Origin of the sequence: Novosphingobium sp. SG707 (assembly GCF_012275515.1) — a bacterium.
Taxonomy (GTDB): domain Bacteria; phylum Pseudomonadota; class Alphaproteobacteria; order Sphingomonadales; family Sphingomonadaceae; genus Novosphingobium.
The window spans coordinates 629,668-737,847 of record NZ_JAAZQL010000002.1 but is presented as its reverse complement, the minus strand read 5'-3'; the positions used below and the strand labels follow the sequence as shown (position 1 = coordinate 737,847).

At 63.2% G+C, this 108,180-nt stretch carries 133 protein-coding genes and 4 tRNA genes (2 of these 137 cut by a window edge); 75 read left to right on the top strand and 62 right to left on the bottom strand.

Annotated elements, in window-relative coordinates; translation table 11 throughout:
* From FHW92_RS08355 to FHW92_RS25690, 4 genes are all read right to left on the bottom strand, one after another.
* A protein-coding gene (locus FHW92_RS08355; protein WP_168602775.1) for a tyrosine-type recombinase/integrase crosses the window boundary here: on the bottom strand, window positions 1-251 show its 5' end (the start). 730 nt of this gene lie to the left of the window's left edge; only the first 251 of its 981 coding nucleotides appear in the window; the start codon lies at window positions 249-251; the stop codon falls past the left edge of the window.
* A gap of 89 nt (window positions 252-340) precedes the next feature.
* Window positions 341-532 carry a hypothetical protein gene (locus FHW92_RS08350; protein WP_168602774.1) on the bottom strand — a complete coding sequence of 64 codons (192 nt, stop codon included), beginning with the start codon at window positions 530-532 and terminating at the stop codon, window positions 341-343.
* A complete protein-coding gene (locus tag FHW92_RS08345) occupies window positions 529-1,260 on the bottom strand; it encodes a methyltransferase (RefSeq protein ID WP_168602773.1) in 732 nt (243 codons plus the stop codon). Before FHW92_RS08345 ends, FHW92_RS08350 begins: the two co-directional genes overlap by 4 nt.
* The gene (locus tag FHW92_RS25690) at window positions 1,257-1,802 is read right to left on the bottom strand and encodes a hypothetical protein (protein WP_246870002.1); all 546 of its coding nucleotides are present in this window, start codon (window positions 1,800-1,802) and stop codon (window positions 1,257-1,259) included. Before FHW92_RS25690 ends, FHW92_RS08345 begins: the two co-directional genes overlap by 4 nt.
* A gap of 1 nt (window position 1,803) precedes the next feature.
* Here FHW92_RS25690 and FHW92_RS25685 point away from each other — a divergent pair, with 1 nt between their 5' ends.
* Window positions 1,804-2,175 (top strand): hypothetical protein, encoded by a 372-nt coding sequence (locus tag FHW92_RS25685; RefSeq protein WP_246870001.1) that lies wholly within the window; start codon window positions 1,804-1,806, stop codon window positions 2,173-2,175.
* Window positions 2,176-2,729: 554 nt separating this feature from the next.
* Here FHW92_RS25685 and FHW92_RS08335 read toward each other — a convergent pair.
* The 12 genes from FHW92_RS08335 to FHW92_RS08285 form a co-directional block, all read right to left on the bottom strand.
* On the bottom strand, window positions 2,730-3,071 hold the full coding sequence (locus tag FHW92_RS08335; RefSeq protein ID WP_168602771.1) for a hypothetical protein: 342 nt from the start codon (window positions 3,069-3,071) through the stop codon (window positions 2,730-2,732).
* Window positions 3,068-3,766, bottom strand: a complete 699-nt coding sequence (locus FHW92_RS08330) for a hypothetical protein (protein WP_168602770.1) — start codon at window positions 3,764-3,766, stop codon at window positions 3,068-3,070. Before FHW92_RS08330 ends, FHW92_RS08335 begins: the two co-directional genes overlap by 4 nt.
* On the bottom strand, window positions 3,759-4,427 hold the full coding sequence (locus FHW92_RS08325; protein ID WP_168602769.1) for an HNH endonuclease: 669 nt from the start codon (window positions 4,425-4,427) through the stop codon (window positions 3,759-3,761). Before FHW92_RS08325 ends, FHW92_RS08330 begins: the two co-directional genes overlap by 8 nt.
* Entirely contained in the window at window positions 4,424-4,666 is a 243-nt protein-coding gene (locus FHW92_RS08320; RefSeq protein ID WP_168602768.1) for a hypothetical protein, read from the bottom strand. Before FHW92_RS08320 ends, FHW92_RS08325 begins: the two co-directional genes overlap by 4 nt.
* Window positions 4,663-4,881 carry a hypothetical protein gene (locus FHW92_RS08315; RefSeq protein WP_168602767.1) on the bottom strand — a complete coding sequence of 73 codons (219 nt, stop codon included), beginning with the start codon at window positions 4,879-4,881 and terminating at the stop codon, window positions 4,663-4,665. The genes FHW92_RS08320 and FHW92_RS08315 overlap by 4 nt, the downstream gene beginning before the upstream one ends.
* Window positions 4,878-5,459 carry a hypothetical protein gene (locus FHW92_RS08310; protein ID WP_168602766.1) on the bottom strand — a complete coding sequence of 194 codons (582 nt, stop codon included), beginning with the start codon at window positions 5,457-5,459 and terminating at the stop codon, window positions 4,878-4,880. Before FHW92_RS08310 ends, FHW92_RS08315 begins: the two co-directional genes overlap by 4 nt.
* Window positions 5,460-5,551: 92 nt before the next feature.
* Window positions 5,552-5,683: a hypothetical protein gene (locus FHW92_RS26035; protein ID WP_282599696.1), complete on the bottom strand. Its 132-nt coding sequence runs from the start codon at window positions 5,681-5,683 to the stop codon at window positions 5,552-5,554.
* A complete protein-coding gene (locus FHW92_RS08305) occupies window positions 5,683-5,937 on the bottom strand; it encodes a hypothetical protein (RefSeq protein WP_168602765.1) in 255 nt (84 codons plus the stop codon). Before FHW92_RS08305 ends, FHW92_RS26035 begins: the two co-directional genes overlap by 1 nt.
* Window positions 5,934-6,125 carry a hypothetical protein gene (locus tag FHW92_RS08300; RefSeq protein WP_168602764.1) on the bottom strand — a complete coding sequence of 64 codons (192 nt, stop codon included), beginning with the start codon at window positions 6,123-6,125 and terminating at the stop codon, window positions 5,934-5,936. The genes FHW92_RS08305 and FHW92_RS08300 overlap by 4 nt, the downstream gene beginning before the upstream one ends.
* Window positions 6,125-6,469 (bottom strand): hypothetical protein, encoded by a 345-nt coding sequence (locus tag FHW92_RS08295; protein WP_168602763.1) that lies wholly within the window; start codon window positions 6,467-6,469, stop codon window positions 6,125-6,127. The genes FHW92_RS08300 and FHW92_RS08295 overlap by 1 nt, the downstream gene beginning before the upstream one ends.
* Complete coding sequence (locus tag FHW92_RS08290; protein WP_168602762.1) at window positions 6,469-6,927, bottom strand: hypothetical protein; 459 nt, start codon at window positions 6,925-6,927, stop codon at window positions 6,469-6,471. The genes FHW92_RS08295 and FHW92_RS08290 overlap by 1 nt, the downstream gene beginning before the upstream one ends.
* Before the next feature lie 70 nt (window positions 6,928-6,997).
* Window positions 6,998-7,801, bottom strand: coding sequence for a LexA family transcriptional regulator (locus FHW92_RS08285; protein WP_168602761.1), 804 nt, complete (start codon window positions 7,799-7,801; stop codon window positions 6,998-7,000).
* Window positions 7,802-7,812: 11 nt separating this feature from the next.
* Here FHW92_RS08285 and FHW92_RS08280 point away from each other — a divergent pair, with 11 nt between their 5' ends.
* Complete coding sequence (locus tag FHW92_RS08280) at window positions 7,813-8,142, top strand: hypothetical protein (protein WP_168602760.1); 330 nt, start codon at window positions 7,813-7,815, stop codon at window positions 8,140-8,142.
* A 179-nt stretch (window positions 8,143-8,321) separates the two neighbouring features.
* On the opposite strand, the gene FHW92_RS08275 is transcribed toward FHW92_RS08280, so the two are convergent.
* Window positions 8,322-8,636, bottom strand: coding sequence for a hypothetical protein (locus tag FHW92_RS08275; RefSeq protein WP_168602759.1), 315 nt, complete (start codon window positions 8,634-8,636; stop codon window positions 8,322-8,324).
* 98 nt (window positions 8,637-8,734) lie between these two features.
* Between FHW92_RS08275 and FHW92_RS08270 the strand changes: the two genes are divergently transcribed.
* From FHW92_RS08270 to FHW92_RS08145, 26 genes are all read left to right on the top strand, one after another.
* Window positions 8,735-9,205, top strand: a complete 471-nt coding sequence (locus FHW92_RS08270; RefSeq protein WP_168602758.1) for a phage regulatory CII family protein — start codon at window positions 8,735-8,737, stop codon at window positions 9,203-9,205.
* Window positions 9,202-9,702 carry a hypothetical protein gene (locus tag FHW92_RS08265; RefSeq protein WP_168602757.1) on the top strand — a complete coding sequence of 167 codons (501 nt, stop codon included), beginning with the start codon at window positions 9,202-9,204 and terminating at the stop codon, window positions 9,700-9,702. The genes FHW92_RS08270 and FHW92_RS08265 overlap by 4 nt, the downstream gene beginning before the upstream one ends.
* Window positions 9,699-10,052, top strand: coding sequence for a hypothetical protein (locus FHW92_RS08260; RefSeq protein ID WP_168602756.1), 354 nt, complete (start codon window positions 9,699-9,701; stop codon window positions 10,050-10,052). The genes FHW92_RS08265 and FHW92_RS08260 overlap by 4 nt, the downstream gene beginning before the upstream one ends.
* Complete coding sequence (gene dnaN, locus FHW92_RS08255) at window positions 10,039-11,313, top strand: DNA polymerase III subunit beta (RefSeq protein WP_168602755.1); 1,275 nt, start codon at window positions 10,039-10,041, stop codon at window positions 11,311-11,313. The genes FHW92_RS08260 and dnaN overlap by 14 nt, the downstream gene beginning before the upstream one ends.
* Window positions 11,314-11,349: 36 nt before the next feature.
* Window positions 11,350-11,532: a hypothetical protein gene (locus FHW92_RS08250; protein WP_168602754.1), complete on the top strand. Its 183-nt coding sequence runs from the start codon at window positions 11,350-11,352 to the stop codon at window positions 11,530-11,532.
* 41 nt (window positions 11,533-11,573) lie between these two features.
* A complete protein-coding gene (locus FHW92_RS08245) occupies window positions 11,574-11,732 on the top strand; it encodes a hypothetical protein (RefSeq protein WP_168602753.1) in 159 nt (52 codons plus the stop codon).
* Window positions 11,725-13,020 (top strand): CHC2 zinc finger domain-containing protein, encoded by a 1,296-nt coding sequence (locus FHW92_RS08240; RefSeq protein WP_168602752.1) that lies wholly within the window; start codon window positions 11,725-11,727, stop codon window positions 13,018-13,020. The genes FHW92_RS08245 and FHW92_RS08240 overlap by 8 nt, the downstream gene beginning before the upstream one ends.
* On the top strand, window positions 13,017-13,706 hold the full coding sequence (locus tag FHW92_RS08235) for a GapR family DNA-binding domain-containing protein (protein ID WP_168602751.1): 690 nt from the start codon (window positions 13,017-13,019) through the stop codon (window positions 13,704-13,706). The genes FHW92_RS08240 and FHW92_RS08235 overlap by 4 nt, the downstream gene beginning before the upstream one ends.
* On the top strand, window positions 13,703-15,352 hold the full coding sequence (locus FHW92_RS08230; RefSeq protein WP_168602750.1) for a phage/plasmid primase, P4 family: 1,650 nt from the start codon (window positions 13,703-13,705) through the stop codon (window positions 15,350-15,352). Before FHW92_RS08235 ends, FHW92_RS08230 begins: the two co-directional genes overlap by 4 nt.
* Window positions 15,353-15,696: 344 nt before the next feature.
* A complete protein-coding gene (locus FHW92_RS08225) occupies window positions 15,697-16,161 on the top strand; it encodes a hypothetical protein (RefSeq protein WP_168602749.1) in 465 nt (154 codons plus the stop codon).
* A 176-nt stretch (window positions 16,162-16,337) separates the two neighbouring features.
* Window positions 16,338-16,655: an HNH endonuclease signature motif containing protein gene (locus FHW92_RS08220; RefSeq protein WP_168602748.1), complete on the top strand. Its 318-nt coding sequence runs from the start codon at window positions 16,338-16,340 to the stop codon at window positions 16,653-16,655.
* A gap of 105 nt (window positions 16,656-16,760) precedes the next feature.
* Window positions 16,761-17,243 (top strand): hypothetical protein, encoded by a 483-nt coding sequence (locus FHW92_RS08215; protein WP_168602747.1) that lies wholly within the window; start codon window positions 16,761-16,763, stop codon window positions 17,241-17,243.
* 3 nt (window positions 17,244-17,246) lie between these two features.
* On the top strand, window positions 17,247-19,013 hold the full coding sequence (locus tag FHW92_RS08210; RefSeq protein ID WP_168602746.1) for a terminase large subunit: 1,767 nt from the start codon (window positions 17,247-17,249) through the stop codon (window positions 19,011-19,013).
* A 3-nt stretch (window positions 19,014-19,016) separates the two neighbouring features.
* On the top strand, window positions 19,017-20,312 hold the full coding sequence (locus FHW92_RS08205; RefSeq protein WP_168602745.1) for a phage portal protein: 1,296 nt from the start codon (window positions 19,017-19,019) through the stop codon (window positions 20,310-20,312).
* Complete coding sequence (locus FHW92_RS08200) at window positions 20,299-21,156, top strand: head maturation protease, ClpP-related (protein WP_168602744.1); 858 nt, start codon at window positions 20,299-20,301, stop codon at window positions 21,154-21,156. Before FHW92_RS08205 ends, FHW92_RS08200 begins: the two co-directional genes overlap by 14 nt.
* A 10-nt stretch (window positions 21,157-21,166) precedes the next feature.
* Window positions 21,167-22,441: a phage major capsid protein gene (locus FHW92_RS08195; RefSeq protein ID WP_168602743.1), complete on the top strand. Its 1,275-nt coding sequence runs from the start codon at window positions 21,167-21,169 to the stop codon at window positions 22,439-22,441.
* A gap of 102 nt (window positions 22,442-22,543) precedes the next feature.
* Complete coding sequence (locus FHW92_RS08190) at window positions 22,544-22,981, top strand: hypothetical protein (RefSeq protein ID WP_168602742.1); 438 nt, start codon at window positions 22,544-22,546, stop codon at window positions 22,979-22,981.
* 70 nt (window positions 22,982-23,051) lie between these two features.
* Window positions 23,052-23,603 (top strand): hypothetical protein, encoded by a 552-nt coding sequence (locus FHW92_RS08185; RefSeq protein ID WP_168602741.1) that lies wholly within the window; start codon window positions 23,052-23,054, stop codon window positions 23,601-23,603.
* Entirely contained in the window at window positions 23,603-23,956 is a 354-nt protein-coding gene (locus tag FHW92_RS08180) for a phage head closure protein (protein WP_168602740.1), read from the top strand. Before FHW92_RS08185 ends, FHW92_RS08180 begins: the two co-directional genes overlap by 1 nt.
* Window positions 23,953-24,423: a hypothetical protein gene (locus FHW92_RS08175; protein WP_168602739.1), complete on the top strand. Its 471-nt coding sequence runs from the start codon at window positions 23,953-23,955 to the stop codon at window positions 24,421-24,423. The genes FHW92_RS08180 and FHW92_RS08175 overlap by 4 nt, the downstream gene beginning before the upstream one ends.
* A 2-nt stretch (window positions 24,424-24,425) precedes the next feature.
* Window positions 24,426-24,866 (top strand): DUF3168 domain-containing protein, encoded by a 441-nt coding sequence (locus tag FHW92_RS08170; protein WP_168602738.1) that lies wholly within the window; start codon window positions 24,426-24,428, stop codon window positions 24,864-24,866.
* Between the two features lie 10 nt (window positions 24,867-24,876).
* Complete coding sequence (locus FHW92_RS08165; RefSeq protein WP_168602737.1) at window positions 24,877-25,320, top strand: phage tail tube protein; 444 nt, start codon at window positions 24,877-24,879, stop codon at window positions 25,318-25,320.
* Window positions 25,320-25,730, top strand: a complete 411-nt coding sequence (locus FHW92_RS08160; RefSeq protein WP_168602736.1) for a GTA-gp10 family protein — start codon at window positions 25,320-25,322, stop codon at window positions 25,728-25,730. The genes FHW92_RS08165 and FHW92_RS08160 overlap by 1 nt, the downstream gene beginning before the upstream one ends.
* A gap of 26 nt (window positions 25,731-25,756) precedes the next feature.
* A complete protein-coding gene (locus FHW92_RS08155; protein ID WP_282599689.1) occupies window positions 25,757-25,879 on the top strand; it encodes a phage tail assembly chaperone in 123 nt (40 codons plus the stop codon).
* Window positions 25,880-26,142: 263 nt separating this feature from the next.
* Window positions 26,143-26,397 (top strand): hypothetical protein, encoded by a 255-nt coding sequence (locus FHW92_RS08150; RefSeq protein WP_168602734.1) that lies wholly within the window; start codon window positions 26,143-26,145, stop codon window positions 26,395-26,397.
* Window positions 26,394-27,167, top strand: a complete 774-nt coding sequence (locus FHW92_RS08145) for a Rha family transcriptional regulator (protein ID WP_168602733.1) — start codon at window positions 26,394-26,396, stop codon at window positions 27,165-27,167. Before FHW92_RS08150 ends, FHW92_RS08145 begins: the two co-directional genes overlap by 4 nt.
* Before the next feature lie 2 nt (window positions 27,168-27,169).
* Here the strand turns inward: FHW92_RS08145 and FHW92_RS08140 are convergent, their stop codons facing one another.
* Window positions 27,170-27,760 (bottom strand): hypothetical protein, encoded by a 591-nt coding sequence (locus FHW92_RS08140; RefSeq protein WP_168602732.1) that lies wholly within the window; start codon window positions 27,758-27,760, stop codon window positions 27,170-27,172.
* An 80-nt stretch (window positions 27,761-27,840) separates the two neighbouring features.
* On the opposite strand from FHW92_RS08140, the gene FHW92_RS08135 reads away from it, so the two are divergent.
* The 9 genes from FHW92_RS08135 (at window position 27,841) to FHW92_RS08095 (ending at window position 38,501) form a co-directional block, all read left to right on the top strand.
* Window positions 27,841-30,552, top strand: a complete 2,712-nt coding sequence (locus FHW92_RS08135) for a phage tail length tape measure family protein (RefSeq protein WP_168602731.1) — start codon at window positions 27,841-27,843, stop codon at window positions 30,550-30,552.
* Window positions 30,549-31,154 carry a hypothetical protein gene (locus FHW92_RS08130; RefSeq protein ID WP_168602730.1) on the top strand — a complete coding sequence of 202 codons (606 nt, stop codon included), beginning with the start codon at window positions 30,549-30,551 and terminating at the stop codon, window positions 31,152-31,154. The genes FHW92_RS08135 and FHW92_RS08130 overlap by 4 nt, the downstream gene beginning before the upstream one ends.
* A gap of 3 nt (window positions 31,155-31,157) precedes the next feature.
* On the top strand, window positions 31,158-31,796 hold the full coding sequence (locus tag FHW92_RS08125; protein ID WP_168602729.1) for a hypothetical protein: 639 nt from the start codon (window positions 31,158-31,160) through the stop codon (window positions 31,794-31,796).
* Complete coding sequence (locus FHW92_RS08120) at window positions 31,793-32,248, top strand: hypothetical protein (protein ID WP_168602728.1); 456 nt, start codon at window positions 31,793-31,795, stop codon at window positions 32,246-32,248. Before FHW92_RS08125 ends, FHW92_RS08120 begins: the two co-directional genes overlap by 4 nt.
* Entirely contained in the window at window positions 32,245-34,407 is a 2,163-nt protein-coding gene (locus FHW92_RS08115; RefSeq protein ID WP_168602727.1) for a phage tail protein, read from the top strand. Before FHW92_RS08120 ends, FHW92_RS08115 begins: the two co-directional genes overlap by 4 nt.
* A 19-nt stretch (window positions 34,408-34,426) precedes the next feature.
* Window positions 34,427-34,852 carry a hypothetical protein gene (locus FHW92_RS08110; protein ID WP_168602726.1) on the top strand — a complete coding sequence of 142 codons (426 nt, stop codon included), beginning with the start codon at window positions 34,427-34,429 and terminating at the stop codon, window positions 34,850-34,852.
* On the top strand, window positions 34,852-36,432 hold the full coding sequence (locus tag FHW92_RS08105) for a hypothetical protein (protein ID WP_168602725.1): 1,581 nt from the start codon (window positions 34,852-34,854) through the stop codon (window positions 36,430-36,432). The genes FHW92_RS08110 and FHW92_RS08105 overlap by 1 nt, the downstream gene beginning before the upstream one ends.
* 15 nt (window positions 36,433-36,447) lie before the next feature.
* A complete protein-coding gene (locus tag FHW92_RS08100) occupies window positions 36,448-36,990 on the top strand; it encodes a hypothetical protein (RefSeq protein ID WP_168602724.1) in 543 nt (180 codons plus the stop codon).
* A 131-nt stretch (window positions 36,991-37,121) separates the two neighbouring features.
* A complete protein-coding gene (locus FHW92_RS08095; RefSeq protein ID WP_168602723.1) occupies window positions 37,122-38,501 on the top strand; it encodes a hypothetical protein in 1,380 nt (459 codons plus the stop codon).
* 49 nt (window positions 38,502-38,550) lie between these two features.
* On the opposite strand, the gene FHW92_RS08090 is transcribed toward FHW92_RS08095, so the two are convergent.
* Both FHW92_RS08090 and FHW92_RS08085 read right to left on the bottom strand, forming a co-directional pair.
* Entirely contained in the window at window positions 38,551-38,952 is a 402-nt protein-coding gene (locus tag FHW92_RS08090; protein WP_168602722.1) for a hypothetical protein, read from the bottom strand.
* A gap of 154 nt (window positions 38,953-39,106) precedes the next feature.
* A complete protein-coding gene (locus FHW92_RS08085) occupies window positions 39,107-39,268 on the bottom strand; it encodes a hypothetical protein (RefSeq protein ID WP_168602721.1) in 162 nt (53 codons plus the stop codon).
* A gap of 72 nt (window positions 39,269-39,340) precedes the next feature.
* Here FHW92_RS08085 and FHW92_RS08080 point away from each other — a divergent pair, with 72 nt between their 5' ends.
* The 7 genes from FHW92_RS08080 (at window position 39,341) to FHW92_RS08050 (ending at window position 41,449) form a co-directional block, all read left to right on the top strand.
* Window positions 39,341-39,667, top strand: a complete 327-nt coding sequence (locus FHW92_RS08080; RefSeq protein WP_168602720.1) for a phage holin family protein — start codon at window positions 39,341-39,343, stop codon at window positions 39,665-39,667.
* Window positions 39,668-39,679: 12 nt separating this feature from the next.
* Window positions 39,680-40,177 (top strand): glucosaminidase domain-containing protein, encoded by a 498-nt coding sequence (locus FHW92_RS08075; protein WP_168602719.1) that lies wholly within the window; start codon window positions 39,680-39,682, stop codon window positions 40,175-40,177.
* A complete protein-coding gene (locus FHW92_RS08070; RefSeq protein WP_168602718.1) occupies window positions 40,174-40,317 on the top strand; it encodes a hypothetical protein in 144 nt (47 codons plus the stop codon). Before FHW92_RS08075 ends, FHW92_RS08070 begins: the two co-directional genes overlap by 4 nt.
* Before the next feature lie 82 nt (window positions 40,318-40,399).
* A complete protein-coding gene (locus FHW92_RS08065) occupies window positions 40,400-40,663 on the top strand; it encodes a hypothetical protein (RefSeq protein WP_210428400.1) in 264 nt (87 codons plus the stop codon).
* A 57-nt stretch (window positions 40,664-40,720) separates the two neighbouring features.
* Window positions 40,721-40,984 carry a hypothetical protein gene (locus tag FHW92_RS08060; RefSeq protein WP_168602717.1) on the top strand — a complete coding sequence of 88 codons (264 nt, stop codon included), beginning with the start codon at window positions 40,721-40,723 and terminating at the stop codon, window positions 40,982-40,984.
* Between the two features lies 1 nt (window position 40,985).
* Window positions 40,986-41,282 carry a hypothetical protein gene (locus FHW92_RS08055; protein ID WP_168602716.1) on the top strand — a complete coding sequence of 99 codons (297 nt, stop codon included), beginning with the start codon at window positions 40,986-40,988 and terminating at the stop codon, window positions 41,280-41,282.
* Window positions 41,279-41,449 carry a hypothetical protein gene (locus tag FHW92_RS08050; RefSeq protein WP_168602715.1) on the top strand — a complete coding sequence of 57 codons (171 nt, stop codon included), beginning with the start codon at window positions 41,279-41,281 and terminating at the stop codon, window positions 41,447-41,449. Before FHW92_RS08055 ends, FHW92_RS08050 begins: the two co-directional genes overlap by 4 nt.
* 190 nt (window positions 41,450-41,639) lie before the next feature.
* On the opposite strand, the gene FHW92_RS08045 is transcribed toward FHW92_RS08050, so the two are convergent.
* Both FHW92_RS08045 and FHW92_RS08040 read right to left on the bottom strand, forming a co-directional pair.
* The gene (locus FHW92_RS08045; protein ID WP_210428399.1) at window positions 41,640-42,203 is read right to left on the bottom strand and encodes a hypothetical protein; all 564 of its coding nucleotides are present in this window, start codon (window positions 42,201-42,203) and stop codon (window positions 41,640-41,642) included.
* A 155-nt stretch (window positions 42,204-42,358) separates the two neighbouring features.
* Window positions 42,359-42,547: a hypothetical protein gene (locus tag FHW92_RS08040; RefSeq protein WP_168602713.1), complete on the bottom strand. Its 189-nt coding sequence runs from the start codon at window positions 42,545-42,547 to the stop codon at window positions 42,359-42,361.
* Here FHW92_RS08040 and FHW92_RS08035 point away from each other — a divergent pair.
* Window positions 42,520-42,596, top strand: a tRNA-Pro gene (locus tag FHW92_RS08035). The two genes, FHW92_RS08040 and FHW92_RS08035, sit on opposite strands and share 28 nt — an antisense overlap.
* A 135-nt stretch (window positions 42,597-42,731) precedes the next feature.
* Here FHW92_RS08035 and FHW92_RS08030 read toward each other — a convergent pair.
* The 4 genes from FHW92_RS08030 to FHW92_RS08015 all read right to left on the bottom strand — a co-directional run bounded on the left by FHW92_RS08030 (window position 42,732) and on the right by FHW92_RS08015 (window position 45,920).
* Entirely contained in the window at window positions 42,732-43,934 is a 1,203-nt protein-coding gene (locus FHW92_RS08030) for a glycosyltransferase (RefSeq protein ID WP_168602712.1), read from the bottom strand.
* 680 nt (window positions 43,935-44,614) lie between these two features.
* Window positions 44,615-45,205, bottom strand: coding sequence for a sigma-70 family RNA polymerase sigma factor (locus FHW92_RS08025; protein WP_168602711.1), 591 nt, complete (start codon window positions 45,203-45,205; stop codon window positions 44,615-44,617).
* Window positions 45,205-45,654, bottom strand: a complete 450-nt coding sequence (locus FHW92_RS08020; protein WP_168602710.1) for a periplasmic heavy metal sensor — start codon at window positions 45,652-45,654, stop codon at window positions 45,205-45,207. Before FHW92_RS08020 ends, FHW92_RS08025 begins: the two co-directional genes overlap by 1 nt.
* The gene (locus tag FHW92_RS08015; protein ID WP_168602709.1) at window positions 45,651-45,920 is read right to left on the bottom strand and encodes a hypothetical protein; all 270 of its coding nucleotides are present in this window, start codon (window positions 45,918-45,920) and stop codon (window positions 45,651-45,653) included. The genes FHW92_RS08020 and FHW92_RS08015 overlap by 4 nt, the downstream gene beginning before the upstream one ends.
* Before the next feature lie 146 nt (window positions 45,921-46,066).
* On the opposite strand from FHW92_RS08015, the gene FHW92_RS08010 reads away from it, so the two are divergent.
* The 15 genes from FHW92_RS08010 to FHW92_RS07940 all read left to right on the top strand — a co-directional run bounded on the left by FHW92_RS08010 (window position 46,067) and on the right by FHW92_RS07940 (window position 62,428).
* On the top strand, window positions 46,067-46,432 hold the full coding sequence (locus tag FHW92_RS08010; protein WP_168602708.1) for a copper resistance protein CopC: 366 nt from the start codon (window positions 46,067-46,069) through the stop codon (window positions 46,430-46,432).
* Between the two features lie 131 nt (window positions 46,433-46,563).
* Window positions 46,564-46,827, top strand: a complete 264-nt coding sequence (locus FHW92_RS08005) for a hypothetical protein (protein ID WP_168602707.1) — start codon at window positions 46,564-46,566, stop codon at window positions 46,825-46,827.
* A gap of 59 nt (window positions 46,828-46,886) precedes the next feature.
* Window positions 46,887-48,062 (top strand): heparan-alpha-glucosaminide N-acetyltransferase domain-containing protein, encoded by a 1,176-nt coding sequence (locus FHW92_RS08000; protein ID WP_168602706.1) that lies wholly within the window; start codon window positions 46,887-46,889, stop codon window positions 48,060-48,062.
* A 230-nt stretch (window positions 48,063-48,292) separates the two neighbouring features.
* Entirely contained in the window at window positions 48,293-50,425 is a 2,133-nt protein-coding gene (locus FHW92_RS07995) for a TonB-dependent receptor (RefSeq protein WP_168602705.1), read from the top strand.
* Window positions 50,426-50,503: 78 nt separating this feature from the next.
* Entirely contained in the window at window positions 50,504-51,496 is a 993-nt protein-coding gene (locus tag FHW92_RS07990; RefSeq protein ID WP_168602704.1) for a PepSY-associated TM helix domain-containing protein, read from the top strand.
* Complete coding sequence (locus FHW92_RS07985; protein WP_168602703.1) at window positions 51,493-52,446, top strand: glyoxylate/hydroxypyruvate reductase A; 954 nt, start codon at window positions 51,493-51,495, stop codon at window positions 52,444-52,446. The genes FHW92_RS07990 and FHW92_RS07985 overlap by 4 nt, the downstream gene beginning before the upstream one ends.
* Window positions 52,447-52,593: 147 nt before the next feature.
* Complete coding sequence (locus tag FHW92_RS07980; protein WP_168602702.1) at window positions 52,594-53,262, top strand: haloacid dehalogenase type II; 669 nt, start codon at window positions 52,594-52,596, stop codon at window positions 53,260-53,262.
* A gap of 5 nt (window positions 53,263-53,267) precedes the next feature.
* Window positions 53,268-54,548, top strand: a complete 1,281-nt coding sequence (locus FHW92_RS07975) for an FAD-binding oxidoreductase (protein ID WP_168602701.1) — start codon at window positions 53,268-53,270, stop codon at window positions 54,546-54,548.
* Window positions 54,545-56,065, top strand: coding sequence for an ABC transporter substrate-binding protein (locus tag FHW92_RS07970; protein WP_246869999.1), 1,521 nt, complete (start codon window positions 54,545-54,547; stop codon window positions 56,063-56,065). The genes FHW92_RS07975 and FHW92_RS07970 overlap by 4 nt, the downstream gene beginning before the upstream one ends.
* Window positions 56,062-57,036: an ABC transporter permease gene (locus tag FHW92_RS07965; RefSeq protein WP_246869998.1), complete on the top strand. Its 975-nt coding sequence runs from the start codon at window positions 56,062-56,064 to the stop codon at window positions 57,034-57,036. Before FHW92_RS07970 ends, FHW92_RS07965 begins: the two co-directional genes overlap by 4 nt.
* Entirely contained in the window at window positions 57,033-57,854 is an 822-nt protein-coding gene (locus FHW92_RS07960; RefSeq protein WP_168602698.1) for an ABC transporter permease, read from the top strand. The genes FHW92_RS07965 and FHW92_RS07960 overlap by 4 nt, the downstream gene beginning before the upstream one ends.
* Complete coding sequence (locus FHW92_RS07955; RefSeq protein WP_168602697.1) at window positions 57,851-59,623, top strand: ABC transporter ATP-binding protein; 1,773 nt, start codon at window positions 57,851-57,853, stop codon at window positions 59,621-59,623. The genes FHW92_RS07960 and FHW92_RS07955 overlap by 4 nt, the downstream gene beginning before the upstream one ends.
* Window positions 59,620-59,943 (top strand): (2Fe-2S)-binding protein, encoded by a 324-nt coding sequence (locus FHW92_RS07950; protein WP_168602696.1) that lies wholly within the window; start codon window positions 59,620-59,622, stop codon window positions 59,941-59,943. The genes FHW92_RS07955 and FHW92_RS07950 overlap by 4 nt, the downstream gene beginning before the upstream one ends.
* The gene (locus tag FHW92_RS07945) at window positions 59,925-61,295 is read left to right on the top strand and encodes an NAD(P)/FAD-dependent oxidoreductase (RefSeq protein ID WP_168602695.1); all 1,371 of its coding nucleotides are present in this window, start codon (window positions 59,925-59,927) and stop codon (window positions 61,293-61,295) included. Before FHW92_RS07950 ends, FHW92_RS07945 begins: the two co-directional genes overlap by 19 nt.
* Window positions 61,292-62,428 carry an FAD-binding oxidoreductase gene (locus FHW92_RS07940; protein WP_168602694.1) on the top strand — a complete coding sequence of 379 codons (1,137 nt, stop codon included), beginning with the start codon at window positions 61,292-61,294 and terminating at the stop codon, window positions 62,426-62,428. Before FHW92_RS07945 ends, FHW92_RS07940 begins: the two co-directional genes overlap by 4 nt.
* A gap of 40 nt (window positions 62,429-62,468) precedes the next feature.
* On the opposite strand, the gene FHW92_RS07935 is transcribed toward FHW92_RS07940, so the two are convergent.
* Window positions 62,469-63,938 (bottom strand): aldehyde dehydrogenase family protein, encoded by a 1,470-nt coding sequence (locus FHW92_RS07935; RefSeq protein ID WP_168602693.1) that lies wholly within the window; start codon window positions 63,936-63,938, stop codon window positions 62,469-62,471.
* A gap of 238 nt (window positions 63,939-64,176) precedes the next feature.
* Between FHW92_RS07935 and FHW92_RS07930 the strand changes: the two genes are divergently transcribed.
* The 7 genes from FHW92_RS07930 (at window position 64,177) to FHW92_RS07900 (ending at window position 71,415) form a co-directional block, all read left to right on the top strand.
* Window positions 64,177-65,031 carry a GNAT family N-acetyltransferase gene (locus FHW92_RS07930; protein ID WP_168602692.1) on the top strand — a complete coding sequence of 285 codons (855 nt, stop codon included), beginning with the start codon at window positions 64,177-64,179 and terminating at the stop codon, window positions 65,029-65,031.
* A gap of 3 nt (window positions 65,032-65,034) precedes the next feature.
* Window positions 65,035-66,495 carry an NAD-dependent succinate-semialdehyde dehydrogenase gene (locus FHW92_RS07925; RefSeq protein WP_168602691.1) on the top strand — a complete coding sequence of 487 codons (1,461 nt, stop codon included), beginning with the start codon at window positions 65,035-65,037 and terminating at the stop codon, window positions 66,493-66,495.
* A 5-nt stretch (window positions 66,496-66,500) separates the two neighbouring features.
* A complete protein-coding gene (locus FHW92_RS07920) occupies window positions 66,501-67,568 on the top strand; it encodes a tartrate dehydrogenase (RefSeq protein WP_168602690.1) in 1,068 nt (355 codons plus the stop codon).
* Window positions 67,569-67,642: 74 nt separating this feature from the next.
* Window positions 67,643-69,031, top strand: a complete 1,389-nt coding sequence (locus FHW92_RS07915; RefSeq protein ID WP_168602689.1) for an aminotransferase class III-fold pyridoxal phosphate-dependent enzyme — start codon at window positions 67,643-67,645, stop codon at window positions 69,029-69,031.
* A gap of 14 nt (window positions 69,032-69,045) precedes the next feature.
* On the top strand, window positions 69,046-69,540 hold the full coding sequence (locus FHW92_RS07910) for an Lrp/AsnC family transcriptional regulator (protein WP_168602688.1): 495 nt from the start codon (window positions 69,046-69,048) through the stop codon (window positions 69,538-69,540).
* Between the two features lie 13 nt (window positions 69,541-69,553).
* Window positions 69,554-70,711, top strand: coding sequence for an amidohydrolase (locus tag FHW92_RS07905; protein WP_168602687.1), 1,158 nt, complete (start codon window positions 69,554-69,556; stop codon window positions 70,709-70,711).
* 5 nt (window positions 70,712-70,716) lie between these two features.
* Entirely contained in the window at window positions 70,717-71,415 is a 699-nt protein-coding gene (locus FHW92_RS07900) for a cupin domain-containing protein (protein WP_168602686.1), read from the top strand.
* Window positions 71,416-71,449: 34 nt separating this feature from the next.
* Here FHW92_RS07900 and FHW92_RS07895 read toward each other — a convergent pair whose 3' ends face one another.
* From FHW92_RS07895 to FHW92_RS07790, 22 genes are all read right to left on the bottom strand, one after another.
* Window positions 71,450-72,700 (bottom strand): DUF3422 domain-containing protein, encoded by a 1,251-nt coding sequence (locus FHW92_RS07895; RefSeq protein ID WP_168602685.1) that lies wholly within the window; start codon window positions 72,698-72,700, stop codon window positions 71,450-71,452.
* Window positions 72,697-74,946 (bottom strand): carbamoyltransferase HypF, encoded by a 2,250-nt coding sequence (hypF, locus tag FHW92_RS07890; RefSeq protein ID WP_168602684.1) that lies wholly within the window; start codon window positions 74,944-74,946, stop codon window positions 72,697-72,699. The genes FHW92_RS07895 and hypF overlap by 4 nt, the downstream gene beginning before the upstream one ends.
* Window positions 74,946-76,415: a nickel-dependent hydrogenase large subunit gene (locus FHW92_RS07885; protein ID WP_168602683.1), complete on the bottom strand. Its 1,470-nt coding sequence runs from the start codon at window positions 76,413-76,415 to the stop codon at window positions 74,946-74,948. The genes hypF and FHW92_RS07885 overlap by 1 nt, the downstream gene beginning before the upstream one ends.
* Window positions 76,412-77,440, bottom strand: a complete 1,029-nt coding sequence (locus tag FHW92_RS07880; RefSeq protein ID WP_168602682.1) for a HupU protein — start codon at window positions 77,438-77,440, stop codon at window positions 76,412-76,414. The genes FHW92_RS07885 and FHW92_RS07880 overlap by 4 nt, the downstream gene beginning before the upstream one ends.
* Complete coding sequence (locus tag FHW92_RS07875) at window positions 77,437-78,507, bottom strand: ATP-binding protein (protein ID WP_168602681.1); 1,071 nt, start codon at window positions 78,505-78,507, stop codon at window positions 77,437-77,439. The genes FHW92_RS07880 and FHW92_RS07875 overlap by 4 nt, the downstream gene beginning before the upstream one ends.
* Window positions 78,504-79,994, bottom strand: coding sequence for a sigma-54 dependent transcriptional regulator (locus FHW92_RS07870; RefSeq protein WP_168602680.1), 1,491 nt, complete (start codon window positions 79,992-79,994; stop codon window positions 78,504-78,506). The genes FHW92_RS07875 and FHW92_RS07870 overlap by 4 nt, the downstream gene beginning before the upstream one ends.
* Before the next feature lie 11 nt (window positions 79,995-80,005).
* Window positions 80,006-81,043: a hydrogenase expression/formation protein HypE gene (gene hypE, locus FHW92_RS07865; RefSeq protein WP_168602679.1), complete on the bottom strand. Its 1,038-nt coding sequence runs from the start codon at window positions 81,041-81,043 to the stop codon at window positions 80,006-80,008.
* On the bottom strand, window positions 81,040-82,167 hold the full coding sequence (hypD, locus tag FHW92_RS07860) for a hydrogenase formation protein HypD (RefSeq protein WP_168602678.1): 1,128 nt from the start codon (window positions 82,165-82,167) through the stop codon (window positions 81,040-81,042). Before hypD ends, hypE begins: the two co-directional genes overlap by 4 nt.
* Window positions 82,164-82,406 carry a HypC/HybG/HupF family hydrogenase formation chaperone gene (locus FHW92_RS07855; RefSeq protein ID WP_168602677.1) on the bottom strand — a complete coding sequence of 81 codons (243 nt, stop codon included), beginning with the start codon at window positions 82,404-82,406 and terminating at the stop codon, window positions 82,164-82,166. The genes hypD and FHW92_RS07855 overlap by 4 nt, the downstream gene beginning before the upstream one ends.
* Window positions 82,407-82,410: 4 nt before the next feature.
* Window positions 82,411-83,319, bottom strand: a complete 909-nt coding sequence (gene hypB, locus FHW92_RS07850; RefSeq protein ID WP_168602898.1) for a hydrogenase nickel incorporation protein HypB — start codon at window positions 83,317-83,319, stop codon at window positions 82,411-82,413.
* On the bottom strand, window positions 83,319-83,651 hold the full coding sequence (gene hypA, locus FHW92_RS07845; protein WP_246869997.1) for a hydrogenase maturation nickel metallochaperone HypA: 333 nt from the start codon (window positions 83,649-83,651) through the stop codon (window positions 83,319-83,321). The genes hypB and hypA overlap by 1 nt, the downstream gene beginning before the upstream one ends.
* Before the next feature lie 8 nt (window positions 83,652-83,659).
* Complete coding sequence (locus tag FHW92_RS07840) at window positions 83,660-84,376, bottom strand: Ni,Fe-hydrogenase I large subunit (RefSeq protein WP_168602675.1); 717 nt, start codon at window positions 84,374-84,376, stop codon at window positions 83,660-83,662.
* Entirely contained in the window at window positions 84,373-84,843 is a 471-nt protein-coding gene (hybE, locus tag FHW92_RS07835) for a [NiFe]-hydrogenase assembly chaperone HybE (protein WP_168602674.1), read from the bottom strand. Before hybE ends, FHW92_RS07840 begins: the two co-directional genes overlap by 4 nt.
* The gene (locus FHW92_RS07830; RefSeq protein WP_168602673.1) at window positions 84,840-85,061 is read right to left on the bottom strand and encodes a rubredoxin; all 222 of its coding nucleotides are present in this window, start codon (window positions 85,059-85,061) and stop codon (window positions 84,840-84,842) included. The genes hybE and FHW92_RS07830 overlap by 4 nt, the downstream gene beginning before the upstream one ends.
* Window positions 85,058-85,903 (bottom strand): hydrogenase expression/formation protein, encoded by an 846-nt coding sequence (locus tag FHW92_RS07825; protein WP_168602672.1) that lies wholly within the window; start codon window positions 85,901-85,903, stop codon window positions 85,058-85,060. The genes FHW92_RS07830 and FHW92_RS07825 overlap by 4 nt, the downstream gene beginning before the upstream one ends.
* Window positions 85,900-86,361 carry a hydrogenase-1 expression HyaE gene (locus FHW92_RS07820; protein WP_168602671.1) on the bottom strand — a complete coding sequence of 154 codons (462 nt, stop codon included), beginning with the start codon at window positions 86,359-86,361 and terminating at the stop codon, window positions 85,900-85,902. The genes FHW92_RS07825 and FHW92_RS07820 overlap by 4 nt, the downstream gene beginning before the upstream one ends.
* The gene (hypC, locus tag FHW92_RS07815; protein ID WP_168602670.1) at window positions 86,358-86,669 is read right to left on the bottom strand and encodes a HypC/HybG/HupF family hydrogenase formation chaperone; all 312 of its coding nucleotides are present in this window, start codon (window positions 86,667-86,669) and stop codon (window positions 86,358-86,360) included. The genes FHW92_RS07820 and hypC overlap by 4 nt, the downstream gene beginning before the upstream one ends.
* Window positions 86,669-87,373, bottom strand: a complete 705-nt coding sequence (locus FHW92_RS07810; protein ID WP_168602669.1) for a HyaD/HybD family hydrogenase maturation endopeptidase — start codon at window positions 87,371-87,373, stop codon at window positions 86,669-86,671. Before FHW92_RS07810 ends, hypC begins: the two co-directional genes overlap by 1 nt.
* A gap of 238 nt (window positions 87,374-87,611) precedes the next feature.
* The gene (cybH, locus tag FHW92_RS07805; protein WP_168602668.1) at window positions 87,612-88,331 is read right to left on the bottom strand and encodes a Ni/Fe-hydrogenase, b-type cytochrome subunit; all 720 of its coding nucleotides are present in this window, start codon (window positions 88,329-88,331) and stop codon (window positions 87,612-87,614) included.
* Between the two features lie 15 nt (window positions 88,332-88,346).
* Window positions 88,347-88,913: a HupE/UreJ family protein gene (locus FHW92_RS07800; protein WP_168602667.1), complete on the bottom strand. Its 567-nt coding sequence runs from the start codon at window positions 88,911-88,913 to the stop codon at window positions 88,347-88,349.
* Window positions 88,914-88,926: 13 nt separating this feature from the next.
* Window positions 88,927-90,726, bottom strand: coding sequence for a nickel-dependent hydrogenase large subunit (locus FHW92_RS07795; RefSeq protein WP_168602666.1), 1,800 nt, complete (start codon window positions 90,724-90,726; stop codon window positions 88,927-88,929).
* Window positions 90,726-91,835, bottom strand: coding sequence for a hydrogenase small subunit (locus FHW92_RS07790; RefSeq protein WP_168602665.1), 1,110 nt, complete (start codon window positions 91,833-91,835; stop codon window positions 90,726-90,728). The genes FHW92_RS07795 and FHW92_RS07790 overlap by 1 nt, the downstream gene beginning before the upstream one ends.
* A gap of 250 nt (window positions 91,836-92,085) precedes the next feature.
* Between FHW92_RS07790 and FHW92_RS07785 the strand changes: the two genes are divergently transcribed.
* Together FHW92_RS07785 and FHW92_RS07780 are read left to right on the top strand one after the other, a co-directional pair.
* Window positions 92,086-93,030, top strand: a complete 945-nt coding sequence (locus FHW92_RS07785; protein ID WP_168602664.1) for an asparaginase domain-containing protein — start codon at window positions 92,086-92,088, stop codon at window positions 93,028-93,030.
* 2 nt (window positions 93,031-93,032) lie between these two features.
* Window positions 93,033-93,563 (top strand): GNAT family N-acetyltransferase, encoded by a 531-nt coding sequence (locus FHW92_RS07780; RefSeq protein WP_168602663.1) that lies wholly within the window; start codon window positions 93,033-93,035, stop codon window positions 93,561-93,563.
* A gap of 48 nt (window positions 93,564-93,611) precedes the next feature.
* On the opposite strand, the gene FHW92_RS07775 is transcribed toward FHW92_RS07780, so the two are convergent.
* The 3 genes from FHW92_RS07775 to efp all read right to left on the bottom strand — a co-directional run bounded on the left by FHW92_RS07775 (window position 93,612) and on the right by efp (window position 95,187).
* Window positions 93,612-93,695, bottom strand: a tRNA-Leu gene (locus FHW92_RS07775).
* 89 nt (window positions 93,696-93,784) lie between these two features.
* Window positions 93,785-94,621 (bottom strand): inositol monophosphatase family protein, encoded by an 837-nt coding sequence (locus tag FHW92_RS07770; protein ID WP_168602662.1) that lies wholly within the window; start codon window positions 94,619-94,621, stop codon window positions 93,785-93,787.
* A gap of 2 nt (window positions 94,622-94,623) precedes the next feature.
* Window positions 94,624-95,187, bottom strand: coding sequence for an elongation factor P (gene efp / locus FHW92_RS07765; RefSeq protein ID WP_168602661.1), 564 nt, complete (start codon window positions 95,185-95,187; stop codon window positions 94,624-94,626).
* Between the two features lie 123 nt (window positions 95,188-95,310).
* Between efp and FHW92_RS07760 the strand changes: the two genes are divergently transcribed.
* On the top strand, window positions 95,311-95,664 hold the full coding sequence (locus tag FHW92_RS07760; protein ID WP_168602660.1) for a hypothetical protein: 354 nt from the start codon (window positions 95,311-95,313) through the stop codon (window positions 95,662-95,664).
* A gap of 10 nt (window positions 95,665-95,674) precedes the next feature.
* Here FHW92_RS07760 and FHW92_RS07755 read toward each other — a convergent pair whose 3' ends face one another.
* The 6 genes from FHW92_RS07755 to tkt all read right to left on the bottom strand — a co-directional run bounded on the left by FHW92_RS07755 (window position 95,675) and on the right by tkt (window position 103,822).
* A complete protein-coding gene (locus FHW92_RS07755) occupies window positions 95,675-97,657 on the bottom strand; it encodes an oligopeptide transporter, OPT family (RefSeq protein ID WP_168602659.1) in 1,983 nt (660 codons plus the stop codon).
* Between the two features lie 63 nt (window positions 97,658-97,720).
* Window positions 97,721-98,401 carry a thiamine phosphate synthase gene (gene thiE, locus FHW92_RS07750; protein ID WP_168602658.1) on the bottom strand — a complete coding sequence of 227 codons (681 nt, stop codon included), beginning with the start codon at window positions 98,399-98,401 and terminating at the stop codon, window positions 97,721-97,723.
* Between the two features lie 80 nt (window positions 98,402-98,481).
* Window positions 98,482-99,393, bottom strand: coding sequence for a class I fructose-bisphosphate aldolase (locus FHW92_RS07745; RefSeq protein WP_168602657.1), 912 nt, complete (start codon window positions 99,391-99,393; stop codon window positions 98,482-98,484).
* Between the two features lie 136 nt (window positions 99,394-99,529).
* Window positions 99,530-100,726 carry a phosphoglycerate kinase gene (locus FHW92_RS07740; protein WP_168602656.1) on the bottom strand — a complete coding sequence of 399 codons (1,197 nt, stop codon included), beginning with the start codon at window positions 100,724-100,726 and terminating at the stop codon, window positions 99,530-99,532.
* Between the two features lie 100 nt (window positions 100,727-100,826).
* Window positions 100,827-101,834 (bottom strand): type I glyceraldehyde-3-phosphate dehydrogenase, encoded by a 1,008-nt coding sequence (gene gap, locus FHW92_RS07735; protein WP_168602655.1) that lies wholly within the window; start codon window positions 101,832-101,834, stop codon window positions 100,827-100,829.
* Window positions 101,835-101,848: 14 nt separating this feature from the next.
* Complete coding sequence (gene tkt / locus FHW92_RS07730; RefSeq protein ID WP_168602654.1) at window positions 101,849-103,822, bottom strand: transketolase; 1,974 nt, start codon at window positions 103,820-103,822, stop codon at window positions 101,849-101,851.
* 196 nt (window positions 103,823-104,018) lie between these two features.
* Here tkt and FHW92_RS07725 point away from each other — a divergent pair, with 196 nt between their 5' ends.
* The 4 genes from FHW92_RS07725 to FHW92_RS07710 all read left to right on the top strand — a co-directional run bounded on the left by FHW92_RS07725 (window position 104,019) and on the right by FHW92_RS07710 (window position 105,681).
* On the top strand, window positions 104,019-104,243 hold the full coding sequence (locus FHW92_RS07725) for a hypothetical protein (RefSeq protein ID WP_168602653.1): 225 nt from the start codon (window positions 104,019-104,021) through the stop codon (window positions 104,241-104,243).
* Window positions 104,240-104,548: a cell division protein ZapA gene (locus FHW92_RS07720; protein ID WP_168602652.1), complete on the top strand. Its 309-nt coding sequence runs from the start codon at window positions 104,240-104,242 to the stop codon at window positions 104,546-104,548. Before FHW92_RS07725 ends, FHW92_RS07720 begins: the two co-directional genes overlap by 4 nt.
* A 345-nt stretch (window positions 104,549-104,893) precedes the next feature.
* Window positions 104,894-105,466, top strand: a complete 573-nt coding sequence (locus tag FHW92_RS07715; RefSeq protein WP_246869996.1) for a 5-formyltetrahydrofolate cyclo-ligase — start codon at window positions 104,894-104,896, stop codon at window positions 105,464-105,466.
* A complete protein-coding gene (locus tag FHW92_RS07710; RefSeq protein WP_168602651.1) occupies window positions 105,466-105,681 on the top strand; it encodes a DUF2842 domain-containing protein in 216 nt (71 codons plus the stop codon). Before FHW92_RS07715 ends, FHW92_RS07710 begins: the two co-directional genes overlap by 1 nt.
* 88 nt (window positions 105,682-105,769) lie before the next feature.
* Here FHW92_RS07710 and FHW92_RS07705 read toward each other — a convergent pair.
* From FHW92_RS07705 to thyA, 4 genes are all read right to left on the bottom strand, one after another.
* Window positions 105,770-105,846 (bottom strand) — tRNA-Asp (locus FHW92_RS07705).
* Window positions 105,847-105,880: 34 nt separating this feature from the next.
* A tRNA-Asp gene (locus FHW92_RS07700) sits at window positions 105,881-105,957 on the bottom strand.
* 206 nt (window positions 105,958-106,163) lie between these two features.
* Window positions 106,164-106,757 carry a YdeI/OmpD-associated family protein gene (locus FHW92_RS07695; RefSeq protein ID WP_168602650.1) on the bottom strand — a complete coding sequence of 198 codons (594 nt, stop codon included), beginning with the start codon at window positions 106,755-106,757 and terminating at the stop codon, window positions 106,164-106,166.
* 12 nt (window positions 106,758-106,769) lie between these two features.
* Entirely contained in the window at window positions 106,770-107,723 is a 954-nt protein-coding gene (gene thyA, locus FHW92_RS07690; protein ID WP_172249224.1) for a thymidylate synthase, read from the bottom strand.
* A 135-nt stretch (window positions 107,724-107,858) separates the two neighbouring features.
* Between thyA and FHW92_RS07685 the strand changes: the two genes are divergently transcribed.
* Window positions 107,859-108,180: the 5' portion of a hypothetical protein gene (locus tag FHW92_RS07685; protein ID WP_168602649.1), read on the top strand. Its footprint extends 11 nt past the window's final position; 322 of the gene's 333 nt are visible here — the first part of the coding sequence; its start codon is at window positions 107,859-107,861; its stop codon lies beyond the right edge, outside the window.

Here is a 108,180-nt window from a genome sequence, read left to right as displayed (position 1 = left end):
GCCTCGATGTGTTCGAAGGTGAAATCCCTGACCTGATCGTCGCCATAATCGCGTCGAAAACTTTCCAGCAGCCAGCGGCGGCGCGCTTTGGTGTTGTCGCTGCCTTTGGCCGCAAAGTCGGCTGCGCGGTAATATCGCTCCAGCAGATCGGAGACCGAACCGGGGATAGCGCGGCTTTCAATTTGCGGTGCGGCATCCAGCAAGGCCTGATATTCTGCCTTGAATCCCGGCTGATCCGGCAGCGTTTTCATATAGGTCGGCTTGCGCCCGACCTTGCGAAAGCGCGCACGTAGTTTGCCATGGCGGTCGGGGCTGACCGTTATGCCGGGATATCGTGTCTTCATCTTACGCCTTTTAGCACGCGGTCCAGTGGGTTGCGGCGCGTGATGGCTTCATTCGGCGCCTCGCTGGCTTCCATCACGATGTTGCCGCCCGGTTCAATAACCACGCGAATCGCGGAAAAGCCAGCCTTGCGCGCGCCCTTCATCGCCCGCGTCACATCGGTCTGGGTAAAGCGAGCCGGTGCGCTCATGCGAACAAGCCTCCTTCCTTGGGCGCGATTTTGGTCCATTGTTCGGGATATTCGGGGTAGTCCCCTGCCCGCTCCAGCGCGGTGCGGCAGGGTGGGATGACGCGCTTTTTCCAGTCGTGTTGGCCGGGCATCCAGACCAGCCAGCTATAGCTGGTGGCGCTGCTGGCCGGGCGCGGTTTGCCTTGCGGATCAAGGTTGAACGGATCGGGCGCACCGGACTGGATCAGGCGGCCGCGCAGCATCACCACGCGTTCGGCAAATTGCAGCTCATAGCTTGGCAGGTCGGCTTCATCGCCAAACAGGCTGTGATAGCGGCCCACGCTTTCGGTGAATGAGCTGCGCACCAGCATGGCAACGCCTTCGGTGGCGTGGCGGCGCGCGGTGGCGATGAACTGTTCGGCCACAAGGAAAGGCGGATTGGTGATGATCCATTCGACCGGCGGCCATGGGGCGTAGGTGTCGAGCGCGAGGAAATCGCAGATGCCATTGTTGCCGTATTGGTGAACATCGGTGGCGCGCACGTCCTCGAAATATTCCATAAGCGGGCGGGCCATATGCATTTCGCCGCAGGCCGGTTCCCATGCGCGCTTTCGGCGGATCAGGATGCCCATAAGGATCAGGCGTTCGCACAGGGCGCGGACGGCCCATGGCGGGGTGGGGAAATAGTCGAGCGCATCGGGAGCCGGGGCGCGGCGCTGCATGACGGCGGTGGAGCGGTTGGGGGTCATGCGACATGTCCAAACAGATCGCCTTGCGCCGGTTCAGCCGTGCAGCAGAGCATCGAGAGAAAGGAAGGCATAAGCTGCCACCACCGGGTCCACGCCGTTTCCGGTCGCTCGAAGCCGCTCAGTCCGGTGGGCCATCGCATCAATGCCTCGACGAAGATGGGATTGAGCCTCCTCTTCACTGAGGGCTGGTTGGAGTTCGGGCCAGCGATCGAGGACATCGATCCACCGGCTATCGGTTGGTCCGGGGATGACGGCAGGCGGAAGCAATGCTCCACGAAGTTGGGGAGCTGATCCAGGTGAAGCGAGCCGGTGCTCACCTCCAGATGGGCCGTAGAGTTGGCGCCCTTGTAATCCCGCGCCGCCGGACCCGGCCAGTTCTGTGCCTGCTCCTGCAAGTCCGGGCCGCCCGCGCCGCGCGCCTTGCGGTTGCTGTTCGCGCCCCCTTGCGGGATACGGGGGCCGACCCAATTCACCGCCGCGCCTTCCAGCGTCGGCAGCTTCCTGCCCGTTTTCGGATCGATCTCGTATCCGCCCCTTGACACCTTGGCGGACGGCCATGATGAACAGTCGTTCGCGCTGCATGGTGTTTTGGGTTTCGGACGAGCTGAATATTCCTGCCGCAACGCGGTAGCCCAGCCTTTCCAGTGGTGGGACGACAGCTTCGAGCTGTTCGCCTGCGTTCCCCGGCACGTTCTCGCGGAAGATAAGATCAGCCCTGCTTTCATCGGCGATGCGGCAGACTTCGGGCGCGAGGAAGCGGGCGCCGCTTGCGCCGGCACGCTTTCCGGCAACGCTGTTGTCCTGGCACGGATCGCCCGAAGCGATGATATCCACGAGGCCGCGCCATGGTCTGCCGTCGAAAGTGGTAAGGTCAGACCAGACAGGCGCCGGATGAAACCACCCCGCTTCCATTGACGCGACCAGACTTGCGGCGGCTGATGCTTCCCTCTCCACGTAGCAGATGCCCACGAGAGCTTCATGGCGATGTGCGAGGGCGAGAGCGATTCCGAGTTCAAGGCCTCCGACGCCTGCGCAGAGGGAAAGCACGTTTCGGGCAGGTAGAGCCATGTCATGCGCCTATCGCTTTCTTGTGGCAGGGCTGGCAGCGCCAAGGGCCGTGGTGGCCGGTGGCGCTAAAGCTGGGGTGGGGCGCGGCGCAATCAGCGCAGGCGGTGGGCTTCCATGCGCCCGGCTTGGGCTCCGGTTCGTGTGCGCGGTAGGAGAGGAGGTCGGTCATGATGCTTTCCGTTCTCGACGGATCATCGCATTCCAGTTGCTGCGCGCAGTTGCCTCATCGCTGTAAGCGTCCTCAACAGCCGGACCTTCCTTGCCGCATCCTGCGCCGGAAAGTGAGCGGCCAGATATGCAAGGGCCGATCTGGCATACATACTGACTTTCGACGGCATCCTCTGCCACACGCGCCCAAGTAAAACTGGGTATGTTGCCGCAAAGACAGCGTAGGATACCAGTCATGCCCCGACACTCCCGTTTGGCGGGGTGTCGGGGTAGTCATTGATGCCGGTGGCGTCGGCCGGATCGATGCAGATCCATTGCGCCTTTTTGCCATGCCAGCGATACCAGCGGCCGAGGGGTTCGCCCTGGACATAGCAATGGACCAGCCAGCGCAGATCGCCGTCGAAGTGCGGCACATAGCCCACATCGCTGCCCGGCACGGTCGCGCCATTGCGCCACATCGGGCGGATCTTGCGCGCGGTATAGGGCTTGCCCAGATTGGCGGGTACAGCGGCGGGTTTGGTTGGCGGCTGGGGCGCGGGATCGACCGGGGCGCCCATGAGGTCGAGGAGGTTCATGCCGGCCCCGCGTCAATATTATGGTGGGCAATGGAAAAAGTGACGGCCACCACCCACGGGTTAGCGTACCACGCGCCGGGGCCGTTGATGCTGTCCCAGAGGTCGGCATATTCTTGCTGGGCAATCCCGTTATCGGGAAGTCGGGATTGGACGCCTTCCGCTACCGCATCCCTTCCGCTGATGTCCTGCAACCGCTCCACGCGCACATCGGTGACGGTCAGCGTGAAGCGCGATAGAGAGCGCGGCATGAACCGGCCAAGGCGCTTGTGCCACGCCACTGTGGCGGGGTCGTTGTGGTGGCGGCCCTTGCGGTATTCGGCGGGCTCGTCAAAGGTATAGAAATAATCTGCCGGGACAAACCGCCACTTCTGCTTACCGCCCTTGGTGCGAGCACCTTCCACCGGTTCCCAATGGCCACGCTGGAAATAGGCTTCGCGGACCCAGAGGCGGTCCTTTTTGAGAAATGGCAGTTTCAGAAACTTGCTTGCAGGGCCATGGTCCTCGCCCTTTTCATCAATATACCTTCCGCGAAATTCAATTGAGCCTTTGGGGGTAAGACATGAATATCCCGGCTTATCGTTCGGATAGATCCAGCCAGGCGGTTGAGGATTCAAAACCCTCCGCGTCTGCGTCTTACGGCCATCATGCAAGGCGCGCACCATCGGGGCGCTGAATAGGATGGGGCGATCAGCCATTGTCGCGGACCTTCTCTTGTGCCTGGCGCGCGCGGTGTTCGACCTTGGCGGCCAGCAGGATGGTGGGGCGCAGCTCGGGCGGTGCGGCGTCATAGGCGAGGCGCGATTTGTGGGGGCCGCCGTTAAGCCGGGGCAGGATCGCGCGGGGCACCAGTTCCCAGTTGGAGGGATCTGTGTTGAGAATATCGCTGTTGAGGCATTTCAGCGCCATGCCTTTGGGTATCGGGCCGTTCTGCTCTTCCCAGCGCAGCAAATGGACAGCGCGCCATCGCGCCCGCAATGGCATGTCGTCATTGATCTTGCGCTCCAGATAGCCGCCTTTGCTCATCCGCTCGGTACCGATGGGTTTGTAAAGTCGGACGGCCACGCCCTGACGCTGGCCCGGCTTGAACTGCGACTTGCGGGCGTTGGGATGCTTGCCGCCCTTGCCTTCCTCGCAAGACTTGCCCTTGTTATGCGGGGTTTCGCCCTTGACGAAATGGCCGGTGCGGCCGGTGCTCCATCCCTTGCGCTTGCGCAGGGAATTAATGTTTGCCGCAGTCAGATCGTCGCGGGGAAATTGCGCGATGAATGCGGCGAAGTATTCCGCATAGGGCAACGTGTGGTTGGCGTGGAGCCAAGCCAGTTCCTCCGCGCTGTAGGAAATAGGACGCCCCTTCATTGGCCACCATTGCCCAACAGGCGCTTGGCCTGTTCTTCGAAGTGATAGCCCTTGTCGGCCAGCAGCTTTACTGCCGTAAGCTGAACCTCGGCATTGCGGATGATCTGATCAGCGATGCCGACAATCGCCTTAGCGCGGGTCGCTTCGGTTTCGATCTGTTCGGCGGAAAGATCTTCATCGCCCAGCCGTTCAAGCTGGGCAAAGAGATGGTTGTTCAGATCCGACATCTTGTTTTTCATGCAGCGGGCTCCACAAGCTGGACCTTGATGGGAAGGTCGGAGAACAGGTGTTTGAAGCGTTCGGCCTCGGCCAGCGCGGTGCTGGCGCTGAACTGCCAGATGCGGTGCCGGCGCGTGTTCTTATCGTAGGGGCTGGTGGGCGCCGGGGCGCCTTCGAACACATGGGCGATGACGGCGCGCCGCGCGGCGGCCATGATGGCGGGTTGCGGGATCATGCGCGGTTTCCTTCGCTGGGGTGCCCCGGCCCGGATTTGTCCGGTGCCGGGGCGGTGCGACCCGCAGGGGTGGCCTGCGCGGCAAGGGATTGCGGCGAAAAGGTTTGCGGCAGGGGCGCGTCGGGCCAGTCGCCGCCGGTCATGGTGGCCACCGCGTTGGCGCAGGGGCATGGATCCATGGCGAGGAACGAATAGTCCGAGGCGCCGGTGTTGCGGCAATCCGGGCACATCGGCCGCGCGTTGCCAAGGGCGGACGGGGCCCAGTGCGCCGGGAAGCGGAAGGACAGCCAATGGCCGCTGGGGCAATGGGAGAAATCATCCATGCGATCCAGCACATCGATCAGCGCCCGCAGGTTTCCGTCCATCACCAGATCGGCCAGTATGGGCAGGTTGTCGCCGCGCAGGCTGAACTGGACGTGGATCCATGGGCTATCCTTGGCGCGGGACAAGGTGCAGCGGGGCCAGAGCAGGGCGTTAAGCGCCTCGACCAGCGCGCGGCGGCGGCTGGGGCGCCAGATGCCGAAGGTTCCGGCCGAGCGCGCATGGCGACAGGCATTGGTGAACAGGTCATGGCCCACGCAAAGATGCCTATCGATGGTGAAAGCTCTAGGATTTCGAGCGCGATACGTGGGAGCATAATGCATCGGGTAGATTTTCGGCGGTTGGGCCATCATGGCATCGACCTCACAAGCAGGAGGATCAGGCGGGCCAGCGTGGCGGTCCACACCGGCAGCATGGCGTAGGCTGCGCCGCCCAGGGCGAAGATCACCAGCAGGGCGGATTGGATCAGGGCGCCGCGCATTATTTGCCCCTCGACGGCGGCGGCATGGGCGGGCGCGGTTCGAAAAACCGGGCATCCGGGCCGCATTGCTCCACGCGCAGGATCAGCGACTTGTCGCGCTTGCGTTCGCGGATCGGGTTACGGTGGGCGCGCAAGATGACCTCGCCAAAGGCGCGGGTGGATGATGTGCCGATCGGGCGGCTGCACCATGCGGGGCGCAGATCGCGGCCAGTCGTGACCGCCAGCCAGCGGCAGTTGGAGCAAAGCGGGGTCATGCGTATTGCACCACGATGCTGGTCAGAGTGCAGACCACGGCCAGCACGATCAGGCCGTAATCCCACATGGCGGCGCGCAGAGGGCAGACCGGCCAGCGTTCATCGCGGCGCAGGGTGGCATGATAGGCGGCTTCGGCGGTGCGGGCGTCGTCATCGGCGGCGGGCGCGAGATCGAGGATGGAGCGCATCAGGCTTGCTCCCCGTCAATGCGGGCGAGGATGGCCTCAAATTTCGATGCGATACGAGAAACTTCGATATGGCCTGCGCGCGTATCGAGTTCGCCAGAGCGCAAGAAGGGCAAGCTTTCGCGCAAAACCTGCATCATCGCAGGGCCTTCGCAGAACAAGCGGACGTTGGCGCCCAGTTCCGCGTCTCGGGCAAACCAATCGGTGGCGATGATGATCGCTACCGGAGGCTTACCTTCCGGGCCGATGTAGTAACGAGAATGCCCAGAGCCCGTATCAACGTCCCAATCGCAATCGCCATTGATCATGTAAGGCCCCGGCGTACCGCCCCAGTTGATCGTTTCCATCACGCCGCCTCCGCAATCGGGGTGTGGGCGGCGCCGTAGGGCGGGATGTGATGGCCGTTCGGGTCGAAGGCCAGCGCCAGTGAGAGGCGATAGAGGGCCAGCGCCTCGGGGCTTTTGCCTCCGGCGTCCAGCGCCTTGTCGCGGGCGCGGGTAAGCACTTTGGCCCAGCGTTCGCGCGGGCAAATGTTATCCGCGATGGTGCGGCGGGCGCGGGTTTCGGAGACGGGCGTATCGACGCCGTGAATCGCGCGCCCTTCCCGCTCCTGCGCGATCAGTTCGCGCAGCTCGGGCAGATCGGCGCCGCACAGGCAGGCGATAGCCAGCCATGGGTGCAGCGCGCGGTCGGCTTGCGGCGGCGTGGTCTGGCCCGCGTTGACGGCGCGCTGGGCGTTGGCCTTGCGGGAGAGATAGAGGCTGGCCGCCATATCGGCCAGCGAAGGTTCGGATGAAACGGGCATGGGCGCCTCCTTTCGGTGGCGCCATGTCTATGTGAAGGATTTATCCTCCGTCAAGAGGATATTTCCTTCTCTATACGAGAAGCTCGTGCGGAAACACAATCCGCTGCAAACGAGTCACCCGCGATCTGGGGACACGAAAGATTGCGGCGGGCTTATATTGCTCTAGCTCGATCCACGGCCCGGAGAGCCGCACCAAGCGCTTGACCAGCACCGTTACGACATCCTCAGACTGACCGTCATTTAGCTGAACCACAACAAAATCGCCGGGTGAAGGCGGACGGCGCGGATCAACGATACCAAATTCACCTTGAAAAAAACGAGGCTCCATGCTGCTGCCATGGAAATAAATTGCGTAAGCCTCTTTTACGCCACGAAGAGCAGCAGGCCTTTCAATCAAGCGAACAACATGATCGACTTCAAGCTGCATTCGCTCGATTTCAATTGATCCGTCACCCACTACGTCGAATATCAGATCATCACAGTATCCAGTTGCCACGACTGGCAAGCCAATTTCATCATTCTGTAAATTTAGGATGGGCACTGGATGAAAACTCACTTCGCTTTCTGGTTGGGAGGGATAATTGCTGCGGCCCAACAGGTAATCCGTTGTAGTTTCCAAGTGCGCCGCAATAGAATTTAACGTGGCCGCCGATGGCATGCCGCCCTTCCCCGAAATGACCTGCCCGACGTAGGAGCGGTTCTTGCCGATCGCCACGCTGACAGCATTCGGAGTTGTGTTGCGCTCGATAATGCGGCGATGCAGCCGCTCGCGAAGATATTCGACTTCTTCCATGATTGTAGGATTTTCCCACAACGGACGGGCGGGAGATAGGAAGGGAATATCCTCTTGACGAATGCAGGATATATCCTTCATATCCCGCATCCATGGAAACCTTGACAGCTCCCCGTCTGATTGAGCGACTGACGCAATGCGCCGATTTGTGGGCCGAAGCCAACAAATCGAGCATTTCTCGCCTGGGTCGGCTCACCGTCAACGATTCTTCGTTCTTTGTGAGCCGAACAACCTCGCCAAAGGGGGTGACCACGGCCACATTGGAACGTTTCGCGCAATTCCTGATCGATCCCCACCAGTGGTGCGGAATTGAAATTCCCAGCCAAGTTGTCGAATTTGCTCATGTCGTTGGTATTACCGCAGATGCGAACAACGCATCGACCGGAAATGCCGGGCAAATGTCCGGTGGGGAGGCGGCGTGATGGATCGCCCGACTAAGCTGGTGCGATATAACAACCCCGGCAAATCCTATTTCAAGGAAGCCTACATGCGTGCCTATGGAAGGCGGCCTATCCCCGAAGGTATTCAGGGCAAAAGCGCATCCATGTGCATCGTGGATGAATATGAAGGGTTTGCATATCGTCCGCTCATTACAGAGGGATTAGTGCTCCGTTTGCTTCCCGGTACGGTGTATCTCGGCGGTTTCATGCAGCTTCATTCCGAGGAACGCGGCGAATTCACTACGTGCTGCGGAATTGACGGGGGTGGATTGTGCGACACACCAGCTCTGCAAAGCATCGGGATCGAACTCGACTTTCATAACATCGATTTCAGTCAGCCCAGCCAAGGCCATCCGGCGACTGACGGCTTGCCGGTATTCGGCGAGGGTTGGTGGCATGTAATCCGCGCTGATGGCGCAGAGCCGGTCATAGTTGCCTTCTGTTGGCCAGAGCACGGCAATTGCAAATTTCTTCATGTGGTAGTCCTTTCGCTGGGAGTCGGTGATGTGTCCCGCAGCGTGGCAGAAGCCGGAGGGGCGTCAAGCCTCTCCGGTGGATGCGAAGGCGGTGACCAATGAGCCCCGCCCTCGCCCGGATCAAGCGCGCGGTTCGCAAGGCGATTGGCCATAGCGGCGGGATCGACGGCGCGGCGGAAACCGTGGGGCGGCGGCGCTCGACCGTGGGGGATTGGAACAATCTCAACACCGGGGATTTTCCGCCGCTCGATTGCGCCTTTGCCCTGGACGAAATCGCGGTGGCCGAGGGGAGTTTGCCGCCGGTGCTGTGCGCCCTCGCGCGCGAAATGGGCGGCGTGTTTGTGCCCGCGATCGACATCAGCGCGGATGAAGGTTCGCCCGCCTTTCTGGCGATGCAGCTGGCCCAGACCTTGGGCCTTGTCTCGGGCGAGATCGCCCATGCGCTGGCTGATGATGGGCGGATCGATGCGCGCGAGGCGGGGCGGGTGCTGGACCGGTTGGAGGAGCATGACCGCACCAGCGCGCAGTTGAGGCAGCAGCTCGAAAAGATTTTGGCGGAGGGGGAATGACGCAGGGGCAGCCGCTTTATGCCGATCCGCGCCAATTGCAGGCGTGGTTTCGCAACACCGGACCGGGCGGCGGGCGCGCCCTCTATGCGGCCGGCGCGGGCATCGATCCCGATCATGAGGTTGTGCGGCTGGTCAACTTCTGGCGCAGCGCAGGCGATGTGGTGACGGTGCAGGCCCGCGTGAACGGGCAGCTGCATTACCTGGTCGAGCGGACGCGCCGCGACAAGGGCCGGGCCGCGACCATCGGGCCCGATCTGGCCGAAACGGTCGAAGGGCGGATGCTGGCCGAGCTGGACCGCGCGGCGCAGTTGGGCGCCGCCTGCCCCAGCTACACCGATTTGGCCGAGGCGCTGGGGCTGCGCGACAAGCAGGCGGCGGCGCATCGGTTTCGCAAGCTGATCGGGCGAGGCCTGATCAGAGTTCGGGAGATTGGCGGGCGACGCGTGGTGACGATTGTCGAAACCGGCGCCAGCACCGCAAGCGGAGGATCGGCATGAAGCAAGCCATCCATGAATTGCCCGCCGTCTGGGGCTTTGAGCCCGAGACGCATCGGGGTGAGAACCTTGTCGGGCGGCTGGAGCTGCTGGACGGCGGGCAGGTCAAGGTGCGGTTGAGCATCTGGCCGGAGGGGCCGCGCCGCAATGGGGAGCGCTATGCCTTCGTCGGCAGCGAGAGGCTGCAGCACATGTTTGACGATGTGGAGCGGGCGCTGGCCGAGGATGACGGCACGGCCGATATTCTGCTGGTCTGCGGTGAACCATTTCCGGCCGATCAGGTCCGCGCGATGCAGCGCATCTTTTCCGGGTTGATCGGGCAATTGAAGGATATCGGTTATGGCGAATGCTGAAACGGCGGCAGACAAGCGCAAGAATGCGGTGCGGGTACGCGCCGGGACGCTGGCCAAGGCTCTGGCCGATGTGACGCATGTTGTGGGCAGCAAGGCCACGGTGCCGATCCTGTCCTATGTGAAGATCAATGTGGCCGATGGGCGCATGAGCATCGCCGCCACGGATCTGGATATCTATGTCGAGCGCGAGCTGGCGACGGATGACCGCGACGGGCCGGACGGTGCGAAATGGGTCAAGGGCATCAAGCCCTTTGTCGTCACGCTGCCGGCGCAGAAGCTGTCCGATGTGGTGCGCCGGTTTGACAAGGATGCGATGGTCACCATCGAGGCGGCGGGCGATCTGGGCTGGGAATGGTCCGGGCAGGTTGTGGTGAAGGCTGGGCGGGCGCGGTTCTCGCTCAATGCCCTGCCCTTGTGCGACTGGCCAGCGGCGATGCTGGTTGAGCCGGATGCGGCAATGGTAATCCCGGTCGGGGTGCTGGCCGATGCGCTGCATTCGGTGCAGCATGCGGTTTCGACCGAAGAGTCGCGCTATTACCTCAACGGAGTCTACGTCCATCCCGCCCAGGCGACGGGCGAGCCGATGACATTGAATTTCGCCGCGACCGATGGGCACAGGTTGGCGCGCAAGGCGCTCGATCTGCCCGAGGGCGGGGCCAGCTTTCCGCCGATGATCTGGCCGCGCCGCGCGGTTGACCTACTGGCCAAGCTGCTGGGCGAGGCTGAAAAGCTGGATGCGCCCGAGCCGGTGATGGTCTGCGCCAATGATGGCGGCGCGCGGATGCGGTTCGATATCGGCGCGGCCGATGGCGGCACCGTCATGCTGATCAGCAAGGCGATTGACGGGACCTTCCCGGATTACAGCCGCGTCATTCCCACCATTTCCGACAAGGTGGCGATCGTGCCGCGTGATGAACTGATCGCAGGCCTCGATCGCATGGCCGTGCTGACCACAAAGGACACCAAGTGCATTCGTACGGCGTTTCACAAGGGTGTGCTGGAGCTGCATATTCGCAATGCCGATCTGGGCGAGGCCTGCGAGGAAGTGCCCTGTGATTATGACGGGAACTCCTTCGTGATCGGGTTCAACGGCGATTACTGGCGCACGGTGTTGCGGGCGATGGCATCGGACAATGTGATGATCCGCATGTTGGATGATGCCGCGCCTACGCTGATGGTCAGCGCGGCCGAGGCCAAAGAGGCTGATTGCGAGGCCCATAAGCTGGGCCAGATCCATGTTTTGATGCCGATGCGCGTGTGATCGCGGGGCTTTGATTTCCACCGTTTGAGGTGACCCATGAGCAAGTTGAACAAGGCCATCCGCGCCATCGGCAAACGCCGGGCGCGGAACAGGGAAGTGCGCGCCCGCGCCAGACGGGCCGAGCGGCGCGATGTGGCGCAGCAGCTGGCCGCGATGGTGCGGCACGATCCGGTGAGCGGGGTGCAGATCCTGCCCGATTTGGGGAGCGAGGCGGAATGAGCGCGCAGGACGATATCGGGCCGAGCGGGCGGTTGCGCAATATGTCGGCCTGGCGCATTCATGCGCTAGCGGCGGAGATCAAGGGTTTGGCCGGAAATGCGGTTGCGCATGCGCGGATCCGTGATCCCGATAATGTGATGGTCGCGCGCAATGCGTTGGAGAAAATCCGGCGACTGTTGGCGGAGGATGGCGATGAATGATCGTCCCTCGATCCACGAGCGCAAGCAGCGGGTGTTGAGCAAGGTTTCGTTGGTCGATCTGATCGAGCGGGAAGTGAAGCTGTCGGGGTCGAGTGGCGCGAAGAACCGGCGCGGCAAATGTCCGTTTCACAATGGGAATTCGGCCAGCTTTTCGGTCAAAACCGATACCGGCTTTTACCGCTGCTTTGGTTGCGGGGCGTCGGGCGATGCGTTCCGCTTTGTCCAGGATATGTATGGTCTGTCCTTTATGGATGCGCTGGCCCGGTTGGAAGCGGAATACGGCGAAGGTGATTTGCTGAGCGCCCCTCGCCCACTGACTGCGCGGCCGGTGCAGCGAGAGCGGGCGCCGATCCAGCGCGCCGTGCGCCCGGTTGAATATATCGAGCCTATCGATATGGGCCGTGCGATCTGGGCCAAGGCGCGGTTTGAGCCGAGTTTCATCAGGCGTTATTTCGAAGGCCGCGGTGTGCCTGCGTCGGTGCTGTCCGACGATAGGTTGCAGCAGTTCCGCTATTCCAGCGAATGCCCGGTGCATGGCTGGCCGGTCAGCAAGGGGCCGAAGGGTGTGCCAATTGCGCCTGCGGTGATTGGATTGGTGCGCGTACCGCGATGGCGCGAGACGGCTGAGGGCGGCTTTGTCGAATTTGTGCCGGTGGGCGTGCATGTCACCTATCTGAACCCGGAAGGCACCGGCACGATGATTCGCCGCAAGCCATGGGCCAAGGATGGCGACGAAGACCCGATGTTGCCCAAGCGGCGCATGCTCGGCGCGGTAGGCAAGGGCGCGGTGATCCTGGGCGAATATCGGCGCGATGCCCATCTGTTTGTGGGTGAAGGCAATGAGACGGTGCTGTCGGCCATGGCTATGGCCGAGGCCGCGCCCGATGCGGTGGGGGTGGCAACGCTGAGCCTCGATAATCTGCAGGGTGATCCGCGCCTGTGGAAGGGCGGCATCTGGCCGCTGCACGCGATCGAGCCCGATGCCGAGCGGCGGCCGTGCTTCACTATTCCGTGCCATGCCGGGCCCGTCACCGGGGTGATCGATGCCGATATGAGCCCGTTGCGCGGGCAGCGGGACCGAAAGACCGGGCAACCGGCGGGCGAAGCGGTGGTCGAGCGCAAGGGCGGCCCGATTGTTCACCGCGCCATTACCGGGGCAGAGCGCGCGCGGATCTGCGCGCAGCTGATGATCAAGGGATGGCGCGCGATCGGCGCGGGGCCGGTCGACGCGATCAGGCCGCCGATGGGCATGGATTTCAATGATGCCGTCAAGGGAGACAGGTCATGAGTGATGACCGCCTGAAGAGTTACGAGCGGCGGCTTGATGCGCTGTATGACAAGCGATTCGAGGTCAATGAGGATATTGCGGCGGTCTATGCCGAAATGAATTCTGACGGTTATGATCCCAAGGCGATGCGGCAGGCGATGAAGCGCAAACGCATCCGGCCAGAGGATCGAGCGGCCGCCGATGCCACATTGGGCATCTATGAGGATGCGCTGGGCATTTCAACGCCGGACACTGAGCCCAAGGCGGATTTGAGCCCGCGCCGGATGCGTGAATTCAAGGCCCCGCCCAACGCCACCAGCGAAGAGCAGCTGAAGGCCATCATCTTCAAGATTTTGGAGATGCGGGCCGAACGCAAGGATATGGGCAAGGCGATCCAGACCGAATTGCGCAAGGCGCGCGCGATCGGGTTCAGCCCGGTCAAAATCAACGAAACCTGTCAGTGGCTGGAAAGGTGCGACCAGCACGGCCGCGACAAGATGATGCAGGCCGAAGAACTCTACATGATTTACCGCGAGATTGGCGAAGGGCCGCAGGCCGCGCCGGACGTGTCGGGCGACAGCAAGCTGGTTGCCATGTTTGCCGCCGCTCCGGCCGCTCTGGCCAAGGCGCCCACGTTGAAGCAAAAGCAGGTTAGCGATGCCATTGCCATGGCCCAGATCGCCCGCATGAACCGGGGGCGTCGATGAGCAAGGCGGTTATTCCGGTGGCGGAGGCCGATCCGCTCGATCTGGCCTGGTTCGAATGCAACGATTTCGGCAATGCGCGGCGGCTGGTGAAGCTGTCGGGCGGGCTGATCCGCTGGGTTGATGACAAATACTGGCTGGCCTTTGACGGCAAGCGGTGGAGCGAGCGCGAGGGCCAGTTTCGCGCGCGGGCCCTGGCCCATGAAGTGGCGCAGCATGTCCATGACGAAGTGGCGGCGCTTAGCGAGCTGATCGGCGATCCCAAGCGGCCGGACGGTGAAGCGCTGGTCAAGCGGTATGGCGAATGGTGTACGACCGAAAGGGCGCTGGACCGGCTCAAGCTGCTGTCAGGCCATGCCATCAAAAGCGGCAATGCCAACCAGACGAATGCCATGCTGACGCAGGCCAAGGATATGGAGGAAATGCGGGCATGGTCGGAGGATTTCGATCAGGATCCGCTGACCTATAATGTCCAGAACGGGACGCTGCGCTTTCGCAAGGGCGCGAATGGCAAATGGCGCGTCGATTTCCAGAAAGCCCATGAGCCGACCGATATGCTGCGCCAGATTGCCAATTGGGAATATCACCCCAAGGCCAAATGCCCGATGTGGGAGGAACGGCTTGTCCTGGTGCAGCCCGAGGCGGAAACGCGGGCAATATTCCCGCGCATGTATGGCCAGTCGCTGACCGGGCTGACCGACAGCGAAGAGTTCTATATCCAGAAGGGCAAGGGCGGCGACGGCAAAACCAAGACGCATGAGATCATCGCCCATGGCCATGGCGATTATTACAAGCATGCGGCCGTGCAGACATTCCTTCAGGCCAGCATCCAGAAGAGCGGCGCGGAACATCGCAGCGATTTGGTCGAGCTGTCAGGCGATATCCGCTTTGTGCTGTGCGACGAACCGCCGCGCGGGGTTGTCTGGGATGGCGGTGTCCTGAAACAGGTGACGGGCGGCGGCACGGTGACGGCGCGCGCGGCCGGGGCACCCAAGCCCATCACGTTCAAGCCTCGATGGAAGCTGTATGTTGAGGTCAATCCTACGCCGGGCATGCCGGGTGATGACAAGGGGTTTCGTCGACGCCTGCGCCTGACGCAATGGCTGGTCGATCTGAGCAAGGTTGAGGGCGGGTTTGAGAGCGGCGCCGATCTGAAAGAGCGCCTGTGGTCCGAATCGAGCGGCATCCTGAATTGGATGATCGCCGGGTGCCTGGAATGGCTGGAGGATCGCAAGGTGCCCAAGCCGCAGCGTGAAGTCGAGGCGCTGGCCGACTTCTGGGCCACGGGCAACCCGTTGGGCGAATGGTTGGAGGAGCGGTGCGATATCACGAATTCGGACGCGGTGACGCCATCCAAGCTGCTGATGGACGACTTCAAGGCATGGATGGAGAAAAACGAGGTCGAGGAAGACACGATCAAGAAGTGGAACGCCACGCGCTTTGGCCGTGAGCTGGGCCAGCGCCAGATCGTCGGCAAGAAGGATCGCCGGGGCAACAAGGTGCGCGTCGGCATCCGTCTGCTGAACAGCGGCGGATTGATTGGGGATCCTACCGAGAGGTCAACACAGACGGCGCCGGAGGCGCCCGCCGATTTTACGCCGAATTTCGGTGATGACACCCATGGCGACGACGATCCTTTCGGAGGGTGACGGACGGATAACGGATAGTGACGGATAGTTTGAGCCCGATTTGGGGCTCTTGAAAGGGGCGGCGCGCTGGGCAAGACTGGAATTGGCCAAGGATTGCCTCTCCCGCCGCGAAATGACGGATGGTGTGACGGACAGTTTGACGGATAGTTTAAGGCGGCAGAGTTTTGCCAAACCACTGAAAAGAGGCCTTCAAATTCACATGACGGATGGTGACGGATAGTTTGGGAATGGTCACCCTTTGATGCGCGCACCCGCCCGCCTGTGCGCGGACTTTCAACCGTCCTACTGTCCGTCTGTCCGTCACCCTTTCATTCATGACTGTTGATAACTGGGGAGTAATGAAGGTGGCTAGGAAAGATATTGAGCTTGAAGCGGCTGAGAATACGCTGATCGAAGCGTGGGATGCGCTGATGCGGGTGCCTGATCGGGAAAAGGGCTGGCTGCGCGCGGGAGAGCGGTGCTGGTGGCCCCAGATCGTGCGGGATGCGGTGACCGACTATAAGAGCGATGAGGCCCCGCGCCGTCCGCTGAGCCGCCGTGAGGTCGAGCTGATGGACCGTGTGTTCATCCAGCCGGGCGCACTGGTGATGATGCTGACCGATGAGCAGCGGCGGCTGCTGGGCATTGTGCTGGCCCACAAGAGCCGCAAGATGGGCGACGATGGGTTCTGGCCCTCTGTGCTGGGCTCATGGCGCAAGCTGCCCGGCAATGCCAAGCTGGGCACTACAGACGGCTTGCGGGTGCGCTATGAGCGCTCATTGCAGAAGCTGGCGCGGGCGGGTGGATTAGTGGCTCTTGCGGCTTGGTGAGTCAGGGAATCGGCAGATTTAGTAGGGGTTGACGTGTCAAGAGTCTTCAACCCTCAACCCCCTAAATAAAGGGTGTTCGTTTCAACCCCTGATTGGGGGTAACGTAGGTCATCATCGGGGCTTCGCGTGATCGACACTGGCGGCCTCGATCCTCTCTCCTCTCAGGTTGGTGGCATATGGCAGGCAAGCGCAGGCTGGTGTCTGCGCCGGGGCGACTGGTCGCGGCAAAGCCTCGGCTGGTCAGCAAGCCCAAGGTGGCAGAGCAGATCTATCAGTCGCCGGAGTGGCGGGCGTTGCGCGAGGCGCGGCGCAAGGATGCGGATTACCATTGCGTGGTGTGCGGTTCGAAGCATCGGCTGATCCTCGATCACATCATCGAGATCCGGGATGGTGGGCCGAAGTTCGAACCGAAGAACACGCAATGGTTGTGTCGGGTGCATCATGGGCTGAAGACCGAGGCGGCCAAGCGGACGCGGGCGGGTTTGGTCGGGTGAAGGCTCGATGTGTGACATCAATGCAACAGATAGGGGGGGGTGGGTAAAACTCGGGCAGGATAGGGGGTCTATCACCGCCCCTCCCCCCATTCGGAGATTTTTTTCGTGGGCGATGGAAATTCGGACGCTGAAACAGACCTGTTTGGTCTGCCAGTGCCCCGCGAAAAGGGGCGCGGTCGCCCGCCCCACGTCTGGACGAAAGAAAACTCCAATAAAGTCAATCTCTTATTTGCTTGCGGTCATACGCCTGTTGAAATTGCTCAAGTGCTTGGGATTACTAAACCCACGTTTTACAAGCATTATTTTAACGAAATCAGCCGGAGCAAGTTTGCACCCCTAATGATGAAGGCCCGGCAGCTTGAGCGTCTGAATGCTCAAGCCGAAAACGGGAGCGTTCCTGCGGAGAAGGCTTTGGCTGGTATGATCCAGGCGGAGCGAGTCGTAACCACTGCCCAGCGGGTGAAGTCTCGCGCAGCGGATGAACCAAAGGTCCCTGCCCTCGGCAAAAAGGAAAGCGCCAATCAGGCCGCGCGCAACATGACCGGCGTATTCGGTACGCGCCCGCCGCCGCCCGGTTTGATCCAATAATCCATGGCCCAACGTTGGACGACTGCCTGCCCTGATTGGGCGGATCGGATAGTTGCGCGCCAGAGCCTGGTGTCCTGCCCGCCGATCTTTCCGGATCAGGCGGCCGAGGCGCTGGGCGTGTTCAAGTCGCTGCAAATGACCGATCTGCCCATGAAGCGGAACGGAAAATATCCAACCATGGGCGAGGTCTGCGAGCCCTTCGTTTTCGATCTCGTGGCCGCGCTGTTCGGATCGCAGAACCCGTTGACGGGCGAAAGCACGATCAAGGAAGCGATGCTCCTGATCAGCAAGAAGAACGGCAAATCGACGATTGCGGCGGGCATCATGCTCACTGCCCTGATCCTGAATTGGCGCCACGGGGCGGAGCTGCTGGTGCTGGCGCCCACCATCGAGATCGCCAACAACAGTTTTGGCCCTGCCGCCAAGATGGTCCGGGCCGATCCCGATCTGGAAACAATGCTGCACGTCAAAGACAACGTGCGGACGATCATCCACCGCGAAACCAAGGCGGAACTCAAAATCGTGGCCGCCGACTCGGGTGTGGTCGGTGGTAAAAAGGCCGGGTTTGTCCTGGTCGATGAATTGTGGCTGTTTGGCAAGAAGTCCGGCGCAGAGGCCATGCTGGAAGAAGCTACCGGCGGTCAGGCGGCCCGGCCCGAAGGCTGGACGCTGTATCTGACCACGCATAGCGACGAACCGCCTGCCGGTGTGTTCAAGTCAAAGCTGGCTTATTTCCGCGATGTTCGCGACGGCAAGATCGAGGATCCCTCGACCCTGCCGATGCTGTACGAGTGGCCGGAGGAACTGATCGAGGCACAAGCCTATCTCGATCCGGAAAACTTCTACGTCACCAACCCGAATATCGGCAAATCGCCTACGGTTGCCTTTATCCAGCGCAAGATTGCGCAGGCAGAGCGCGGCGAAGGCACCGATGGCGACACCACGATCCAGATCGTGTTGGCGAAATATCTCAATGTCGAGATTGGCCTGCGCCTGCGTCGGGATCGCTGGTCTGGTGCCGATGATTGGCTGACTGCAATTGATGAAGAGCTGGCGCAACTGGATTTTGCAGGCCGTATTCAGGCCCTGATCCGGCGGTGTGAGGTCATCATTGGCGGGGTCGATGGCGGCGGCCGGGATGACCTTTTCGGTTTCGCGGCTGTCGGGCGCGAGCGCGAGACGGGAAACTGGCTGGGTATCGGCCATGCCTGGGCCCAAAAGATCGCGTTGGAGCGGCGCAAGAAGACGGCGCCCACCCTGTTGGGATTTCAGGCCGATGGCGATCTGACCATCAGCGACAGCGGCGGCGATCTGGTCAAGGATGTGGCGAGCAAGGCGGCGCTGATCAAGGCGTCGGGCCTGATGCCCGCGCAGGGCGGCCTCGCTGCCGATGCGTGGCAGATGGGGCCGTTGACCGACGCGCTGGTGGCGGCCGGTTTCGATCCGGGCGACGAAGCATTGCAGCGGATGGGCCATATTCGGGCCATCCGACAGGGCGTTGGCCTGTCCAGCGCCATTCTTACTCTGGAATTCATGCTGGGCGACCGGCGATTTCTCCATGACGGCAGTAACATGATGGCCTGGTGCGTGTCCAATGCGCTGGTCAAACTTAGGGGTTCGGCGGTGTACGTGAGCAAGGAAGAGAGCGGCGCGGGCAAAATCGACCCGTTTGTCGCCCTGCTGAATGCTGCCAAGGTCATGGAAGATGGCCCGGTGGCTGAGGGCGGGCAGGAATCGGTCTACGCCACACGCGGCCTGTTGGTGATCTGACCCATGGGCTGGTTGAACCGCCTTTTCGGCTCGGCATCGGGCGGCGCAGGCGCGGTTGCGCAGGAGCCGGATTATTTCAATGGCCCGCGCGCATCCGTCTCGGGCAGCATGATCAACATCACCACGCCCGAACAGTTGGAAGACGCGCTGCGCAACGCCAACATGTCGGGATCGGGCGTACCGGTCACGGAAACCACAGCGCTGAAAGTGGCTACCGTGTTTGCCTGTCTGCGCATCCGTACCGGGGCCGTGGCCAACACGCCGCTGGGCATCAAGCGCAAGGTCGATGAACGGACGCGGGTTGATGCCCCGGATCAGGAAGCTTGGAAGCTGCTCAGCCGCAGGCCGAACAAGTGGCAGACGCCGCAGCAGTTCAAGCGGATGATGGAGGGCCATGTCCTGCTACGCGGCAATGCCCATGCCCTGAAGGTGCGCGGTGTGGGCGGCAAAGTCATTGCGCTGATCCCACTGCATCCCGATCGCGTCCGGCGCAGCCAGTTGGACAGCGGCGAACTGGCCTTCACCTATACCCGTAAGGATGGGGTGCAGACCGTCTATCCGCAGGAAGACATGTTCTATCTCACCGGCCTTTCGCTCGATGGGATCAACGGACTTTCTGTCCTGCACTATGCCCGCGAAACCATCGGTGTTGCGCTGGCAATGGAGCAACACGGGGGCACGGTATTTCGCAACGGGGCCAATGTCTCAGGCGCATTTAAGCTGCCCAAGGGGCAAACTCTAGGGTCAGAGCAAAAGGATTATCTGCGCGAGCAGCTGGACGAATATCGGGCGGGTGGCGCGCGCGACGGCAAAGTCATCATCCTTGAAGACGGCCTCGAATATGAAAAGATGGCTTTGACTTCAGAGGATCTGCAATGGCTGGATGGCCGTGAATTCGGCCGTGTCGATATCTGCATGTTCTTTGGGGTTCAGCCGCATATGATCGGCATCACGGCGGGCAATACCCAGCTGGGCAGCAGTATTGACGGCCAGACCCAGAACTTCCTGACGTTCAGCCTCGAAGACAGCTTTATTGCCTGGGAAGAGGCCATCGGCCTGCAATTGCTGCGCTGGGATCAGTTCATAGATCTTTACGCCCGGTTCAACCGCAACGCGCTGGTCCGGGCCGACTTCAAAACCCGCTGGGAAGGCTACGTCAAGGCCATGCAGTGGGGTGTGTTCAGCCCCAACCGGGTGCTGGAGTTTGAAGACGAAAACCCCCGCCCCGGCGGCGATATCTATTATGATCCGCCCAATACGGCGGGCAATGCAAAGGACAACAGCAATGTCGCTCCGTAATCTGCCCCAGGCGGCCATGCCGACACGGCCCCAGAATTTTCAGTGGGACGCGCCCAGTGATGTTCTGACCCGCTGGGCCGATGTGCCGCAGGCCGCCGCCAGCGAGGACGCCAACACGATCACGATCTATGACCAGATCGGGGTCGATTGGTGGACCGGCGAAGGCACCACGGCCAAACGCATTGCAGGCGCATTGCGCAACATTGGCACCAATCCCGTCACTGTGAATGTCAATTCGCCCGGCGGCGATATGTTCGAGGGCATCGCGATCTACAACCTGCTGGCCGCGCATCCCGCCGCTGTCACCGTCAATGTGATGGGCCTTGCCGCCAGCGCAGCCAGCATCATCGCCATGGCGGGCGACACGATCAACATGGGCGTCGGTTCGTTCCTGATGATTCACAATGCCTGGGGCGTGATTGTGGGCAACAAGAACGACATGCGCGCGGCGGCCGACACGTTTGACGGCTTTGACGGGGCGCTGGCCGATATCTATCACGCGCGCACCGGCATGAAGCTGGCCGATGTGAAGGCGCTGCTGGATGCCGAAACCTGGCTCAATTCATCCGATGCGATCGCCAAGGGATTTGCCGACGCAACCATTTCCGATCCCGCCCCGGCTGCCAAGGCCGATGCGCGCGATCATGCCGCCATTCTGGCCCGCCGCCGCACCGAGGGTGCGCTTGCGCAGGCCGGTATCTCTCGCGCCGAACGTCATCAGATGATCAGCGCTATGATGGGGTCCAGCGCGATGCAAACCCCGCCCGCCGCGCGCGATGCAGGCGAATTTGATGCAGCAGCCCATGCCGCCGCGCAGCAGCTGCTTTTCACACTCCAAGCCTGAGAGGTTTACCATGAATGCTTTGACCCCGATCCGCTTTCGCGGAGCCGCCCGCGTGCGTGCGGAAACCCCGACACCTGCTGCCACGCTCGACGCCATCAACCGCGCCGTCACCGAAATGCGTGCGAAGTATGACGAAGAACTGGCCGCCGTACGCGCCGGTCAGTCCGATATCGTCCGTACCGAGGAAGTGAACCGCATCAATGCTTCCATCACCGAACTGACCAATACGCTCAATGCGCAGCAGGAAGCGATTGCAGCCGCCGCCGCGCTTGGCGGCAATGGCCGCAATGCCCTTTCCGCCGAAGCGCGCCAGCATGCCGAAACCTTCAATCGTTGGTTCCGTCGTGGCGATCAGTCGGCCGAGGCCGCGCTGGGCGATCTTCAGGTGCGCGCAGGCCTCACCACGCAAAGCGATCCGGATGGCGGTTGGCTGGTTCCCGAGGAAATGGACCGCACCATCACCCGCGTTCTCAGCGTGGTTTCGGCCATGCGCGGCTTGTCCCGCGTCATCACTACGGCGTCGGGCGAATATTCCGCACTGGTTTCGCAAGGCGGTGCCGGTGCGGGTTGGGTTGGCGAAGAGGAAGCACGGCCAAAAACCGGTACGCCGACGCTCAGCAAGATTGAGCTGCCTACCGGAGAAATCTATGCCAGCCCGGCGGCGACCCAGCGGGTTCTGGATGATGGCTATCTTGATGTTGCGCAGTGGGTGGCGGATGAAGTCTCGATCACATTTGCCGAGGCGGAAGGCGCCGCTTTCATTTCGGGCAACGGTATCAATAAGCCGCGTGGTTTCCTGTCTTACACGGCCATCGACAATGCCTCCTATGCCTGGGGCAAGATCGGCTTCAAGGTCACGGGCGCGGCAGCGGCTTTTGCTGCTACCAGCCCGACCGATGCGCTGATGGATCTCTATTATTCGCTCAAGGCGGGCTATCGCAACGGCGCCAGCTTTATCACCAGCGATGCCGTGTTGGGCACGATCCGCAAGTTCAAGGATGGCCAGGGCAACTACATCTGGGCGCCGCCCACCTCGGACATGCCCGGCACGATCCTGGGCAAGCCGGTCTATACCGATGACAATATGCCCGCCTTGGGCGCCAATGCTTTCCCGGTGGCATTCGGCAATTTTGCCCGCGCCTATACGATCGTGGATCGGATGGGCACCCGCATCTTGCGCGATCCCTTTACCAACAAGCCGAACGTGCTGTTTTACACCACCAAGCGTGTGGGCGGCGGGGTCACCAATTTTGAGGCGATCAAGCTCCTCAAGTGCTCGACCTAAACCATCGCTTCGGGCGCGCGTTGGGCTTTCCGCGCGCCTGCCGGGCCGATGGTTTTGCTCCATCGGCCAGGCCTCCCTTCACTGCCATTCAAGGATTTCACCATGGATGATCTGCATTCCAATATCGCGCTGGCCCTGGCCATCGCGGCATCGACCTATTCGGCGGACAGCACCGCCGTCACGATTGACCGGCTGGGCCATGAGTCGCTGGAAATCGCGCTCAATATCGGCGTAGGCGGCATCACCTTTTCTGGCACGAACAAGATCGAATTCGTTCTGACCCATTCGGATGATGACAACACCTATACCGCTGTCACCGATACCGACATGCTGGGCGTTTCTGGCATTACCAACGGCATTATCAAGGCGTTGGTCGCGGCCCATGCGGCGGCGAATGTCTATCGCTTCGGCTATAAGGGCGGCAAGCGCTACCTCAGGCTGGTGGCGGATTTCAGCGGCACGCATGGCACCGGCACGGCCATTGCGGCCTGTGCCATTCTCGGCTGTCCGATGATCGCGCCTGTGGCCAATCAGGCCTGATGCCGGATAACCGGCGGGTCGGCCTGCGCTGGCCCGCCGCCTTTCCAAACATGAATTTCAGGAGGCGATCTTGGGTCTGACACTGATCACCCCGGCAACCGATGCGCCGATCACGCGCGCCGAGGTGAAGGTGTGGGCGCGGATCAGCGCGGACAATACCGCCTTTGATGAGCTGATCGACCAGATCATTCCCGGCGCGGTGCGCTCGATCGAGCAATACACCGGCAAGACATTTTCCGAACAGGTCTGGCGGCTGACGCTGGACGGGTTCTGCAGCGTGATCACCTTGCCGCGCGGGCCGGTGACGGCCATCGACAGCTTCACCTATCTGGATGACAACGGCGTTTCGCGCGATGTGCTGACCAGCGTCTATGTCCTCGACCTGACCTGTTCGCCCCAGCGCATCCTGCTGGCGCCCAATGCGGCCTGGCCATCCTATCAGAACCGGCTCTCGGTGGTCACCGTCGAGTTTCGCACCAAGCTGCTGGATGACAATGCGGCGGCAGACATGAAACAGGCGATGATCATGCTGGCCGCGCATATGTTCGACAATCCGCTGGATGGCGAGATCCCGACCGGGATCAGGGCCAAACTCTCCCCCTATCGTGATCTGGTGATCTGATGGCCAACTATGGCAGAGACAGCGGCAGCCTGCGCGATCAGATCCAGTTGCGCCGGATGCAGCGGGTGGATGATGGCAAGGGCGGCCAGACCATGGAGCCGGTCATCTATGCCCGGCCCTTTGCCCGGATCGAGGATCTGGGCGGGCGCGAAGCCGTGATCGCCCATGCGCTGCAAGGCATCCGGACCATGCGTATCACCATCCGCTGGCAGGAAGGCATTTCCGAAGAGGATCAGGTCGTCCTGCCCGATGGTTCAGAAGTGACGATCACCGCCCCGCCCACCGATCCGGATTATCGCCGTCGCTGGCTGGTGCTTATGACCAGCTCGGCCAGTGTAGTGCCGGGCGAATGACACAACCGGTCGAAAACCTCTCTGCCACGCTGGCGTTTCTGGCTTCGGTTGAGCCCGCCGCGCGCAAAAGGCTGGCGGAGGAACTGGGCGATCTGGGCGAACAGGCACTGGCGGTCCAGATGGCCGCCGCCCCGGTCAGGACAGGCCGCCTGCGCGACGCCTTGACCGTGGCGCAGGCCATCAGCGGGCTTCGCGTCCGCGTCGGCTACCCTGATCTGAAATCCGGCCGCGATCCGCGCTTCTATGCGATCATGCAGGAGGGTGGGGTCAAGGCGGGCGAAAAGACCGTCACGCGCCTTAACAGGCGCAAGGGCCGCACCAAGGTCTTTCCGCGCACCACCTATGTGATGCGGTGGAAGGCCCGCGCAGGCCGCCATTTCGTCCATCAGGAAAGCCGCTTCGATCAACTCCTGATCGCCGTACAGGACCGCTTCTGGTCCGAAGTCCTTAACGATACCGGAGCCTGACCTTGGCCGATGATGTTGACCTGATCACCCCGGCGCAGGATGCGCTCTTTGCCGCGCTTGTCCCACTGGCCGGTGCTGCGGATCGCCCTGATGATCTGTCGGACATACTCGCCGGGCTGGGGGTCTATCAGCACCTGCCGGAAAACACCCAGCCGCCCTACATCCTGATCGGCACCATCGAGGCCGAGGATTTCGCAAGCCGCGATGAACAGGCCAGCACCATTCGGGCTGAGGTCATCACCGTCTGGCGTGGTAACCGCCGCCGCGAATTGCTCTGGATGATGTGGCAGGTCCGCCGTCGCCTGAATTACCAGCCCATCGCCGCCGATGGCGCGACCTTTACCCGACCCCAGATCGAACGCGAAATCGCCAGCGAGGCGATTGCCGATGGCGTGACCTACACTGGCCTTTCCACCTTCACTTTCACCGCTCAACCTGCCTGAGGAGGGCACCATGACTGCTACCCACCAACTTGGTAAAGACTTTCGCCTGAAGATCAGCGATGGCGGCGGCACGCCAGCCTTTGTCACCATCGCGGGCGAGCAGAAGGTTTCGCGCAAGTCCAGCAGCGATTCCATCGACACCAGCTCGAAGGACGACGGCGCCTATAAGACCGGCACCTATGGCCAAAAGACCATTGCTCTGGCGGTTAACGGCATCACGAAAATACCCGATCCCGGTTATACCCGCCTGTACGAGGTCCAGAAACTGGCCCTGCCCGAGGTCGAGGTCCAGATCGTCAACACCATCACCAATGAAGTGGTGTTTCAGGCCGTCATGGGCGTCGGCAATTTCAGCGACGAATATGATCAGAAGACCGGCGCGACCTGGAGCGCAGATCTCACCCTTGCCGCCGCGCCCACGATTGACATCGTGCCCACCGGGACGGGCAGCTGATGCGGGCGGCCAAGCCCGCCCGCGCACGGCCGCGCGCCAAGGCCAATCCGGTGCGCGGCGAAGTGCTTCTCACGCTGGGCGGGGTCGAATATCGGCTCCGCCCCACCTGCGAAGCCGCGCTGGCCATCGAGGAGGCGCTGGACAGCAGTATGTTGGCCCTGTGCCAGCGCGCCGGGGCCGTCGCGTTGGGCTATCGCGATCTGGCGGTGATCGCCGGGGCCTTTATCCGCGCCGGCGCGGAGCCCGATGACAAGCTGACCGCCAATACCAATGACGAGGCGCTGGAAAGGCTGATCTATGCCGAAGGGCAGATCAAGGTGATCGGCATCCTGTCGGCGGTGATGACCAATGTGGTTAGCGGGGGCTATACCCCATCGGGGGAGCTGCGCGCGGTGACGGAGAACCCCTAGAGGGCCGCGACCGTTACCGCCGGTTGATGGGCGTGATGATGGACGCCTTTGGGTGGAGCGCGGAACAGTTCTGGCAATCCACGCCCCACGAGATCTGGGCCATGATCGAGGCCCGCCAGAAGGCGAATGAGCGGATCAATCAGGTTTGAAGGTATCGCGCAGGATGCGGCGGATCGCTTCGGGGCGGGTCAGGGGTTCGGGCTGAGCGGCGATGTAGGCGTCGAGGGCCGCAAGGTCATCGGGTTGAAGGCGAAGCGTAATAGGCTCCCCTCGACCTGTAGCAGGACGGCCCCGCGATTTTTTGACGTCCGAAATTGACATAGCCATTTTTGGATGGCATAAATTGCGGGCCGAAGCAAGGGTGCAACCTTACTCCGGCCCTAACCTCAACGTGCTTTAGGAGAGCAACGTCATGGCTGCACAAGTCATTAGCCTGCGCGCAAGCGAAGAGCCAACCGGAATCTTGGCCGAAATGTCCGGCGATCTGCATCACCGGATTGATGAGGCCATCAATCGTCTCGAATGCCTTGGATCAATGGCTTATGGCCTCTCGCTCAACCCTGATCTGGCGCCCTATATGGCCGATGGCCTGCGCGGCATCTGGATGATGCTCGAAGACACGCGCGGCCTGCTGGCTATCCAGCCCGTGCACGGGGTGGCCGCATGAACGCGCTGGTGCGGATCGAGGCCGACCGCGTTGTGGCCGATAGCCGCGACGTGGCGGCGGATTTTGGTAAGCAGCATGCGCACGTCCTGCGGACCATTCGCGAGCTATTGAAGGCCAAGCCAGAACTGTCCTCCAATTTTGGAGAGCAGTCTTTTCAGGTCCAGCAGGGCCAAGGCGCCAAGGTAGCGTATTGCCGCTTCGATATGGACCGCAAGGGTTTTATGCTGCTGGTGATGCGCTTCACCGGGAAGAAGGCTTTGGAAATTCAGTCTCGCTGGATTGATGCGTTCGACCGGATGGAGCAGCAACTCCAGCGCGCGCTGGAAGTCAGCAATGATGACGATGTTGAAACTGAAGAGACCATGGCCGCCCTGCCCGCCGATTTCCGAGATCGGCTGCGCTTCGTTTCAGAAGCACGATTGCTTGGCGGCAAGGAAGCCGGGCGGCGAGCATGGCGCGCGATGGAATTTCCCGATGTGTTTGTGCCGGAGACGCTGTTTAAGAGTTTCAAGGCGCCTCGCCGGTTGCTTTCGCAAATGGCCGAAGATGCCGGAATTGCAGATTGGGCGCGCGAACGGTTGGTGGTGGCAGAAGGCTACCGCGCCCGCCTTGGGTTGTTCTATGCCGATTATGACGATTGGCATAGAACAACCCGTGGCGGCGGCGCGCCAATCAGTATCGTCACCTTTGGTAAAGCCGTAAAAAGTTTGGGGCTGCATACCTATCGGTCAAATGGTTCATATTTGTCTGGTTGGATGCTTGTCCAATAAGCTCATTTTGCAGAAATTAATGTTTTGGCTTGGTTTGTTCGCAAAATCGCAGCAGCAACAATTGTTCCGGGTATAGTGATGCTTTGGTATTCACCAAAACGGTCATAAATACGAAATTGCCAGCCATCCTCTGAGCATAGCTTTGCTTGGTCCGCTGCCTTTCTTAGAACGCGCTCAGGAACGTCAAACGCGACATCTTCTGACATGGTACACCGGCCATATGTCCCACACTGCATGACAGAAGTATCTATTTTCAAAACATTAAGCGTCACAGGATTATCGCCATCCATATATGCAGCACGCGAATAATCACGATGATCACCTATATATACGGATCTAATGTAAATTTGGAACTCGGCACCTCCTGTTTTCTTAACTACAAAGCTTCTAATTACCGCATAACTTGAAAATGCATCTTTTGGAGTAAAAGGACCAAACTTAAGTTCTAGCGCAGGCTGGAATGGATCATCCTTAATATCTACGACAGATGCGATATCTTCGGGCGTTCTAGCCAGTAGCTCACGATCTTTTTTGGATAATCCTTTCAAATCGCACAATGCGGCTGCTGCAAATATAAGCGGTGCTAGAATCATTGAACCTTCCCCACGATCAATTTGAACAAAACTAACATACCCTGCCCTGACCGGCGGGGTTTTTTATTGGAGCAAAGTGAATGGCCGTCAAACCTCTTGTCCTCGTGCTGGATGGCCAGACCGACAAGCTGAAAGCGGCATTGCGCTCCGCTGCTACGGATGTTGCCGACACCAGCAAAAGCATTGGCGAGGTGCTGGAAGGCATTCAGGAAAAGGTGCGCAATTCGCTGAACGATGCGGGTGTTGATGCAGGGGAACAGATTGGGCGTAATATCTCCCGGCAGGTCAAGGAATGGCAGCGGGCGGCCTCCAGCGCGACGGCATCAGGCGGCAATTTTGATCCCTTGGGTGGCCTGACATCGGCCTCCATATTGGAGCGCGCGGCGGCGCAGGATCGTCTGGCCGCTTCGCTTCGTGAACAGGCCGCCGCCGCCGAAAAAGCCGAGGGAGCCAACACCCGCGAGGCGATGGCCCTTCGCCAAGTTGGTATTTCCGCCGGTATCGCCGCCATGGATGCCGATAGAGAGGCGGCCTCGCTACGCTCACAGGCGAGCGTGCTGGCCGCGATGGAACAGGCCATGGGCCGCCATACGAATGCTCAGCGCCAGATCCAACAGGTCAGCGGCGCCACGCGCAACGCCATGCGCGACCTGAGCTTTCAGGTGTCCGATGTGGCCACGTCTCTGGCCGGCGGCATGCCCGCCGCCATGGTTTTCAGCCAGCAATTCGGCCAGATCGTCGGCGCGTTTCAGATGATGGAGGGGGAAGGCAACAAGCTGATTTCCTTCCTCTCCGGCCCATGGGGCATGGCGCTTTCCACGGCGGCCGTGGCCATTGTGCCCTTGGTGGCCCATCTGGATATGTTTCAGGACAAGGTGGGCGATGCAGCCAAGAAGCTGAAAGAACAGGCCGAAAATACCCGTATCGCCGATCAGGCTCAGGCGATCTTTGACCATACTCTGGATGGTGCGATTGCTCGCGAGCGCAAGCTGAGCGAAGAGCTTGAGCGCCAGCTTAAAACTCGGCGTGAGCTTAATCAGGAACAGCTGAACGCAAACCAGCAGAGCCAGTCCAACCTCGCCAATCAAGTTTCGGCGGCACGGCGCGATTTGCAGGCCGCGCAGGCGGCACAAAGAGCCGCCAACCAGATGCCGGGCAATGGTGAGGCGGCCCGCGCTTCTCGCGATGCGGCCATCGCAGCCGCTGATAGACGGGCGGAGGATGCCCGCAACCGGCTGTTTAACGCTCAGCAATCGGAAAAGAATGCTGAACGGGATGTACGAGCAGCAAGGTTTGTGCAGATCGAGCAAGCTGCAAAAGACAACGCTTCGCCAGAGGCCAAGAAATTGGCGGCGCTCGACTTGCAGCGCCAGAACCTGAAGAACAGATTTATCAACGGCGGCACCAATGAAGCTGATGCGCAGGCCCAATTGACGGCCATCGATCAGGCATCCGACGCCGCCAAGAAAAAGCCCAAGAAGGCCAAGGATACCACGGCACGCGATGCCGAGGCCGAAAAGAAGTCCGACGCGGCCTATGATGAGGCCTATTCGCGCAGCCTGTCCGACCTTGCCAATATCGCCCGCCAGAACGTCACCGATTTGGAAGAACTGGGGCGGCTGGACAAGGTGGCGGTCGATATGGCCCGTAAGCGCGAGCGGCGCGCCACCGAGGAACAGGGGCGGCGCGAGAAATGGAGCCGGGCCGACATCGACGCCTTGCAGTATAAGCAAGGCGAGGTGGCCGAGGCCAAAAAGGCGCAGATCGATGAACGCACCAAACGCGATATTGCCGACCGCTGGATTGAGGTTCAGCGCAGCGCCCTGTCGATGGAAACACAGCTTTTGCAGGCCCAGTCTGCCTTGGCTCTTACCGTGGCCGAACGGCGCACGCTGGCGCTTCAAATCCTCGAAAATGAGCGCAAGCAGGCGATCCTTGCCGTCGACAAGAAGGTCACGGATGGCCAGCTGACCGGCGAACAGGGCATGGCCGAAATCGGCAATATCAACCAGACCTTTGACCTTCGCCGCACGCGGGCTGAACAGCAGAATGCGGGGCCAATGGCGTCTTATAAACAACAGCTACGCGCATCGACCGCCGACATGAACGCCTCATTGGAAAGCGTACAGGTCAACGGCCTGAAAGGGCTGGAAGACGGCCTTGTCGGGCTGGTGTCCGGCACGGAAACGGCGGCCAGCGCGTTTAAGCGCATGGCGGCCAGCATCATTGCCGATCTGGCCCGCATCGCCATTGAACAGGCCTTTGTGAAGGTGCTGGGCTTCGGCCTTGCCTCGGGCGGCAAGGTTACCGCCCGCGCCTCGGGTGGCTTGCTGGGCTATGCCGCCGGAGGGACGCGCCTTGGATCGGGCATGATCTCCGGCCCCGGCTCCGGCACCAGCGACAGCATCCTTGCGTTGGTCAATGGGCGCGATCCGGTGCTGGTTTCCAACGGCGAAGGCATCGTCAACGAACGTGCGGTCAGGAATTACTGGCCGATGATCGACGCTATGAACAAGGGCACTTTCCCCAAGTTTGCCAACGGTGGCTTGCTGTCGGCTGCGACCGCTACGCTGGCCTATCCCCGTATCCCCAGCGCGCGTTCATTGGCTCCGATGGGCCAGACCGTGAACCAGTATTTCTCGATCGATGCCAAGGGTGCGATCTTGGCCAATGAGCTGATGGACAACATGGCGCAGATTTCCGCGCAGCATGCAAGCGCCGCGCTGGCCGCCGCGCCCGGATTGACCCAACAGCAAATGCAGCAACGCGCCGAACAGAGGATTCCCGGATGACCATGCCCGTCATGCTGCCCCGCAAGCGCGGGGTGAAAGTGGACAAGGTTCATTTCGTGGACTTTGGCGGCCAGTTGAAGCCCTTCATGGGCGGCCCGGTGCAGACCATCCTGCGTCTCGGCTCGCGCTTTGCACTGGAGGTCACAATCCCGCTGATGCGCGCCGAACCCGATGGCCGCATCTGGTCATCGCGCCTGACGCAGGCCAAGATATTCGGAGCGCTGATGCATTATCGGCAGGATGGCCTGACCATCGGCTTGCCCGGATCGCCGGTGGTGGATGGCGCGGGGCAGACCGGCTTTGCCCTTGCCCTTCGGGGCCTGCGCCCATCCTATGCCATTCGCGAAGGACAAGCGGTTCCGGTCATCGTTTCCGGGCGCCGATACCTCTATTTCGCATCGCAGACAGTGGTGGCGGGAACGGATGGCCGGGCGGCCGTGCCGATCTATCCGATGATCCGCCGCAGCCCGGCCGATGGCGACATCTGCGAAATTGCCGCGCCGATCATTCAGGGCAGCATCAGCGGCAATGAAGTGAGCTGGACCCGTCTGTCCGCGCCCTTTTGCGATTTCGGCACAATTACCATCACCGAGGACGAATAATCCATGTCGCAACTGCCTCCCGCCATGTCCACCGCCCTAGAGGACTCGCGGGTTTTGCTGTTTGGTGCGATACGAGGCGCCCTGCCGGATTATACCATCCGTCTATTGGATGGCGCCGGCGCGCTGACTGTTGCAGGTGAACTTTACCAGGGGCGTGACGAGACTTATGGCGTGCTCGATACGATCGAGGGAGTCGAGGAAGACATGGGTGACAATTCGCCCACGTTGAATATCGGCCTTATTCCCGCTTCCGACACCGCCTTGGCAGCTTTAATCGATCCAGCGATCCAAGGGTCTGAAATCCAGATTATGGTGGGTGTTGTCAGCATGGTCACCGGACAGCCGGTTGCCGTGCCCTACCAGATGTTTGTCGGCGAATTGGACGTGCCCACGATCAGTTGGGCGGGTAATGATCGGCGGCTGGAATATCGGGTCAACAGCGTAGGCGAACGCTTTTTCCAGATCGAGGAAGGCCGCCGCCTGTCCAGCGCTTTCCATCAAAGCGTATGGCCCGGAGAAAAGGGCCTTGATTACTGCACCGATGTCGAAATCACTCTGGCCTGGGGTCAGGCCGTCGACAATTCCGTTGTTTATACCCGGTCTAACCTGCCGGGCTATGCAGAGACTTTCAACCGCACATGACCGAACATGGATTGATCCTGCGCACCCACGCGGCTCAGGCCACGCTGGACGAATGGAAGACGCGTGCCTTTCGCCTGGGCGAGGCCGATTGCGCGCGCCTGACTGCATCCCATCTGCGCCGTCTGGGCTATCATATTAAGCTGCCTCCGGCACGGTCTTATCGTACCGCAAAATCTGCTGAGGCGGTGCTGGATAAGCTGGGTCTGGCTTCCATGGTCGCCGCTCTTGATGCGCTGGGCTTTGAACGCATCGCGCCCGCGGCTGCATTGGTAGGCGATATTATCCAGATGCCAAGCGAGACCGGGTCCGAACGTCTGGCGGCTTTGACCGTGGCCTTGGGCAACGGTCGCGTGGTGGGATGGCATCCTGATGCGCCCGACGGCGCCGTGGTAATGCAGCCCCATGAAATGGTGGCGGCCTGGCGCGTAGAACCGAAAGGGCGCGCGAAATGAAGGTACTGAAAACCGCCGCCGAAGTGCTGCTGGTGGTGGGTGCCACCGTTGTGGCTGGCCCAGTTGGAACATTGCTGGCTACGGCGGCGGTGATGGGTGTGGAGGCTGCAACCGGTGGTCTGTTCGGCAAGGGCCCGTCTGCATCCGGTGGGGGAAGCCAGACCAAATGGAAGGCTGATCCCTATGCGGGCCTGCCCTATGTGATGGGACGGACGCTGGTTGCGGGCAATGTAGTAGCCAAGCTGCTGCGCGGCAGCGCGAATGAATTCATGGGCATCGCTACGGTTCTGTCGATCGGGCCAATCCATGCCTACGAAGCCAGTTTCATGAACAAGACCACTATGACGTGGATGGTTCGCGATCCGCTGAATTCAGTTGGTATGGCTGAGGCATCGAACGGCTTTCGCGGATATATCTGGGAACAGCGGACGCTGGGCCTCTGTCCGGAAAGCTACGCCCCGGGATGGTCGGATGGTTTCGCCGGATGGAACAATGACAACAAGCTTTCGGGGCTTGCCTCGGTCTTCAACATCTTTTGCTATAATTCGAAGGCATCTGACACGCTCACCAGCATTCCTACGCCCGGTTGGCTGGTCAATGGTGTCCTCGTCTATGATCCGCGACAGGATAGTACCTATCCGGGTGGGTCGGGAGCATGTCGTGCGCTTGACGAATCGACCTATGTGTACAGCGAGGATCCGCACCTCCATGCCCTGACCTGGTGCCTCGGCCGGTGGCAGAATGGGGTGCGCGTTGCGGGCCTTGGCGCGCCGATTAACCGCATCAACGTGGCCAGCTTTGTTGATGGTGCGAACCTCAATGATGCACGCGAATGGAGGCTGGGTGGGCAGGTTTACACGCGGCCGGATACGCCCTGGAATAGCCTGAAAGCCATGCTCCAGGCGGGTGGCGCGCGGCCATCAATGCCGGGCGGCATCATCACCGCGATCAACAGGGCTCCGCGCGTTTCGCTGGCCACGATCACACATGCCGACATTATCGGCAAATGCACCTTTTCTGGCACACAGAAGCGTCGGACTCGGATCAACGGCATCATTCCGCAATACCGGAGCGAAGCGCATGATTGGGAAATGGTCAGTGCTAAGCTTGTGCAGGTGGCCGATTATGTGACCGCCGATGGCGGCGAGCGGACTAAAGAGGTCACCTATCCTCTGGTGCAGAATGTCAACCAGGTGGCACAGCTGGCCGCCTATGACATTTGCGATGCGCGCGAAGCCGGTCCGGGATCGATCCCGCTCAAGCCTGCGTGGATGAATTTTGCAATCGGCGATTGCGTCACATTTCAGCCGGAGCCCGGCTGGTCTATCAAGGTGTTGATCACGGGGCGCCGCATCGATCCCACAAATGGCTCGATCACCTATACCGTGCAGGGCGAAACTGATGCCAAGCATCCTTTTGCCCTTAGCCAAACCGGCGTAGCGCCAGCGATCACGGGTTTGACCTATGACACGTCGATCCCGGCGCCAGGGGCTGACTGGTCTCTATCCGGAACCACACTGGTCAGTGATGGAGGATCTGTGGCGGCATTGCTGGTGACGGGCGTCGCCGCGCCGTCAAATGTGGATGCTGTGGTCTTTGATTACCGCGTCTATGCCTCGGGTCTGGGCGATGATGAGGGATGGCTGGGTGCCAGTTTGGAGGCTCCAGGTATCACAACCAAAGAAATCACCAGCGTCACACCCGGAACGCAATATCAGGCCGGGGTGCGCTATCGTGTGCGCGGAGTGATCGGCCCACGCACAATCTATGGTCCGGCGACCTCCGGCGAATCGTTCCCGGCTGGATATTTGCAGCAGCTGATCAACGCCAGCTATACCGATCCGGGTACGGGTCTTGCCACTGCGCACGATACCGGATCGGCAGTGAGGATTTCGGTAGCCGATCACAACCGTGTCTATCCTGACAAGACGTCGGCGCTGGCGGGGCTGACGGCGATAACCGGGATATCTTACGCCACTACCTATTATCTCTATTACGAAGATAACAGCCGTGCAGGTGGCGCGCCAGCGATTGGCGCAACCACTAATCAGGCATTGGCCATTCCCAGCGCAGCCCATCCCGGGCGGCATAGCTTGGGCACGATCATCACCCCGGCATCTGGTGGGGCCGATACAACGGGCGGCGGCATCGCCATCTAATTTTTGACAGGAGCAACCTATGCTTATGGTGCGCCATGATCTGGTGTCGCCGCGCCATGCCGTGTTCGGCGGCGTGAATGGTGACGGGGATTTTGAATTGCTGGGCGTTGATTATTCTGCCGATGATTTTGACATGCAGATCCGCGCGGCGCCGGGAATGACGGGTGATCCCTTGATCAATCTGGGCCTGGCTGCAGCCGGATCAACCGGCATGGTGGTGTCTTACCACGCCGATTGGGTGCATCCCGTGACTGGCGCCGTGGTGGGCGGCACATTGCTGCGAATCCAGATCAACGTGGGCGATCTGGCCGCCCTGCCCTATGCGGCCGATGATCCGTCGCAGCCGCTGGAGCTGGCCTATGATATCCGTCGCCAGCCCCTTTATGGGCCGAGCAGTATCCTTGCTGAGGGCAAATTCATCGTCAATCCGGGGGTGACTATCTGATGCCTGTGATCGATTATACCGCACCTGCCCGGCCGGTTGTGCTCAACATGGGAGAAGGCACCGTGGCGGCTCTTACGGCGGCAGCGCAGGCCAAAACTTATGCTTTGCAGTCGCGGGCGGCCTATCGCATCGTGGCTGACAACACAGAGCGTGCCGCTATCCCTGCCGAGGAGCGCACCTATGGACTGCACGTCTATGTGGTCGATCAGGCGCGAATCTATGTCTGGACGCAAAACGGCGTGGCTGGCGCCGATGGCTGGGTCGGCCGAACCAACCAGGCAGACTTCAACGCCATTATCACCGCCCATGATGCCAATTTTGCCCACTTGCAGGATGAAATTGACACGCTCAATGGAACTGTCTCTGATCTGAGCAGCCGCATTAGCGCATTGGAGGCCTTGCGGCTGCTGGCGCTAAGCGCGACGGCGCTTTCGACTGCCACGCATCCGCCGGTCGCTCTGCGCTGGATGCTTGAAGGGGCCCTGGTGGATTACCAGACCATCGAATGGGGCGGCTGGAAATTCCAGGTGGACGGCGGTGCGCGCGAATTGACCGTGGCCGATTGGTCCGCACCGCCCGCCGCCATGGTGATGGGCGACAGCATCAGCGATCCTAACGGCTATGGCACATGGCCCACCACGCTGGCCGCCGCGCTGGGGCTCACGCTGTATGCGCCCGCCCGATACAATGCCGGGCCGCGTCAGGCCTATCGCTCCGGTGCCTTGCCGCTCTATCTCACGGTGGCGGGCAACCATCTGCCCGCCGGTGGCACCAGCGTCAGCGTGACGGCAATCAATGGCGCGGCCACGGCCACATCGGATATGACCGATGCCTATCTCTATCCATTCGGATTTCTCAATACCTATTCGGGCGATACGTTCACAACGGGCACCAGCATGACCGGCACGTATGGCGGCCGCCGCGTCACCGTCTCGATCCCCAATGGCGGCAGCAGCGCCTACAGCGTGGTGCAGGACGCTGGGCTGGATGCTGTAGATATTCCCGCCCAATCGCTGTTCGTCCCCGATTTTGCCGCATGGCTGGATCGCGCCGAACTGTGGATCATGATGAGCAACAACTATTACTACAGCGGCGTGGCTGGGGATCATATCAACCCGCGTGTCTATGACGATATTGCTGCCATCATCAGCCGTGCGCGCGGGCAGCGTATCATGCTGTTCGGCATTACGGGCGGCCCCGACAGCGGCGCCGGCACCACGGTGGGCACAGCCCTGCGCGCCTTCAATGATGGCCTGGCTGCGCGTTGGCCCCAATATTACGTGCGTGATGCCTCTGGCCGTGACACGCTGGCGCGGCTGTTGGCCGGGGGGAATGGATCGAGCGGAGACAATGCCGATGTAGCGGCCGGTATCATTCCGCGTAGCCTTCGCATTGCGGCCGATGATCCGCACCTCAATTCAGCGGGCAATGCGATTATCGCCACGCTGGCGCAGGAATATCGCGCCCTGCAAACGACCCCGCCCGCGATTACGCTGGATACAGCTATCACTGTGACCGCCGTGAGCGGCGCGCAACGGGCATCCTACACCGTCAAGCCGGTTCGTAGCCCCACACTTTAACCACGAGGTATCCCGATGAAAATGATCCGCTGTCTGGCGGCGCTGATGGCGCTTGCCCTGATGCCGTCGCCTTTGCTGGCGCAAAATGCTCCGGCGGGAGCCGCGGCCCCTGCCGGTTATGCGCCCATGAGCGCGCCCTGTGCTATGGCGCAGGATGGCAAGTGCTATGCCATCGGGCCCACGGTCGGCCTGCCGGTGGCGACCCCCGCCGCCAGTTCCACGCCCTGCACGGTGTCGGCTACGACATCAGCCGCCACGCCCACCGGCTGCACGGCCACCGGCAGCGCGGGAGTCTACGTGGTGGGCGGCTTTGCCCCGCAGGCAGGCTATCCGATCCGGCTGGTGACCACGGGCACCTGGGCGGGCACGATTGCAGTTGGCACCAGCGTGGACAACTGCACCACGGTCAACGCGCTGACGGTGGCTGGCCAGACCTGGGGCAGCTACACCGGCAACGCCAATGAGGCGGTCGATGTCCCGGTGACCACCGGCAGCGTCAAATATTGCCTCTCGATCAGCCTCACCAGCGGCACGATCAACGCGGCCCTGCGCCAGTAACCATCCGCAAAATGTGGGGTATCGGCCGGGGTATCGCCTTGGCCCAAAAGCCCCAAAATCGGCGGTTCTGACCGCCCCACGGCGGTTAATTCCTCCGCCGCGAAACACCCTTTTCCCGAGGAACCCATCCCATGAGAAGCATTTTGACGCGGCTGCTGGCCGTGATGATGTCGCTCGTCCTGATTTTGCCGCCGGTCGCGCAGGCGCAGGGCATCGATCCGGCGGCGCGCGGACTTGCGATCCAAGCAAAGGCGTCCGCCGCAGCGATTACCGCAGCCGTTACGCCCTCTGCCCAACGGCAGGCCATTCAACTGGTCATAGAGGGACAATCCGTCACGGCGGGTAATGTCGCTCTGGCCGATCAGGCATCCTATCCCACAGCGTTCAAAAGTGCGCGCAACCCGTCGATTCAATATCCTATGGCGCCGTCCACCTCGCGGCTGGGCGGGTACTGGCCGGATGTCTATGACAAGCTTTGGGATCAAGGATACGATCTGCATATCGTCATGGGCGCGGTGGCATCCAAGTCCATGGTCACCATGACGGCGGGTTATTTGCAGGGGCGTAGCAACAGCACCGTCTATTATGGGCAGCGCGCACCATATGCCTATCAGGTCGGCACCGATCTGGGATATTTTGGTGATCTCATCAGTGTCAGTGGCCGTGTGTTTCTCTGCACCGCCGGATGCGGCAATCGCAGCGCTTTCGCCCGTGGCCCGTTTGTTGATGTTAACGGCTTCAACGGCGCGCAGACCATCATTGCCCAATCTGGCGGGTCGGCCACTGCGTCAAGTGCTCCCGATTTCACGGCTGCGGCAATCGGCGGAACGGTGACGGATGGCGGCATCACGTGGACACGACAGAACGAGGCGTACTACAGCACAACTTCCACCTACAGCCCGACCTGGGTGGGCACCCTCAACGGTGTCATTTTCCCAAGTAGCACGACGATAGGGCGGGGGTACGATCCGCTTGGGGTGCAGCAGCGCAACCTGCGCGCCGCACTCGATGACAAGACCGTGGTCAAGCGCTTCGCCTATATCGACATTGGGCAGTCGGATCTCGGTATCGGTACGATTACGACCGCCTCTGCCCTGATGGCCGTGGCAACCTATTATCTCAACCAGAACTTCGATGGAGTGTTTATCGGTTGCAGCAGCTTCTCGCCGGGGTCCAGCGGGGGAACCACTGCAAACTACGATCTGCACTCAGCGGCTGTAACGCTGGCTATCAGCACCCTCTCAGCATCATGGCCCGGCAAGGTGTTTGCTGGCGCAAACCTCTATCAGGATATGGGATCGACCGGTCCTATGGCATCGGGCGGCGCATGGCTTCAGGCGGACAACATCCACCTCAACGGCGCGGGTTCAGTGGGGCCGGATGTCGGGGGCGTCCATTCCGCGTCAACCTATGTTGCCAACAAGCTCAAGGCAGTTCTGCCCAAGCGGAACGTCATCGGCGCCAATGATAATCAGCGACAGCCTTGGATCGAGAAGCGCCGGGCTGCATAATACAAATGCGTGCCCGGGGCAGATCGCACAGCCCGGGCACGTAACTCGTTCAGGCGACCTGCGCGCCCGGGAATACAGCGGTCACGTCACCCAGAATGGCAACGACAAGCTCAATTTCAGAATCACCGCGGACAATCGCAGCTGCAGCGCGATGATTGCCGTCCACAAACCCAATTCCACTCGGCAGCTCGGCAATTCCCATCGGATGAGCGCTGTTGCCGCAATGATTGGTTACCAGCCATGCAATGCGCTTAATATGATATTCCCGTTGGTCATTGGTGGGCAGGCGTTCCAGATATTCTTTAACCTCCTGCCAAGGGCGGTCATCGACATTGTTGTCGACCACTGCCTGATTGACTTCCGAAGAATTGATAGGGGAAACATTCCACATCTTCCCATCTAGGGGATTAACGTGGGCGGTGAGAGAGGCGATGGGGATGACGTATTTCATGCAGGCGTTATGCGCAGAATACCCGTCGCTACGTCAACGCCACAAATCATGCGAATATCATTAAGCCGGGGTATCGGCGGGGGTATCGCCTTCGCGATTAGATAGCAAGAAACGGCGGGTTTCTGCAATTCCCGCGACCCTCGCGGCGGAGGGATTAACCGCCGCGAGCATCACGCAAGGCAATAATCACCACTCCTACCGCCGCGCGCGCCATGGCCTCTATCTCCGTATAGGGGCTGTCGGCCCCATTACGCCGCGCCGCCTCACGCATCGCGGCAACCACTCTCTCTAGCAGTTCGGGGTCGATCTGATTCATGCGCCCATCTTTGGGGCAAATCAGGCCTGATCGCCAGTGTCATCCATCCACCGCCCTCGAGGCGGTTTTTTTATGCCCGGAGAACTCATGGCCGATATTCCGCCTATCCCACCCGAATATGTCTGGACCGGCGCGGGAGGCCTGCTGGGCCGCCTGATGTTCCATGCCCGCGAGGTCCAGCGCGGGCGCCGCAAGCCATGGTCGGCCGCGCTGGTGTTTGATGTGCCGATCGCGCTGGGCATGGGTTGGGGTGCCTATGGCGTCTGTGTGTGGGCCCACCTCGCCATCCAGCCATCCGTCACCGCCGCAATCCTTGCCAGCTACCTCGGGCCCTACACGCTCGATCTGCTCTTCGGCCGGGTTGCCGACAAATACCTGGGCGGCAAGCCCGCAGCCTGATCGGAGATCGTCATGCCCGCCATCGCACCCGAAATCATCGCGGCCGCGCGCGCCTCGCAGGCCAAGTGGGGCATCCCGGCCAGCATTAGCCTTGCCCAATGGGCGCTGGAAAGCGGCTGGGGCAAGTCGGTCAGCGGCAAGAACAATTATGGCGGTATCACGGCCAAGGTGAAAGATGCGGTCTTTCCCCATGTGCCAGGCACTCCGCTGGAGCCTGCCACACTGTGCTGGACCCGCGAAGTCGTCAACGGCCAGACTGTCCGGTGCCAGCGCTGGTTCAAGGACTATGCCAGCCCTGAGGACTATTTCGAAGCCCACGGCAAGCTGCTGGCCACCGGCAAGCCATACGCCAAGGCGCGCGCGTTGCTGCCCGATCCCAACGCCTTCGCCGATGCCCTGACCGGGGTTTACGCCACCGATCCCAAGTATGGCGCCACGCTCAAAGCCATCATGCGCGGGTCCAACCTTTACCAATATAATCAGCCTCCAGCCGAAGGAAAGCATCCGTGAAGACTTCGGCATCTGCGGCCCTGAAATGGATGCGTGACCATGGCGGCGATGCCGCTGTGGCGCGCTGCAAGGAAGGTGGCCGCATCTATCTCGCCCAGGGCGAACATGCCCCTTCATGCCCTCAACCGCCCGGCAGCTGATCGAGGCCGGACTGGCGGAATATGTCGATCAGGGCGGGCGCAAATCGGCCCGCTTTCGTCTCACAGCAAAAGGAATGAACCCATGAATACCATGCGTGCCAAGCTTCAGGTCGGTTCTGTATTTCAGCATAAGGATGCCGAGCAGAATGTGACCGGTGAATCCGTGACCTTCTTCGGCGTGTGCCGGACCAACGGCTATGCCGACACCGATGGGCTGGACGAGGACAATACCTTCGCCCGCTATACGCCCAGCGCCAACTTCCAGATCATGATCGCGAACCCTGCGCTGTTCGGCCAGTTCGAGCCGGGCCAGAAGTTCTACGTCGATTTTTCGCCGGCGAAATAAGCACCGGGGGCGCCTGGCGCGCCCTCGATCATTACAAATCAAAAAGGTGTTACGACAATGCCTGAAGATAATCCGATTGTAACCGAGCCCACCTCCGCCGGAATGGCGGCAGTTGTCTCGCTGTCTCGCCACCTGATCACCGGCATCGGCGCCTACGCCATTGCCAAGGGTTGGCTGGATCAGAGCGGAGTTGATGCCGTGGTAGCCCTGTCGGCCACGGCTCTGCCCGCGATGTTCAGCGTCTATTCGTCCTATCAGCGGGCCAAGGCCCTCAAGGCTGCGGCGCCGCTGGTGCCCAATGCCATCATCGGGAGCAAGTAAGATGCGCAAGATCCACATCGCCCTCGCGCTGGCGATGGCCGCGCCCATGGCGGCCTGCACGACGGCACCGCCCAGCGCCATCGTTAGCGCCAAGGTCGCGGGCTCGGCCGAGAGCGCCTATCAGGCGTTCGTCGTGGCGGAAGAGAACCTTGTGGCGGCAGGCAAGCTCGATCGCGCGACGTTTCGCGACCACGAGCAGCGGGCCTATACTTGGTTGCTGGCGGTCCGCGCCGGGCAGATGACGGCGGATGCCTTTGCCGCCAAATTGGCCACCTTCGGCGCGGGAGGCATATCATGAGCGCCGCCGAAATTCTGGCCATCATCGCTGCTGCCCAGCAGCTGGTGAGCATCGCCGTCAAGCAGCGTGAACTGCTGCAAGGGTCCGATCAGGCCTCGGTTGATACGGCGCTTGCATCGCTGCGCGCTACCTCGGACGCCATGCACGAGAGCGCGCAGAAGATCTGATCGCGGCGTGAGATTGCTCGATAATTTGGTTAGACAACGAAGCTGGCGACTCGCGGGGCTTCGTTGTCAACATTTTATGGGTTGGGCAAACTAACTAATCGGAATATATAGATTATTGCTCTCCTGCCGGGCCCACCATGCCTGACCGCGCGAAAAGGGGAACGGCAAGCACCGCCCCCCCTCTGCAGTATCAATTCACAGTCGCGGCCGCTCCGGCATTTTCCACCTTGGCCACGGGGGCGGCAGGGGCAAGCGCGGCGGCCTGCAGCGGCGCCGTGCCGACCGGAATGGTGAAGGACACCGGATCAGCGGTATGGGCGCGCAATTGCTGCCCATTGGTCAACGTGGCCGAATGGCCGGTGACAAAGGCGCCGAATACGCCAACAGCGACAACCGCGCCCACCGCGGCCCCTGCATTGCCCTGCCCCTCGCTGCGATAGGTGCCGTTCAGCGGAATCACCCGGTCGCCCAGTTTCAGCGAGTTGAAAGTCACCTCCAGCTTGGCCGATTTGCCAAAGGCCCCCTTGCCGGTGCGATAGCTGACGCTTGCCTCACCCGGCGTGCCGCGCGGGATCAGGACATAACCTTCCTGCATCACATCAAAGACGGTGGAAATCTTGAACTTGTCGCCAACCTTCAGCGACTTGGAGGACAGCGTGTCATTGGGCGTGACGACCACTTCGGCATTGGGCGCCAAAGTGATGGTCTTGGCCAAATCCCCCTGTGCCAGCGCGGCATTCGACGAAATCAGCAAGATTGACGGAAAAATATACTTGAACACGAGCCCCTCCCGTTGAAAACAGGACCAGAATGCCCCGTTGACATGCGGCGTTCATCTTGGCTCGACCGGGGTTTTTCAAGGCGGGCTACCATCATAATGGATCTATAAACCGGCAGATGGGCGCCCCATCATGCTGTCCCAGTATCAATTTGCCGAAATAACTGACGATAATCTGAAAAGGCCAATCTCTTTTGCGGGGCCATTTTGGCGCGATCCCTGCGCTCCATCTGCTGCGCCATGTTTTTCCGCTTGCGCTGAACCTCTGCCAAACCTAAGGGCTTGGCCGTGTCGGGGAGTAGCGCAGCCTGGTAGCGCATCTGCTTTGGGAGCAGAGGGTCGCAGGTTCGAATCCTGTCTCCCCGACCATTTCCCAATTGTTTTCACCCGTCCGAGGGCAGCACTGATTCACTGCAAAACGTGGATTTTGGGGATTGCCGCGCGATCGTGATCTGCGCGTTCAACGGATCGCGTCAAAAGGGGCATGGCCTGAGCCCCTCTGCATTAAGAGTGACAGGCTTCCTTGGCCACCGCTTCGAGCGCCAGAGCCGCGTTGCGAATATCGAAATGACGTTCAAAACAGGCCCGCGCCCGCTGCCCCATCTCGGCCCGTTCTTCGCCCGACAGGGCGGACAGACGCTGCAGCAATTCACGCGTCCCATCCAGCGTGTCCGGCGCCACAAAGCCCGCGCGCTTGTCCGCCACTTCGCGCCAGATATTGACCTTGTTCGAGATCAGCACCGGCACGCCGCAAGCCAGCGCCTCGGCGACGACAATGCCGAAATTTTCCTGATGCGACGGCAGGGTAAAGGCGAGCGCCGCACGATAGGCGCCCCACTTGGCGTTTCCGGTCAACATGCCGGGCCAATGGATGCGTGCGGCCACACCAAACTTTGCCGCCAGCGCCTGCAATGATGCCTTGAGCCCGGTCTGATCCGGCCCCGCGAGCACCAGATCGATATCAGGATGGCGCGCGGCATATTCGGCAAAAGCCTCAATCAGCAGATCGCATCCCTTCTTTTCATGAATGCGGCTGAGATACAGCAGGAAGGGCCTGTCGCCCAGTTCCGGCACCGCCTGACGAAAAGCAGCAATCTGCTGATCGATCTCATCGGCCGGCGGATTGAACGCGCCATAGCCCACCACTTTCTCGCGCACCCGATAGGGCCAGAAAGCATCGCGGGCGAGCAGCTTCTCCTCTTCGGTGGTGAAAAGCACGCGTGAGGCATTGGCCAGCAAAGGCCCTTCATTCAACAGCCAGGACATCTGCTTGGCCATGGATTTGATCGGATAGTTCTGTTTGAACCATGGATCGAGCATGCCATGGGTATAGACCAGATAGGGCGTGTTGCCCCCCACCAGTCCCCAGCGGGCCGCCGTCGTGCTGAAATTCCACAGCCCTTCGATGATCGCGACGTCATATTCGTCGCGATGCGCCCTGAGCCAGGGAATGGCGTAAGGAGAAAAACGGACACGCCTTTCCATCGCGCGAAGCAGCGCACTGCCCGCATTCGCCTCCTGCGTCGGCCTTCCCATGGCGATCACCCCCCCCGGGCAATCGGCCAGAAACGGCGCATCGGGTGAATCCATGGTCAGGATATCCTGTTCATGACCATTCCGTGCCAGTTCAACTCCTGTTCGCAACACTCCTTCGATAGGCCCACCTTCCGCCGGATCGGCGGAGGCTATGATCCGTAAAATCTTCATATCGCCCGGTCCGTCTGCGTCCCCATCAGATCCTCGGGTTTATATGGAATTTTTATGTCAGTTTGACTATCTCTAAATTTGTGGTTTACGCATTTTAACTTAGCTACGCAATTCAGTTATCACATCACAAAAAATCAACCGCTTTGGATATATTTTCCTAAATTTTCATCCATATACCTCAAACCATCACCGGCATGACAATAACATTTACCCATCCAGACTTTCTAAATCCGCATCAATAGATAACTATAGTTACAGCCCAAACCGATGGACCATCTTTTAATATCGTAATCTCGTAATATTCAGCAGAACGCCAAGATCATTATCTGTAAATCCTTGTCTCAGCGCCTAAATCCATAAAATGCCCCCCGGCGATGGCGCGCGCTTTATGCACCAATCCGCCGGAGCCCATGCGGCAGACTTGGCCATAGAATCGGACGCGGTGCCTTTCCCCGCCACCTGTTGGTTAAAGGACAGCAGCCAGCGCGACAGCGGCTTTTCCAGCCCGAGATGGCAGACGCCCCCTGCAACCACCGACAGGGCAATCCCCATTAGCGAGCCGGCCATGGACCAATGGCGCGATGGGCCGCCTCATCGCCCCGGCAATGAAATGTTACCACCGCCAAGGCGCGATGCCTCGGACCTGACGCTTTCGCTAATTTCAGACCGCCCGCCCGGCGCTATTTTTCCAGCATCTCCGCCAGGGCGCGACGGGCGCGATAGAGGCGCGTTTCCACCGCCTTGCCCGTAATGCCCAGCAAGGCCGCCACTTCGGCCTCCGCCATACCCTCCACCCCGCGCAGCACGAGCACCTCGCGCTGGGACGCGGGGAGGCGGGCAATGGCGGCCATCGCGCGCGCCAGTTCCTGCCGGTCGGCCAAGGCGTCATCGGCCCCCACGGCCGGATCGGGCATGTTGGGCTCGTGATCCTCGGGCAGGGCGAAGGAGAACAACGCGCGCAATTTCCGGCGACGCGCGCGGTCGCGGCATTTGTTGAGCGCGATCCGCGCGATCCAATGCGCAAAGGGCCGCGTGCGGTCATAACGCCCCAGCGCGGCAAAGGCGCTGATGAAGCTCTGCTGGGTAATGTCCAATGCGGCATCCTCGTCACCGCAGGAGGCGCGCGCGATGCGGAACACCACGTCGCGGTGGCGATGCAACAGGGCGCTGTAGGCCGCCTGCCGCCCGCCCAGCGCCAGCGCGGCCAGATCGCCATCGCTCAATGCTTGACGGTTGAAGGCTTCCGGGCTCCGGGCGTCGTGCGCAGGCATCAGCGCGGCTGATCCGCCTCCGTGGCCGTCAGCATCCGGGCGACCCCGGCATCGAAACGCGCCGCCTGATCGGGGCGCAGCACCGCGCGCATGGCAAAGACATGCTCAAGCGTCGCCTTTTGCAGCGCCCCCATCGCGTGATGCGACCGGTCCACGGCGGCGGCCACGCGCGGCCCATAGGAATGTTCATCGCGCAGGGCCGCCGCCAGATCGGCATTGGCCGCCCGCTGCTGCGCCACCAGTTGCGCCTTCTGCACGGCAAAGCCGGCGTTCATCGTCGCAATCCTTGCCTGCTGCGATGCATCCAGCGCCAGTTCGTCATGCAGCAATTGGTGCAGCGCGGTTTCATCCTGCGCCCGATGCGGCATCATCCGCGCCACCATCGCCCCGCCCAAGGCCCCGGCAAAACCCAGCGCCAGCGCCAGCAGCAACGATCCCTTGCGATTCACAGCGCCCGCTCCAGCAAGGTCGACGGCGCCAGCGCCAGCCCCTGCCCCAGCGGATCGACCGGCGCGCGCGGCGCGGCGCCCAATCCGGAAACCAGCGCCCCGGAAACCATCGCGATGGCCGCAATCCCCGCCAGCATCGGCACCGAGAGCGCCGGTTGCCGCGCGCGCTCGGCGCCTTCCAGCACCGCCGCCTCGATTCCATCGAGCCGCGGGTCGGACTGCGCCGCGCCCAGTCGCGCCAGCAGATCGTCGATTTGCACCTTCATCCTAGCCTCGCCTCTTCGCAACTGCCCTTCGCCTTCTATACGCAGCCATTGGCCCGGCCCCTCACTTTTTCTGCGAGGGGCATCGCCCTGCCATGCGTATCGGCTGATGACATCCCTCCAATCATCCAAAAGCGGAGAATTTGCTCATGCGTTTCCTGATCCTGCCCCTGATCGCCCTTGCTACACCGGCGCTGGCTGCCCCGGCCCTGACCTCGGCCACCCCGGCCGAAGGCAGCGACACCGCCAATGTCACCCGCATCACGCTGAATTTCAGCGAGGCCATCGACCCGGCCGCCTCAGGCGTCGAGGTGCTGATGACCGGGATGCCCGGCATGGAGCACCATGAGCCGATGAAGACCGGCGGCGTCAAGGTCGCCATTTCGCCCGACGGCCGCGCGATGGTCGCCACCCTGCCCCGCCCCCTGTCCGAGGGCACCTATGCCGCGCGCTGGCATGTGGCCAACAAGAGCGCCGAAAAGGCCAGCGGCGCCGTGACCTTCAACACGCACTAATACCGAGAACCCCCACCCCAACGCGACACTGTGCCGCCGGACCTATCATTTTCGGCAAAGTAATGTGCAGATCTGTCATAAGCTCGTCACAACACGGGGCTGCCTCGCGGCCTTGTTGAACGGGGGGCCGTATGACGATGAAACTGCCGCTGATCGCGCTGGGGGGTGGGGTGATGGCCTTGTTGGCCGCCCCTGTGGCGGCCCATAGCATCCGTTTTGCCCCGGACGCGCGCCGCCTTGCGCCGCTCCACGGCGAAGATGCGGCTTGTTTCCGTCTGCGCGATCCGGCTTTCCATGCCGATGGCCCGAATTGGAGCCAAAGCGGCGCCAGACACGATTTTATACTGCCTCCAAGCCTGAACCTGCCCCACGCGCCGGCCTGCACGCCGGAATGAGGAGCAGCCTTGTTACGGCGCTTGACCGCCCGGGAATCGCCTCGATAAGAGGATATAACATGACACAAGAATCTTCTGTATCCACGCGCCCGCCTTCCACGCGCCTGATCGCCATTGACGCCCTGCGCGGGCTGGTGATGGCTTTCATGCTGGTCGACCATGTGCGCGAAACCTTTTTCCTGCATCTGCAGGTCAGCGACCCGGTCGATGCCAACACCGTCGATCCGGGCCTGTTCTTCACGCGCCTGCTCTCCACCTTCTGCGCGCCGGTCTTTGTCGCACTAACGGGCATGTCGGCATGGCTCTATGGCCAGTCGCACAGCAAGGGCGAGGTCAGCACCTTCCTCGTCAAGCGCGGCCTGTTCCTGATCGCGCTCGAACTCTCGATCGTGTGCTATGCATGGCCTACGCAGGCGAACCACTTTCCCCCGCCCACCGTCTGGTTTCAGGTGATGTGGGCGATCGGCGGGTCGATGCTGGCGCTGGCGGCGCTGCTGCATCTGCCGCGTGCGGTGCTGGTGGCGCTGGGCCTGGGGATTGTCACGCTGCATAATCTGCTCGACCCGATCCGGCTGGTCGAAGGCGATGCGTGGTATGTGCCATGGGCCTTGCTGCACCAGCGCGCCGCGATCCATGCGGTGGACTGGATGACGGTCAAGATCACCTATCCCATCCTGCCGTGGATCGGTGTGATCGCGCTGGGCTATGGCATGGGGCCGTGGTTTGCGCGCGGAACCGATCCTGCGCCGCACATCCGCCGTCTGGCGCTGCTGGGGCTTGGGCTGGTGCTGGGCTTTGTCCTGCTGCGCTTTGCCAATATCTATGGCGACAAGCCCTGGTTCGTGGCGCAAACCCCGCTGCGCACCGTGATGAGCTTCCTTGCGCTGACCAAATATCCGCCCAGCCTGCTGTTCCTGATGCCGACGCTTGGCGCGGGATGCCTGCTGCTGGCGTGGTTTGAACGGCTGGGCGATCATCGCGCGATGCCGATGCTGGCATGCCTTGGGGGGGCGCCGCTGTTCTATTACGTGCTGCATCTCTACACGCTCAAGGTGATCTATAATGTCGCCATGGCGATCTATGGCCCGGTCAAGGGTCAGTTCTTCGGCGTCGATCACCTGTCCACCGTGTGGATCTGGGTCGCGATCCTGCTGCCGGTGCTTTACCTGCCCACGCGCTGGTTTGCCGGGCTGAAGCAGCGCCGCCGCGATCTGGCATGGCTTAAATATCTCTGAAGCGGCGGGCGACGGGCGCGCGCATCAATCGTGCCGCGCCCCCCTTCTTTTCGACATGATCAACCGTCAGATCGCCCCGCTTCGATCAAAGATTCCTCATAAACGACATAGCCTCACAATTGTCACAAAAGAGACCGGCCGCCGCGAAAAGGACGGAAAACACAACGCGGCAGGATCGGTCCGACGCCCACGCAGGTTGAGAACAAGCATCCATCAGGGGGATATCCAGAATGATCGACCGATCCGCTATCAAACCCGTGCTGCTGGCAACAGCCGCGCTGCTCTCGACACCCGTATTTGCCGCCGATGAAGCCAGCTCCATCGTCGTCACCGGCCAACGCCAGGCCTATCGCGGCGATGTTCCGGTCAAGGAACTGCCGCAAACGATCCAGTTGATCGACGCCAAGCTGATGGACGTGGTCAACCTGACCAAGATGGATTCCATCACCGACATTGCCAGCGGCATCGTGCGCCAGAACAATTTCGGCGGCCTGTGGGACAGTTTCGCCATTCGCGGCTTTGCGGGCGATGAGAACTTCCCCACCGGCGTGCTGGTCAACGGCTTTAACGGCGGGCGCGGCTATGGCGGCGCGCGCGACGCGTCCAACGTGGAAACCATCGAAGTGCTCAAGGGGCCCAACGGCGCGGTCTTTGGCCGGGGCGAGCCGGGCGGCACGATCAACATCATCACCAAGAAGGCCAAGATCGGCAAAACCTTTGGCCGCATCGGGGCGCAGGCCGGTTCCTTCGACACCTATCGCGGCGAAGGCGACCTCAACATCGCCATCAGCGACAAGCTGGCCATCCGCGCCAATGGTGCGATCGAGGATACCGGATCGTTCCGCAACACGGTGAAATCCAGCAAGGAAGTCGTCAATCCCTCGATCCTGTGGCAGCCCACCGACAAGACCTCGCTGTCCTATGAGCTGGAATATGTCAGCCTGCGCACGCCGTTTGATCGCGGCATCGTGGCGATCAATGGCAAGCTGGGCGCGGTGTCGCGCAATACCTTCCTTGGCGAACCCGGCGATGGCCCGACCCGCGTCAACGTTCTGGGTCATCAGGCGCAGTTACAGCAGAAGCTGGGCGGCGACTGGGTGGTGATCGCGGGCTTCGGCCTGCGCGAAACCAGCATGATCGGCTTTTCCGAGGACGCCGAACTGGCCACGGGGCGCCAGCCCATTTTCAGCACCGGCACCATGCTGGCCCGCCAGCGCCGCTATCGCGATTTCCGCACGCGCAACATCACCGGCCGCGCCGAAATTTCCGGCCGCATCGCCACCGGTCCCATCCTGCACCATGTCATGCTGGGCGCGGATGTGGATGAATTCGACATCAACACCTGGCAGACCCGCTATCGCCCAGTCGCCTATACCGCAGGCAGCCCGGTGACCGCGGCCAGCAATGCCATCAACGTCTTTGCACCGGTCTATGGCCTGATGCCCACGCCCAATGCCACCGTGCTCAACTCGCTGGAAAAGCAGAAGAGCTGGGGCATCTACTTTCAGGACCAGATGGACATCGGCGAAAAGGTCAAGATCCGTTTCGGCGGCCGCTTTGACCATTTCAACCAGTTGATCGGCGCCCGCGTGGGCAGCTTCAACCCCACGGTCAACACGGTCAAGGAACGCTTCAGCCCGACCGTCGGCCTGCTTTATGACGTGAACCCGCGCATGGGGCTTTACGCAGCATGGGGCAACGGCTTCCGTCCCAACAGCGGTCAGGACTTTGCCGGCCAGCCTTTTGCCCCGGAAACCAGCAAGTCCTATGAAGTGGGCGCACGCTATACCAGCAAGGTGATCTCGGCCTCGCTGGCGGTGTTCACCATGACCAAGGCCAATGTGCTGACGCAGGACCCGGACCCTGCGCATCAGGGCTTCTCCATCGCGGGCGGCAGCGCGCGCAGCACCGGCGTCGAGGCCGGGGTGGATGCTCACCTGCCCGGTCAGATCGATATCCACGGCACCTATGCCTATACCGATGCGCATTGGACCAGCACGTCGAAGGACTTCAACTTCGGCCTTGCCATCAATCCAGGGGCCAAGCTCATCAACATCCCGGCCCATACGGCCAACCTGTTGGTGACCAAGGGCTTTGATCTTGGCGAAAAGGGCAAGGTCACGGTGGGCGCAGGCGTCAATTACGTCTCCTCGCGTCTGGGCGAAACGGCCACGACCTTCTACCTGCCCGGCTACACGCTGACCCGCGCGCTACTGACCTATGAGCCGACCAAGCGGATCCGGGTGGGCGTGGATGTCACGAATCTGTTCGATGTGACGTGGTACGCCTCGTCCTACTCGACGCTGTGGGTGGCGCCGGGTGCGCCGCGCACGATCATGGGGCGCATCAGCTACGCGTTCTGATTTCCATCCTGACTGGCCACCGCCTGCCCTCCCACGCAGGCGGTGGCTTTTTTGTGCCTTCTTGCCGGAAAGCCGCCGATGAACCGCAAAAGCCTGTTGGTCTGGCACCGCCGCATCGCGCTGGCATTGGCGCCTCTGTTTCTGTTGCAGGCGGTGACGGGCCTGGTCCTGCTGATCCCCCCACCCGCGCTTGCCATCACATCCGGTCCTGCCTTGCCCCCATCGGCGCTGGTGGCCGGCGCGATGCGGGCCGCGCCGGGGTTTCGTGCCTTCCGCCTTGATTATTCGCCCGATGCCCCGGTGGTGGCGCGGATGACCAACGTTGCGGGCGAGCGCGTTTTCGTGGCCATCGACCCGGCGACCGGCCATGTGCTGGACAGCGGCTCGCTCTGGCATGACCCATGGCGTATCGCGCAGGAATGGCACAACAGCCTGTTTTCCGGTGTTATCGGCTCGACGCTGGTGGCGCTCGAAGCCATCGCCCTGCTGGCGCTGGCGATCAGCGGGATCATCTTCTGGTGGCCCGGCAAGGGGCGGCTGGGTCAGGGCCTGTCGATCCCGACCCGCGCGCCCAAGCGTTTGAAATTGCGCCTGTGGCATCGCTCGACCGGAGTGGTCGCCTCGGCGCTGCTGGCGATGATGGCGGTGACGGGGCTGCTGCTGGTCTGGCCGTTGATCGTACCGCCCGCTGCCGGGCCCTTTCTTGGCGATCCCGCGCGCACCGATCCCGCGCCGATGCTGGACGTCGCCTATGCCCGCGCGGCGCCACCGGGCCAATCCTTGAGCGACATCCGTTTGGCCCCCTCGGGCCATGCGACATTCCATTTCGCGGCGCGGGCGGGCAATCACTGGTATCTCGACACTGTCACGATCGAACCGGATGGTCGCCCGCGCATCACCCGCGGCACCGATGAGCCTGAGTTGTGGATGCGGCTGTTGCCCTTGCATACGGGCGATGCGCTGGGCATTTTCGGGCAAATCTTCATCGCGCTGGTCGGCGGCGCGCTCCTCTTTCTAACCATCAGCGGCGTGATCGCATGGAACCGCGCCCGCAAAGGAAAAAGCAAATGACAATAGTACCCCGTGGCGGTTCCGCCACCATCGTACATTGCGGCGACCCCAAGCGCGGCGCGGCATGGGCCGAAATCTTCGCCCGCGATCTGCCCGAGGTGCCCTTCCGCTGCTGGCCCGACATTGGCGATGCGCAGGACGTGCGCTATCTCATCGCCTGGACTCTGTCCGAGGAAGTCATCGCCGCCCTGCCCAATCTGGAGGTGCTGTTTTCCATCGGCGCCGGGGTGGACCAGCTCGACCTTTCGATCCTGCCGCCCCATGTCCGCGTGATCCGCATGATCGAGCCGGGCATTACCACCACCATGGCCGAATATGTGACCATGGCGGTGCTGGCGCTGCACCGCGATCTGCCCGCGCTGGTCGCGGGGCAGCGCGCGGGGACCTTTCCCTATATGCCGGTCAAGATGGCGCGCGAGCGCCGCGTGGGCATTATGGGATTGGGCGAACTGGGTCAGGCCGCGATCCGTATGCTGGCCCCCATCGGCTTTCGCCTCTCGGGCTGGAGCCGCAGCGGGCGCGAAATCGAAGGCGTGGAAACATTCGCGGGCGATGCGGGCATGGAGGACTTTCTGGGCGGGCTGGATATCCTTGTCTGCCTGCTGCCGCTGACGCCGGAAACGCGCGGCATTCTGTGCCGTGAAACCTTTGCCAAAATGCCGCGCGGTGCCGCTCTCATCAATGTCGCGCGCGGCGGGCATCTGGTGCAGGAGGATCTGCTGTCCGCGCTGGACGAAGGAGCGATAAGTGCCGCCTTCCTTGATGTCTCGACCCCCGAGCCCCTGCCCGAAACCCACGCATTGCGCAGCCATCCTGCGGTTTTCCTGACCCCCCATATCGCGGGCGTCACCCGCATCGACACAGCGGTTTACGCGCTGATCGACGCGCTCAAAGGCGTGATGGCGGGCCAGAGCGTGGCGGGCGACATCGACCGCAGCAGGGGTTATTGAGGGCGCGGCATAGTGTGCCGAAAGGCCCGCTTAAAAAACCGTATGCGCCCCCTTGCGCCGATGGCAATCGGCTTCTTCTTCCGGCGCGGCGGTGGCCTATTATGAGGGTGTTCGGTGCCGGTCGCGCACCCTTTTCAGGATGGACCCATGACCATTTTCACTCCCAAGTTCATCAGCTTCGACTGCTATGGCACGCTGATCAAGTTTCACATGGGCGAGATGGCCCAGCAGTTCTACGGCGATGTGATCGGCGAAGAAAAGATGCCTGCGTTCATCAGGGACTTTTCGGCCTATCGCTTTGACGAAGTGCTGGGCGCGTGGAAGCCCTATCGCGACATCATCGGCAATGCCCTTTCCCGCACCGCCAAGAAATGGGGCGTTGCCTATGACGAGGCTTACGGCGAGGCGATCTATCAGGCCGTGCCCACTTGGGGCCCGCATCCGGATGTGCCCGGCGGCCTGTCGAAAATCGGCACCAAGATCCCGCTGGTGATCCTGTCCAACGCGATGAACAGCCAGATCCACGACAATGTGGCCAAGCTGGGCGCGCCCTTCTACGCCGTCTATACCGCCGAAAGCGCACAGGCCTACAAGCCGCGCATGCAGGCCTTCGAATATATGTTCGACCAGCTCGGCTGGGGGCCTGAGGTGGGCATGCATGTCTCCTCCTCCTTCCGCTATGACCAGAACACCGCGACCGACCTTGGCTTTGGCACGCGCGTTTTCGTCGGGCGCGGGCATGAGCCTTCGAACGCGAATTACCGCGATGTCGAGATCCCGCACATCGGCTGCCTGCCCGCGCTGGTCGGCCTCTGATCGCGATGGAGCCTGTCCCCTCCCTCTGGCAAGCCACCGCCCCCGCCTTTACCGGCGGGCAGGCGGGCGGCGTCGAAGGCCGCTATGATGTGGCCGTGATCGGGGGCGGGTTTACCGGCCTTTCGGCGGCGCTGGCGCTGGCGCGGAGCGGAGCGCGGGTGGCCCTGCTGGAGGCAGGCGCGGTGATCGGGGCGGCATCGGGGCGCAATGGCGGCCAATGCAATTCGGGCACCGCGCATGATTTCGGGGCTCTTGCCTCGGCCCATGGCGTGGACAAGGCGCGGCGCTGGTATCTGGCCCATTGCGACGCGGTGGACACGGTTGAACGCCTCGCCCGCGAGGAAGGCATCGATTGCGACTTCCGCCGCGCAGGCCGCGCCAAACTGGCCGCAAAGCCGGAGCATTTCACCAAGATCGAAGCGGCCTACAAGCTGCTCTCCTCCGAGGTGGACCCCAATGTCTCGCTGGTGGACCCCGATGGTCTGGCTCAGGAAATCCGCGCCGATGGGTTCTATGGCGCACTGATCCAGCATACCAGCGCGCAATTGCATGTGGGCCGGTTCGGGGTGGGCCTTGCCCATGCCGCCGCCCGCGCGGGCGCGCATATCTGGGAACAGGCGCCCGTTACCGGGATCAAACGTGAGGGCGCGGCCTATCGCGTGGAAACCTCGCGCGGCGCTGTCTCGGCATCGCAGGTGCTGGTCGCCACCGGCGGGGCCAGCCCGCAGGCGCCCTTCGGCTGGTTTCGCCGCCGCATCGTCACCGTGGGCAGCTTTGCCATCGCCACCGCGCCCATCGACGCCGCCTTGGTCGATCACCTGTTTCCGGGCCGCCGCAATTACGTCACCAGCCGGATCATCGGCAATTACTTCCGCCTGACCGCCGACAACCGGTTGGTGTTTGGCGGGAGGGCGCGTTTTGCCCTGTCGAACCCGGCCTCGGATCTGAAGGGCGCGGATATTCTGGAAAAGGCCATGACGCGCCTGTTCCCCGATTTGGCGGGCACGCAAATCGACCATCGCTGGGGCGGCGCGATCGACCTGACGCAGGACCGCCTGCCCCGCGCGGGTGAGCATGAGGGCCTGTATTACGCCATGGGCTATTCGGGCCATGGCGTACAGATGGCCACCCATATGGGCGGACAGATGGCCAAGGTGATGGGCGGCGATGCCGATGCCAATCCCTTTGCCGATCTCGCCTGGCCCGCCATTCCCGGCCATCTGGGCAAGCCATGGTTCCTGCCCTTTGTGGGCGCCTATTACCGCGTGCTGGACTATTTCCAATGATGGACTTTTCACGCCGCGCCATGTTGCTGGGCGGATTAAGCGCTGGCCTGACGGGCCTGCCCGCGATGGGCGCCGCCTTGCCCAAACGCGGCGGTTCGATCCGCGTGGCCACGCAATCGGTCTCCACCGCCGACACGCTCGACCCGGCCAAGGGCGCGCTCTCCACCGATTATGTGCGCCACTACATGCTCTATTCGGGCCTGGCGCGGATCGGGCATGATCTGCTCGCGCATCCTTCGCTGGCCGAACGGATCGAGAGCGCCGACCGGACCACATGGCATGTCGCGCTGCGCCGGGGCGTGCATTTCCATCATGGCGGCGAATTGACCAGCGCGGATGTTGTCTTCTCGCTGCTGCGCCACAAAGACCCCAAGCTGGGCAGCAAGATGGCCAGCCTTGCCGAGCAATTTGCCGAGGTGCGCGCCGATGGCCGCTATGGCGTGGTCATCCGCCTGACCGGGCCGAATGCCGATTTGCCCGCCCTTCTGGCGCAGTCGCATTTCCTGATCGTGCGCCACGGGGTGGATCGACCCGACGGCAATGGCACGGGCGCATTCCGCCTGGCCGAATTCAAGCCGGGCATCCGCACCGTGGTGGTCCGCAATCCCGACTATTGGGTGCCGGGCAAGCCCTATCTCGACCGCATTGAACTGATCGCCATTCCCGATGAGGTCAGCCGTATCAACGCGCTGTTGGCGGGCGATGTGCAGTTGGTGAACGCGGTGGCCCCGCATTCCACCCGCCGCGTCGAGGCATCCCCGGCCCATGCCATCGCCACCACGCCATCGGCGCTCTATTCCAACCTGATCGCGCGGATGGATCGCCTGCCCAGCGGCAATCCCGATTTCATCGCCGCGCTCAAACATCTGGTGGACCGCCCGCTGGTGAAACGCGCGCTGTTTCGCGGCTATGCCACCATCGGCAATGATCAGCCGATCCCGCCCTTTCACCCCTATTACAACCCCGCCATTCCCCAGACCGCGCTCGATCTTGACCGGGCGAAATGGCATGTGCGGCGCGGCGGGTTGCAGAACGTGCGCCTGCCGATCTTTTGCGGCCCGGCGGTCGAAGGCTCGGTCGATATGGCCTCGGTGCTTCAGGAATATGGCGCGCGCGCGGGCCTCGATCTGGCCATTACGCGGGTGCCCTCGGACGGATACTGGTCCACGCACTGGATGCGCCATCCGCTTTCCTTTGGCAGCACCAATCCGCGCCCGACCGCCGATCTGGTCTTCTCGCTTTTCTACAAATCCGACGCCGCATGGAACGAGACGGGATGGAAAAACCCGCGCTTTGACCAGCTCCTGCTGGCCGCGCGGGGTGAGACAAACGAGGCAGACCGCAAGGCCATGTATGGCGAGATGCAACAGATCGTGCATGACCAGTGCGGCTCGATCATCCCGGTCTTCATCAGCCTGATCGACGGCCATGACCGGCGGTTGCAGGGGCTGAACCCGCTGCCGATGGGAGGATTGATGGGCTATCAATTTGCCGAACACGTATGGTGGGCGGCATGAGCGGGGCAAAAACCGGAAAGGCCAGCCTGTGGCCGATGGTGGCCCGGCGGGTGGGTTCGGCAGCGTTGACGCTGCTGCTGGTCTCGATGGTGATCTTTGCCATTGCGGGCCTGTTGCCGGGCGATGCGGCGCAGGAGGCCCTTGGCCAGTCCGCCACGCCCGAACAGGTTGCCGCGCTGCGCCACGAAATGGGCTTGGACCAACCCGCCCCGGTGCGTTACGCGCGCTGGCTCTCGGGCATGGTTCAGGGCGATGCGGGGCAATCGCTGGTGGCCGGCATGCCGGTGGGCGCGATCATTGCCGAACGCCTGCCCAACACGCTGATGCTGGCGGGGATGACGGCGGTGCTGGCGGTGCCTCTGGCGCTGATCATGGGCATTACGGCGGCGATCCGGCGCGGCACATGGATCGACCGGGCGATCAATCTGGCCTCGCTCTCGATGGTGGCGCTGCCCGAATTTCTGGTGGCGACGGTGGGCGTGCTGATCTTTTCGGTCAAGCTCATGTGGCTGCCCTCGATCGCGATGGTTTCGGCCGAGGCGAGCTGGAGCGACACTTTGCGCTCCTGTGCGCTGCCGATCCTGTCGCTGACGGTGGTGGTGGTGGCGCAGATGGCCCGCATGACCCGCGCCGCCATCGCGGATCAGCTTGACCGGCCCTATGTCGAAATGGCGCGTTTGAAGGGCGCTTCGCTCTCGCGCGTGGTGTTGGGCCATGTGCTGCCCAATTGTCTGGGGCCGATTGTCAATGCGATGGCGCTTTCGCTCTCCTACCTGATGGGCGGGGCGATCATTGTCGAAACCATCTTCAACTTTCCGGGTCTGGCCAGTCTGATGGTCAATGCCGTGACCAGCCGCGACATGCCCTTGTTGCAGGCCTGCGCGATGATCTTCTGCTCGGCCTATCTCCTCTTGATGCTGGTGGCCGATATGGTCGCGCTGCTGGCCAACCCAAGGCTGCGTGCGCAATGAAACGCTCGATCTCCCTTTTGGCCGGGGCCCCTCTGGCCACGCGCATTGCCGCCGGTTTCGTCGGCTTCTGGCTGGTGCTGGCGGTGGCGGGGCCTTGGGTGGCGCCGCATCCGGTGGGCGCCTTTGTGGATCAGGACGTGTTTTCCGGCCTGTCCGCGCGCTTCTGGCTGGGCAGCGATTATCTGGGCCGCGATGTGTTTTCGCGCCTGCTCTATGGCGCGCGCTATACGGTGTTTCTGGGTCTGGGCGCGGCATTGCTGGCGGCCTGCTGCGGCACGACCCTTGCGCTCTGGGCCACTTTGTCGGGCGGGATGGTCGATGAGATCATCTCGCGCGCGATGGACACGCTGATCTCGATCCCGTCCAAGATCCTTGCGCTGGTGCTGGTGGCGGCCTGCGGCTCGTCCTTGCCGCTCCTGCTGCTGATCTGCGCGCTGACCTATGTGCCGGGCAATTTCCGCATTGCGCGCGCGCTGGCGATGAACCTTGCCGCGCTGGATTTCGTGGCGGCGGCCCGCGCGCGGGGCGAGCGCAAATTCGCCATCGCCCTCCACGAGGTGCTGCCCAATATGATCCACCCGCTGCTGGCGGATCTGGGCCTGCGCTTCGTGTTCGTGGTGCTGCTGCTCTCGGGCCTGTCGTTCCTTGGCCTTGGGGTACAGCCGCCCTATGCCGACCTTGGCTCGCTGGTGCGCGAGAATATCTCGGGCCTTACCGAGGGCGCGCCTGCGATCCTCGCGCCCGCACTGGCGATTGCCGTGCTGACGGTGGGGACGAACCTGTTGATTGACGCCCTCAAGCCCGAGGACAAGCGATGAGCGCCCCCCATATCGAAGTTTCCGGCCTGACCGTGGCGGTGGGCGATGTGCCGATTGTTTCGGACATTTCCTTTGCCGTACAGCGCGGAGAGGTGCTGGCGCTGATTGGGGAATCCGGTTCGGGCAAGAGCACGACCGCGCTGGCCCTGATGGGATGGTGCCGCCATGGCGGACGCATCGCGAGCGGCACGATCCGCGTGGGCGGCATGGTGATCGAGGGCAAGAGCGAGGAAGAGCTCTCCGCGATCCGGGGCCGCCATATCGCCTATATCGCACAAAGCGCGGCGGCGGCCTTCAACCCTTCGCGCCGGATCATGGCGCAGGTGATCGAACCGGCCATCATCCACCGCATCATGACGCGCCAGGAGGCCGAGGCCAAGGCGGTGGACCTGTTCCGCGCGCTGGCCCTGCCCTCGCCCGAGACGATTGGTGATCGCTATCCGCATCAGGTGTCGGGCGGGCAATTGCAGCGTCTGATGGCGGCGATGGCGCTGATCACCGATCCCGAACTGGTGATCCTGGACGAGCCAACCACGGCGCTCGACGTGACTACGCAGGTCGAGGTTCTCAAGTGCTTCAAGGCCGCGCTGGCCCATTGCAACCATGGCCGGGGCGCCACCGCGATCTATGTCAGCCATGACCTTGCCGTGGTGGCCCAGATGGCCGACCGCATCGCCGTGCTTTTGAAAGGGCGGCTGGTGGAGGAAGGCCCGGCCGAGCAGGTGCTGACCGCGCCGCGCGATGCCTATACGCAGGTGCTGGTCAATGCGCCCCATCCGGTGCCTGCCGCGCCTGCGGGCGATGATGCCGCGCCGGTGCTCTCGGTGCGGGGGCTGACGGCGGGCTATGGCCGCGTTATCGATGGAATGCCGCAGATTCCGGTGCTGCGCGATGTGGCGTTTGATCTGCCTGCGGGCGGCGCGCTGGGCATCATTGGCGAGAGCGGATCGGGCAAATCGACGCTGGCCCGCGTGATCGCCGGGCTGCTGCCTGCGGCACAGGGCGAGGTCCTGCTGAACGGCAGCGCCCTGCCGCCACGGCTGGAAGATCGCAGCCTCGATCAATTCCGCACCGTGCAACTGGTGTTTCAGAACGCCGACACTGCGCTCAACCCGGCCCATAGCGTGCGCCGCATACTTGCCCGCCCCTTGCAGCATTACCACGGGTTGACCGGCGCGGCGGCGGATCGACGGGTGGCCGAATTGCTGGACCTGACGCGCCTGCCCGCCGAGGTGATCGACCGGCCCGTGACGAAGCTGTCGGGCGGCCAGAAGCAGCGCGTCAACCTTGCCCGCGCGCTGGCGGCCGAGCCTAAGGTGCTGCTCTGCGATGAAGTGACATCCGCGCTCGATACGGTCGTTGGCGCGGCGATCCTCTCGCTGATCGAGGATCTGCGCCGCGATCTGGGGCTGGCCACGGTGTTTATCAGCCATGATATCCACGCGGTTTCGGCTTTGTGCGAAAAGGTACTGGTGCTGTATGGCGGCACGCCGGTCGAACTGGCCACGCGCGCGGCCTTCAACGGGTCGCGCCATCATCCCTATACCAGCCTGCTCAAATCGAGCCTGCCCACGATGGACCCGCGCTGGCTCGACACCACGCGCGCGCCGATCCTGCGCGGTTTTCGCGTCGAGGGCCTTTGCCCGTTTCAGCCGCGTTGCGCCGAGGCCGTTCCGGGCCTGTGCGATGCCGTGCCTGCGCCGTTGCGCGAAGGCGATGGCATGCGCTGGCTGTGCCACCATTCCCCCAGCATCAAGGAACAAGCATGAGCGCCCGTTTCCGCCGCCTTGTCGAAACCGACCGGCCGCAGGTGAGCCTCACCGTCGACGGCGTGAGCGTCACCGCGCTGGCGGGCGATACGCTGATGGTGGCGATGCTGACCAACGGCGATGCGTTGCGCAGCAGCGAATTTTCAGACCTTGAACCGACCGATGGCCGCCGCGCGGGCTTTTGCCTGATGGGGGCGTGTCAGGACTGCTGGGTCTGGACCGCGCAGGGCGAGCGTCTGCGCGCCTGTTCAACGCCGGTGCAGGGCGGCATGGAAATTTCGACTCACCAGCCGGAGGCGACATGGGCGACCATCGCGTAATCATCGTCGGCGCAGGCCCTGCCGGGGTGCGCGCGGCGCAGGCGGTGGTGCGCGCAGGATTGCGCCCCATCGTCATCGACGAGGCCGCCCGCGCCGGCGGCCAGATCTATCGCCGCCCGCCGGAAAATTTCCAGCGCGACCACGAAGCGCTTTACGGCACGGAGGCGGCCCGCGCCCGCGCGATCCATGAGGATTTCGCCGCCCTCCTGCCCCATATCGACTATCGCCCCGAAACGCTGGTGTGGAATGTGGCCGAAGGTCATGTCTGGGCCGCGCATGAAGGCGAGACGCAGGCGATACCCTATGATGCTCTGATCGTGTGCAGCGGGGCCAGCGACCGTGTGGCCCCGATCAAGGGCTGGCAGGCGGCGGGGTGCTATTCGCTGGGCGGGGCGCAGATTGCGCTCAAGGCTCAGGGCTGCGCCATCGGGCATCGGGTGATCTTCCTCGGCTCCGGCCCGCTGCTCTATCTGGCCGCCGCGCAATATGTGAAGGCCGGGGCCGAGGTGGCCGCCGTGCTGGACACCTCGCCTTTCTGGCTGAGGGTGAAGGCCGCGCCGAAACTGGCCGCCATGCCCGGTCTTTTGTGGCAGGGGATGAAACTGCTGGGCGATCTGAAGCGCGCGGGCGTGCCGGTGCTGACGGGCGTGACGCCGGTGGAAATCGAGGGCGATACTCAGAGCGGCGTTTCGGGCGTGACCGTGCGCCACAAGGGCGCGGTCAAGCATTTCGCGGGCGATGCCGTGGCCATGGGCTGGCATGTGAAGCCCGAGGCGCAGATTGCCGATCTGGCCCGCGCCACTTTCGCTTTTGATCCAGCCACGCGCCAATGGCTGCCCCAGACCGATGCCGATGGGCGGGCGGGCAATGCGCTCTACCTTGGCGGCGATGGAGCCCGCGTGCTGGGCGCGCGCAGCGCCGAGGTGACGGGCGAACTGGCCGCGATGGCCGCGTTGGCCGATCTGGGCCTGACGGTAGATGCGGATCGCCGCCGCTGGTTGCTGGCCGAAAAGGCCAATTACGCGACCTTCGCCAAGGGGCTGGCGCAGGCTTTCCCATGGCCACATGAACTGGTCGCCGCGATCCCCGATGAGGCCATCGTCTGCCGCTGTGAGGCCGTGACCGCCGCCAACCTGCGTGCCAGCGTGAACACCGCTCATGCGCAGGAAGCCAACCGCGCCAAGGCCTTCAGCCGCGTCGGCATGGGCCGGTGCCAAGGGCGCTATTGTGGTCATGCCAGCGCCGAAATCATCGCGGCGGCGCGCAGCGTATCGCTGGAAAAGACCGGCCGCCTGCGCGGGCAGGCCCCGATCAAACCCATCCCCGTGAGTCTGAAGCGGAACGACCTATGACCCAGATCCACCAGAGCGATGTCGCCATCATCGGTGGCGGTTTAATGGGATGCAGCGCGGCACTTTTCCTGCGCCAGCGTGGCATGTCGGTGACGCTGCTGGAAACCGACAAGGTGGGGCGGCAGGCCAGCGGCACCAATTTCGGCAATGTGCGCCGTCAGGGTCGCCCGATCTTTCAGCTTCCCCTGGCCAATCGGGCGATCCGCATCTGGCGCGATTCCCCGCAATTGCTGGGCGCGGATGTGGAATATCTGCAAAGCGGCCATATCCGCGTGTGCTTCCGCAACCGCCCGGAAAATATCGGCAAGATGGAGGAATATGCCGCCCTTGCGCGTGAGGAAGGGCTGGACCTCGAATTGATGTCCGCCAATGCCTTGCGGGAGAAATTTCCGTGGCTGGGGCCGGACGTGCTGGCCGGGTCCTATTCGGCCACCGACGGCCATGCCAATCCGCGCCTTGCCGCGCCTGCCTTTGCGCGGGCGGCGGCGCGGCTGGGGGCGTCCATCGTCGAGGACACCAAGATTGTCCATGCCGAGAAGGTGGGTGAAGATTTCCGCCTGACTGCCGAGGATGGTCGCCAGTTTGCCGCGCCGATCCTGCTGATTACGGCGGGCGCATGGGCGGGCAAGATCGCGGGCTGGTTCGGCGAGGAAATCCCCCTCACCCCGCGCGCGCCGACGATGAGCGTGACCGAGCCGGTGCCCTATGCCATCGCGCCCGCCGTGGGCGTGATGACGCCCGATGAGGTGGAAACCGTCTATTTCCGGCAGGTGGCGCGCGGCAATATCGTGCTGGGCGGATCGACGCGGGCGCAATCCTATCCCGACGACTATCGCTCCTATGTCTTGCCGCAAAACACCATGACGCAGTTTCAGCATCTGCGCCGTCTGGCCCCGGCACTGGCCAATCTGCAGGTCATCCGCGTGTGGAGCGGGATCGAGGGCTATACCGATGACGCCCTGCCGATCATGGGGCCGAGCGCCAAGGTTTCAGGCCTGTTCCACGCCTTCGGCTTTTCGGGCAGCGGGTTTCAGATCGGGCCGGGCGTGGGCGAAACCATGGCTGAATTGATCGCCACGGGCGCGACCGATATTCCGCTCGAACATTATGCGGTGACGCGGTTTGCCAAATAAGTAAGGGGGCAAAGGTATCGAACCTTTGCCCCCCTTTTCGTTACAGCCCGATCAGCACCGTTTTGCTCTTGCAGCTTGCCAGATAGGCCTCGCGCCCCAGATCCTTGCCCAGCCCCGATTGCTTGAAACCGCCGGTGGGCAGGATGAAATCATCCGAGCGGCCATAGCGGTTGACCCAGACCGTGCCTGCCTCAAGCGCCCGCGTGGCGCGGATCGCGCGGCTCAGGTTCTGGGTATGAACCCCCGCCGCCAGACCATAGCGCGTGCCATTGGCCAGCGCATAGGCTTCCTCATCATCGGCAAAGCTCTGCACCGTCAGCACCGGGCCGAAGATCTCGCTCTGCACCGCAGTGGCGTCGGCGGAAAGGCCCGCGATCAGGGTGGGTTCGTAGAAAGTCCCCGCCCGTTCTACCCGCGCCCCGCCGGTGATCGCCTCGCCGCCCTCGGCATGGGCGGTTTGCACGATGGCGTCGATCCCGGCCAATTGCTTTTCCGAAACGATCGGCCCCATCGTCGTGCCATCGGCCCATGTCTCGCCCAAACGGTGGGCGCGGAACAGGGCGGCGATGCGCCCGGTCACCTCATCGGCCACGCTGGCCTCGACCAGCAGGCGCGAACCGGCGACGCAGACCTGACCGGCGTTCAAGGTGATCGCGCGGGCGACAATCGCGCAGGCCTTGTCCATATCCGCGTCGGCAAAGATGATCTGCGGGCTCTTACCGCCCAGTTCGAGCGTGCAGGGTTTCGGCCCGGTGGCCGCACAGGCGCTCATGATCGCACGGCCCGTGGCGGTCGATCCGGTAAAGCTGACCTTGCCAACTTGCTCTGCGCGCACAAGGCCATCGCCAATGTCATGGCCCATGCCCTGCACCACGTTGAAGATGCCCGCAGGCACGCCTGCCGCCACCGCCAATTCGGCCAGACGCACCACCGAGAAGGGCGTGAGTTCGGAAGGCTTGAGCACCACCGCATTGCCCGCCGCCAGCGCCGGACCCAATTTCCACGCCGCCATCACCAGCGGCAGGTTCCACGGCGCAATTGCGCCGACCACGCCATAGGGTTCATTGGCGGTGAAACCAAAACGGTCATCGGCGGTGGCGCCCACCTCGCCGCCGTGCTTATCGGCAAATTCGGCGAAAAAGCGTATGCATTCGGCGGTATAGGGCAGATCCCATGCCAGAATCTCGGCCAGCGTGCGGGTCGAGCCCACCGCTTCCAGCGGGGCCAGAACCGCGCGGTCGGCGTCAATCGCATCGGCCCAGCGGTGCAGGATGCGGGCGCGGGCGCGCGGGTCCATCCGGCCCCAGCCGCTGCTTTTCTGCGCGGCGGCGGCATCTTCTGCCGCTTGGCTCATCTGATCCATGCTGGCCGCGTGCAAGGGCGAGAGCAGGCCCCCATCGGAAGGCCGCAACACATCGAACACCGCGCCAGCGCCCAGAATTTTGCGCCCACCGATGAAATTAGCCGCCAGATCGGGCCGGATGGAATCGGGGTTGAAGGCAATCGTCATCGGGCATGGCTCCGCAGTGATTCTTTGGGGGTTCTGGGGGCAAGATTATTGCCCAGCGGCAGAATCGACTGGGCAAAGCGGGGCGCTCAACGCCATAATCTTCTGATCTTATGCATAAGGCGGCAGCCTATTCCATTCGCGCGGGGCTAACCCATTATCAGGACTGGCGCATCACCCCCTCGTTTGGATGCGCCGACACACCAATACGGTTGGCGGGGCAAAGGAAAGGAGTGCGGCGATGGGCGAGCTGGTCACCAGCGACGTGAGTTTTCGGGCGATGCGGCATGAAGATGTCGAGCGCGCGGTCGAGATGTCACGCGCGCTCTCCTGGCCGCATCGTGAAGAGGACTGGGCGCTGTTTCTAAGCCTGGGCCATGGCATCGTGGCCGAGGTGGACGGAGAGGTGATCGGCACCATCTGCGGCTTTCCCTATGGCGATCATGCCGCGACGCTGGGCATGGTGATCGTCGATGATGCGCATCAGGGCAAAGGCTATGGCCGCCAGCTGATGCAGGCGATGCTCGACCATCTGGGCAACCGCACCGTGCTGCTTCAGGCCACGGTCGAGGGCGCGCCGCTTTATGAAAAGCTGGGCTTTGTCGATATCGGCACGCTGCATCAACATCAGGGCACGATCCCGCTGGCCCCGCTGGCCGCGCTGCGCAGCGGGGAGCGCATCCGCCCGCTCGGCTCGTCCGAACAGACGCCGGGCGAATTGTACAGCAAGGCCACCGGCACCGACCGTCATGCGATGATGCGCGCCCTGACCGCGCAGGACAGCACGGTGGTGCTGACCCATGACGATATTCCCGTCGGCTTTGCCCTGCTGCGCCGGTTTGGCCGGGGATGGTCGGTGGCGCCTGTGGTGGCGCCCGATGCCGATGGCGCCAAGGCGCTGATCCTGCACTGGCTGGCCCAGAATGCGGGCAATTTCACCCGCCTAGATGTGACCGAGGAAAGCGGACTTTCGCCATGGCTGGAAGGGCTTGGCCTGCCGCGCGTCGATACGGTACGCATGATGGCGCGGGGGCCTCTGCCCGAAACGGCGCCCAACGCCACGCTCTTTGCTCTCACCACCCAAGCACTGGGGTAAACCATGCAGCTTTCCGATAACACCCTTTTGAAGCAGGCCGCGCTGATCGGCGGACAATGGCTTGGCGCCTCCTCGCGCGATGCGCTGGCGGTGAAGGACCCGGCCAATGGTGCGGTGCTGGGCGCGGTGCCCGATTGCACGGGCGATGACACACAGGACGCCATTGCGGCGGCCAATGCAGCATGGCCCGCATGGCGCGCGCGCACGGCGGGCGAACGCTGCGCGCTGCTGGAGGCATGGCACGCTCTGGTGCTGGCCAATCTGGACGATCTGGCTCTGATCATGACCGCCGAACAGGGCAAGCCGCTGGCCGAGGCGCAGGGCGAGATCCGCTATGCCGCCAGCTTCATCAAATGGTTTGCCGAAGAAGGCCGCCGCACCGGCGCGCGCAACGTCGTCTCGCCCGAACGCGATCGGCGCGTCATCGTGCTGACCGAGCCGGTGGGCGTTTCGGCGGCGATCACGCCGTGGAATTTCCCCGCCGCGATGATCACGCGCAAATGCGCGCCCGCGTTGGCCGTCGGGTGCCCGGTGGTGATCAAGCCTTCGGAAATGACACCCTTCACCGCGCTGGCGCTGGGCGAACTGGCCTTGCGGGCGGGCTTCCCCGAAGGCGTCATCAATATCGTGACCGGCCTGCCCACGGCCATCGGAGCGGCGATCACCGGCAGCCCGCTGGTGCGCAAGCTGTCCTTCACCGGATCGACCCGCGTGGGCTCCTTGCTGCTTGAACAATGCGCAAAGACCGTGAAGCGGACCAGCATGGAATTGGGCGGCAATGCGCCGTTGATCGTCTTTGCCGATGCCGATCTCGATCTGGCGGTGAAGGCGGCGATGGCCAGCAAATTCCGCAATGCCGGGCAGACCTGCGTCTGCGCCAACCGGATGCTGGTGGCCGATGAAATCTATGACGCCTTTGCCGAAAAGCTGGCCGCCGCGGTTGCGCAATTGAACGCCGCGCCGGGGATGGAGGCCGATTCCACCGTTGGCCCGCTGATCAACGCCGCCGCCGTCGAGAAGGTCAGCGCCCATCTGGAAGACGCGCTGGGCAAGGGCGGCAGAATCATCGGCGAAGGCAAGGGCCGCAGCGATGACCGCTTTGTCCGCCCCGTCATCATCGGGGATGCCAATCCCGAAATGCGTCTGGCCTCGGAAGAAACCTTTGGCCCCCTCGCCCCGCTGTTCCGCTTTACCAGCGAGCGGCAGGCGATCGAGATGGCCAATGACACCCCCTACGGCCTTGCCGCCTATTTCTACACCCGCGACCTGTCGCGCTCGTTCCGCGTGGCCGAGGCGCTTGAGGCCGGGATGATCGCGCTGAACACCGGCGGGATCGCGATGGAAATGGCGCCCTTTGGCGGCGTCAAGCAATCGGGCCTTGGCCGCGAAGGCGGACAGCAAGGCATCGAGGAATATCTGGAAACCAAGGCCTTCCATATCGGCGGGCTGGAATTGGGGGCATAAGACCCATGCGCAATTACAAGATCGCCGTCATCGCCGGGGACGGCATTGGCAAGGAAGTCATGCCCGAGGGCCTGCGCGCGCTGGAAAAGGCGTCGGGCGCCTATGGTTTCGGGCTGGATCTGCAGGTGCATAATTTCGCCGATTGCGATTATTATGCCCGGCATGGCCGCATGATGCCCGAGGATTGGAAGGATCAGATCGGCCGCCCCGATGCGATCTTCTTTGGCGCGGTGGGCTGGCCCGAAACGGTGCCTGATCACATTTCGCTGTGGCAGAGCCTGCTGCAATTCCGCCGCGAATATGATCAGTTCGTCAATCTGCGCCCGGTGCGTCTGATGCCGGGCGTGCCCTGTCCGCTGGCGGGCCGCGAACCGGGCGACATCGACTTCTGGGTGGTCCGCGAAAACACGGAGGGCGAATATTCCAGCGTCGGCGGCCATATGTTTGCCGGGACCGAGCGTGAGATCGTCATTCAGGAAACCGTGATGACGCGCCAGGGCATTGACCGCGTGCTGCGCTTTGCCTTCGATCTGGCGCAGAAGCGCGAGCGCAAACACCTGACCAGCGCCACCAAATCGAACGGCATCGCCATCACCATGCCCTTCTGGGACAAGCGCGTGGAAGCCATTGGCGAGGAATATCCCGATGTGAGCCATGACAAGTATCACATCGACATCCTGACCGCGCAATTCGTGATGAACCCCCAGCGTTTCGACGTGGTGGTCGCCTCCAATCTGTTCGGCGATATCCTGTCCGACCTTGGCCCGGCCTGCACCGGCACGATCGGCATCGCGCCCAGCGGCAATATCAACCCCACCGGCGAGCACCCCAGCCTGTTCGAGCCCGTCCACGGTTCGGCGCCCGATATCGCGGGCTTGGGGCTAGCCAATCCGGTAGGCCAGATCTGGTCGGCCGCGATGATGCTCGAGCATCTGGGCGAGGCAGAAGCGGCGGCGGGCATCATGCGCGCCATCGAACACGTCCTGTCCACCCCCACGGGCCGCACCGGCGATCTGAAGGGCAGCGCCAATACCGTGGAATGCGGCAAGGCGATTTCCGAAGCCATCGGCTGAACCACGGCATAAAATGCCGCACCCCTGCCCCTGTTTGGCGCAACACGCCTGAACCGCTAGCATAGGTTTGCCTCATGACCGAAACCCTGACCAACCGCTCGCTGATCGACCTTGACCGCGATCACCTGATCCACCCGGTGGCCTCTTTCCGGGGCCACGAGGCGCATGGCGCACGCGTTTTGGCCAGCGGGGACGGCATGTGGCTGACCGATATAGAAGGCAAGCGCGTCATCGACGGCTTTGCCGGCCTGTGGTGCGTCAATGTCGGCTATGGTCAGGACAGCGTGGTGGAAGCCGCCGCCGAGCAGATGCGCCGCCTGCCCTATGCCACGGGCTATTTCCACTTTGCCAGCGAACCGGCGATCCGGTTGGCGGCAGAATTGACCGCACTGACGCCCGAGGGCCTCAATCACGTCTATTTCACGCAAGGCGGTTCGGATTCGGTGGACAGCGCGGTGCGCTATATCGTCCACTATTTCAACGCCATCGGCAAACCGGACAAGAAAGAGTTCATCGCGCTCGAATGGGGCTATCACGGCTCCTCGGCGATGGGCGCCGGTTTGACCGCACTGCCCAATTTCCATCGCGGTTTCGATCTGCCGTATAAGTGGCAGCACCATATCGCCTCGCCCTATCCCTATCGCCACCCCAATGGCGATGACGATGCCGCCGTAATCGCCAGCACCATTGAGGCGCTGGAAGCCAAGGTGGCCGAAATCGGCGCGGACAAGGTTGCCGCCTTCTGCTGCGAACCCATTCAGGGCAGCGGCGGCGTCATCGTGCCGCCCGTGGGCTGGCTCAAAGCCATCCGCGAAGCCTGCGACCGGCTTGGCATCCTGCTGCTGGTCGATGAAGTCATCACCGGCTTTGGCCGCACCGGGCCATTGTTCGCCTGCGAGGCCGAGGGCGTGACGCCAGATTTCATGACCACCGCCAAGGGCCTGACCGCCGGTTATGCCCCGATGGGCGCGCTGTTCATGGCCGACCATATCTATCAGGCGATTGCCGATGCCAGCCCGCTGCCGGTGGGCCATGGCGGCACCTATTCGGGCCATCCGGTGGCCGCCGCCGTGGGGCTGGAAGTGCTGCGCCTCTATCGCGAGGGCGGCGTGCTGGCCAATGGCGTGATGGTGGGCGAACGTTTCGCCGCGCGCATGGAGGCGATCCGCAGCCATCCGCTGGTGGGCGATGTGCGCTATCGCGGGCTGCTGGGCGCGATCGAACTCGTGGCCGACAAGGACACCAAGGCGCCCTTCGCCGCCGATCTGGCGCTGGGCGATCGCCTCTCGCAGATGACCTGGGACAATGGCGTGATCGTGCGCTGTTTCGCCAATGCGGTCATCGGCTTTGCCCCGGCGCTGACCTGCACGCCCGAGGAAATGGACATCATTTTCGACCGTGTGCAATTGACGCTCGACCAATTGCTAGATCAGGCCGATATTCGCTCCGCAATCGGCCAATAAGAGGAAAACGCCCCATGATGCCCGGCCCCAAACTCGACCGCATCGATCTCAAGATCCTTGCCAAGCTGCAACAGGCCGGGCGCGTCACCAATGTCGAACTGGCCGATGCGGTGGGCCTCTCGCCCAGCCCTTGCCTGACGCGGGTAAAAAGGCTGGAGCAGGCGGGCTATATCACCGGCTATGGGGCCCATCTCAACCTTGGGAAGCTGGGCGAATTTCTGACGGTTTTCACCGAGGTCACGCTGTCCGAACACCGGCGCGGCGACTTTTCGCGCTTTGAAAGCCGGATCGTGAAACTGGACGAGATCGTCGAATGCCATCTGGTTTCGGGCGGCTATGACTATCTGCTCAAATTCGTCACGCGCGGCGTGTCGCATTACCAGTCGATCATCGAAGGGATGCTGGAAAGCGATTACGGGATCGAGAAATATTTCTCCTATGTCGTGATCAAATCGCCCTTCATCAAACATCACTTCCCGATCCAGAGCCTGTTCGGCAATTCGGTTTAAGGGCCTTCAGACCATGACGGACATAGCTGCGCTGCTGGCGCCATTGGTGGCGCTGCGCCATGATATCCATGCCCACCCGGAACTGGGCTTTGCCGAACATCGCACGGCGCGGGTAATCGCCGATGCGCTGCGCGCGGCAGGGCTGGAGGTGCATGAGGGCATCGGCGGCACCGGCGTGGTGGGCGTTCTGCGCCATGGATCGAGTTCACGCACCGTGGGCCTGCGCGCCGATATGGACGCGCTGCCTATCGATGAAAAAACCGGCCTGCCCTATGCGAGCCGCCATGAGGGGTGCTTTCACGGCTGCGGCCATGACGGGCATGTGGTGATGCTGCTGGGCGCGGCCCAGGCGTTGGCCGCCGATCCTTCGGGCATCGACGGCACGGTCCATTTCATCTTCCAGCCTGCCGAGGAAGGGCAAGGCGGCGCGCGCGCGATGATCGAGGATGGCCTGTTCGAGCGCTTCCCCTGCGACCGGGTCTATGCGCTGCATAACTGGCCCGCCCTGCCCGCCGGAACGATTGCCACGCGCGCGGGCGCGATCATGGGCGCGGCGGATAAGTTCCACATCACCCTGCGCGGGCGCGGCGGCCATGCTGCAGTTCCGCATGACACCAATGACACGCTGCTGGCCGCCGCATCGCTGGTGCAGCAATTGAACACGATCATTGCCCGCAACGCCCCCGCCAGCGCAAACGCTGTGCTCTCGGTCACGCAGATCCACGGCGGCCACGCCCACAACGTCATCCCCGGCGAGGCGATGGTGGCGGGCACCGTGCGCACATTCGACCCTGCCGTTCAGGACCGGATCGAAGAGCGGATGCGCCAGATCATCGCCGGAATCGAGGCCGGTTTCGAGGTCAGCGCCGAACTGGACTATGACCGCTATTACCCCGCCACGATCAATGACGCGGATGCCGCAGAGGACGCCCTGACCATCGCGGCAACCGTCGGCACGGCCCGGCGCGCGCCCGAACCCGCCGCCACGTCCGAAGACTTTTCCTTCATGCTGCAAGTCCGCCCCGGCGCCTATATCTGGCTGGGGCAAGGCGTGGGTGAAAGCCCGGCCCCGCTGCACAATCCGCATTATGATTTCAACGACGCCGTGCTGGAAACCGGCCTGCGTCTCCATCTCGCGCTGGCCCGGCATTGGCTGGCCCCGCAGGAGTGAATGCCATGAATCTGACCACATGCCCCTCCTTTATCGACCTCGACGCCTTTGCCCAGACCGCACAGGCAGGCGCGGAACCGTTTGGCGCGGATGCGGCGCTGCTGCCCCTGCGCGGCGGCCCGGTGGAAATGCACGCCTACCTCCTTTCGGGCAGCGGCAGCGCGCAGACGCAGCCCGGCGACACGATGCTGATCGTGGCCGAGGGAGAAGCGCAGATCACCGCGGGCGGCCAGACCCACACCTTAGCCAAGGGCGGCAGCCTCGTCCTGTCCGGCCCGCAAGGCTTTGACTGGAGCGCGGACCATGCCCGCGTCGTCACCATGCGCTATACCGGCGGCGCGGGCGAAGCGGCGGGCGTCACCGTTGTCGATCCGACCACCGAGCGCGTCCCCTCGGGTGCGCCCTTGGCCGAATTGCTGATCGGCCCCACGCCGCAATGCCGCAACCACACGCAGTTCCTCTCCACCGACGGCGAGTTCATGGTCGGTGTCTGGGATTCCACCCCCTATCACCGCCGCGCGATGCCCTATCGCCATTTCGAACTGATGTATCTGCTCGACGGCAGCGTGACTTTCATTGACGAGGAAGGCCGCGAGGGCACGTTCCGCAAGGGTGACCTGTTCATGGTCGAACAGAACGCCCAGTGCAGTTGGGAAAGCCGCGAGGACGTGACGAAGATCTTCGCAATCTATCGCCCCAAGTAAGGAGCGCCACAGCTGTGGGCGGGGTTCCGGGCGATCAATGTTCGCCCAGAACCCGCGCCTTCATCCGGTGCAGCCCCATCCACATGCCGACCACCACCATGGGCACCATCACGCCCATGATCTCGGCCGCCGGGAAATGTTCAAACCGATGCTCGGCGGCCTTGAGCATATAGCCGATCAGGCTGATGCCATAATAGCTGAGCGCGACGACCGAGAGGCCCTCGACCAGTTGCTGCAGCCGCAATTGCAGGCTGGATGACCGCTCCATCGAGCGCAGCAAGCGCCCGTTCTGGTTCTCGATCCGGGTTTCGACGCGGGTGCGCAGCAGCGAGGTGAAATGCGCCGCGCGCTGCGTCAAATCCTCCAGCCGCCGCGAATAGGCCTGCGTGGTGCGGATCGCGGGCAGCAGGCGGCGCTGGGTGAAATCCTCAAGGCTGGGATGGCCGGGAATGGCGCGCGGCATCAGGCCCGCCAATCGCTCCTCCACCAATTGGGCATAGGCGGCGGTCGCGCTCATCCGGTAATGCGTCTCGGTCGACAGCGACATGAGATCGAGGCTGAGCACCGAAACCCGTTCGAGCAGCGCATCGTCGGTCGTGTCGGGATTGGCCACATCGGCGGCCAGTTCGCGCAAGGTCGCCTCGGCCGCGTCCAGCCGGGGCCAGTAGGCCTGCGCCACCGGCAGGCCCATCAGCGCCAGATTGCGGTAATTGCCCAATTCCTGAAACCGCTGCAGCAACCGCGCCAGATCGGCAGGCGCCGCGCCATTGGCCGAAACCAGCGCAATGCCCAGCCCCTCGGCCCCGATGCGGAAATCCGACCACAGGCGCACGCCGGACGCGCCGATCATGCAGGACACAAGATCGGAGCCGACAAAGCCCATCTGCGGCAAAAGGTCGCGCGCCTGCGCCTGATTTTCAACCACATGGATGCGCGTGGCGCGGATGACCTGTCCGGGAAAACGCTCGATCCATGCCAGCGCCTGCGCGGGGTCGGCATGGGGTTCGTGCATGAACAGGGTGATGCCGCAGGCCTCGCTGTGCTGCTCCCAGACAAAGGAAATACCGGGGCCAAGCTCACCCTCGGCATGGCGCGGATTGTCCGATTGGTTCAGCCGCCCGCCGATGGGCAGATTTTCCAGCATCGCCCTTTGCCCCGCCCGCTCCTCGGGCGAGACCAGGCGCAGCACCTGAAGGATCCGCGTCGGCGCATGGATCGCGGGCCAGCGACGCAGATGCATCTCGCCCACCACCTGCCGCCGCAGCGGATGTTCGTCGAGCCTCATTCTCCACTCCCCCTTAACGTTAACGCGGCGATTATTCCCTGCCCCAGCGACAGGCCGCCATCATTGGCCGGCACCTGTTTGTGCGCCACCGGCACCATGCCTCGCGCGCGGATTTCCCGGCGCAGCGCGGCCAGCAACACCCGGTTCTGCATCACCCCGCCCGACAGGACGACATGGCCGCCCGGCGTGCCGGCCAAAGCCGCGTGATGCGCCAATGCCCTTGCCAGCGTGGCATGAAACCGCGCCGCAATCCGCCCCGGCGCAACGCCTGCGTCCAGATCGCCCAGCAGCGCCCGCCACAATCCGCCCCATTCCAGAGCAGGCGCAACGTCCCACGCCGCCTCGTCAAAGGGCCGGGCCAAGGCTTCGAGCGCCATGGCCGCCTGCCCCTCATGGCTGATCCGCAAGGGATGGATGCCCAGCGCCGCCGCCGCCGCATCGAACAACCGCCCTGCCGATGAACATGGCGGACAATTCGTGCCGCTGTCGATCATGCTTTCGGCCAAGCGCAACTTGGGTTCCTCGGGCAGATGGTGCAACAAAGACCCCGCCGCCGCGCGCCAATCTGCCCCAAACGCCGCGCGCAGATGAGCCAGCAGATTGCGCCACGGCTCCTTCATCGCCGCCGCTCCGCCGATCAGTGGCACCGGCGCGAAACCGCCCACACGCTCAACCCCGCGATAGCCCCCGCGCAGCACTTCGCCGCCCCAAAGCGCGCCATCCGGCCCCAACCCCAGCCCGTCGAGCAACAGGCCTACATGCTCGCCATCAGCCATGCCATTATCGGCCATACAGGCCGCCATATGGGCATGATGATGCGCCACGCGGACCAATGCCGCACCCGTTTCCTGCGCGATCCGCTCGCCCATCTGGGTGGAGAGGTAGCCGCCATGGGCATCGACCGCGACAATCCGGGGCGTGAAATCGAACAGGCGGCGATAGAGGTCGAGCATCGCGCGATAATCCTCCAGCGCCGCCGCCTGCTCCAGATCACCGATATGCGGGCCGACCATCGCCTCGCCGCCCCGGATCAGGGTGAAGGTCGCCTTCAGTTCCCCCCCGCAGGCCAGCACCGGGGGCAGGCCGTCGAAGGGCAGGGCGATGGGCGCGGGCGCATATCCCCGCGCGCGGCGGATGGGGATGGGCGCGCCCGCCTCGTCCATGGCCAGAACACTGTCATCCAGCCGGTTCTCGATTGTCCGGTCATGCATCACAAAGGCATCCGCAACCCCGGCCAAAGCCTCGCGCGCCTGCGCATTGTCGATCACCTGCGGCTCGTCGGACCGATTGCCCGAGGTCATCACCAAAGGCCCGCCAAATTCGGCCATCAGCAAATGGTGCAAAGGCGTGGCGGGCAGCATCACTCCCAGATGATCCTGATCCGGGGCCAGCGCATCAGGCACATCGGCCACGCGAGGCAAAAGGACAATCGGCGCCGCCGCGCTTTCCAGCAAGGCGCGTGCCGGGGCGCTGACCTCGCACAAGTCCTCCGGCCGAGCGGTCATCACCGCAAAGGGCTTGGCATCGCGGGCCTTGCGGCGGCGCAATTCCGCCACCGCCCGCGCATTCATCGCATCGCAGGCCAGATGAAACCCGCCCAATCCCTTGATCGCCACAATCCCCCCGCTGCGCAGTAGTTGCGCGGCCGCCGCGATGGGTTCTCCCCCGCCCCCCTCAACCCAAAGGCGCGGACCGCAGGCGGGGCAGGCAATCGGCTGGGCATGGAAACGCCGGTCCGCCGGATCGCCATATTGCGCGGCGCAGGCTTCGCACATGGGGAAATCGGCCATGCTGGTCTGCGCCCGGTCCCACGGAATGGCGCGGGCGATGGTCAGACGCGGGCCGCAATGGGTGCAATTGGTGAAAGCATAGCCGTGCCGCCGCTCTGCGGAATCGCGGATTTCGGCCAGACAGGCTGGACAGGTTGCCGCATCGGGCGGGATGGCGGTGGTGGTGGCGCCCTGCCCGCTTTCGACAATGCGGAACGCGCCCCAGCCTTGACCAACCGGCGCATCGCATACCTCGATGCCCGCCACGCGGGCCAAGGGCGGCGCCTCGTCCCGAATGCGGCGCGCCAGTTCGTCCAGCTCCGCTTCATCGCCCCATGCCGCGATGCGCACGCCCTCGCCATCGTTCGACACTTCGCCCGTCAGGCCAAGTTCTTGCGCCAGACGCCAGACGAAGGGGCGAAAGCCCACGCCCTGCACCGTCCCGCGCACGCGGATGCTGCGCCCGCACACCGACATCAATGCACCGTGCAGACCATGCAGGGGTCGAAACTGCGCACGATATGCTGGACCGAAACCGGCTCTGTCTCGCCCGCGCGGATGGGCGCGCCGACAAGGGCCTGTTCCAATGGCCCCGGCACGCCTTGGGCATCGCGTGGGGAGAAGTTCCACGTAGTAGGCGCGATGATCTGATAATGGCTGATCCGCCCGCCATCCAGCCGCAGCCAGTGGCCAAGGCTCCCCCGCGCCGCCTCGGTCAGGCCCATGGCATCGCCCGTGTCCAGCCGCGGGCGCGTGTCCTGAAAAGGCGCGGCAGGGTCGATGGCGGCGATCCAATGCTCCATCGCCATCACCACCAGCGCCACCTCAATGATGCGCGCCACCACGCGGGCCTCGACGCTGGCCCCGTCGCGCGCCACATAATCGCGCAGCAGCGGATGTCCCGCCACCAATTGCCGCGAAAGCGCCCCCACCTCGGCCACATTTCCGCCAAGGCGCGGGGCCTTGCACCAGCTATAGGCGTCGGGGTTGCTCATATCGGGCGCGGGGGCGGCATGGCGAGGCGCGCCGCCATCACCGGCATACCATGCGTGGGACACATCCTCGGTGATCGCGCCGATGGGCAGAGGTCCCGCCGCACCGATCCCGGCATCGAACATCCCGCGCGGAAACAGCGGCCCATCCCCGCTGGCATAGGCGCCGAACGCGATATGGCGCAGGCGCGTCACGCCGGATCGCGCCAGGTCGAGCCTTTGCGCGATAGTCAGGAAATGGGCGAAATCCCCCCCGCGCCCCTGCGCCCAATCGTAAAGCGCTTCGCGGCTGGAAATCGCGGCCACGGTCTCCAAAGGCGCGGCGAACAGGGTATTTTCGCAAAAGGCGCGAAAGCCCGACAGCATCAGCCGCAACCGCGCCTGTTCGGCCCGCGTGATGGCCCGCGTCGATCCGCCCGGCTGGATGGAGAGGGTATGGGGCCATTTGCCCGCCAGCACGCCCATCATGTTCATCAGGCCAGCGCGCGCGGGCAGCATCTGGATTGCCGCGCTGCCTTTCAGCGCCGTGAAACGGTCCGCCGCCGCCTGATGCCAAGGCTCGCCCGCATAGGCGGCGCGCGCGAAATCGGGCATGAAAAACAGGTAGAAATGGGTGATATGGTCCGCGATATTTTCCACCGCATGGACCAGATTGATCGCATGTTGGCCATTGGCAGGGGGCAAGCGCCGCTCCAGCCCGGCGGGGCGCACCCCGGCCAAGGCGCGGGCCGCCGCCACGCTTTGCGAGACCGAGCAGATGCCGCAGATGCGCGGGGCATAGGTCAGCGCGTCCGCAGCGGGCCGCCCCACCAGCATCGCCTCAAACCCGCGATAGAGCGGCGAGGTGACGCGCGCGCCCTCAACATGATCGCCCGCGATGTCGAGCCGCACCTCAAGATCGCCCTCCACCCGGTTGAACGGGCCGAGGATCAGGCGCGATGGCTTCTCGCTCATGCGCCCTCCTTGCGCCGGTCGCGCGGCAGGATGGCGGGGGTGGGCCTTGCGGCATTTTCCTTCAACCGGCGCGGCGTGGCGGCCTTGGACAGGCTGGCCAGCGCGACGAACCACGCCTTGGGCATGTCGGTGGGCAATCCGATGGGGATGCCGCTAATCTTGGGCGTCAGCGAGAAACTGTGGCCCGGTTCTTCAAAACCCGGCGCGGTGCAGTTGATACAGGGATATCCCCCCGTTAGGCACGAACCCGACCCGTTCCACGCCCGCGTGTTACAATCGGCGCGCGCCTGCGTGCCTTTGCAGCCGAGGTTTTCCATCATGCAGCCAAGGTCGCCCAGTTCCTCGGCGCTGGCCTTGAATTCATAATATTCGTTGCGGGCGCAGCCGTGGTGGACCAGTTGCGAAGTATAGGCCAGCGGGCGCTCCCATTCGTCGAGGTCGGCGGCGGACAGGGTACCGCCCGCCAGTTGCAGGATAGTATCGACAAACCATCCCGGATGGATCGGGCAACCGGCGATATTAATGACCGGCAAACCACCCCGCGCGCGAAATCCCGCACCCAGCAAGCCTCCAGCCCGCGTGCCATTATAGGCAAGCCCGCCCGCCTCCACCGCATTGCCCCCGCCCGCCGTGATGCCGCCAAAGGCGGCGCAGGAGCCGACCGCGATAATATGGGTCGCATGGGCGGCAATCGCGCCGATCATGTCGCGCATCGGCCGCCCCGTGCCCGCCATCAGGTGAAAGCCGCCGGTGCCGTTTGGGCCGTGGATGACCGATCCCTCGAGGCAGAGAATATCGACCGGCTGCGTCCCATCGGCGGCGGCGTCAAGGATCGCGCGCGCCTCCGCCCCGGTCGCCTCGGAGAGCGAGGGGTGCCACAGGACCTCGACATGAGCGGCGCGCAGGGCGGTGACGAGATCCGGCTTCTGCTGGCCCAGCAGGGAGAGCGTGCAACCCCCGCAGCCCCCCGATTGCAGCCAGATCAGGCGCAGCGGACGCGTGGGGGTTCCGGCGGGATAGGTCATTCCTCGCCCCCTTCCGGCCCCGCCAGCGGCAGGCGCAACGTGAATACCGCCCCGCCGCCGGGCGCATCGGCATAATCGAGCGATCCGCCCAATTTGCCCGCCATCGTATAGGAGACATAGAGGCCCAGCCCTGTCCCCGCGCCGATCGGCTTGGTGGTGAAGAAGGGTTCGAATATCTTGTCCTGATGATCGCGCGTCACGCCCGGCCCATTGTCGGCCACCGAGAGGGCGATGGTGTCGCCCTCCTGCGCGGCGGAAATATCGATCACGCCGCCTTCGCGGTCGCGCAAAGCATCGGCGGCGTTCTGCACCAGATTGACGAGGATCTGGTGCAACTGCCCCTTGCGGCTGGAAATCTCCAGCCTTTCGGGCAGCGCGCAATGCAATTCGGGCGGATCGCGCAGGGCCTTCAAGACCCAATCCGCCGCCGTATGCACCAGCCGGACAAGGTTGAAACTTTCCAGCGGTTCGCGCTGGCTGGCGGAAAAGCGGCGCAAATCCTGCACGATGTCCCGCACCCGCTCGGCCCCTTCCAGCGTGCCATCGACCAAGGGGCCGATGTCGGAGAGCACCCGGTCGATCTTGAGCTTTTCGCGCAGAGCCGCCAGTTCGGCCCCGCCCCGCCCGGCATCAATCGCGGCCAGATATTGCGTGATCGCCCCGCCATAGCGTTTCAGCGCATACATATTGCCGAACACGAAACTGATCGGATTGTTCAGCTCATGCGCCACGCCCGCCACCAGACGGCCCAGCGCGGCCATCTTCTCGCTGGTCAGCAATTGCTGCTGGGTCTGGCGCAATTTGCGATGCGCCGCGTCCAGTTCGGCCAGCGTGCGCTCAAGCGCGATATTGCGCTCCTCCAGTGCGGTCTGGCTGGCGACGAGGTCGGCATAGACATCATCCATCTTGCGGATGACGTCGATCCACATATCCTCGCCATTCATTCCCAAATCGGCAAGTGCGGCAAATTCCTGCACCGGATCATGCGGGCAATCGACATGGGACGGATCGAAGCGGCCCCCGAAACGATCCCCATCGAACCTGTCAAATCCGCCCGGCGCCATCATCGGCCCGCCACTCCCCGCAACGGATGGACATTTTCCAGCCCATAGCGTTCGAGTTTCGCCCGCAGGCCCACCCGCGACAGGCCCAGTTCGCGCGCCGCCTGCGATTTGTTCCAGCGGTGGCGGATCAGCGTTTCGCGGATGATCCGGGCCTCCATCGCGCAAACGCGCTCCTTCAGATCCCCCGTCAGGTCGCCCAGATCGGGCATGGTCTCAACCGGCTCCTCGGCCAAAGGGCGCGCGGGTGCGGCAATATGGGGCGAAAGCACATCCACACCCAGCCAGCGCCCCTCCACCCCGCGCACCAACATGCGCTGGATCTCGTTCTGAAGCTCGCGGACATTGCCGGGCCAGCCATAGGCCGAAAGGCGCGCCATCGCCTCGTCCGAAACCCCCTGCACCCGCTTGCCCATGCTGCCCATCGCCCGGTCCAGCAAGGTCTGCACCAGCACCGGCAGATCGCCGGGACGGTCTTTCAGATCGGGCAGGCGCACGATCATGCCCGCCAGCCGATAGAACAGGTCGGCGCGGAACCGGCCTTCGCGCATTTCCTGTTCAAGATCGCGGTTGGTGGCCGCGATGATGCGCACATCCACCTTGCGCGTGCGGCCATGGCCCAGCGGGCGGATCTCGCCTTCCTGCAAAACGCGCAGCAATTTGACCTGAAAGGCGGGGCTGACCTCGCCGATTTCGTCGAGGAACACCGTGCCGCCGTCGGCGCGTTCGAACAGGCCGATATGGTCATCGATCGCCCCGGTGAAGGCGCCCTTTTTATGGCCGAACAATTCGCTTTCCAGCAATTCGTCGGGCAAGGCGCCGCAATTTTCCACCACAAACGCCTTGTTCCAGCGCAGCGAGCCATAATGCAAAGCCCGCGCCGCCAGTTCCTTGCCCGTGCCCGATGAACCGATCAACAGAACCGGCACATCAAACGGCGCCACCTGCGCCAGAGCGCCGCAGACATCATCCATCGGGCTGCCTGCGCTGCGCACGATGCCGTCATTGAAATCATAGGCGCGGCGCACCTGCGCCTTGCGCTTGTCCACCACGGCGCTGGCGGCCTTTGGAGCCATGCGCAATTCCACCGCCAGCAATTCATTCTCGCGCTGAAGCTGAAACAGGCGGCAGGCCGAATGCAGCGTCAGCAGCAGGTGGTCGGGATGCCAGGGCTTGGTCACATATTGGAAAATGCCCGCCTGGTTGATACCGTCGATAATGTCATGCGCATCGGCATAGCCCGAAATAATCATACGGATCACATCGGGCCAGCGCTCCTTGACCAGCGTCAGGAATTCCACCCCGCTGCGCTCGGGCATACGCTGATCGCACAGGATCACCTGCACCCAATGCTGGGACAGCATCTCCTCGGCCTCGCGCGTGGAGGAGGCCGTCAGGATCTCGAACTCATCCTCGAGAATGCGGCGCAGCGATTCAAGGCTGCGGATCTCGTCATCGACGATAAGGATGGTGGGCAGGCCGGATTGCGTCATGGATCAAGCCCCTAGCAGATTCTGGGCAATTGCTCACCCGCCAACCAGTCGACCACGCGCATGCCCCCGATCAGCGTTTCCATGCGCAGCAAACCGGGCGTGCCGGGGGGCATGGATGCGCCCACCGTGCCGATCTGCGCCGCATCGCGCCCTTCGGGATGGGCGCGCATGATGTTCAGCACCGCCTCGGCCTGATCCCCTGGACAGATGCAGATCAGCTTGCCCTCATTGGCGATATGGATCGGGTCGAGGCCCAGCAATTCACACGCCCCTGCCACCTCCGGCCGCACGGGGATCGCCGCCTCTTTCAACGTCATGCTCACTCCCGCCGCCTCGGCCAACTCGTTGAGCGTGGCCGACAGCCCCCCCCGCGTGGGATCGCGCAGACAGGCGATGGAGGGCGCCGCCGCCAGCATATCGCCCACCATCCGATGCAGCGCCGCGCTGTCGCTCTCAATCGTCGTGCCAAAGGCAAGCCCCTGCCGCCGGCTCAAAATCGCCACGCCATGGTCGCCCAGCGTGCCGGAAAGCAGGATCGCCATGCCCGGCGCGATTCGTTCGGGCGCGATCTCGATCCCTTCCGGGATCAGGCCGATACCGGTCGTGGTGATGAACAGGCCATCGGCCGCCCCGCGCTCAACCACCTTGGTATCGCCCGTGGCGATGGGCACGCCCGCCTTGCGCGCCGCCGCGCCCATGCTGGCGGCAATGCGGTCGAGCGTTTCGAGCGGCAAGCCTTCCTCGATGATGAAAGCCGCCGAGAGCGCCACCGGCACCGCGCCGCCCATGGCCACATCATTGATCGTGCCATGCACGGCCAGCGAGCCGATATCCCCGCCGGGAAATTCCAGCGGGCTGATGACATGGGCATCCGTGCTCATCACGATGCGCCCATGGGGCAGGTTGAGGCGGGCCGCGTCATGGCCCTGATCGAGGATGGGATTGGCGAAATGACGGGCGAATATCTCGCGGATCAGGCGCGTGGTGGCCATACCGCCCCCGCCATGGGCCATTTCGATGGCGGCGCCGGGGCGCAGGATGGTGCTCATTCCGCCGCCTCCATTTCGGCCATCGTTTCGGCGCGGCGATAGGTGTAATAGGCGGCGCAAGAGCCTTCCGAGGAGACCATGCAGGCCCCCATCGGCGTTTCGGGCGTGCAGGCCTTGCCGAACAATTTGCAGTCCTTTGGCTGTTTCACCCCGCGCAGGATGGCCGGGCATTCGCAGCTTTTCACCTCACGGCTCTGCTTCTCGCTGATGGTGAAGCGCGCCTCGGCATCGAAATCGGCCAGTTCGGGGCGGATCGCACGGGCGCTGTCGGGCACGCTGCCCAAACCGCGCCACTCGAACGTGTCACGCAGGGCAAAGACCTCCTCGATCACCGCCTGAGCCCGCGTGTTGCCCGCCTCGGTCACAACGCGCGAATATTGGTTCTCAACCTCTTGGCGCCCCTCATTTACCTGACGGATCAGCATCAGCACCGATTGCAGCACATCGAGCGGTTCAAACCCGGCAATCACCATCGGCCGCCCATAATGCGCCACCAGCGGGCGATAGGCCCCCGCCCCGATCACCGTCGAAACATGGCTCGGCCCCAGAAAGCCATCAAGCGCCACGCCCGGCGCGGCCAGCACATGCGCCATGGCGGGCGGGGTCAGCACATGGTTGCAGAACACGCTGAAATTGCTCAGCCCCTGCGCCCGCGCGGTGAGGATCGCCATGCCGGTGGCGGGGGTGGTGGTTTCAAAACCGATCCCCATAAACACCACCTGCCGGTCCGGATTATCCCGCGCCAGCGCCAGCGCGTCGAGCGGCGAATAGACCATGCGGATATCGGCCCCCGCGCTCCTCGCCGTCAGCATGGATCGCCGCCCGCTGCCCGGCACGCGCATCATGTCGCCATAGGTGGCCAGGATCACGCCATGCCGCTCGGCCAGTTCGAGCGCATCGTCCAGCCGCCGCATCGGCAGTACGCAGACCGGACACCCCGGCCCATGCACAAAGCGCACATTGGACGGCACCAGATCCTGCACCCCATAGCGGAAGATCGCATGGGTATGCCCGCCGCAAAATTCCATGAAGGCATAGGAGCGCGCCGGATCGGCCTCACGCGCGATGGCCGTGGCAAGGCTCTGCGCCAGCGCCGGATCGCGAAATTCGGAGATATATTTCATTGTCCGGCCCCCAATTCTTCCTCGATCAACCCCGCCTCGGCCATCATTTTCAGCGTGGCCTCGGCCTCCTCCGCGCTGATCTTGTGCAGCGCATAGCCGACATGGAGCAGCACATAATCGCCCAGCGCCACATCATCGACCAGCGCCACCGAGATCGAGCGCGTGATGCCGCCAGCCGACACCGTGGCCATGCCGTCGGGCAAAAGCTCCACCACCTGCGCGGGGATCGCAAGGCACATGGGATCAGCCCTCCACCACGGGGCGCGAGGCCAAAGCCATCGCCCGCGCGGCCCGCAGCCAGTCGAGCCATTGCCCCATCCCCTCGCCGCTGCGCGCGGAAACGCGGATCAGGCGGACGCGCGGATTGACCCGGCGCGCGTTGGCCATCGCGGCCTCGATGTCGAAATCCAGATGCGGCAAAAGATCGACCTTGTTGACCAGCACCAGATCGGCGCTGGCGAACATATCGGGATATTTGAGCGGCTTGTCCTCGCCCTCGGTAACGGAAAGGATCGCCACGCGCGCGCCCTCGCCAAGGTCGAAGGCGGCGGGGCACACCAGATTGCCGACATTCTCGATGAACAGCACGCTGCCCTCGGCAGGCGAAAGGTGGTCAACCGCATGGCCGACCATATGGCCGTCGAGATGGCATCCCTTGCCGGTGTTGATCTGGATCGCGGGCGCCCCGGTCGCGCGGATACGGTCGGCGTCGGCGCTGGTCTGCTGGTCGCCCTCGATCACGGCGACAGGAAATTCGCCCGCGATCTCGGTCAAGGTGCGGCAGAGCAAGGTCGTCTTGCCCGATCCGGGCGAGGACACCAGATTGAGCGCCAGAATACCGGCCGCCGTGAAACGATCCCGGTTGGCGGCGGCGAAGAGGGCGTTCTTGCCCATAATGTCGGCCTCAAGCTGGATCAGGCGCGTCTGGCTCATGCCCGGAACGGAAACGCCTGCGGCCCCATGGCCATAGTGCAGATCCTCGCCATGATGGTGATGATCGTGGTCATGGTGATGATGGTCATGCCCGTGATCGTGGTCATGGTCATGATGGTGGCCATGGTCGTGATGGTCATGATGGTGATCGTGGCCATGGTGATGATGCCCGCCTTCCAGCTTGGCTCCGCCTTCGCCGCATCCGCAAACCGTGCACATCACAAAACCTCCAATTCGCGGATGGTCATGTCTTCGCCACCCGTCACCTGCAATTGATAGGACCCGCATTGCGGGCAAGCATCATAGCGCGCCGAAATCGCCACGTTGGCCGCGCAAGGCATACACCACGCGCGCGCCGCCACATCCTCGATTTCCAGCCGCGCGCCCTCGGCCACGCCGCCGCGCATCACCACGTCAAAGCCGAAACGCAGCGCCTCCGGCTCGACGCCCGACAGCGCGCCGATGGCCAGCTTGACCCGTTCGACGCGCGTGAAACCGGCGGAGCGGGCCTGTTCCTCCAAAATCTGGCGGATGGATTCGCATATTGCCATTTCGTGCATCAGGCCGCCTCCATCGCCGTATCCATTGCCCATTCAACGCAGGGGTCGATGGCCTGCATCACCCATGCCGCCTCCTTTGCCCCGTGGCATTGCGCCAAAAGCGCCGCCGCATCGCCATCCGGGCCGAACCGGCGCGCGGTGGGGGCGTCCATGGTGTAGGCCGCCACCCGCCCCTTGTGAAGCGCCGCGCGGTGCGTCAGCCGCCCCCGCGCGCAGGTCAACCCGGCCACGCCCATGCCCGGTTCGGGTGCATGCATGTCAGGTGCGACCGGCGCTCCAGCCAGCCGCGCGGCAAAGATCGGACGCAAGGCCTCGGGCGCCCGGGCCAGAAACCTCTCGGCCAGACCAGACGCCTCCACCACGCTCCAGTCGCCCGCGATCACCGCGCGCGCCAGTTCGGTCTGCGGGCGCTCGCCGATCAGCACGGCCCAGTCAAGGCAGAGGCGCAGGCCGGTTTCGCGCCGCGCCTCTGCGTGGACGCGCGCGATGCGCCGGTCCAGCTCTTCCTGCGCAATGGCTTCCCCCATCGCCGCCGCCACGGCCAACTCGCCCGCCAACCCCTGCGCCTCGCGGCAAATGCCGTGCAACCGGCGCAGCGCCTGCCCCACCTTGATGGCGGGCAGGCCGATCAGCAGGCCTTGCGCATTGGGGATCGCGCAATGGGCGATCCGGCCCCCGCCGGGTGTTATGGCGATACGGATGGCCGGGCCGGTCACGCCGCATCCTCGCGGTTCAGGCGGAACAGGGCGCGGCGGCTCAGCGCCGGTTTGGGTTCCGGCTCCGGCGCGGGCGGCTCGGTCATGATTTCGGCCATGGCGGCGTCCGCCGTGGCAATGGCCGCCTCCATGGTTTCAAATTCAAACATGGGCGAGAACAATGAGATCGCCCAGTAGAAGCCCAAAGCCGGTTCATGTCCCCGGATCGCCTCATAGGCGCCCGATGGCAAAGCGATATGCCGCTTCTCTCCCACCCGCGCCGGGGCCTCATCCTCAGGGCCAAAAGCCATTACATTCATGAACCACGGTGTAATCAGCACACCCATGCGCCAGCCATCACGCTCGCAGGCCCCGCGCATCGCCATGCCCAGCGCAGGGTTCATCACCGGCACGCCCACCATGCGCGTCTGCGCAATTTCGGCAAACACCGCCTCGACCTGCGCGATCCATGGTTCGGGTTGGCTCATTCCACCACCATAAAGCCTTCCTTGGGCGCGTCGCATTCCGGGCATGTCCAATGGTCGGGCAGATCGGCAAAGGGCGTTCCGGGCGCGATCTGCCAGTATGTGCAGCCATCGGCGGGGTCATAGATATGCCAGCAGATCTTGCATTCCAGCCGCGTCTGCGGGCCGATCTTGCCCACATCCCCGCCAAAGGAACCGTCGAAGAAATGAGACTCGCTCACCGATAAGTGTCCATGATCTCGGCCAGCCGTTCGGCGCTGTCGGCAATGTCCTCGGGCGCGGCCTGCGCCACGGCGGGCAAGGGGCTGATCTCGATCGTGTTGAGGATCAGCGTGTCCTGCGAATTGAAATAGCGCACCCACCAATTGTGCCGCGTTCCCGTGCTGCGGATCCGGCAATTGCCATAACCGCGCGAGAGGATGATGAGATCGCCCTTGCCCAGCGCTTCTTCGAGAAACAGCAGGTCGCCCTCGGTATGGGGCAGCAGCGAGAGGTTGATGACATGCGGCTGCGCGCGCGTGGAGGTGCCGGGGATATGGGCGTTGATTTCGGCGATCAGCGCGGGGGCGTTGAACAGGCCGTCAAAGGTCTTTTCCGGGATCGTCACCTCGCCCTGCGCGCGGCCAAAGGCGGCGGCGATGAAACCCGCCGGAAAGGCGCCGATGTCCACCCGGTCGCCCCGCCGCTCACCTGTCTGACGCACGCGCCACACGCCCGCCAGCACCGATTCCTGCGCCTGATAACTGTCGCCCAGCACGACCGAAACCTCGCCCTCGCCCAGCAATTGATCCACGAAGGCCAGGTCGGCCGGGGCCAGATGGGCCAGATCGACGCTTTCCTCCGGGCCGCCCGCTGCAACACGGTTCAAGGCAGCAAGGATCGCCTCGCCCGCAGCCACGCCTGCGGCATGATCGGCGGCGTCCGCCGGGATGCTGGCCATCGAAAACACCCGCATCTCCTCGGGCATGATCATGTAATCCAGCTTGGCATCATCCGGCCCGTCGGGCTGGCTGCCCGGTCCCACCAGAGCGCTCAGGAGGGTTTCGATTTCAGGGTTCATCATGCGTCTCCGTTGGGCGTGGCGCAGCCCGAAGGCATACGGAAGGGCGGCGGGTCGGACGGTTCACGGCCCAGCATGCCGGGCAGTTCGTTCATATATTCCGACCAGTCGCGAATGCCCTCCATCGCGCCCAGATATTGCCCTTCGCGCAGGAAGATCAGCGCCGGAAAAGAGGCGAAGCGAAAGCGGCGCTGCATCGCGCGCTCGGCATCGCGCGCGGCCACCAGAACGCCGACATGCCCGCCCAGCGCCTTGTCCAGTTCGGGCACCACCACGGCCAGATCATCGCATTCGGCCAGCCGCCACCAGTCCCCCGCCACCAGCAGCATGGAGAGCGGATGGGATGCGGCGATGGTGTCAAAATCCTCCTCGCCCACCACGGCATAGGCATGGCGCGCGATGATCGAGGCAAGCAGCGGCGAATGGGCCGAGCGGTCGAGTTCGGGGGAAAGGTCGCTCACAGGCTGTTCTCCGACAAAAGGTGGTCTGGCAATTGCGGTTCGCGCGCAATCAGATCGGCAAAGGCGGCGTCCAGATCGACCGCCTCGCCGCGCAGCAGCGCCGCCAGCGCATCAGTAGCGGCCAGCGTCTGCAGCGCGGTTTCCTCGTCCATCTTTTCGCGCGCGGCGCCAAGAAAGGTCATCAGCCATTCGCCCGGCGCGCATTCGCCCACCAGCGCGGTGTCGATGGAATGGATCGCGCCATCATGGCTGCACAGCGCAAAACCCGCGCCGCCTTCCACCACGCGCATGGGCAGGCCGACGCACATTACAACGCAACTTTCAGGTTGGGTCCGCCAAGGATTGACTGGATTTCCGCCTCATGGTCCTCCGGCCCCGCAGGCCCGGCCCAGCCATCGGCCAGCACGCGCGCGTCGCCGTGGCGGGGGGCTTCCTGCGCATCGGGGCGGGCGGCCTCATAATGCTCCATCAGCATTTCAAGGCTGCCGATGCCCTGTTCGGGCGAGAGCGGCACCGCGCGGCGCGTGGCATGAACCCCGCGCGTGGCCAGCCATTTCAGCGCCACCTCGATCGCCGGTTCCATCTGCGCCTTGACGCTCTCGCGCAGGGAGCCGCCGAAATCCTCCAGTTCCTCGGGCTGAACCCCCACCAGCAGGATTTCGGCCGGCGGCTCGCCCATCATCTCGGCCATGGCCAGGACTTCCTGAAAGCCGGTCTGGTGCAGCGAGATCTTTTTGGCGCCAAGGAAGCTGGGCACTTCCTCGCCCTCGACAACCTTCATCGTGGCGGGCGGCAAGCCGTAATCCACCGCATCGAACACCACCAGCAGGTCGGCCTCGCGGATGTCCTGCACCAGATAGATGCCCTGCGTGCCGCCATCCATCAGCCGCACATGGTCAGGGAATGACCAGTGGCGGTGGAGATGTTCGACCGCGCGCACGCCAAAGCCTTCATCGGCCCACAACAGATTGCCGATGCCCAGAATGAGTGTGTTGAGCTTTTGCCCGTTCATTGATTGCTCCCCACCATTGCTTCGAATGGCTTCGCTATGGAAAGAGGGATAGCAAGCGCTGTGCCAGTTCCTGCCAAAGCGTGAAGATATGGGCCAAATGGGTTAGGGGTGGCTGCGAGGCGCAGGGGCTAAATGCAAAGATTCTTTCCACTATGGAAAGATAATTTGGACGCCATCTTTCCATGCAAAAAAGGGAGCGGTTTCCCACTCCCCCCTTTGTCATGCTTGGCAGAACCGATCAGGTATCGCGGTCAATCGGCTTGGCATCGCGGAAATTGCGCCAGCCCGAGATCATCGAGGAAATGATCGACTGGCGCGACATGATATCCTCGCGCACGGCGGCATAGATATGGACGATCACAAAGATCACCATCGCCCACATCGCCAGATGGTGCCAGGTGTGCACGGTCTGTGAATTGCCGCCGAACAGCCACAGCACCGGCCCGGTAAAGACCGTGTGGATCCAGCCCGGCCCCTCGCCCTCGCCATAAAGGGCAAAGCCGGTGACGATCATGAACAGGCCCACCCAGACGAACAGGATATGCATGGACACCATCGCCAGCGGATTGTGGCCGATATATTTGCGCGGATGCTCCTCGATCATCGCATACCAGCGCATTTCATGCAGCACGCCTTTCCAGAAGCCGATATGCCAGAAAGGCGGGCGGAAGATCTCGCGCGCATGATGGTTGCCCACAAAGCTCCAGTAGAAGCGCAGGACAAAGCCCACCGCCATGATCTGGCCCGCGCTGAAATGGAGAAAGCGGACCCAGCCGAAGAAGAAATGGCTGGAAGCCTCGCCCACCAGCGTGAAGGGCGGTGAACCGATCAGATAGCCGGTGACGAACAGCACCGTGACGGCAAGCGCATTGATCCAGTGCCAGATGCGCACCGGCGCTTCATAGACATAGACCGCTGGCTCAACGGCTAATGGCGGGTCGATGGGTGTGCTGGCCATGGCGCCCTCTCCCCTTTATGCGGCGAGCAGGGCAAGGCCGGTGGCGCCAAGCGCGAGGCCCGCCGCCAGCCGGCCCTGCGACCGTGAGAAGATCATCCGGCCCATCTGCCAGCCCGCGCCATGCAGCAGCGCCGAAGACACAAGGAAACCGACGAAATAGGCCGCCAGATTGCCGCTGGCCTCGGCGCCATGCGCCAGCCCATGCACGGCGCCCGTGGCCACGATCAGCCCCAGCGCAAGGCCCGAGGACAGCCGCGTGGCCAGCACCAGCAGCGCGCCCAGCACCAGCACCGAGGCCGCCACCATCGGCTCAATCATCGGCAGCGCGCCCGTCATCAGCCCGGCCACAGCGCCCGCCGCCAGCGCGCCCATAAAGGCCAGCGGCGCGATCACCGCCGAACGCGCAGGTCGCGTGGCCGCCCACAGGCCCACCGCCACCATCGCGGCCAGATGGTCCACGCCCGAAAACGGATGCGCCAGCCCCGCCATCATCGAGCCATCATGGCCCGGATGCGCCATCGCGGGCACGGCACTCGCCGCAAGAGCAGAGGCGGCCAGAACAGTTTTACCAATCGCTTTCATCAAACCTCTCCTCTTAGCGGACCTTGACCTGCGCCATTTCCTGACCGTCCGGCCCCATCACATGGGTCGAACAGGCAAGGCACGGGTCAAAACTGTGCAGCGTGCGCAGAATTTCCACCGGCTCTTCGGCGCGCTCAACCTTGGTGTTCATCAGGCTGGCCTCAAAGGCGCCGATGTTGCCCTGATTGTCGCGCGGACTGCCGTTCCATGTGGTCGGCACGACGCATTGGTAATTGTCGATCTTGCCGTCCTTGATGCGGATCCAGTGGCCTAAGGCCCCGCGCGGCGCCTCGGTAAAGCCCACGCCCTTGACCTCGGAGGGCCAGGTCTTGGGGTCGAATTTGGCGGTGTTGGCGGTGGATGTGTCGCCCGCCTTGATATTGGCGATCAGCTTGTCGAGGAAATACTTCTGCTTGCGCGCGGCCCACTGCGCTTCCAGCCCGCGCGCGGCGGTGCGGCCCAGCGTCGAGAACAAGGCGTCCATCGGCACGTCCAGCGTCTTGAGCGCCCAGTCGACCTGTTCCTTGATCTCCTTGTTGCCCTGCATATAGCCGATGACATAGCGGGCCAGCGGCCCCACCTCCATCGCATGGCCGCGCCAGCGCGGAGCCTTGATCCAGCTATATTTGGCGCTTTCGTCGATTTCCTCGATGCGGGTGCTGGTGCCCTTGGCGGCCTTGCCCAGCTCATAATGCGGTTCGGTGACGCCGTCCCACGGGTGCAGGCCCTTGCTCTCATCCTCATATTTGTACCACGAATGGGGCACAAATTCCTGCACCTGCGTCAGGTCGGCCAGATCGACCGGGTGAACCTCATTCAGCTTGCCGTTGATGATCGCCCCGCGCGGCATCAGCAGGTTGGCGGGGCTGTAATCATTCGCCTTGTCGGGAATATCGCCATAGGCCAGCAGTGACTTGTTCGACAGGCCGCCGCCATAGAGCCAGCCCTTGTAATAGGAGGCAATGGCCATCAGGTCGGGAATATAGACATTCTCGACGAACTCGATGCAGCGCTGGGTGATGTCGGCCACGTAATTGAGGCTGGCCATGTTGATCGGCGCGCCCGCCGCCATATCGCCGTCAATGTTGATCGCGCAGGGAACGCCCCCCACCAGCCAGTTGGGGTGAATATCCTTGCCGCCGAAAATCGTGCGCACGCGCATGATTTCCTTCTGGAAATCCAGCGCTTCAAGGTAATGCGTCACCGCCATCAAGTCGGCTTCGGGCGGCAATTTATAGGCCGGGTTGGTCCAATAGCCATTCTTGAACGGCCCCAATTGCCCGCTTTCGACAAATTTGCGCAGGCGCGTCTGCACATCGCGGAAATAGCCGGGCGAGGAATTGGGATGGCTGGGCGAGACTTTCTGCTGCAACTCGCTGGTGGCCTTGGGGTCGGCCTTCAGCGCATTGACCGGATTGACCCAATCGAGCGCGTGCAGATGGTAGAAATGCACCAGATGGTCATGCACCTGAAGCGACAATTGCATGATATTGCGGATCGAATTGGCGTTTTCGGGAATGTCGATCCCCAGCGCGTTTTCCACCGCGCGCACGCTGGTCAACGCATGGGTGCCGGTGCAGACGCCGCAGATGCGCTGGACAAAGGCCCATGCATCGCGCGGGTCGCGACCCTTCAGGATCACTTCCAATCCGCGCCACATCGTGCCAGTGGAAACGGCGTTGCGGATCACATTGTTGGCGTCGAGATTGACCTCGCAGCGCATATGCCCTTCGATGCGGGTGACGGGATCGACGACAACGCGCTTGCCGCTGCTGTCGAGGTTAAAGCCATTGGGCGTGGCGATCGTGGCCATCAGTCCTGTCCCTCAAGTTCGCTGGTTTTGCTGTCTTCGCCGGTCTTCTGGCGGGCGCGTTTCACCGCGCTCGCGGCGGCATGGGCGGCCGCGGCAATGCCCACCACGCCAGCGGCCGTCCCGCCGATCTGGTCGGCATTGGCCTCGATGCCGAAACCCTTGATGTCGGTCAGGCGCTCATAGAACGAACCCTTGTCCCAGAAGCCATCCTCCGAACAGCCGATGCAGGGGTGGCCCGCCTGAATGGGGAAGGACAGGCCGCCGTTCCAGCGCACCGTCGAACAGGCGTTATAGGTGGTGGGGCCTTTGCAGCCAACCTTGTAAAGGCAATAGCCCTTGCGCGCGCCCTCATCGTCGAATTTCTCGACAAATTGCCCGGCGTCGAAATGCGGGCGGCGATAGCATTTGTCGTGAATACGCTGCGAATAGAACATCTTGGGGCGGCCCTGAAGGTCCAGCTCCGGGAAACGCTCGAAGGTCAGGATATAGGCGATCACCGCCGTCATCACCTCGGCAATCGGCGGGCAGCCGGGCACCTTGATGATGGGCTTGGCGGGCAGACCGGGCACCTTGTGCACGGGCGTTGCCTGCGTCGGATTGGGCCGCGCGGCCTGCACGCAGCCCCAGCTTGCGCAAGATCCCCAGGAGATGATCGCCTTGCAATGATCGGCGGCCTCTTTCAACTGCTCAAGGAACGGACGCCCGCCGATGATGCAACTCATCCCTTCCTGATTGAGCGGCGGATTGCCTTCGACCGCCAGGATGAAATTGCCATCATATTTCTTGATGGTTTCCTGAATGATCGCCTCGGCCTGATGCCCGGCGGCGGCCATGATCGTGTCGTCATAATCCAGGCTGATCATCGAAAGGATCACGTCCTTGGCCAGCGGATGGCCCGAACGGATAAAACTTTCCGAACAACAGGTGCATTCCAGCCCATGCAGCCACAGCACCGGAATGCGCGGCTTGGTTTCCATCGCGTTCTGGATTTGCGCGGCGGCGGCGGGCGGCAATCCCAGCGCGGCGGCGGTAAGGCTGCAAAACTTGGTAAAGCTGCGCCTCGTGATACCCTGACGGCGCATCACATCATAAAATGTCTCGGTGGCCATGCGTGTTCTTCCCCGGACGATGCCCCTTGGTCGGGGCTCTGCGTGTTAAGATTTCGGCAGATGTCGTTAAGCAAGGCCTGTGCCAGATACGGATATTGGCGGGAAACGGTCGAAAATGACCGACTGGCGAACCAATCTGGATGGCAAGTTGCCTTCCACAAGCATCGCGCACTTTCCACCCATAGGCGCAAATCCGTCTCCGCAGTTTGCCCCCTTGTTCGCCCGGCGCGGCGCGGCCATAGGCTTGCCCATGAGCATCATTCTGATTGACGCCGGAGGAACCATCTCCTCCCTGCCCGACGCGGGCGGCAAGCTGGCCGGGGGCGCTTCCGGCCTTGGAGAAACGCTGGCCGGGCCTGTCGTGCGACAGGTCTATGCGGGCCTGTCCGAGGACATGACGCTGGCCGACATGGCCCGCGTGCGCGATGCGGTACTGGCCGCGCTGGGTGAGCCGGAGGTGAGCGGCATCGTCGTCGCCCATGGCACCGATGCGATGGAGGAAACCGCCTATCTCATCGACCTGTCATTGCCGCTGACCAAGCCTGTGATCGTGACCGGGGCGATGCTGCCGATCAGCGATCCGGCCAGCGATGGTCCGGGCAATCTGGCCGCCGCGCTGCGCGCCGCCGCCACGCCGGAACTGGCGGCGCATGGCGCGCTGGTGGCCTTTGCCGGACATCTGATCCCGGCGGCGCTGGTGTATAAACATGCCACTTCGGCGCTCGACGGCTTTGGCTGGCGTGGAGGCACGGCGGGCGCGGCCTCGGGCGAGGCGATCACTCCCCCTGCGCCCCTGCCCCGGTTTGCGCCGCTGGTGCCGGTGGTGCCGGATGATGCCTGTCCGATCATCGCGCTTTCGGGCGGGGATGATGGCGCCATGATCCGCGCGGCGGTCGCATCGGGCGCGCGAGGCATCGTGCTGATGGCGCTGGGTCGCGGCAATGGCTCGGTGGGCGCGGCTTTGGCCGTGGCGCAGGCAGGCGTGCCGGTGGTGGTCGCCTCGCGATGCCCCACAGGCTCCACCGCCGCCGATTATGCCAGCGGCCAGCGTTTGGCCGAAGCGGGCGCGATCTTTGCGGGCGGATTGGGCGCGACTCAGGCGCGGATTTTGCTCTCCACCCTGATCGCGGCGGGCGAGGACGATATTGCCGGGCAATTTGCCGCGCGCGGCGCCATTTACACGGAAACCCATTGATCATGCTGACCCATCGCATCGCCATCATGGACGATCTGGACAATCTGCGCGCGCTGATGGCGCGGGCCATCGACCATCTGCAGACCGGCTTCCTGACCCCCGAGCAGATCGCCGCCAGCCGTCATGTGATGGGGCTGGATACCCAGCTCATCAAGGACGGCACCTATTTCCTCGTCGAATCGGACGGCGTGCTCGCGGGTTGCGGCGGCTGGTCCTATCGCGCGACGCTCTATGGCGGCGATGCCAGCGTGGTCGCGCGCGAACCCGAAGTGCTCGATCCGGCCAAAGATGCCGCCCGTATCCGCGCCATGTACACCAACCCCGATTTCGCACGGCAGGGCATCGGTCGCCGCGTGATGCAGGTGTGCGAGGATGCCGCCCGCGCCGCCGGTTTCGCCCGCACCGAAATGATGGCGACCATGGCGGGCGTCCCGCTCTATCGCGCCTGCGGCTACAGCCCCATCGAGGAAGTGCTTTCCGCCCCCATCGACGGGGTCCGGGTGCCTTTGCTGCGCATGGGCAAGACACTGTAGGCAAAGAAAAAGGGCCGGTGATCAACCGGCCCTTTTTTCATCAGAGAATGGTGCCCCTGGCCCGACTCGAACGGGCACATCTTTCGATATCCGATTTTGAGTCGGACGCGTCTACCATTCCACCACAGGGGCGTTATTCCCAAAACCATCTGCGAAGGATCGCCGCAGCGGCTTTGTTCGCCCCGCCTAGCGATCCTTTCGCATCAGATCAATGGCTTTTATCAGCCTTCCTTCAACGCGCCCACCAGCAACTTGTGGAGACGCGAGTGGAGAGCATCATTGCCTGCCAGCACTTCCTTGTCGCAAACCGGCAGCGATTGGCCGCGATAGTTCGAGACGAAACCGCCGGCCTCACGCACCAACAGACAGCCGGCAGCCGAATCCCAAGGCTTCAGGTTCGATTCCCAGAAACCTTCGTAACGGCCCGCCGCCACCCATGCCAGATCGAGCGAGGCCGCGCCAAAACGGCGAATGCCCGCCACCTGCGGCGCGATGGCCGCATAGATCTTGGCCCATTCCAGCGGATCGCCATGGCCCGCAAAGGGAATGCCGGTGGCGATCAGGCTCTCGTCCAGATGACGGCGGCCCGACACGCGCAGGCGGCGATCGTGCAACCAAGCCCCGCGCGACTTTTCCGCCCAGAAGCTTTCATCCGTGATCGGCTGATAGATGATCCCGGCGATAACATCGCCCCAACCATCGCCCGCCGGGCCCTTGCCGTCAAAGGCAGGTTCCTGCGCGGCGATGGAAATGGCGAAATGCGGGATGCCGTGCAGGAAATTGCTGGTGCCATCGAGCGGGTCGATGATCCAGCGCGGGCGGGTGGGATCGCCTTCGATCACCCCGCCCTCTTCCATCACAAAGCCCCAGTCGGGGCGCGCGGCGCGCAATTCGTCATAGATCGTGCGTTCGCTCTGCTGGTCGGCGCGGCTGACGAAATCCGCCGTGCCCTTGCGGCTCACCTGAAGGTGCTCCACCTCGCCAAAGTCGCGACGCAGGCGCTGACCGGCCTTGCGGGCGGCGCGCTCCATCACGCGGATCAGGCCGGAAATTGCCATACTCAGTCAGCCTTACCGACATAGGTGCGTTCGTAAACGTTCACCACGATGCGGGTGCCCGAAGCGATATGGGGCGGCACCAGGATGCGCACGCCATTGTCCAGCACGGCGGGCTTGTAGCTCGACGAGGCGGTCTGGCCCTTCACCACGGCGTCGGCTTCGACGATGGTGGCTTCAACCTGTTCGGGCAACTGAACGCTGATCGGGCGTTCATCGTACATTTCGAGAACCGCTGTCATACCGTCCTGAAGGAAGGCAGCCGCATCGCCCAGAAGGTCGGAAGGCAGGTTGATCTGATCGTAGGTTTCCACGTCCATGAACACCAGATCGTCGCCCTCGGCATAGAGGAACTGGAAATCCTTGGTGTCGAGACGGACTTTCTCCACCGTGTCGGCGCTGCGGAAGCGCACATTGGTCTTGCGCCCGTCGATCAGGTTCTTCATTTCGACCTGCATAAAGGCGCCACCCTTGCCGGGCTGGGTATGCTGGGTCTTTGCGACCTTCCAGATACCGCCTTCGTATTCGAGAATGTTGCCGGGGCGGATTTCGACGCCGCTGATCTTCATGGGGTTTGACCTTCGATGGAAAAGAGCAGGAATAAGTTTGGCGCAAAAGCGCAGTCGGGCGCCCTTAGCGGACCTCGGGCCGTCTGGCAATCATGCAGTGCATGGGGATTGGCGCGCTCTGCATTGGGATTAGCCGCCATTGCGGGCTTGGCCGCGCCCGCCTTTGCCGAGCCCAATGGGCCTGCCTTTACGGTGCGGCGCGGCGAATATGTCTGCGAAATGCCCGGAACCGCGCTGACCGTCGCCGGATTGCGCCGCCCGGAAGAGGATTTCACCATCCGTCAGGGCTCGATCTACAGCACGAGCGAGGGGCGCGGGTCCTATCTGGCCACGGGCGATGAAATTCACATGACAACCGGCCCCAAACGGGGCGAACGCTTTCGCCGGGTCAGCGAGAATTTCCTGCGCAAGCTGACCAGCGAAGGCAAGGAAACCGACCTTCGCTGTATCCGCCGCGTGGCCAACAACCGCTATTGATCGGCGGGCCTCAGCCTTCCACCGGCCAACTGGTGCGGTGGGCCGCCGCCCGCTTCGTGCTGGTGTAGAGCCAGATCAGGGCGGCGGCAAAGATCGTGATGCCCAGCGGCAGCGCCAGATCGCCCGGCTCGATGATTTCCAGCGGGGTCGGGCTGTTGCGGGCCGCGGCGATCCCGGCGAAAACCACGCCGAACAGGCTCTCACCCGCGATCAGACCCGTGGCTGCCAGCACGCCCAGCCGCTCGGCCAGTTCGGGGTCATGGTTCTTCCTGGCCCAATTGTCATAGAGCCGCCCGATGATCGCCCCCACCGGGATCAACAGCGTCAGCCCCATCGGCAGATAGATGCCCATGCCCAGCGCGAGGGGCGGCAGAGCGCCCTTCTTCATCGCGCGCAGCACCTCATCGATGATGACGGCGACCACGCCGATGCCCGCGCCGATGCCGATCAGGCCCCAGTCGAGACTGCCGCCCAGCACGCCCTGCGCGATGGCGGAAATCAACGCTGCCTGCGGCGCGGCCAGCGCCTCGGGCCCGGCATTGGCGGCGCCCTGAAAACCGAAGGTGGTGTTGAGCAGGCTGAGCACCGGCGGGATCACCAGCGCGCCGAACACCACGCCCAGCGCCAGTGCGATCTGCTGGCGCCAAGGCGTCGCGCCGATCAGTTCGCCGGTTTTCAGGTCCTGCAGATTATCATTCGAAATCGTCGCCACGCCAAAGACGATGGCCGTGACGAAGAGCGCAAAGGCCACCAGCGCGCGGGTCGCCTCGGGCGCAATATCGCGGCCGAAGATCGCCGCCAGCAGCAGCGCAATGCCCAGCGCAGAGATGATCCCCGTGCCCGAAATCGGGCTGTTCGACGCGCCGATGAGGCCCGCCATATAACCGCAGACCGAAGCGATCACGATGCCGATCAGCAGCACATAGAGCACGGTCAAAACCAGCACCGGCACGAAATGCGCCTCAATCGGCCCGCCCGAGGCAAAACCGGCCAGCAGCAGCCCGATCGGCACCATCGAGGCGGCAATCACCGCCCCCACCAGCCCAATCGGCAGATCCTGTTCAGCCAGGGCCAGCGCCCCGCCCTGTCCCGATTTACGCGCGCGCTGGGCCGCCATGGCGCCCGCAATGCCGCGCACAATCGGCCCGATCACACGCAGCAGCGTCCAGACCGCCGCCACGCCAATAGTGCCCGCGCCGATAAAGCGCACCTTGCTCTTGAAGACGCCCGACACGAAACCGGCCATTTCATGCATCTCCGGCACCGCGCCCGCCGTGTAATGCGGCACAAGGATGACCCAGCTGATCAGCATGCCGATCAACATCGCCACGCCCACGGTGATCCCCACCAGATGGCCCACGCCGATCAGCGCCAGGCTGAAGCTGGTCGAAACGCCCGAAGCGCCCGCGCCAAAGCGAAAAACGCGCGAGGCTTCCTCGGCCACCACGCCCATCTTGGCCAGCAAAGTATAGCCCACCGACACGCCGGATCCCAGCACGATGGCGGCCAGACCCTTGCGGTTCTCTTCCTCGCCGCCGACGCCTGCGCCGACTTTCAGCACCTCGGCCGCCGCCACGCCTTCGGGATAGGGCAGATCGCTGCCCGTCACCAAAGCGCGACGCAGGGGGACCGAATACATCACCCCAAGAATGCCGCCGACACCGATCACCGCCACCGATTGCCAGTAAGGGAAATCGACCCACCAGCCGATCATGATCAGACCGGGCAGCACGAAGATGATCGCGCTCAAAGTCCCCGCCGCGCTGGCGATGGTCTGGACGATGTTGTTTTCCTGAATGGTCGCGCCCGAGAAATGGCGCAGCACCGCCATCGAGATCACCGCCGCCGGGATCGATGTGGCAAAGGTCAGGCCGATCTTCAGCCCGAGATAGACATTGGCCGCCGTGAAGACGATGGTCAGCAAGGCGCCCAGTACGATACCACGCAGGGTCAGTTCGCGCGTATTCGCGCCGTCAGGATTGGCTTGGGTCATGCCCATGTTCTGACACGCCGACGCCCCTTGGGAAAGGGGCAGCCGACATGCTCTTCAACAACTTTATTGCGCGGCCGTGATGGCTTCCATCAAGGCTTTGACATTTGCCGCCTCATCGCCATTCCAGACCGCGCCCGAAATGGCCAGAAAATCGGCCCCCGCGCGAACCAGCGGCGCGGCATTTTCGGCATTGATCCCGCCGATCGCCACGCAGGGGATTTCAAACAGGCCCTGCCACCAGGTCAGCAGATCCGGCTCGGCGTGATGCTCGACCTCCTTGGTGGTGGTGGGATAAAACGCGCCAAAGGCCACGTAATCGGCCCCGGCCTCTCCCGCTTCCAGCGCCAGATGGCGGCTGTTGTGACAGGTCACGCCGATCTGGGCATCGCGGCCCAGTTCCTCGCGCGCCACCTTCACATCGCCGTTCTGGGCCATATCGTCCTGCCCCAGATGCACGCCATCGGCATTCAGGCGCTTGGCCAGCGTGATCGAATCATTGACGATGAAGGCAATCTCGCGCTCGGCGCAAATGGCCTGAAGCGGAGCGGCCAGACGCGCGGCGGCGTGATCGTCGATGCCCTTCACGCGGAACTGAAACGCCGCGATCCGGTGACGCCCCTTCAGGCCCGCATCAAGCGCGCGCGCCAGCCTTTGCGGAAAATCGCCGCCCACATCGGCGGGCGAGATCAGATAAAGCTGCGTGGGCGCGCGGGTGTGTTCGAAAGTCGGTGCTTCTTCGGTCATGGCCGCGCCCATACCGCATAAAAAACGCGGAGGCCAGTCTCGGCCCCCGCGTCTTTTGCTTCACCCAAGGGGCTTAAGGATTATTCCTTGCCCTTGTAGATGTTGATCAGCTTGCCCAGCATGGCCAGCGCTTCGTCGCGCGGGCGCTGGAACGTGTTGCGGCCGATGATCGAGCCGTTGCCGCCGCCGTCACGGATGTCGCGCGCGTCTTGATAGACGGCGTCGGCGCCCTTGGTGGCCCCGCCCGAGAAGATCACGATGCGGCGGCCGTTGAAGCACGACTGCACGACATGCTTGACCCGATCGGCCTGCGCAGACCAGTCGGTGCCTTCATAGCAGGGCTTGGCTTCGGCCTGTTCGATGTGGTTGCTGGGCAGCTTGACCTTGATGATATGCGCGCCGATCAGCGCCGCGATATGTGCGGCATAGGCGCCCACGTCCAGCGCCAGTTCGCCGCTCTTGGGCAGCTTGCCGCCGCGCGGATAGGACCAGATCACCGTGGCCAGGCCAACGCTGGCCGCTTCGTTGCGCAGTTCCTTGATCTCTTCGATCATCTCGAACACATCGTCCGAGCCGGGATAGATCGTGAAACCGATGGCCGAGCAGCCCAGACGCAGCGCATCATCAACGCCGCCCGTCAGCGCTTGGTTGGCCGCCGTGCCCCAGCTGTTCGAGCTGTTGACCTTCAGGATGGTCGGGATCTGCCCGGCGAACTTGTCAGCGCCTGCCTCCAGCATGCCGAGCGGCGCGGCATAGGCCGACAGACCGGCGTCGATGGCCAGCTGATAGTGGTAATGCGGGTCATAGGCGTCGGGATTGACCGAGAAGCTGCGCGCCGGGCCATGTTCAAAGCCCTGATCCACCGGGAGAATGATCATCTTGCCGGTGCCGCCCAGCTTGCCCTGTGACAGCATGCGATAGAGGTTGGCCTTAACGCCGGGATTGTCGGATTCGTAATTGCTGAGGATCTTCTGGACAACCTTGGTGGTCATGCGTGTTTCCCTGTTGGTTAAGGCCTGTTGTTCATACCTATGCATAGAGGTTTGCATAGGTATGCGCGGCCGGTCTGAAATAGCCCGCCCGGTTTTGCAATGCAACTGCTGCACTGCAACCGGGCGGGCGAATTTATTAGATTTCGAGCGCCTTGACGCCCGGCAGTTCGCGGCCTTCCATCCATTCAAGGAAAGCGCCGCCTGCGGTCGAGATATAGGAGAAGTCCCCCGCCACCCCGGCGTGATGCAGCGCAGCAACGGTATCACCGCCGCCCGCCACCGAGACCAGCGAACCTTCCTTGGTCAGCGCCGCCGCGATTTTGGCCAGAGCCACCGTCGCCGCATCGAAAGGCACGGTTTCAAACGCGCCCATCGGCCCGTTCCACACCAGCGTCTTGCAGGTTTTCAGCGCATCGGCCAGCGCCTCAACCGCGCTGGGACCAACGTCGAGGATCATCTCGTCGGCGGCCACTTCATGCACGTTGCAGGTGCGCAGCGAAGGCGGATTGGCTTCAAACGTCTTCGACACCACCACTTCATAGGGCAGATGCACGGTGCAACCGGCAGCGTCGGCCGCTTCCATGATCTCTTCGGCGGTGCTGGCCAGATCATGCTCGCACAGGCTCTTGCCCACATCCACGCCGCGCGCGGCCAGGAAGGTGTTGGCCATGCCGCCGCCGATGATCAAGTGATCGACCTTGGTCACCAGATGCTTGAGCACATCGAGCTTGCTCGACACCTTGGCCCCCCCGACAACGGCGGCCACCGGACGTACCGGATTGCCCAGCGCATTTTCCAGCGCTTCCAGCTCAGCCTGCATCGAACGACCGGTATAGGCGGGTAGCACATGAGCCAGCCCTTCGGTGCTGGCATGGGCGCGATGCGCGGCCGAGAAAGCGTCGTTGACGTAGAAATCGCCAACCTCGGCAATCGCCTTGACCAGCTCGGGATCGTTCTTTTCTTCGCCCGGCCAGAAGCGGGTGTTTTCCAGCAGGGCAATATCGCCCGCGCCCAGAATGCCCACCGCCTGCTTCACGACATCACCGGCCACTTCGGGAACGAACATCACTTCGCGGCCCAGTACCTTTTCCACCGCGCCCACGACCAGCGAGAGCGACTGATCCGCCACGCGATTGCCCTTGGGACGGCCGAAATGCGCCAGCAGCAGCACCTTGGCGCCCTTGTCGGCCAGTTCCAGAATGGTCGGCGCCACGGCGCGCACGCGGGTGTCTTCCGTCACCGCGCCATCCTTCATCGGCAGATTGAAGTCCACGCGCACCAGCGCGACCTTGCCGGTCACATCGCCCAGATCATCGAGCTTGCGAAAAGCCATCACTAACCCCCAATTCGGAACGCAGCTTTAGCGTCCGATCGTAAACATATGCCTGAGAGACAAAGGGCGGAAAGGTTTCCCTTCCCGCCCCGGTGTTCCATCAGAGGAACTTGGCCATCGCGCCTGCCGTGTCCAGCATGCGGTTCGAGAAGCCCCACTCGTTGTCGTACCAGCTCAGCACGCGCACCAGCTTGCCGTCGATGACAGCCGTTTCCAGCGCGTCGATGGTCGAGCTGTGCGGATCGTGGTTGAAGTCGATCGAAACCAGCGGCTCTTCGGTATAGCCCAGCACGCCCTTGAGCGGACCTTCGGCGGCAGCCTTGAGCAGAGCGTTCACTTCCTCGATGGTCGTGTCACGCTTGGGCTGGAACGTCAGGTCGACGACCGACACGTTCGGGGTCGGCACGCGGATCGACGAACCGTCCAGCTTGCCCTTAAGTTCGGGCAGCACTTCGCCCACGGCCACGGCAGCGCCGGTCGAGGTCGGGATCATGTTGAGGGCAGCGGCGCGGGCGCGACGCGGATCCTTGTGGATCTGGTCCAGGATCTTCTGGTCGTTGGTGTACGAGTGGATCGTGGTCATCAGGCCACGCTCAATACCGATCGATTCATGCAGAACCTTGGCAAAGGGCGCCAGGCAGTTGGTGGTGCACGAAGCGTTCGAGACGATCAGATCGTCGGCAGTCAGCGTTTCATGGTTCACGCCGAACACGACGGTCTTGTCGACCTTCTTGGCGGGCGCCGAAATCAGCACGCGCTTGGCGCCGGCGGTCAGGTGCTTGCCGGCCGAATCACGGTCGACGAAGAAGCCGGTGCATTCCAGCGCGATGTCGATGCCATTGGCGGCATGCGGCAGGTTGGCGGGGTCCTTCTCGGCGGTCACCTGAACGCGCTTGCCGTTCAGGATCAGGTCGTTGCCGTCCACTTCGACGGTGCCCGAGAAAGTGCCGTGGACGCTGTCATGCTTGAACAGACGGGCATTGGCCTTGGCATCGGCCAGATCGTTGATCGAAACCAGTTCGAGCCCGCAATCGGGGCGCTCCAGAATGGCGCGGGCCACATTGCGCCCAATGCGACCGAAACCGTTGATGGCAACCTTCACAGCCATGAGTATCCTCCTCGTTAGTTCTGGAGTGCCGCAAGAATTTGCGGCGCAATCTTTTCAGCCGTAAGACCGAAATAGTCATAAAGAGCCGGGGCCGGAGCCGACGCGCCAAAGGTGTCGATACCAAAGCGCAGACCGTCAAGGCCCGTAATACGTTCCCAGCCAAAGGTCGTACCTGCCTCGATGCTGACCTTCAGCACGTCGGCGGGCAGAACTTCAGCCTTATAGGCCGCATCCTGTTCAAGGAAACGGCTCATCGACGGCATCGAGACCACATCGGCGCCCACACCCTGCGCTTCAAGCGCGGCGCGAGTCGCCATCGCGATCTCTACTTCCGAACCGGTCGCCACGATCACCACCTTGCGCTGCACCGTGGCGGCGGCAAGACGATAGGCCCCCTTCGCCGTCAGGTTCGGACCCGAGTGGCGCAGTTGCGGCAGGTTCTGACGGGTCAGAGCCAGCACGCTGGGGCGGCCTTCATTGGCGATCGCCAATTGCCATGCCTCGGCGGTTTCAATCACGTCGGCGGGGCGGAACACTTCCAGATTCGGGATCATGCGCATCGACATCACATGTTCGATCGGCTGATGGGTCGGACCATCCTCGCCAAGGCCAATCGAATCGTGCGTCAGCACATAGACCACCTTGGCCCGCTGAATAGCCGACATACGAATGGCATTGCGGCAATAATCCGAAAACACAAGGAAAGTGCCGCCATAGGGGATGATCCCCCCATGCAGCGCCATGCCGTTCATGGCCGCAGCCATGCCGAATTCGCGGATGCCGTAATAGACATAGCGGCCCGAATAGTCCTGCGGACCAAAGGGCTTGGTCGACTTGGTATCGGTCAGGTTCGAACCGGTAAGGTCGGCCGAGCCGCCCACCATTTCGGGCACATGCGCGGTCAGCACTTCCAAGGCCAGCTGGCTGGCCTTGCGGGTGGCGACCTTCTGGTTGCCTTCGAGCCATGCGTCGAACGTGGCCTGCACCTCGGTCTGATCCGGCAGCTCACCGTTCATGCGGCGCAGCAGTTCGGCGCCCTTGTCGCTGGCCGCCACGCGCGCGGCCCAGTCAACCGCCGCCGTCTTGCCCAGAGCGCCCACATTGCGCCAGTCGCCCAGAATGTCGGCGGGCAGTTCGAAGGGCGGCAGGCTCCAGCCCAGCTCACCGCGCGCGGCCGCCACTTCGGCATCGCCCAGCGGCGAGCCGTGAACCGAATGGCCGCCCTGCTTGTTGGGCGCGCCCTTGCCGATGATCGTGCGGCAGGCGACGAGCGAGGGGCGCGGATCGGCCACCGCTTCGGCAATCGCGCGTTCGATATCGGCGAAATCATGCCCGTCGCAGGACACCACATGCCAGCCGGTCGCCGTATAGCGCGCGGCCACGTCTTCGCTGGTCGACAGGTCGGTGTCGCCGTCGATGGTGATGCGATTGTCATCCCACAGCACGACCAGACGGCCCAGCTTGAGGTGCCCGGCAAGGCCGATGGCCTCGTGGTTGATGCCTTCCATGATGCAGCCGTCGCCAGCGATCACGAAAGTCTTGTGGTCAACCAGATCGTCACCGAACTGGGCATTCAGGTGACGCTCGGCAATGGCAAAGCCCACCGACATGGCAAGACCCTGACCCAGGGGCCCTGTGGTGCATTCCACGCCCGGCAGCTCAAAATTCTCCGGGTGACCGGCGCAAACCGAGTGCAGCTGGCGGAAATTCTTGATGTCCTCGATCGTGGGCTGCTCATAGCCGGTCAGGTGCAGCAGGCTGTAGATCAGCATCGAGCCGTGGCCCGCCGAGAGGATGAAGCGATCGCGGTCGGGCCAGCGCGGCTGGGCCGGATCGAACTTCAGGAATTTCGAAAACAGCACCGTGGCAACATCGGCCATGCCCATCGGCATGCCGGGGTGGCCCGAATTGGCGGCCTGAACCGCATCCATCGAGAGCACACGGATGGCGTTGGCCATGTTTTGCAGGCGGGGGGCGGTAATGCTCATGATGCTTCCGAAAGCTCCGAATAGGTATGCACAGGCACACAGGCGTGCGATTCGCGCCGCCTCCATTGCGGACCGTGGGGCGCTGCGTCAACCTCTGCGCAGAGCCAAAATGGCATCGAAATCGCCGCAACCGTTGTCATTTGGGCCGCTGCGGCCTTTGCAAGGGCAAAATTATTGCGCTACGCCTCTGCCCCTGATGGTCAGCAGCGAACAAGAACCCGCCCCGATGAACAGCGCCCTCGACCGGATCGAGGCCGCGATGGACCGGATCGCCCATGCAGCACAGCGCGCCCGACAGGCTCGCCTCGATGCGGCCGGTCGGACCGCCCAGCTTGAGGTGCGCCACGAAATCCTGCGCGAAAAGGTGGGCGAGGCGCTCACCACCCTCGATGTGCTGATCGCAAGGGCGCAGCAATCATGAGCCGGGTCGATCTGATGATCGGCGGGCGCGATTATGCGGTCGCCTGCTCCCCGGGCGAGGAAGAGCATGTCCGGATGCTGGGCCGCATCATCGAGGAAAAGATGGATGCCCTGCCCGGCACGACGAATCAGAGCGAAGTGCGCTCGATGCTCTTTGCCTCGCTCCTGCTGGCCGACGAACTGCATGAGTTGCGCCAGCAGGTCGATCAGGGCGCCCCGCGCTGCGATCCCGCAACGGCCGAGCGGCTGGAGACTCTTGCCGCAAGACTTGAACAACTGGCCGCCTCGGTTGAAGATCTTATCTGACCTTCGTTCTGGCCCTTGAGAAATTGCCCCATCGCGCCTACATGTGTGCGTGACGGGTACTGCCCGGTGCGAGCCGCATGAAAATCCCTGAGGCTATAAGCAATCCTAGGGGGCTGTCCCTGCCACTGGCTCTGGCCTCTGGTACATGGTCCCCACCTGACGTCGAGGCGTCAGAGGATTTCCCGGCAACGGCCCATGGTGGTCCCGTCACCCTTTATATGTTGCGCGTTGGCCCTCCGGCCAACGCTTGCGGCGCCAGCCCTCTCCCCCTGCCCTGCCACCCAGATGATAACCCGTAGGGTAGCATGGCAGGGGGAGAGGGCTGACGCCGTTTGAGAGGCTGACTTGACCGACAAGAAATCCCTGCGCGCCCGTTTGCGCCGCCTGCGCCGCGAACATGTGAATGCCCTGCCCGCCTCTATGTCCGCATTGCTGTTTCTGCGCCCGCCCGGCGCGGTGGCGGCGCTGGCGGGCGAAGGATCAGTTGTGGGCCTTTATCACGCCGTCCCGGGCGAGGCCCCCACGCGATCCTATGCCAAATGGTTTGCCGAAAACGGTCGGCGAATCGCCCTGCCGTGGTTTGCCGCCGTGGGCGCGCCGATGCAGTTTCGCGCATGGAACGATCCCTTTGACGACGAAGGGCTGGAAACCGGCCCCTATGGCGCGCTCCAGCCCTCTGCCGATGCCGAGGAACTGTTTCCCGATGTCGCCTTCCTGCCGCTGGTGGGTTTTACTGAGGATGGCCTGCGGCTGGGGCAAGGCGGCGGGCATTATGACCGCTGGCTGGGCGCGAATCCGGGGGTGATGGCGCTGGGGCTGGCATGGGATTGCCAGAAGGTGGACAGCCTGCCCACAGAGCCCCATGATATGCCCCTGCGCGCGGTGATCACCCCCACCCGCCTTTACGGAGATATCTGATGCGCAAAGAGCCTACGTGGCGGATTCCGGCGGGCCTGTTGCTGCTGCTGGTCGGACTGGCGGTCTATGCGGCGTTGGTGGCGCGCTATATCGCGCCGTGGATCGCGCCTTGGCCCGCGCTGGGGCAAATGCCGATCTATGTCGTGCTGGGCGTGGTCTGGCTGCTGCCCTTGCGGCGATTCCTGATTTGGATGGAGACCGGGCGCTGGGGCTAAATCCCCCGGCGTTTAATCCAGACGCAAAAAAGGCCCGATCCGCGATGGACCGGGCCTTTTTGTTTTCCTTTCGGAAATGGACCCAAGGTGGCGCGAGTGACGGGGCTCGAACCCGCGACCTCCGGCGTGACAGGCCGGCACTCTAACCAACTGAGCTACACCCGCGCAATATGCTTGGGCCTCGCAAGGAACCATGAAGTGGCGCGAGTGACGGGGCTCGAACCCGCGACCTCCGGCGTGACAGGCCGGCACTCTAACCAACTGAGCTACACCCGCTCACTTCGATGTTTCCTTCGGGGCAGCGCCCCTTGGGTGACGCGGCCTCTACGTTGGGAGGGGCGACCTGTCAACAGGCTTGAACATGCTTTTGCCCAAGCCCCGGTTTTTCAGGGTTTTCACGCGGTGAACGCCCTTTAATCCCTGCCACGAATCTGTTTCGGGCGCGTGATAATGCGATTTATCCACAGACTAATGCCGCAAAATCAGCACTTTTCATATTTCCAATTGCGCCTTTTCCCTTCCCCCATCCATTCCACCGCCTGAGCGATACGGCGGGCGCGGGTGGCGGGCGCTTTGGCCTCGACAATCCATTCCAGATAATCGCGCCGATGCGAGGGCGCGAAACCCTCGAACACCGCCCTCGCCGCCACATTCTCCGCCAGAGCCTCTGTCAGATCATCAGGAACGGCAATCTCCGCCTTGGGCGCCTTGGGCGCGCGGGCGGCCTTCTTCGCCCCCGACAGGCCCTGCGCGGCCTCCATCAGCCGCATCCGAAACGTATCAGGATCGGGCAGGTCGTCCATGCTGGCGATCTTGCCATAGGCGCCCAGCCCATCATCACGGTGGCCCTCCTCGCCCCCCTGACGCCCCGCGCCATGGATCACAAAGGCGCAATGGGCCTTGAACGCCGCCATCCCGGCCAGATTCCTACCATTGAGCGTGAAATGGGGCATCGACCATTTGATCGTCTCGCCCAGCCCCGGCACGGCCTCATGCACCGCGCGGCGCAGATGGATCAGGATCGGCCGCGCGAAATCGGGCGCGGCCGCGATATAGGCATCGATTCTCTGATCCATTTGCTCTCCCTTTTAAACGGCCACTGGCGCTCCCAATTTCCCTTGGGGCGCGTAATCCAGCACCGAGAAATCCTCGATCCGGTAATCAAAGATGCTCTGCGCCCGCGGCGAAATCGCCAGCCTCGGCTCGCCCGAGGGCACGCGCTTCAACTGTTCCTCGACCAGATCGCCATGGTTGAGATAGAGATGCACATCGCCCCCCATCCACACCAGTTCGCCCGGCTCCAGCCCGGTCTGCGCCGCCAGCAGGCGGACGAACAGCGCCGCGCCCCACAGGTTGAACGGCACGCCCAGCGCCAGATCCGCGCTGCGCTGATAAAGGATGCCCGACAGGCGCCCATCGGCCACATGGAACTGATAAGTCTTGTGGCAAGGCGGCAGCGCCATCGCGTCCACCTCGGCCACATTCCAGCCTTCGACGATATGGCGGCGGCTGCCCGGATTGGTTTTCAGCGCATGGACCAGATCAGCCACCTGATTGACCCCTTGCCCCAGCCGATACAATCCATTGCCCGCAGGCTCATACGTAGGCCAGTTCACCCATTGCTTGCCATAAACCGGGCCCAGATCGCCCCAGCGCGCGGCAAATTCCGCATCCGCCACGATCCGCGCGGAAAAATCCTCGCGCGTGATCTGGTCCCCCGTCTCGCGCCGATAATGCGCCAGCGGCCAGTCGGTCCAGATCTCGACCCCCTGCGCGCAGAGCGCCCGGATATTGGTGTCGCCGGTCAGGAACCACAGGAATTCGCGCGTGGCGGTTTTCCAGAACACCCGCTTGGTGGTGACCAGCGGCATGCGCCCATCGGACAGATCGCAGCGAATCGTCGCGCCAAACAGCGATCGCGTGCCGACCCCGGTACGGTCACGCCGCTCATCGCCCGTTTCCCAGATCTGGCGCATCAGATCGAGATATTGCCATTCCCAATGGCGGCGAGAGCTGGAACTGTCGGTCTGCATCCCCCTCATCTAACGCCGCCCCGCGCCGAAAGCCACCGGCAATCGCCCCGCATCTCCTATGGGTATTTGCGGAACTCGTGCACGCGAAATGCCAAAGTCTACCGTAGTAAAACGGGCGAATATCATTCTCATGGGTTGCCCGCGTTGAAATCCGTCATCCTTCCCTATCGGCAACTGGCCATTGTCCAATTGGCGCTGGCGATCGTGCTGATGCCGCTGATCGCGCTGTGGCCGCGCTCCGGGATGGCGATGCTGGTGCTGCCCCTGCCGGGACACAGCGCAGGGGCCGCCCTTTGGGCCAGGCAACAGGGCCTGCCCCTGACCGGACGGGGCATAGCACAGGGCAGCCTGATCCTGATCGGGCGCCGCCCCTATACGCCTTTTTCCGCGCTGAAGGCCGGAGCGCTGGTTTTCGCCGTTCCATCTTCGCTTTGCCAGTCTCCTCCAACCCCGCAATCTGCAAATC

Coding starts and splice junctions, on each gene's coding strand:
- FHW92_RS07920 (WP_168602690.1), top strand. CDS start 66,501: ATGCGCAATTACAAGATCGCCGTCATCGCCGGGGACGGCATTGGCAAG.
- FHW92_RS07795 (WP_168602666.1), bottom strand. CDS start 90,726: ATGGCCACGATCGCCACGCCCAATGGCTTTAACCTCGACAGCAGCGGC.
- FHW92_RS08230 (WP_168602750.1), top strand. CDS start 13,703: ATGAGCAAGGCGGTTATTCCGGTGGCGGAGGCCGATCCGCTCGATCTG.
- FHW92_RS07950 (WP_168602696.1), top strand. CDS start 59,620: ATGAGCGCCCGTTTCCGCCGCCTTGTCGAAACCGACCGGCCGCAGGTG.
- hypC (WP_168602670.1), bottom strand. CDS start 86,669: ATGTGCGTCGGCCTGCCCATGCGCGTGGTGGAAGGCGGCGCGGGTTTT.
- FHW92_RS07990 (WP_168602704.1), top strand. CDS start 50,504: ATGAACCGCAAAAGCCTGTTGGTCTGGCACCGCCGCATCGCGCTGGCA.
- FHW92_RS08030 (WP_168602712.1), bottom strand. CDS start 43,934: ATGAAGATTTTACGGATCATAGCCTCCGCCGATCCGGCGGAAGGTGGG.
- FHW92_RS08210 (WP_168602746.1), top strand. CDS start 17,247: ATGGCCCAACGTTGGACGACTGCCTGCCCTGATTGGGCGGATCGGATA.
- FHW92_RS08190 (WP_168602742.1), top strand. CDS start 22,544: ATGGATGATCTGCATTCCAATATCGCGCTGGCCCTGGCCATCGCGGCA.
- FHW92_RS07895 (WP_168602685.1), bottom strand. CDS start 72,700: ATGAGGCTCGACGAACATCCGCTGCGGCGGCAGGTGGTGGGCGAGATG.
- FHW92_RS08135 (WP_168602731.1), top strand. CDS start 27,841: ATGGCCGTCAAACCTCTTGTCCTCGTGCTGGATGGCCAGACCGACAAG.
- FHW92_RS08330 (WP_168602770.1), bottom strand. CDS start 3,766: ATGGCTGATCGCCCCATCCTATTCAGCGCCCCGATGGTGCGCGCCTTG.
- FHW92_RS08245 (WP_168602753.1), top strand. CDS start 11,574: ATGTCGGCCTGGCGCATTCATGCGCTAGCGGCGGAGATCAAGGGTTTG.
- FHW92_RS07905 (WP_168602687.1), top strand. CDS start 69,554: ATGACGGACATAGCTGCGCTGCTGGCGCCATTGGTGGCGCTGCGCCAT.
- FHW92_RS08335 (WP_168602771.1), bottom strand. CDS start 3,071: ATGAACCTCCTCGACCTCATGGGCGCCCCGGTCGATCCCGCGCCCCAG.
- FHW92_RS08320 (WP_168602768.1), bottom strand. CDS start 4,666: ATGAAAAACAAGATGTCGGATCTGAACAACCATCTCTTTGCCCAGCTT.
- FHW92_RS08265 (WP_168602757.1), top strand. CDS start 9,202: ATGACGCAGGGGCAGCCGCTTTATGCCGATCCGCGCCAATTGCAGGCG.
- FHW92_RS08325 (WP_168602769.1), bottom strand. CDS start 4,427: ATGAAGGGGCGTCCTATTTCCTACAGCGCGGAGGAACTGGCTTGGCTC.
- FHW92_RS08065 (WP_210428400.1), top strand. CDS start 40,400: ATGAATACCATGCGTGCCAAGCTTCAGGTCGGTTCTGTATTTCAGCAT.
- FHW92_RS07930 (WP_168602692.1), top strand. CDS start 64,177: ATGGGCGAGCTGGTCACCAGCGACGTGAGTTTTCGGGCGATGCGGCAT.
- FHW92_RS08055 (WP_168602716.1), top strand. CDS start 40,986: ATGCGCAAGATCCACATCGCCCTCGCGCTGGCGATGGCCGCGCCCATG.
- FHW92_RS08050 (WP_168602715.1), top strand. CDS start 41,279: ATGAGCGCCGCCGAAATTCTGGCCATCATCGCTGCTGCCCAGCAGCTG.
- tkt (WP_168602654.1), bottom strand. CDS start 103,822: ATGAGCATTACCGCCCCCCGCCTGCAAAACATGGCCAACGCCATCCGT.
- hypD (WP_168602678.1), bottom strand. CDS start 82,167: ATGAAATATATCTCCGAATTTCGCGATCCGGCGCTGGCGCAGAGCCTT.
- FHW92_RS07745 (WP_168602657.1), bottom strand. CDS start 99,393: ATGACCACCAAGGTTGTCCAGAAGATCCTCAGCAATTACGAATCCGAC.
- FHW92_RS07740 (WP_168602656.1), bottom strand. CDS start 100,726: ATGGCTTTTCGCAAGCTCGATGATCTGGGCGATGTGACCGGCAAGGTC.
- FHW92_RS08305 (WP_168602765.1), bottom strand. CDS start 5,937: ATGACCCCGCTTTGCTCCAACTGCCGCTGGCTGGCGGTCACGACTGGC.
- FHW92_RS08100 (WP_168602724.1), top strand. CDS start 36,448: ATGAAAATGATCCGCTGTCTGGCGGCGCTGATGGCGCTTGCCCTGATG.
- FHW92_RS07970 (WP_246869999.1), top strand. CDS start 54,545: ATGATGGACTTTTCACGCCGCGCCATGTTGCTGGGCGGATTAAGCGCT.
- FHW92_RS07785 (WP_168602664.1), top strand. CDS start 92,086: ATGAGCATCATTCTGATTGACGCCGGAGGAACCATCTCCTCCCTGCCC.
- FHW92_RS08180 (WP_168602740.1), top strand. CDS start 23,603: ATGGCCAACTATGGCAGAGACAGCGGCAGCCTGCGCGATCAGATCCAG.
- FHW92_RS08025 (WP_168602711.1), bottom strand. CDS start 45,205: ATGCCTGCGCACGACGCCCGGAGCCCGGAAGCCTTCAACCGTCAAGCA.
- FHW92_RS08220 (WP_168602748.1), top strand. CDS start 16,338: ATGGCAGGCAAGCGCAGGCTGGTGTCTGCGCCGGGGCGACTGGTCGCG.
- efp (WP_168602661.1), bottom strand. CDS start 95,187: ATGAAGATCAGCGGCGTCGAAATCCGCCCCGGCAACATTCTCGAATAC.
- FHW92_RS08015 (WP_168602709.1), bottom strand. CDS start 45,920: ATGAAGGTGCAAATCGACGATCTGCTGGCGCGACTGGGCGCGGCGCAG.
- FHW92_RS07800 (WP_168602667.1), bottom strand. CDS start 88,913: ATGAAAGCGATTGGTAAAACTGTTCTGGCCGCCTCTGCTCTTGCGGCG.
- hypF (WP_168602684.1), bottom strand. CDS start 74,946: ATGTCGGTGTGCGGGCGCAGCATCCGCGTGCGCGGGACGGTGCAGGGC.
- FHW92_RS07910 (WP_168602688.1), top strand. CDS start 69,046: ATGATGCCCGGCCCCAAACTCGACCGCATCGATCTCAAGATCCTTGCC.
- FHW92_RS07720 (WP_168602652.1), top strand. CDS start 104,240: ATGAGCCGGGTCGATCTGATGATCGGCGGGCGCGATTATGCGGTCGCC.
- FHW92_RS07825 (WP_168602672.1), bottom strand. CDS start 85,903: ATGATGAACCCTGAAATCGAAACCCTCCTGAGCGCTCTGGTGGGACCG.
- FHW92_RS08080 (WP_168602720.1), top strand. CDS start 39,341: ATGCCCGGAGAACTCATGGCCGATATTCCGCCTATCCCACCCGAATAT.
- FHW92_RS08110 (WP_168602726.1), top strand. CDS start 34,427: ATGCTTATGGTGCGCCATGATCTGGTGTCGCCGCGCCATGCCGTGTTC.
- cybH (WP_168602668.1), bottom strand. CDS start 88,331: ATGGCCAGCACACCCATCGACCCGCCATTAGCCGTTGAGCCAGCGGTC.
- FHW92_RS08350 (WP_168602774.1), bottom strand. CDS start 532: ATGAGCGCACCGGCTCGCTTTACCCAGACCGATGTGACGCGGGCGATG.
- FHW92_RS08175 (WP_168602739.1), top strand. CDS start 23,953: ATGACACAACCGGTCGAAAACCTCTCTGCCACGCTGGCGTTTCTGGCT.
- FHW92_RS08205 (WP_168602745.1), top strand. CDS start 19,017: ATGGGCTGGTTGAACCGCCTTTTCGGCTCGGCATCGGGCGGCGCAGGC.
- FHW92_RS08005 (WP_168602707.1), top strand. CDS start 46,564: ATGACGATGAAACTGCCGCTGATCGCGCTGGGGGGTGGGGTGATGGCC.
- FHW92_RS08150 (WP_168602734.1), top strand. CDS start 26,143: ATGGCTGCACAAGTCATTAGCCTGCGCGCAAGCGAAGAGCCAACCGGA.
- FHW92_RS07940 (WP_168602694.1), top strand. CDS start 61,292: ATGACCCAGATCCACCAGAGCGATGTCGCCATCATCGGTGGCGGTTTA.
- FHW92_RS08125 (WP_168602729.1), top strand. CDS start 31,158: ATGTCGCAACTGCCTCCCGCCATGTCCACCGCCCTAGAGGACTCGCGG.
- FHW92_RS07915 (WP_168602689.1), top strand. CDS start 67,643: ATGACCGAAACCCTGACCAACCGCTCGCTGATCGACCTTGACCGCGAT.
- FHW92_RS08105 (WP_168602725.1), top strand. CDS start 34,852: ATGCCTGTGATCGATTATACCGCACCTGCCCGGCCGGTTGTGCTCAAC.
- FHW92_RS07880 (WP_168602682.1), bottom strand. CDS start 77,440: ATGACCTATCCCGCCGGAACCCCCACGCGTCCGCTGCGCCTGATCTGG.
- hybE (WP_168602674.1), bottom strand. CDS start 84,843: ATGAGCCAACCCGAACCATGGATCGCGCAGGTCGAGGCGGTGTTTGCC.
- FHW92_RS08090 (WP_168602722.1), bottom strand. CDS start 38,952: ATGAAATACGTCATCCCCATCGCCTCTCTCACCGCCCACGTTAATCCC.
- FHW92_RS08085 (WP_168602721.1), bottom strand. CDS start 39,268: ATGAATCAGATCGACCCCGAACTGCTAGAGAGAGTGGTTGCCGCGATG.
- FHW92_RS07755 (WP_168602659.1), bottom strand. CDS start 97,657: ATGACCCAAGCCAATCCTGACGGCGCGAATACGCGCGAACTGACCCTG.
- FHW92_RS07985 (WP_168602703.1), top strand. CDS start 51,493: ATGACAATAGTACCCCGTGGCGGTTCCGCCACCATCGTACATTGCGGC.
- FHW92_RS07900 (WP_168602686.1), top strand. CDS start 70,717: ATGAATCTGACCACATGCCCCTCCTTTATCGACCTCGACGCCTTTGCC.
- FHW92_RS08300 (WP_168602764.1), bottom strand. CDS start 6,125: ATGCGCTCCATCCTCGATCTCGCGCCCGCCGCCGATGACGACGCCCGC.
- FHW92_RS08290 (WP_168602762.1), bottom strand. CDS start 6,927: ATGCCCGTTTCATCCGAACCTTCGCTGGCCGATATGGCGGCCAGCCTC.
- FHW92_RS07770 (WP_168602662.1), bottom strand. CDS start 94,621: ATGGCAATTTCCGGCCTGATCCGCGTGATGGAGCGCGCCGCCCGCAAG.
- FHW92_RS08315 (WP_168602767.1), bottom strand. CDS start 4,881: ATGATCCCGCAACCCGCCATCATGGCCGCCGCGCGGCGCGCCGTCATC.
- FHW92_RS07885 (WP_168602683.1), bottom strand. CDS start 76,415: ATGAGCGAGAAGCCATCGCGCCTGATCCTCGGCCCGTTCAACCGGGTG.
- FHW92_RS07945 (WP_168602695.1), top strand. CDS start 59,925: ATGGGCGACCATCGCGTAATCATCGTCGGCGCAGGCCCTGCCGGGGTG.
- FHW92_RS07960 (WP_168602698.1), top strand. CDS start 57,033: ATGAAACGCTCGATCTCCCTTTTGGCCGGGGCCCCTCTGGCCACGCGC.
- FHW92_RS08160 (WP_168602736.1), top strand. CDS start 25,320: ATGCGGGCGGCCAAGCCCGCCCGCGCACGGCCGCGCGCCAAGGCCAAT.
- FHW92_RS08040 (WP_168602713.1), bottom strand. CDS start 42,547: ATGCGCTACCAGGCTGCGCTACTCCCCGACACGGCCAAGCCCTTAGGT.
- FHW92_RS07965 (WP_246869998.1), top strand. CDS start 56,062: ATGAGCGGGGCAAAAACCGGAAAGGCCAGCCTGTGGCCGATGGTGGCC.
- FHW92_RS08345 (WP_168602773.1), bottom strand. CDS start 1,260: ATGACCCCCAACCGCTCCACCGCCGTCATGCAGCGCCGCGCCCCGGCT.
- FHW92_RS08165 (WP_168602737.1), top strand. CDS start 24,877: ATGACTGCTACCCACCAACTTGGTAAAGACTTTCGCCTGAAGATCAGC.
- FHW92_RS08060 (WP_168602717.1), top strand. CDS start 40,721: ATGCCTGAAGATAATCCGATTGTAACCGAGCCCACCTCCGCCGGAATG.
- dnaN (WP_168602755.1), top strand. CDS start 10,039: ATGGCGAATGCTGAAACGGCGGCAGACAAGCGCAAGAATGCGGTGCGG.
- FHW92_RS07935 (WP_168602693.1), bottom strand. CDS start 63,938: ATGACGATTGCCTTCAACCCCGATTCCATCCGGCCCGATCTGGCGGCT.
- FHW92_RS08140 (WP_168602732.1), bottom strand. CDS start 27,760: ATGATTCTAGCACCGCTTATATTTGCAGCAGCCGCATTGTGCGATTTG.
- FHW92_RS08195 (WP_168602743.1), top strand. CDS start 21,167: ATGAATGCTTTGACCCCGATCCGCTTTCGCGGAGCCGCCCGCGTGCGT.
- thyA (WP_172249224.1), bottom strand. CDS start 107,723: ATGAGGGGGATGCAGACCGACAGTTCCAGCTCTCGCCGCCATTGGGAA.
- FHW92_RS07710 (WP_168602651.1), top strand. CDS start 105,466: ATGCGCAAAGAGCCTACGTGGCGGATTCCGGCGGGCCTGTTGCTGCTG.
- FHW92_RS08270 (WP_168602758.1), top strand. CDS start 8,735: ATGAGCCCCGCCCTCGCCCGGATCAAGCGCGCGGTTCGCAAGGCGATT.
- FHW92_RS07955 (WP_168602697.1), top strand. CDS start 57,851: ATGAGCGCCCCCCATATCGAAGTTTCCGGCCTGACCGTGGCGGTGGGC.
- FHW92_RS07975 (WP_168602701.1), top strand. CDS start 53,268: ATGGAGCCTGTCCCCTCCCTCTGGCAAGCCACCGCCCCCGCCTTTACC.
- FHW92_RS08000 (WP_168602706.1), top strand. CDS start 46,887: ATGACACAAGAATCTTCTGTATCCACGCGCCCGCCTTCCACGCGCCTG.
- FHW92_RS08095 (WP_168602723.1), top strand. CDS start 37,122: ATGAGAAGCATTTTGACGCGGCTGCTGGCCGTGATGATGTCGCTCGTC.
- FHW92_RS07855 (WP_168602677.1), bottom strand. CDS start 82,406: ATGTGCCTTGCGATCCCCGCGCAGGTGGTGGAGCTTTTGCCCGACGGC.
- FHW92_RS08120 (WP_168602728.1), top strand. CDS start 31,793: ATGACCGAACATGGATTGATCCTGCGCACCCACGCGGCTCAGGCCACG.
- thiE (WP_168602658.1), bottom strand. CDS start 98,401: ATGACCGAAGAAGCACCGACTTTCGAACACACCCGCGCGCCCACGCAG.
- FHW92_RS07790 (WP_168602665.1), bottom strand. CDS start 91,835: ATGGCCACCGAGACATTTTATGATGTGATGCGCCGTCAGGGTATCACG.
- FHW92_RS07995 (WP_168602705.1), top strand. CDS start 48,293: ATGATCGACCGATCCGCTATCAAACCCGTGCTGCTGGCAACAGCCGCG.
- FHW92_RS08010 (WP_168602708.1), top strand. CDS start 46,067: ATGCGTTTCCTGATCCTGCCCCTGATCGCCCTTGCTACACCGGCGCTG.
- hypE (WP_168602679.1), bottom strand. CDS start 81,043: ATGAGCACCATCCTGCGCCCCGGCGCCGCCATCGAAATGGCCCATGGC.
- FHW92_RS07695 (WP_168602650.1), bottom strand. CDS start 106,757: ATGGATCAGAGAATCGATGCCTATATCGCGGCCGCGCCCGATTTCGCG.
- FHW92_RS08285 (WP_168602761.1), bottom strand. CDS start 7,801: ATGAAGGATATATCCTGCATTCGTCAAGAGGATATTCCCTTCCTATCT.
- FHW92_RS08115 (WP_168602727.1), top strand. CDS start 32,245: ATGAAGGTACTGAAAACCGCCGCCGAAGTGCTGCTGGTGGTGGGTGCC.
- FHW92_RS07870 (WP_168602680.1), bottom strand. CDS start 79,994: ATGACGCAATCCGGCCTGCCCACCATCCTTATCGTCGATGACGAGATC.
- FHW92_RS08075 (WP_168602719.1), top strand. CDS start 39,680: ATGCCCGCCATCGCACCCGAAATCATCGCGGCCGCGCGCGCCTCGCAG.
- FHW92_RS07780 (WP_168602663.1), top strand. CDS start 93,033: ATGCTGACCCATCGCATCGCCATCATGGACGATCTGGACAATCTGCGC.
- FHW92_RS08250 (WP_168602754.1), top strand. CDS start 11,350: ATGAGCAAGTTGAACAAGGCCATCCGCGCCATCGGCAAACGCCGGGCG.
- FHW92_RS07810 (WP_168602669.1), bottom strand. CDS start 87,373: ATGAACGGGCAAAAGCTCAACACACTCATTCTGGGCATCGGCAATCTG.
- FHW92_RS08275 (WP_168602759.1), bottom strand. CDS start 8,636: ATGAAGAAATTTGCAATTGCCGTGCTCTGGCCAACAGAAGGCAACTAT.
- hypB (WP_168602898.1), bottom strand. CDS start 83,319: ATGTGCACGGTTTGCGGATGCGGCGAAGGCGGAGCCAAGCTGGAAGGC.
- FHW92_RS08155 (WP_282599689.1), top strand. CDS start 25,757: ATGGGCGTGATGATGGACGCCTTTGGGTGGAGCGCGGAACAGTTCTGG.
- FHW92_RS08280 (WP_168602760.1), top strand. CDS start 7,813: ATGGAAACCTTGACAGCTCCCCGTCTGATTGAGCGACTGACGCAATGC.
- FHW92_RS07980 (WP_168602702.1), top strand. CDS start 52,594: ATGACCATTTTCACTCCCAAGTTCATCAGCTTCGACTGCTATGGCACG.
- FHW92_RS07875 (WP_168602681.1), bottom strand. CDS start 78,507: ATGATGGCGCCGGGCGGATTTGACAGGTTCGATGGGGATCGTTTCGGG.
- FHW92_RS08200 (WP_168602744.1), top strand. CDS start 20,299: ATGTCGCTCCGTAATCTGCCCCAGGCGGCCATGCCGACACGGCCCCAG.
- gap (WP_168602655.1), bottom strand. CDS start 101,834: ATGGCTGTGAAGGTTGCCATCAACGGTTTCGGTCGCATTGGGCGCAAT.
- FHW92_RS08240 (WP_168602752.1), top strand. CDS start 11,725: ATGAATGATCGTCCCTCGATCCACGAGCGCAAGCAGCGGGTGTTGAGC.
- FHW92_RS26035 (WP_282599696.1), bottom strand. CDS start 5,683: ATGCGCGGCGCCCTGATCCAATCCGCCCTGCTGGTGATCTTCGCCCTG.
- FHW92_RS07925 (WP_168602691.1), top strand. CDS start 65,035: ATGCAGCTTTCCGATAACACCCTTTTGAAGCAGGCCGCGCTGATCGGC.
- FHW92_RS08295 (WP_168602763.1), bottom strand. CDS start 6,469: ATGGAAACGATCAACTGGGGCGGTACGCCGGGGCCTTACATGATCAAT.
- FHW92_RS08260 (WP_168602756.1), top strand. CDS start 9,699: ATGAAGCAAGCCATCCATGAATTGCCCGCCGTCTGGGGCTTTGAGCCC.
- hypA (WP_246869997.1), bottom strand. CDS start 83,651: ATGGCAATATGCGAATCCATCCGCCAGATTTTGGAGGAACAGGCCCGC.
- FHW92_RS08130 (WP_168602730.1), top strand. CDS start 30,549: ATGACCATGCCCGTCATGCTGCCCCGCAAGCGCGGGGTGAAAGTGGAC.
- FHW92_RS08235 (WP_168602751.1), top strand. CDS start 13,017: ATGAGTGATGACCGCCTGAAGAGTTACGAGCGGCGGCTTGATGCGCTG.
- FHW92_RS08145 (WP_168602733.1), top strand. CDS start 26,394: ATGAACGCGCTGGTGCGGATCGAGGCCGACCGCGTTGTGGCCGATAGC.
- FHW92_RS07725 (WP_168602653.1), top strand. CDS start 104,019: ATGGTCAGCAGCGAACAAGAACCCGCCCCGATGAACAGCGCCCTCGAC.